We start from the raw sequence: 115,343 nt of genomic DNA on the forward strand, positions 1-115,343 counted from the left end.
ATTTGAGCAAGCCTGGGAAAGAGCAAGCTCAATGAAAAAAGAATTTCTCAGCACGTCCAAGCGTTTATCTATCCAGGCATTGAAAACAAGGCTAAAATCAACCCTTCATTTAACACCGTTGGCAGATGCTGTAACCTTAAGTCTTAAGTTGCAAGGATTACTCAGATGAATATTTTAATTGCAGGAGCTTCAGGATTTATTGGCACTGAACTGGTGAATGCCTTACACTCTAATCACCAAATTACCGTTCTTGGTCGTTCTAAACAAAAATTACAACAGCATTTCTGTGCAAATATACCACAGGTCACTTGGGAAATGCTTCCACAACTGGATGCCACCGATTACGATGTTATTATTAATTTGTGTGGTCATAATATTGCAGCTTCTCGTTGGAATGATAAAGTAAAACAGTTATTAATTGGTTCACGTGTAGACACTACCGCAGCCTTGGTAAACTGGATTATTACGCATAAAGCCCAACCCCATTTTTATTGTGCTAATGCAGTAGGAATTTACGGTTTACAGCAAAATGGCGATCCCCGGGAACTGGATGAAAATACTATCATTGATTTTTCGCAACCGCGCGATTTTCTCAGCGAAATTGGTATTAAATGGCAGCAGGCGCTTCAACCTGGAATTGACTATGGGATGAAAATAACTAGTACACGCTTTGGAGTCGTACTAAAAAAAGGAGAAGGCATGTTGAAGCAATTAGCACCCAGCTTCAACTTCGGCTTAGGCAGCATCCTGGGTGATGGCAAACAAGTCATTTCGTGGGTACACATTGAGGATCTCATTGGTGCCTTTTTATTTTTACTTAAGCATTCCAATTTTACAGGTCCTTTTAATCTCACTTCACCCTATCCAGTGAATCAGGCCGAGTTTGCAAAAACTTTAGCGAGTGTTATGCATCGACCCTTATGGCTTAAAATGCCGGCTTTTGTTATTCGTACTTTATTTGGGGAGATGGGTGAAACCCTGCTTTTACATGGGCAACGGGTGATACCAAAGCGATTAATTGAAGAAGGTTATCAGTTTCAGTTTCCTGAGCTTCAGGGAGCATTGGAGAAAGAATTTAACCAGTAAAGGCATGAAATTTGACGTTCCATGCCTTTACTTTTAATTAACTGTTTACAAATCTGCCGATCTCAACAAGCATTTCCTGATCATGTACCTCATGTCGTGCATTTGGATAGGCGAATACATTTTCAAGCGTGTATGTCTGATCGAATTGCCTCATCATGCTTTCCCATTCATCTTTCAATGGTTCAAAACTAAAAGATGACTCACTCATCATTTCTATATCTGTTATTACTCCTGATGCAACGAGTGTGGTGTCCATCTCTGTTCTAACCTGTTCCTTTTGAGCAAGAGAATCTAGCACAACCATGGTTTGCTTAATTTTGTTAAGGGCAAATGAATTTGTTACATAAGTTTGAAATTTATTTAAATCAGCAACAGCGGCATCTTTTGTTTGTTGTAGGTAGTTTAAAGCATATTCTTGATCGTCAAAAAAAGGCAGTTGACGAGAAAGATTGGTGATTAAAGTAAGCACGCCGTCGCAATATTTAATTACGCCATTCACAGGAGTCGCCTCGTTAGCGAAAAAAACTGAACTGGGGGATTGTCGACAAGCTTTAACCTCTCTATAAGCTGAAACAATTACATTATTCCAATACGCATTGTACCTATGCTCAAACTGTTCTTTAAAATTCATATATCACCTCTATTAACTAATTGGCAATATTTTATACAGTCATTCTTAAGGAAATATTAAACCTGTCATTTTGAGGTGTGTGCCACATAATTTTGAAGAGCGTAACAAAGCAGGCGTTTAGGGGTCGCGACGACTTTGGATTTTTTAATAAATAGACATTTACATTGAGTAATGAGTTTAAGTCTTTTCACCCCTTATTAAGCTAGCCAGCCCAGTCACCTAAAAATTTCTTTCTCACGCCCGTGAAAAATCAAACGCTAAAACATCCGCGAGTTTGGTTTGAGAGAGTGCCAAAGCCATAAGTCTATCTACACCAAGAGCAACGCCACTGCAGGCAGGTAAACCATGACGCAGAGCTTGTAGTAGGTATTTATCCGGTTCAACCATGGGAAGTCTCCTCCGTTGCCGTACGGTCAAATCCTGATTAAAGCGCTCCCATTGAGCTTGCACATCAGTTAATTCATGAAAACCATTGGCTAGTTCCACTCCCTTGAAATAGACTTCAAATCGTTCAGCTGTTCCTTGATGCACTCTTGCTAATGCAGCCTGGGAAGACGGAAAGTTATAAAGAGCAACAGGTACAGTCTCTTCAGCAAATGCAGGCTCCACAACATGACTCATGATCAAAAATAAATATTGATCACGGTCTTGCTCGTCAGGAGCAAGCACATTATCCAGCGCATGTTGTTTTAAAAAAAGCCGTAGTTCAGGAAGAGTAACTGAGAAGGGATCAAAGGCACAAATTTCAAGAAAAGCCTGCTGATACGTTTTTCTTCTCATTGACTTACATTGCAAAATAAGCTGTAGCAAGACATCTACTTCATCCATTAGCTGGTGATGGTCAATATCCAATTGATACCACTCCAGCATCGTAAATTCAGGATTATGCCAACGTCCTAATTCATCATCACGAAAAACACGAGCAAGTTGAAAAATAGGTCCACTGCCCGCAGCCAATAAGCGTTTCATATGATATTCAGGCGAAGTTTGTAAATTATAAGAGTCACCTCGAAAAGTCGCCTTAATATTGGAAAGATAGACGTCAGTGATACCAAAACGCGCCATCACAGGCGTTTCAACCTCAAGATAGCCGCGTTGCTGAAAGAAGGAACGAATTTTTGTTAAAATTTGTGCACGCTGTTGTAGAACCTCTAAAGAAGCAGAAGGCGACCAAAGGATTTCTTTCATAATTAATAGAAAATCCCCAGCTCCAGCCTTGCTGCTTCAGTCATCCGTTCCTGAGTCCATGGCGGCTCCCAAACCAGTTCAACAGTACAATCATTAACTCCTTCTACCTGGTTTACTGTTTGTTCAACAGTTCCTGGGAAAGTTTGCGCCACGGGACAGCCTGGGGTAGTCAATGTCATCTGAATATGCACATGTTGCTCTTCATTAATGGTAATGTCGTAAATTAATCCCAAATCGTAAATATTAACGGGTATTTCAGGATCAAAAACCGTTTTTAATGCCGCTATCACAGTTTCTTTCAAGGCTTCATTATCCTGTTTTTTTCGAAATCCAAACATTGCCTCACTCCGTACTCACAGTTCCCTTACTTTTATTGAGTGCGGCTTCCAGTGTATGCCACGCCAAAGTAGCACATTTAACTCGAGCAGGATAAGCTTTCACACCAGCGAGCACTGCCAATTTATCCAGTGATACCGTTTGCTCTTCATCAGACGTAATCATGGAATGAAAATGGTGAAACAATTCATGCGCCTCAGCCATGGTTTTTCCCACTAGCGCTTCCGTCATAAGCGAGGCAGACGCTTGAGAAATTGCACAGCCAGAGCCTACAAAACTAATATCAACAATTTTATCGTTGTCAAGCTTTAAGTAAACCATCAGTTTATCACCACACAAGGGGTTAAACCCTTGGGCTTGAGTACTCGCATCAGTCATCGCATAGTGATTACGAGGATTGCGATTATGATCAATAATTATTTCCTGATAAAGTTCTCGCAATTCCATTGTCATGCAAACACCTCTTTTACTTTATGCAGCGCTTTTACGCAGCGATCAATTTCTTCTTTTGTATTATAGAATGACAAAGAAATACGGCTCGTAGCGGCAACACCTAAGAAATCCATCAGTGGCATCGTGCAGTGGTGGCCACTGCGAGTAGCGATACCTAAAGAATCCAAAATGGTTCCAATATCATGCGCATGAATTTTGCCATGGACAAAAGAAATAATAGGTACTTTCTGCTTTGCCGTCCCTACAATGTTAAAACCTTTAACCGATTGTACAGCAAGTGTAGCATAATCGAGTAAATGTGCTTCATAAGCCGCTATCGCCTCCATATCCAAAGACGATAAATAATCAATTGCAGCACCTAAACCAATAGCACCTGCAATGTTTGGGGTACCTGCCTCAAATTTATGGGGAAGCTGTGCATAATCGGTGGCTTCAAAGGTTACGTAATTGATCATTTCACCCCCACCTTGATAGGGTGCCATGTCATCTAATAATTTTTCTCTCCCCCATAACACGCCAATACCCGTCGGACCGTACATCTTATGACCTGAAAAGGCGTAAAAATCACAATCCAGAGCCTGCACATCAATCGGCAGATGAGCTGTTGCCTGAGCACCATCCAGTAATACTAAAGCACCATAGGCATGAGCCATTTCAATCATTTTTTTTATGGGATTAATGGTTCCCAAGGCATTGGAAACATAATTAATCGCTACAAATTTAGTATTTTCATTTAACTTTCTTTCGAACTCGTCTAGCAATATATCGCCATCATAGGAAATGGGGGCGACTTGCAAACCTGCACCTGTTTTCTTACACACCATTTGCCAGGGCACAATATTGGAATGATGTTCCAGATGAGTAATTAAGATTTCTTCGCCTGGTAATATACGTGGAGCAACAAAACTTTGTGCGACTAAATTAATACCTTCCGTTGTGCCACGTACAAAGATACATTCACGCGCCGATTTGGCGTTAATAAATCGTTGAACTTTATTGCGAACCGCCTCAAATTGCTGAGTAGCTCGGACGCTTAAAGCATGCACTCCGCGATGCACATTGGCATTGTCATGACTATAATAATGGGAGATAGCATCAATGACTGCTTGTGGCTTCTGCGTTGTTGCCGCATTGTCCAAATACGTTAATGGATAATCATTTACTGTTTGTTTAAGCACTGGAAAATCATTGCGAATTGCAGCAATATCCAATGTATCAATCAATGCTGTTACACTACTCATAGCTATCACCTTAACTGCTGAGTTAATAAAGTTCCCATCCATTCAGCAAGTGGTCGATTAGGAACCCAACGTAAATTATCGGCGGCAAAGGCATGAATTAGATAACTGCTGGCTTCCTGTTTGCTAATTCCTCGAGTTGCCAAATAAAATAACGCATCCTCATCCAGCTGCCCCACTGTTGCTCCGTGAGTACATACCACATCATCGGCGAAAATTTCTAACTGGGGTTTGGTATCAATTTCTGCTTGTGCTGATAACAGCAGATTTTTATTTTGCTGTCTGGCTTCTGTGTGTTGAGCATCTTTGGCTACAACAACCTTACCATTAAATACTGCCCGGGAACGTCCGGTTAAGATACCTTTATAATCTTGCTCACTCCGACAATTTGGCACTAAATGATAAACCGCGGTGTGGTGATCAATATGCTGCCCATCAGTGGGGGCATAGATACCGTTCATTAAACAGGTTGCCTTTTCTTGATTTAAATAGAGCTTAAGATCACTACGAACCAATTTACCGCCAAGGCTTAACGAATGGCTATCAAACTGGCTATTCTCTTCCTGTTGCACCGAAATTTGCCCAATGTGATAAGCAGCCTTACTCTCACGCTGAATTTTATAATGGGTTAATTTAGCATGCTTACTCGCCCATACCTCTGTAATTGTATTGGTGAAATAACTGGATTGCTCAGCACCACGATAATCCTCAATCACAGTAGCCTGGGCACCCTCTTCTAAAACTATCAAATGACGAGTATGAACAGCCTGCTCTCTGTCTTGCCAATGGGAGAGGACGATAGGTTCTTCAAGAACCAGTCCTGCAGGGACATAAATAACAATACCGGTATTTAAAAATGCTGTATTTAGAGCATGAAAACCATGTTCATGCTTTAATAGCTTGTCCAAATAAGGTTTTATTTTATTCTCATGCTGCATTAATCCCTGAAACAAAGGTTGTATGATTACTGTTGAGGGTAATTGTTTAGCAAGCGCTTCAATGCCTATAACCTGACCATTTTGAATAATAACCTGATGCTTGACAGGAATGTCGGATGCTTTAATTTCCTCGGCTTTCCCAGATTGCGGTCTATTGAACGGTTGCTTAAGCAGCGCATCGACCATCGTATATTTCCACTCTTCATCATGGCGGGTAGGAAAACCATAATAAGACAATTCGCGCAAGCCTTTTTCTTGCAACTCTAAAACCCAGGGAATAGATGACAATCCTTCTTTAGCCTGCTTTTGATAAAAATCAAGAACCTCGCTCATGCTTGTTCCATCTCCTCAAGCCAACTATAGCCTTTTTCTTCCAATTCAAGAGCCAAGGACTTGTCACCTGATCGTATAATGCGACCATTTGCCAACACGTGGATAAAATCAGGTTCAATATAATTTAAAAGACGTTGGTAATGAGTCACCAGAACAATCGCTCGCTCAGGAGAGCGCATGGCATTAACTCCCTGAGAAATAATGCGTAATGCATCAATATCTAAACCAGAATCCGTTTCATCAAGAATTGCAAGCTTCGGTTCCAGCGCTAACAATTGCAAAATTTCATTACGCTTTTTTTCCCCACCAGAAAAGCCTTCATTAATACTGCGGTATAAAAAGCTCTCATCCATATCCAGTAATTGACATTTTTCGCGAATAAAACTTAAAAATTCAATAGCATCTAGGGTTTTCTTGCCTTGTGCCTTGCGCACCGCATTGACAGAAGCTTTAAGAAAATTAATGTTGGTTACCCCCGGAATTTCCACAGGGTATTGGAAAGACATAAAAATACCAGCCTGTGCACGTTCCTCTGGTGCCAGGGGTAATAAACTCTCTCCTAGATACTCTATCTTTCCGCTAATTACTTCATAGGCAGGATGACCGGCTAATACTTTTGATAAAGTACTTTTACCAGAGCCATTAGGTCCCATAATGGCATGAACTTCACCCGGTTTCACATTTAGATTTATGCCTTTTAAAATAGGCTGCGCATTAATTGCGACATTTAATTGCTCAATTGTTAACATATTAACCTACTGCCCCTTCCAAACTAATACCTAGTAACTTGGTGGCCTCCACTGCAAATTCCATAGGTAACTCTTTCAAAACTTGTTTACAAAAACCATTGACAATCATCGATACCGCATCTTCCGTGTCTATACCACGCTGTTGACAATAAAATAATTGCTCTTCGCTGATTTTTGAGGTGGTTGCCTCATGCTCTACCTGTGCTGTCGGATTTTTTACTTCAATGTAAGGAAAAGTGTGTGCGGAACACTCACTTCCCATGAGCATTGAATCACATTGGGTATAATTGCGCGCATTTGTTGCAGTTGGCGCAATACGTACTAATCCCCGATAAGCATTGTGTGCTCGACCTGCACTTATTCCTTTGGAGATAATGGTTGAACGGGTATTTTTACCCAAATGAATCATTTTTGTGCCTGTGTCAGCTTGTTGCAAGTTATTGGTTAAAGCCACGGAATAAAATTCACCTACGGAATCATCCCCTTGCAAAATTACACTAGGGTATTTCCAGGTGATGGCTGAGCCTGTTTCTATTTGAGTCCAAGAGATTTTCGAACGTTTACCACGACATGCCCCGCGCTTGGTCACGAAATTATAAATACCCCCTTTACCCTCTTTATCTCCTGGATACCAATTCTGTACTGTTGAATATTTAATTTGTGCACCTTCTAAAGCCACTAACTCAACAACAGCCGCATGTAGCTGATTCTCATCCCGCATGGGTGCAGTACACCCCTCAAGATAGGACACATAACTATCACTATCCGCCACAATAAGGGTGCGCTCAAATTGTCCTGTAGAGGCTGCATTAATACGAAAATAAGTCGACAACTCCATCGGACAACGAACACCTTTGGGTATATACACGAAAGAGCCATCGCTAAATACTGCTGAATTAAGTGCCGCGTAAAAATTATCGCGATAAGGTACAACAGACCCTAAATACTGGCGAAGCAGCTCAGGGTATTTATGTACCGCTTCCGAAAAAGGACAAAAAATAACACCCACTTCAGCTAATTTGGCTTTGAATGTTGTTGCTACAGACACACTGTCAAACACAGCATCCACGGCGACTCCCGCCAACATTTCCTGCTCTTTCAGAGGAATACCCAGTTTTTCATAAGTTTTTAATAATTCCGGATCAACTTCATCAAGACTTTTAGGAGCATCTTTTTTGCTCTTTGGCGCTGAATAATAGGAAATCGCTTGATAATCAATCGGCGGATAATGCACAGAAGCCCATTTAGGGTGGGGCATCGTTAGCCAATGTTTAAATGCCTTTAAACGCCACTCCAATAAAAATTCTGGTTCCCCTTTTATGGCCGACAGTCGACGAATAATCTCTTCATTTAAGCCTGGCTCAAATGTATCGACTTCAATATCGGTAACAAATCCGTGTTGGTACTCCCTTTCAAGAAGAGAATTAATTTGTTCACTGCTTTTAGCCATGTGTAACTCCACTTGCCAACTGCTTGATGCGATCGATTTCAAACGCTTGGAGTGTGGGTTTAGCCAGCATTTCCAAACTTACACTATCCAGTGCAGTCTCTATGGCCTGACTTATTAACCGCCAATTTCCTTGAATATGACAAACTCCCTGTAAAGAACATTCATTGGGTTGCAAACTACACTCAGTTAATCCACGTTGTTCATCCAGAGCATAAATAATCTGTGCCACAGAAATCTCGGATGCAGACCGTTGCAAACGATAACCTCCAGTTACACCGCGCACAGAAGAAAGTAATTTAGCTGCGGTTAAACGTTTTAATATCTTACTGACTGTGGGAACAGTTAGATGAGTATGTAGCGCAATATCACGCGCATTACACAATGTTTGTGAATGCTTGGCGAGATATACCATAACAACTGTTCCATAATCAGCCAATTTGCTGATGCGCAGCATAACACCCCCACACCAAATAATCTAGTACTAAATAAGTCTTATTTATCTCTTTTAATATAGTACCAAAATGGTTCTATTTGAAGCAAATGACGAATAATACTCTATTTTTCAAGAATTAGCTATGGATACTCTCTTCAGCAGGCAATACAGTAATTTCTTTAATAGAGACAAAAGTGCCCAGTAAAAAGAGAAAATATATAATCCCTGAGACTGCACAATAAAGGGCAAATAGTACATTCGAATGAGTGGCATAGATGTAATTGGCTATTTCAATGCCAATCGCCTGAATACACATACTCAGCAGACTCATCAATGCAGAGGTTGTGCCTTTGCCGACAGGGGTAGAAAACAGGATTAGACGACTTAAAGGAGCCGCAACCACTCCCAAACCAAAGAAATAACTAATTAAACCTGGCATTAACCAAATAAAATGGTCGCCAATCAGCGAAGGTAAAATCACAACCACCAGCAAACTTGCTACTACTATAATTGAACCTAACCATAAAATACTTTTAAGCGAACCTTTATGCGTTAATTTTTGCAAGAAAAAATTGCCAGCAATACTTGCTCCAAACAAAGGCATTTGCCATAAGCCATATTCAATGACTGATAAATGAGCGTCTTTAATTAAAATGACAGGGGCTAAAGCTATCCAGACAATACAAGGTAATCCTGCAAGTCCTAAAGCGACAGAACCTAAAGCGACAGAAGGATTGAGTAACAAATTTTTATAATTTTTTAAAATTATTTTCGGTGACAAAGGAATGGGTTTAATTTCCTCTCCATTGCGTTTGATTTGTCCTACCGATTCTGGCATAAAACGCCACAAACCCCATAATGCTATAAGAGCAAATAGAGTAATAATGACAAAAATATAACGCCAGTGATAATAATGCACAAAGACTGCCCCCAAAAGCGGTCCTATCAAAGGCGCCAAAATTGCTGCATTTGCCATAATCGCTATTAATCTGACAGCATCCATTTCTGCAAAAATTTCTTGCAGCGTTGCATAGCCAACCACGGCAATAAAACAAAGTCCCATGCCTTGAAAAAATCGTGCCAATAAAAACTGCTCAATGGAATTTGAACAAGCAATTAATACAGTGCAGCAAAAGAAAAATAGTGCGCCAAACAACATCACTGGACGACGACCAAAACGATCGGAAACAGGTCCTAAGAACAATTGTAAACTCGCACCACCCAGAATGTAGGCGGTTAATGAAGTAGCAATCGCTGACTCTGGACCATGAAATGAATTCACCACTTGAACCATTCCAGGCATAATCATGTCATTGGCGATATAGGTTAAAAATTCATAAAGAACTAAAAAGCCTGCAAAAAAGAAGGCTTGCTTTCGAGTGATATTGATTAAAGGTTGCGACATGATTATGCCTGGAAAAATTGGTAACAAATTTTAATGTTGTACTAAATATCAGTTTTATTGCACAAATGCAATACATAAACAAACTGCTCAATTGACATACATTTTTTTCCAGGTATAATTTTAACCCTTTTTAAATTATTGAGTTAATGATGAAAGGATCCATTAAAACAATTGCCAAAATTCTGCTTATAACAAGTTTTATTTCTATTTTTTCCTCTCCTTTATTCTCCGAACCTGACAATCTAAGCCTCTTAAAAAAGGAAATTCAAACCTATCATGACTCTGGTCTGTATGAAAAGGAGTTAGAGCAAGTGATCCATCAGGCCCATGATTATATTATTAAACAATCAATAATAAATGAGCGACAGGGAAATCCCAAAAAGCTGGCCATTGTTCTTGATATTGATGAAACCAGTCTAAGCAACTATAACAATATGATTAAACGCGATTTCGTTGGTGATAAAAACCTCATTCACCAAGACATATTGGCAGCCAATTCCCCTGCTATTGAGCCAATGATAAAACTTTACAATGATGCAATGAAGCATGGTATTAAAGTATTTTTTGTTACTGGCCGTGCTATGTCTGAGCTTAACGCTACAAGAATGAATTTGTTAAGGGCTGGTTTTAAAAATTGGGCAGGTTTATATTTGCGGCCCGATGGTTATAATAAATCGTCAATTATTCCTTTTAAGACACAGGCCAGAGAGTCCATCACTAATCAAGGCTATACCATTGTAGCGTCTATTGGCGATCAATACAGCGATATTAAAGGTGGTTATATGCAAAAAGGATTTAAGTTACCTAACCCTTTTTATCATTTGCCATAACTTAGATTCATATATTAGTTAAGTAGTGGGTCGTTTGAACCCACTACAGTTATAGTTACCATTATTCGTAATCTACACCAACAATCTCATACTCCACCATTCCCCCTGGGGTTTTTACGGTGACAGTATCATCAACCTGTTTGCCAATTAAAGCGCGCCCAATTGGGGAGCTGTAGGAGATTTTATTAATTTTAATATCTGCTTCGTCTTCACCTACAATGCGATAGCTAATTTGAGCATCGGATTGAATATGATAAACATGAACTAAAGCACCAAAAACAACTTTGCCATTATTAGGGACCTTACTGAGGTCAATAATTTGGGCATTGGAAAGCTTGGCCTCAAGTTCTTTAATACGTCCCTCATTAAAGCTTTGCTGTTCGCGAGCCGCATGATATTCCGCATTTTCTTTTAAGTCACCATGAGCGCGAGCCGTAGCAATCGCCTCAATGATTCTTGGCCGTTCAACCATCTTTAATCGATGGAGTTCATTTTTAAGCGCCTCGGCGCCTTGAATAGTCATTGGATGCTTTTGCATATCCACCTCTAATGTAAATCTTGTAATCGAGTCACTGTTTCTCGATCTTCATATTTCATCGCCAAGCATGCAGCTTCTGCACCGGACAATGTCGTAGTATAGCTAATCTTATGCTGCAATGCATTGCGTCTTATAGCAAAGGAATCAGCGATTGCCTGCTTTCCTTCAGTAGTATTTACAATGAAATCAATTTCATTGTTTTTGATAAAATCTACCACATGTGGTCTTCCCTCAGCCACTTTAAAAACACGCCGGCAATCAATACCCGCTGCTTGTAAAACCAATGCAGTTCCTCTGGTTGCAATAATTTCAAAGCCAAGTTGGATGAGACGTTTTACTATTTCACCCACGCGAGCTTTATCAGCATCACGAACGGATACAAAAGCTCGACGACGTCTTACAATATTGCAACCAGCACCTAGTTGTGCTTTTGCATAAGCTTGCCCGAAACGTCTGGCGATACCCATCACTTCACCGGTTGACTTCATTTCAGGGCCTAAAATGGAATCCACACCGGCAAATTTAATAAAGGGAAAGACAGGGAGTTTAATTGAATAAAATGCTGGCATTGGATAATGCAAACTTAATCCCTGTTCTTTTAAACTTTGACCCACTTTACATCGTGCAGCAATTTTAGCCAAGGGTAGTCCTGTTGCTTTGGAAACAAAGGGTACCGTTCTGGATGCACGTGGATTTACCTCGAGCACATAAATGTCATCAGCCTGAATTGCAAATTGAGCATTAATTAAACCAACCACACCTAATTTCAAAGCCAATTGACGAATTTGCTCCATTAAGTCTTGTTGAACAACAACGCTCAAACTGAAAGGCGGTAACGTACAAGCAGAGTCTCCCGAATGCACTCCAGCTTGTTCAATATGCTCCATAATACCACCTATTAGGACCTCCTTTCCGTCGCAAACAGCATCAATATCAACTTCGATAGCGTCATTAAGAAATTTATCCAATAAAACCGGTGAGTCATTGGATACATCAACTGCTTTGGTCAGGTATTGACGTAAATCTTCTTCCTGGTAAACAATTTCCATCGCTCTGCCCCCAAGAACATAGGAAGGGCGTACTACCAAAGGATAACCAATCTGTTTAGCCAATTCTATCGCTTCCTTTTCACTGCGAACGGTACCATTTGCAGGCTGATGCAAAGTAAGCTCCGATACCAACTGCTGAAAGCGTTCTCTGTCTTCTGCCTGATCGATGGCATCCGGTGATGTACCAATAATTTTAACGCCATTTTCTTCAAGTGCACGCGCCAATTTTAAGGGTGTTTGTCCGCCGTAATGAACAATAACACCCTCAGGTTTTTCAACAGCAACGATAGATAAAACATCTTCAAGGGTTACGGGCTCAAAATAGAGACGATCAGAGGTATCGACATCGGTAGAAACTGTTTCAGGATTGCAATTCACCATGATGGTCTGATAACCGGCCTCTCTCAATGCCATGGCGGCATGTACGCAACAATAATCAAATTCAATACCCTGACCGATACGATTAGGCCCTCCACCCAAAATTATAATTTTTCTCTTATCAGTTTGAGGTTTTGCTTCGCAAGCGGTTTCATAACAGGAATAAAGATAGGCAGTATCACTTGGGAACTCACCCGCACAGGAATCAATTCGTTTATAAACCGGCGTCACCCCTAATTCTAACCGATGAACTCTTACCTGATCTTCGCTGCTTAACAATAAACGAGCCAGGTAGGCATCAGAAAAGCCACGTCGTTTGTATTGCCGCATGGTTTCTTTGTCGATCAGCTGAATAGATTGACCAATAAGGGTATTTTCCATTAAGACCAGTTCCTGAATTTGCGCCAGGAACCATGGATCGATTTTACTTTCCAGATGAATCTCTTCTAGCGACAAGTCATGACGAAATGCATCAGCCACATACCATAGTCGTTCAGGTGTTGGCTCTCTAAGATGACCACGCAAACGAGTTAAATCACCCTCTTGTTGAAACAGAGGCTCCAAACCTGAACGACCAATTTCCAGGCCACGAATGGCCTTTTGTAAGGACTCCTGGAAATTGGCTCCAATTGCCATGACTTCCCCAACGGATTTCATTTGAGTTGTCAATGTGGTTGGGGTTTGGGGAAATTTGTCAAAATTAAAACGAGGAATTTTGGTGACGACATAATCAATACTCGGTTCAAATGACGCGGGGGTTTTACCACCTGTTATTTCATTAGCTAATTCATCCAGAGTATAACCAATTGCCAATTTGGCTGCAATTTTAGCAATTGGAAACCCTGTTGCTTTAGAAGCCAGTGCAGAGCTTCGTGAAACGCGGGGATTCATTTCCACGACCAGCATTCGTCCATCTTCAGGATTGATAGCAAACTGGACATTCGATCCTCCCGTCTCTACACCCACTGCTCTTAATACTTTAATCGCTGCATCCCGCATGCGCTGGTACTCTTTATCAGTCAATGTTTGGGCTGGTGCCACAGTAATGGAGTCGCCGGTGTGGACGCCCATGGGATCAAAATTTTCGATAGTACATACAATAATGCAGTTATCTTTTTTATCACGTACTACTTCCATTTCATACTCTTTCCAGCCTAGTACCGATTCATCAATCAATAACTCGTGCGTGGGCGATAACTGCAAACCACGAGTACAGATTTCTTCAAACTCTTCACGATTGTAGGCAATACCACCACCACTGCCCCCCATAGTGAAAGAGGGACGAATAATCGCTGGAAATCCTAGTTGCGCTTGCACCTGGAATGCTTCTTCAAGACTATGAGCGATGGCTGAGCGTGGCATCTCCAAACCAATCTTTTTCATTAATTGGCGAAATTTTTCCCTGTCTTCTGCTTTATCAATGGCTTCGCGCGTTGCTCCAATCATCTCAACTGAAAATTTAGCCAACACGCCTTCTCGGACTAAATCCAGGGCACAATTAAGCGCTGTCTGTCCTCCCATGGTTGGTAACAAGGCATCGGGACGCTCCTTCTCAATAATACGTTCTACTTCTTTCCATTGGATGGGTTCGATATAGGTCGCATCTGCAAGCTCTGGATCAGTCATAATGGTTGCCGGATTGGAATTAACCAGAATAACACGATAACCTTCTTCCTTAAGTGCGCGAACTGCCTGGGTACCTGAATAATCAAATTCACAAGCTTGACCAATTACAATGGGGCCAGCACCAAGAATCAGAATAGATTGAATGTCAGTTCGTTTTGGCATAGAAACTACAAAAAAAGAGTAAAGTGACTTAGTTTACCGATTTTTGCCTGAAGATTATACCCATAACTGGGAATTAACAAAGTAAATCATAAGCCACCGGTCACTATCATTAAGATAAATTTTTTATGTTGAAAATTATAGCCTATCTACCCTACTCTATACCTCCCCAAAAAGGATAGAGGTTTTTATGATTAACTCATTTGTTATAGCATCTTTATTTACTATCGGTGTGACTGCGGCTGCGCCCATGTATGCAGAAAATGACTTTTCCTGTAAGGTAGAGGTCGCTGTAGCCACCCCACCCATTCAACTCACGCAAAACGTGAGTTTTAATGTGACTTCTGTTGATAATACAGGACCTGTCAGATCCATCACACTCAAAGGTGGGAGCGCCCCACAACGTTTGGACATTGCCTGTTTTAATGCTTACACCGTGAGCGCTACAACCTACCCTATGCTAAATGGAATAAATCCTATTGGTGAATGTCTTTTAAAAGCAGGAAATATCACTTTTAACTACTCAGGAGATACTATTTCAGTAGTCTTTCCTAACGATTTTATTTGTAATCCCGCATGATCTTTTGCAACTAAAACACATTTTGTTTTAGTTGCAAACCCTTAAAATATTACCCACACCCTTTAATCTCATCGAACTGAAAAATTAAACATCACTTTGTTCATATTTGCGAACAAATGTGTTGTATTTATGACCACAATGAGCGAGAATGATTTTTTTTGAATTTATTAAGCTCAACGTGAGATAAAGCCATGTCCGATCAAGCCAGAAAAGAATTACTGTCTGAAATTGAAAAATTAGAGAAAACAAAGCTGAAAAAAATAAACAAAATTATAAAGAAAATTGAAGAAAGGCAGTATGAAAAAGCATTATTGCTTGCCTGTGAACATTGTAAGGCTGGTGATAAATTAATGCTCAGATTAATTAAATTAATCTGCCATTATAAAGATAAACTTAACATCAATATTAACTATACTCACGCCGGTATGTCAGCATTAGGATATGCCGCTCTGAACGCTAACATGGAATTATTTATGGCACTTGAGCTCGCAGGTGCTGATTTGTCTAACCCAAAGGAATGTAAAAATTCAGCTTTAGTATTCAACACAACATTAGAGAAAATAAAAAAAGAAATTCGTACACTCTATAAATCCGAATTTTTAAGCGAATACGAGGAGTTAAATCATTATTTTGCAGACAGCAGTAAACTTCCAAAAAGAGAAGAGGTTGCCACTGATAGTTTAAATGCCAACTATGATTTGAATCGCATTGACTTTATCATTAAGTCTCTTAATTTTATTAGCAAATATAAACAAGTTCATACCAGACTTCAACAGTCACCAAGAAATTTAAAAGCCTCCGACTATTCAGTGATGGAGATTGAACAGATAGCCAAATGCCGCCTTTTACTGGAAAAAATGTGTGTCACCATACACAATCTGTCGTATGAGTTAAGACGGAAGTATAGTTTGCATTTTGGACCATCTCCATTTACCTGGATGACATTTGATCAGTTCGGCGGTTTAGTTAAAGAACCCCCTCTTGATCAGTTTGTAATCATTCCTATAGGAGATCTTCTGCTTTCCGCCCCGGATATTACTCCCTATCTTCCAGCGATCAAAAGTGCAGAACATGTTCTTTGTGAATTAGAAGACCAACAAGAAATTATCGAAGAAGCAATAAGGGATTTCGTTGATAGAGACCTACCTTTGCTGACAAAATTTTTTCAGGATGTTGCGGCCGAAATTCAACGTCCAACACCAAACATTATCAAACCTATCTCATTATTTAGTATTAAAGCAATTACCAGTTATATCTCTGATCTTGATAATCTAATCAATCTACTCAACCTGGTAAATTATACAGTAAAATTTAATCCCAGAAACAGTGCTTTTAGTAACAGTAAAGTTATCTTAAATCCTTTATCAGGAAGTCGTGAAAGGCAATATGAATGCCGTTTTAATCTTACTACGACAAGAGGACAGCATGCGGCCTTGCGTCTTTTAGAAAGAATAGGCGAATTAATTACGGGAAAGAACTTTTCTCAGTACTTGTGCAAACTGGATAATACAATTGATTGGCGTGCCTTTATTGCAATCCGCGATGGAATAGTTCATCAAGATGCTGGGGATAATATGTACCAAATCAAGAAGTTGCTAAATGATCTTCCCTTATTTGAAAAAATTGTCGGTGAAGACTTTAGTGAATTCTGCACAAGGTTGGTTAATTTATTAATGCTTCGCGAACAGAAATTAGGTGCGTACCGCTATCAAGTAAAGGAATTTTGGTCTCGAATTATACAAGTTGACGCTGAAAATAAACCGGATGAAGATCACGAACAGACGCTCACTGTCATTCAAATTGAACGACGAGTCAGTGAAGACGATGAAATGATTTTTATTAATGCCTTGCGTGAAAAAGCAGCACCTCAATCTGTGATAGAAGACTGTCAAGCGATTTTTTCTGGGATTCGTGCAATACCAGATAAAAAAGAGGTAGGCCATTTGCTGAGCCATCTACCTTCGCGTGCCGAGAATAAAGAACGCTATAAGCAATTGGCTGCGATTATGACTAATGCCATCAAAAAACCTTCAACTACCGCTGAGGAAAGAATTAAGAAACGAGAGCAAGAACAAGAAGCCCGTGAGAGACGTGAATTGGAGCGACAGCAACAACTTAAAGGCTTAAATCATATTCGTGAATTTGCTGCAAGATTGCATAAATCATCTGAACGTCAGCATCTACTAAACCCCAAAAAACGAGTACAGGCAGCATTTGATGCATTATTAAATATTAAGCAATTTTTAGTGGAAGATAAGTACATAATTGCCAATTTACCTTACCAAACTATTCAGCAGTGGGATGCATACCATTTAACCCACTCAAGCTTGTCACTGTCACAGAGGTTGGAAGCTAATCCTGAATTGAATGATGCAATTGAATACAATGCAGCTCAATTCTTGCAGCATTTAGATACTATTCGAGAATATAGTGCCGCTGCTAAATGTCAGCGGATTTTGAACAGTTATGGTGAGCTTAGACGTTTTAGAAATTATTTAGAGCACGGCAATCCACTCTATGATCATCAGGCTTACCAACCTGAAAATATTTTTGGACACCCCGATCATCGACAAAAATTAACTGCTCCTATGTTTATAAAGTTGATTTATGAGGTACTTCCAGAGTTTCAAAAAGTAGTAGAAGAATTTACTACTGATTGTCATTTAAACCCTCTTGTAACCGAAGCAGAAATGGAAGAATGGACTTTAGTTTGTAAACGTACATACCCCGCTAACGGATTTTTTAAAGCGGATACAAGCCAAAGCGCGAAAAAAGAGTCTCCGTTAGAAATGAATTCCCCACACCTATATCGCTCCTACTAAGACTCAGAACTGGTTATTGAGTGATCTCAATTTCCAGTTCCTCTTTATTACCCTTTGTAATAATGATGTAAGCTCGCCCACCAGCTCCCCAATATCTCATGCATAGCGATGCTCAAATAGAAAAGATTATATGGATTTGGCAAATAAATTTTCCCAATGCGCTCATCATTCCAGAAAAACGTGTAATCGGTAGGTGCTGCAACAGGATGTAAGCCTTGTGCAAGACATAAAGCCATCGATCGACGCATATGGATTGCTGAGGTCACCAAATAAAAAGGCTCATTCTTAACAAATTGCTTAATGGCTTTTGCCTGGTCTGCCGTATTAATGGATGTTGTTTCCAAAACAATTTTAGACTTAGGAATAGAAAACCAGGAAGCCAGTTCTGCCAGGCGAAAAGCCTCTGGTGTTTCAAACCCATAACCTCCCCAGACAACAATAATTGTGCCTGTGGTAATTGTTGATATAAACGAATGCCCTCCATTAATCGTTTAATACTCGCCGAATTTAACTGAGCATTAATGGGTTTATCATTGATTTCTGATTGACCACCACTAAGGACGACTACCCAGTGAATGGCAGGATTAACCTGAGTGATAGCAGGATAGCGATCTTCTAACTTACGCGTTAACATTTGCGGAAGCCAGCCTGTGCTAAAAATGAGAAATAAAACTAGGGTTAAGGTAAATCCCCATCGCACCAGCCAATTGTTGCCACGCCACCACAATATTATTAAAAATAAAGTAAATAACAGTAAGCAGATAAGGTAAGGATTTAATAACATTTCCAGCAGATGACGAATAATAATCATTATTTAACTCGACGCATCAAATAAAGTCCCAACAAAGCAAAAAGAAAAGTAGGGCCTATCGCTGCAATTTCTGCTGGCCATTGAAAAACCTGGCTTACAGGCCCAAAAAAACGATTGACAATATGAAAGCCAAAGCCTGCTGTTGCTCCAATTAAGATTTTTGAACCCATTGTGGAAGAGCGTAAAGGCCCAAAAATAAAAGGAATGGCCAACATCATCATGACGGCTGTTGTTAATGGCTGCATTAGACGCTGCCAGTAGGCAAGCTGATAATTCAACGCGCTTTGATGATTTTGTTTCTGAGCACGCAAAAATTGACGCAACTCCTGGAGAGTCATTTCATCAGGCTCATTACTGCTTACTCGCAGAATACTGGGTTTTACAGCGACATCCCATGACATTTGTGGAATTTTTCGTGCCAGGGTTCGATTATCATCAATCACGGTTTCGCTAATATTGTAAGCTTGCCACTGATTATTCACATAGACAATTTTGTCAATTTTGCGTGCAAGGCGCATTCGATGCAGGTCATCAAAGCGAAACTGAAAAACATTGTTCAAGGTATTGTTAGCCAGAATAGTCCCTATTGCTATGAAATCGTTATTATTACGCACCCAGACACCATGAGCAGTTCTTAGTGTTTGTCCACCACTTAATGCCTGCATCTTTTGATCGTTTCCCCAATGTGCCAAGCGAGGCACAATGGTCTCTCCAGTCACAGTAACTAATAAAATAACAATAAATGCCGCTTTTAAAACCGCAAGCGTTATTTGTCCGATGGACATGCCGGCAGCACGCATTACCACCAGTTCCCTATTATTGGCCATAAGGCCCAAGCCAATTAAACAGCCTAATAAACTCGCCAAAGGAAAGAATAAATAAACTTGATAAGGCATTTGCAATAATACATAAAGTGCCGTTTGCCAAATTCCAAAATCCGCCTTTCCAAGATCATCCAATTGATTGATAAAAAGAATAAAAATTTGCAAGCCAGCCAGCATCAATGTGACTAAAGCAATGGCTGAAAGTACCGTTTTAGCAATGTAGCGATCGAGAAGTTTCATGACAGTTTCACTCGATTACGCCAGATTAAAAATAAACCAAGAGCAGCCACTAAAAGATGAAGCCACCACATACCAATCCATAGAGGTACTTTGCCAGCAATAATCCAGTCACGCGAAACAAACATAAAATTGGCATAGACAATGTACAGCACGATTGCGGGTAATAATTTAGCATATTTTCCAGACCGCGGATTCACTCGACTAAGTGGAACTGCCACCATCGTTAGCGTCAGAACCATAATAGGTATAGATAGACGCCATTGTAATTCGGCTGCTTTGCGCAAATCTTTATTATTGAAAGGCAACAGACTGGCAGTAGAAGCAGTGCGAGCATCATTTTGAATGGCCATTGTTGGATGCGGTAAACGTACTTTATACTGGTCAAATTGAGCTACCTGATAGTTGGCGTTTCCAGGTAAACCTTCATATTCACTGCCTTGCTGCAAGACAATATAATCTTCGTAAGTTTTTGAATCCGTTTCCGCAAAAGCTCGCTCAGCCCATAAAATATCCCATTGCGGCTGTTTATCCTTTATAACCTGACGCGCCAGAAAGACGTGCTGTGCTTTTGTATGATTGCGACTCATATTTTCGACATAAAATACTTGTTTTCCATTAGAAACTTGTCGAAATCGCCCCGGTATAATAGTCTGAATAAGCGTTTGTATCCCTGTCGTTTTCATGAGCTTAGCACGTTCAGTTGCAATCACAGGACTCACCCAGATCATAATCACAGTAACAATAATCGCTACGATGATTGACATAATAAAAGTGTGTTTAAGCAACTGTGAAGGCCCATAACCACATGCCTGCAGTACTGTCATCTCACTCTCAGCATATAAGCGACCATAGGCAATTAATAGCGCGATATAAAAACCAAGTGGAAGTAATACGCCCATGAGATTAGGCAACTCAAGCATCATTAGCTTCATGATAATCATGCCGGGAATGTTTCCCGCAGCCGCACGATTTAAATATTGTACGAACTGATTACTCATGAAGATGAGTAATAGTATTGCTGTCAAAGCTGTTAGCGTAACAAAAACTTCTTTGGCTAAATAACGAAAAATTAACACTCGTTTCTCTACTGGTTAACGGCTAATCCAGAGCCTAGGCAAAGCTAAATTGAGTTATTGATACCAACTACTCTATCTCTATATTCCCGCGACTTTGTTTCGCGGGAGCTGGAATGCTTGCAACACCACCGGATCCGGCATATAAACCGCGGAGCGTAGAAGTCAAGCATTTTTCATGCGTAGGTACTGGCTATAAATCCTACTCTTACTTTAAATTTGTAGGTAGAATAGCAGGATGTCCCTCGGTAAACTAACAGTTTTTACTCAAGATAGGAAGTAAAAATGAACTACAATCTTATTGAAACTCCTACTCTAGACGCCAGTGAATGTCTGGTTTTAGGTCTTTTTTCTGATGAAAATTTTCCTACCCTTATGGAAACATTGAATAAACAGCATCAGGGTCTCATGAGCCGTTTATTCGCTAAATCGCCAGAGAAAGGCGACTGGGTTTGGCAAACTGATGTTGATCACCATAGCTTGCTAGTGATCAATTGTGGCAAAAAATCCGAGTTTAATGCCAAGGATTTAAAAAAATATTTAACCGAAATAGTTCCTGTACTCATTAAACAGCGTGTTGCTACAGTGACGATATCCCTACCACCACTAGCCACTCATCAACCTGATGGACAAATTGAGCAAATGCTTTTACAAATGGATGCTCTACTCTATCAATCACTGGCTTTTAAAACGAGCAACAACAAGGTACATCGCCTGGAATCTGTTCATTTTCATTTACCAGGTGCTACTTCTAAAGCGATTAAAACGGCAAAAGCGATTGCTGAGGGCGTTAGATGTGCTCGTACTTTAGCAGATATGCCCGCTAATGTCTGTACTCCTGCTTACTTAGGAGAACAAGCCACAGAATTAGCCAAACAACATGAGCATTTAACAACTTCCATTCTCGGCCCTGAAGAAATGAAACAATTAGGTATGGGAGCTTTATTGGCTGTAGCTCAAGGAAGTATACAACCACCGCGGCTTATCGAAATCAACTATTGTGGTGGCGGTGATGCTGCCCCCGTTGTTTTAGTCGGTAAAGGCATTACGTTTGATTCTGGTGGTCTTTCAATAAAGCCTGCCAATGCAATGGATGAAATGAAATATGATATGTCAGGTGCTGCCAGTGTTTTTGGTGCCTTAAAAGCTTGTGCTTTACTGAAATTACCTATCAATGTCATTGGTTTGGTTGCCAGCGCTGAGAATATGCCCAGTGGTTCAGCGGTTAAACCGGGTGATATTGTGACATCGATGTCCGGGCAAACAATTGAAATTTTAAACACCGATGCCGAGGGAAGACTCGTTTTGGCAGACGCGTTAACTTATGCTGAACGCTTTAATCCGAGTTTTGTGATTGACATAGCCACATTGACAGGTGCCATGGTTGTGGCGTTGGGTTATGTAACTACCGGTTTCATGACAGAAGATGAAACATTGGCTACACAAATCTTGGAGGCAGCAAAAGAAAGTGGAGACAAAACCTGGCGTTTTCCCTTAGATGACGCTTATCAGGAAGCTTTGGAAAGTCCTATGGCTGATATGATTAATGCATCGTTTGACCGCGCTGCAGGGGCGATTACTGCTGCGTGCTTTTTAGCACGCTTTACAAAAAAATACCGTTGGGCACATTTAGACATTGCTGGAACAGCATGGGTTTCCGGTAAGAAACGCAATGCCACAGGTCGTCCAGTGCCTTTACTAGTACAGTTGTTACGCCATGCCAGCAATTCGCGTTGATTTCTACTTATTAAACAGCCAGGATGACGCCGCCCGCTGGCTTTTAGCGTGCCGTCTTCTTGAAAAGGCTTATTTGCGCGGTCATCGGGTTTTTGTCCATTGCGATTCACAGAAAGACGCCCATGAGTTGGATGAGTTACTTTGGACATTTAAAGATAACAGCTTTATTCCTCATAACTTACAGGGAGAAGGACCTGAACCTCCCCCGCCCATTCAAATTGGCTATCAAGCCGAGCCACGAGGCTATTCTGACATCTTGTTGAATTTAAATGCCACCATTCCTGAGTTTTATAAACGTTTTAAACGCGTGATGGAAATTGTGGTTAATGAGGAGGCTGCCAAAGAATTAAGCCGGAAACATTACAAAGAATACCGTGCCTATCAATGCCAACTGCATATTCACAATATGGAGTAGTAGTTTTCCTTGTTTTAAAAGAAGTAATGGAGTTTTAATGCGTATTAAGTTAAATATTCTTCCCCATGGGGAATGCGCTCAGATTTTTGTCTATGCCGATCCGCACGATGAATCTTTTCTTAATTGGCGAGTATTTAAAATTTGGCACAATAATAAAAGCGGCAGTATGACACCTGTTTTTTCTCAGGATAACTACATTAATGATTACTACGTTGTTTTTTCCAGTAAAGTACCCTTTAAATGGTTTTGTGAACGTTTTTGGGATTCACCTTATGCCAAACCGGAAAATTATCGGTTTCTTACTCATAACTGCAGTAATGCCGCTGTTTATGCTTTTCAACTGGCAGAGATTAATATTCCTGTGCCGCGATTAACGCTAATGCGTGTTTATCCTCTTCCAATTGCTATTCCTGGTCCATTCCTCTCACCTCTAGATCTTTCTATCGCAGCAAAAACTTTAAGATGCAACTGTTACAAAATACCTCTTCTCCTTTCCAAAAAATTGATTTTAAACTTGAGCTAGCGAGTTTCAAGTTAGGATTTTGGGCCCAGTCCCACAAAAACAAAACATTGGCAAATCATGTTAAAACTATGGTTTCCGAGGTTAAAAAAGAAGTTACACCAAATAACCACCAAAGCGAACTCTATCTTGAGGCATTAATCAAAACTATTGATTTAATTTCTCATGAAAATAATGCCGCTAGCAGACAAGATTATCATCATTTTCTTAGGCAGTTTAAAAAACGAGAATCCATCTCCAGAATGGATAAAGCAGTAAGTCACTACATGCTGTTTTCAAATGTAATACTTTCGCTAAGTGCTGCCTTGTATATAACTGGCTTGCAAGACTGGCGAATAGATATTTCTTTTTATTCATTTACAGGATTTTTTTGGGCTTGCATTTTAAAAGGGGCACAGGCAGACAGGAAAGCCATTCTTCCTCTTTATCAGGTGAAAGACACGCCCTTGTCTTTAGTAATGCAACAAGTGGTAACTGAAGCAGAAACAGATTCTCGTCCGATACGAAACGCTATTCTTTAGAGGATTAATGCTGTTGGGTCGAAACGACCTAACCTACTTACTATTTGTTTTCTATTAAAAATCGTAGGTTGGGTCGTTTTCGACCCAACAAAGTCAATCTTCACTCACCAAATTGATTATTTTTAAAATCATATTCACAAGTCCAATTTTTTGGTAAAAGTCCTAACTGAATATCTCGATGAATACTAGAATAAGGCCAATCTGCAGGATGTCTTACATAGCCATGCTTCACAGGATTAAAATGAATGTAATTTAAATGGGGTGCATAATCTTTTTCGTCACGAATAAGATGTTCCCAGAAGCGACGCTGCCAGATTCCTCTCTCTCGCTTTTTTTGTCTTGAGGGACTAATAAATTCATTAATTTGAAATTGATTCGTAAAAATACTTTTTATTAATCTAATTCGAAGCGAAAAGTTTCCATCATTTGGTGCTAATCTGATCATCATGTGAATGTGATCAGGTAAAATAACGATTCCTTCTATCTTAAAAGGATATTTTCTCTTTGTTTTTTGAAAAGCAATTCGTAATTTATTAATTTCTTTGATTAATAATTACTTTTTCTATTTCTTAAATTTAATGTGAAAAAATAAATCGCTCCCGATACTATTATTCTTCGATATTCCATAATATTAAACTACTGCTTTACATTTTCCTTTGAGTTAGTCTTTATATAGTTTTTTAATTTGTTTGACAATGGTTTAATCGTTGGGTCGAAAACGACCCAACCTACGATTTTAATAGAAACCAAGTAAGTCCTTTCAACTAAATTTATTTACTCCCGAAATACCCCTCTCCTACACTAAGCAAGCAAGTAGGTTGGGTCGTTTTCGACCCAACGCAAGCGATGCATTGGGCTTTTATGTTAAGTTTGCTCGCTGTTACTTATTATTTATGAACTATTCTTAAAAGGTATACCTTTTTATTGGAAATCAAATCATGAAAAAATCGCTTAAAAGTAAAAACAAACTTTCAAAAAAACATTTAAATAAAATTTCTGGTGGTGAGGGTGGTATTGATGTAATTAGAGTACCAGTTGATCAGAATACCAAAAAACCCCATGGTGGATTTGAAGAGATTCCTCCTGCTAATACTTATCCTAAACCCAGGTAAATAATTAATGTTGCTCACCAGAAAATTTACAGGTTCTATATTTCTTAGCCAAATAAGAAGCAACCGTCCGCAATCCCATTGCTTCTCCACCTTCCGGCCTCCCGGGTTTGGACGATATATTCCAAGCCATTACATCAAAATGAGCCCAGGAGACAGACGCTGGTATAAAGCGTTGCAGGAATAAAGCGGCTGTAATGGCACCTGCATAAGGTGATGCACTTGCATTGGCCATATCAGCCAAGGTGGAATCCAGCATACTGTTATAACCTGCGAATAGTGGCAAACGCCAGACTGGATCATTGGCACTGATGGATGCTTCTGCCAACGATTGCGCCAACTGATCATCATTACTGAATAAAGCCGCAATTTCAGTGCCCACAGCGACTCGAGCAGCCCCTGTTAAGGTTGAAAAATCAATTAATAATTCTGGAGGCTCTTCACAAGCTTTTACAATGGCATCAGCTAGAATTAACCGCCCTTCTGCATCCGTATTATCCACTTCCACGGTCAAGCCATTACGCATTGTTAAAATATCACCTGGTCTAAACGCGTCCGGGCCAATGGCATTTTCAACCGCAGGGATAAACACTTGCAAATAAATGGGTAATTGTTGTTGCATGATCCACTGGGCTAAACCAATGACATGAGCAGCCCCTCCCATGTCTTTCTTCATCAAACGCATGGCTGTTGACGGCTTGATATCCAATCCACCACTGTCAAAGCAGACCCCTTTTCCAACCAATGCAACCTTTGGATGACTCTTATTGCCCCAGGACAAAGAAATAAGTCTAGGGGAATTTGCTGATGCACGACCCACCGCATGGATAGCCGGAAAATTGGCATTCAACAGTTCATCACCTACCCATTGTTGAAATGCTGCATTATTTTTTTCAGCCAAATCAGCAACCACAGCAGCCAGTTCTTCAGGCCCCAAGTCGTTAGTGGGCATGTTAATAAGATTACGTACAAGAAATATTGCCTCAACCTCAGCCAAAATTGCCAATAAATTATCTTCATTGACTATCAAAATTTTCGGAATGATTTCTTGTTGTTTATAAGTGGTAAAGCGGTATTGAGCCAAGGCCCAGGCCACAAGCGCTTGTGAAGAAACCTCTTTTTTCAGTTGGTAAGAGGATGGGGGTAATTTCGTGGCGGCACACGCAAGGGCCAACGCTTCTTCATTATTTCCTGTGCCAAGATAAGCCTTTATTAACGTGCCCTCACTATTCGTAATCAGACAAATTTCGCCGGCCTTCGCTTTAAATTGTTGTAAAGAAAAGAAATTATAGTCGGAGGTGGTCAATATCTCCGATTCCGTTTCCAATTGTTTCTGACTAATTAAATACAGGGAGATTGCTTTGTCAGAGCAGGTGTCATAAAACAGGTTTGCGTGCATAACTACTCCTTCATTTGACCACGGAACTGCGCCGGACGTATCCCCATTAACCGCAGGGATCCTAAATAAATAATTACAACAACTGCCACATGCCCCAAAAGCCACGATAGACGCAGAAAAGCAGGCTTGGCTAGCCAGTCATTTATACTACCCACCATTATAAATAAATACGCTGCAATGACTAAATTTGCCACCAGTAATTGCAATAGGAAGATTAACCAGCCAGTGGAAGGTTGATAAACTTTCCGTCGAATCAATAAAACAAGCAATACACCACAATTAACGTAGCCAGCCAAAGCAGAAGCCAGGGCAAGTCCCGCGTGCGCTAAAGACCAAATAAATACCAAGCATAGCAAACTATTGACTATCATGGCCAAGGCACCTATTTTTACCGGTGTTTTAATGTCTTGGCATGCATAAAACCCCGAGGCCAGTACTTTAACCATCATAAAAGCAGGCACACCAGCACTAAGAGCAATTAGACTCTTTTGCGTTTGAATTAAATCATTGGGTGTAAATGCGCCATAAGCAAAACAGGCGGCAATCAATGGCATAGAAAACATTGCCAAACCCAATCCAGCGGGAATGCCAATCAGCAATATTAATCGTAAACCCCAATCAAGGGCACGTGAATATTTTTCACTGCTTTGTTCCGCATGGCGTCTGGATAGATGCGGCAGAATAACCGTTGCGATAGCCACCCCAAATACACCCAAGGGAAAATCGGTTAAGCGGTCGGTATAATATAACCAGGTTACACTGCCTACTTTTAAGAAAGAGGCAAAGATGGAATCCACCATTAAATTGAGTTGAGCAATGGAAACACCGAATAATGCCGGCACCATTAATTTTACAACCCGCCTGACACCTGGATCTCGCCAACCTACTTTGGGCGGTACCAATAATTTCCGTTGATATAAAAAAGGAAGTTGAAATAAAAATTGAGCAATTCCTGCTATCAATACCCCCCATGCTAATCCAACAACAGGTTCCTCCAGACGGGGACACAAGTATAAAGCAGCAAGAATCATGCTGATATTTAGTAATACTGGCGTAAAAGCAGGAACACCAAAATAACCATAAGTATTGAGCACAGCACCCGCCATTGCGGTTAAAGAGACTAACATTAAAAATGGAAAAGTAAGCCGCAACATTTCTGTAGCAAGAAGCGAGCGCGCACTATGTTCACCAAAGCCTGGGGCAAAAAGCCAAATAATTATTGGTGCCCCTAAAATCCCAATGACAGTAACAAACGATAAAATAGTACCTAACTGCCAGGAAACACGTGCAATAAACTCCCGGACCTCTGGAAAAGTTCGCTGCTGCTGATACTCTGCCAATACTGGAACAAACGCTTGTGAAAAAGCACCCTCAGCAAATAAGCGTCGCATAAAATTTGGGATTCGAAAAGCGACATAGAATGCATCCATTCCAGCCTGTGCTCCAAACAACTGGGCAATAATCATGTCACGGGCAAAACCTACCAAGCGTGATAACAATGTCATTGCTGACACAAGTGTTGTAGAACGTAAAAGACTTTGTCGTTTAGGGATCATTGTTTCAATCGCAGACATGATATTAAATAAATAAAGACAATGCCTTCTATGATACCTTAGTCGCTGGCTTTTTATAATCAGCTAATATAAATTTGCAGAAGCAGCTTAAGAAAAGGACTTTCCATGACAGCCTCTATTGCTTCTATTGCCCTGTATTCCTTTCTGGCAGGCCTTAGTATGATTGTTGGTGGGGCAATTGCCAGTTTGTACCAGCCTGGTGACAAACTATCTAGCGCCACACAACATTTTGCTGCAGGCGTCGTTTTTGCAGCCGTAGCGAAAGAATTACTTCCCAAGCTTGGCGCGGATCAATCGACGCTGGCCCTAATCATAGGCTTCTCTCTGGGTGTAATCTGTATGCTTGTTCTTAAGTTACTCGCCGATAAATTGTCTGAAAATGAATCCGCTCAGACTGGTGTTTCCCCTGGTTTGGTTAGTGCTGTAGGCATTGACTTGTTTATCGATGGTATTTTAATTGGTATTGCCTTTTTGGCAGGCGCGCGCGGAGGAATATTAGTCGCTATCGCCCTTGCTATAGAAATTCTTTTTTTAGGCATTTCCACCACCGCATCGTTGGGGAAACGACAAGTCACCGTTAAAGCCAGGCTTACCTTAACCGTGCTACTTGCCTTATTGATTCCTGTGGGAAGCATTCTTGGTGCTTTTTTGTTGTCTCAGTTATCCAATGTGATTACTGAAGGGATTTTAGCGTTTGGTGTGGCCGCCTTGCTTTACCTGGTGACTGAAGAATTACTCACTGAAGCGCATGAGCATGAGATTGAGAGTCCTTTTGTCACTGCTTGTTTTTTTATTGGCTTTTTAAGTATTTTATTATTGGAAAATATGATGGGATAGCAAAATTTCTCATGCATTTTTTTTCTTCTCAGGCTATAATTTTTAGGATTTAGAGAGTGAGCTATCGTTGTTATTAGTCCCTGTCTATATTGACAAATTCTAATACATTGTGCATGATCACCATCTTTTTGTGACATCTGAATGAGTGGAGATTTTTAAGTGGCAAATATTAAATCAGCGATCAAACGCGCCCGTCAAAACGTAAAACTGCGTCAACATAATGCCAGTGCACGTTCTATGTATCGCACTTACGTTAAAAACGTTATTAAAGCCGTTGAAGCTGGCGATTTGGAAGCCGCTCGTGCTGCCTATGCTAAAGCACAACCTATTATTGATAAAGCAGCTAATAAAGGTTTAATTCACAAAAATAAAGCTGCCCGCATTAAAAGCCGCCTCACTGCCCGAGTTAAGGGAATGGCTGCTTAATTCTGCTTTTCCGTCGCTCTAGTCCGTAAACCCCGAACTGGATTAATTCAGTTCGGGTCTCTCGAATTCCATTTTTTTGCTTTGGATAGGTCTTAGGGAACACGTTTGCGGACGAGCGCACTCAACAACTTCTGGCTTATCAGCCAGCCTGCGGTTATGGCTCAAGGAATATTACTGGGTGTTCGTGATTTAGTCTTATTTTTGGTTTCCAAAACTTTAATATCATCCGCAAAGCACTTTGTTTCACCACGCCAGGGAGCGACAAATTCTTCGCAGTGATAATAAACAATCACGTGATTATTGTTTTGCATCGCCAACTCAGCACGCTCAACTAAGTCAGATCTAAATTGTCCTATCGTAAAATGAAATTCTCGACCAGTGGCGCCTGAAGCATCCTCAAGTCCGCCACGTATTAATTCTGCTTCATAGGTTCCCCAATAACGGCCTTCTTTAGCAACCTTAACGATAATTCCTGACTTCTGCCCTGATTTAACGGTCCAGCAGCCGCTCAATAAGCAGAAACTTAGGGTAATGAACGAGAATAATAATTTTTTAGTCATTTTTTGTTTAAGCCTTTTCTAATGTCACAAATTATTGATGGTTTTTAATTAAAGAGCTAAATAAATTTAAACAATTTCGGGGTCAAGATCACCTCTTTTGATTAAAAGAACTTACTGGAGAAAATTCCCAGTACACATTCAGGATCCTTCAAGCAGCTTGCGCTGCTTTCAGGATGACCTAATTAAGTCGGAAAATTTGAGGTAGCACTCTACCCCACTAGTTAGAAGCACTTAGATTAACGGGGGAAGGAGAATTGACTTCCTGATTTAATTGTTCATAAGCACGTTTGGCAGGGATGTATTGTGGAAATTGCTTCATTATTCTGTTTAATATCATACGTGACAAGGTTTCATCACCACGATTCCATTCGCTCAGCGCATCAAAATACATCATATTCGCGGATTGTCCAGCCAAAACTGGCGTTTCATTCATGACAACAGGTTCAATGAAACTTAACCTCTCCTGTTGCTGCGCATCCAGCCATTGTAGAGTTTTGCGGGCTTGCTGATTACCATTTGCACTAGCTTGCTCTAACAATTTCTTGCCTTCTTTAGCATTTTGATCATTATCAAGGTACAGCAAAGCCAATTGATATTGTGCATAGGCATTATTATTAGCAGCTAACTCGGTGTATAACTCAACAGCTTTTTGACTCTCTTTCATTACCCCCAGGCCATATTGATACATGCGTGCAAGCGCCAATTTTGCCTTAGCATTCCCTTTATTTGCTGATTCTTGGTAATAATTCACTGCATTGGCAAAATCAAGCTTTGTAGCAACCCCTGTTTCAGACAATAAACCCAATTGATACAAGGCATCACTTTCACCAAGAGCAGCCGCTTTCTTATACCAATGTAAAGCTTGTTGCTCGTCTTTAGGACCTCCCAAACCGTTGAAATACAATTGGGCAAGCTGCGTCATGGCATTTTTATATCCTAATTCTGCAGCCTTGGCAAAAAGAGCCCTGGCTTTGGTATAATCAACAGGCATGCCTTTGCCATCTTCATAGAGTAATGCCAAATTGTACTGTCCGACCTTATCATTTTTTTGTGCGGCTAATTCATAATTTTGGAGCGCTTGATGATACTGATCATCAACTGTATCGTAAATGAATCCTAAGGCGACGGAAGAACGAGGATAATTGGATTGCGAAGCCGCATACCATTTTTTCGCCTGTGCATAATCAGGCTCTTTTCCTATCTTACCTAGTTGATACATCCGACCCAGTAAATATTGAGAAACTGGTTGCCCCTGTTCGGCAGAAGCGGTATACCATTGCGTTGCCAGTGTGAGATCAGGCTTACCACCTAATCCCTTTTCATACAGGAAGGCCAATTTTAATTGTGCATCCTTATCGCCTTTGTCTGCAAAATACTGGTAAATATCTCTGGCTTGTTGCAGTTTCTCAGGATCAGCGGCCTGGGCTAAATAATAATCAGCAAGTAACAATCCTGCAGTACTATTTCCTAACTGACGCGCTTTATCCAATTCTGGCAGGAAATTTTCACCGGTGTCGTGTTGTAAAACTGCGAGGTTTAGATTGGCATACGAAAAACCTGCATTCGCTGATTGTTGCAACAATGCTTTTCCTTTTTGCTCATCTCTAGTTACACCTTTTCCTAACGTGTAATAAGTGCCTAAAATGAAATCATTAACTGGATTTGAACCAGCCTGTTGATACCAGTATAAGGATTCGACATCGTTAGTAGGTACTGCAACTCCTCTTTCAAACATAATACCCAAAAGAAGTGCTGCATAACGGTTACCTGCCTTTGCCTCTTTTTTGGCAATTTCTAAGGCACGACGTTGTTTTTTACTATCTTCATCCATCGCATAATAAAAAGCCAAGGGTAAATTTGCTTCAGCCACCCCTTCTTTAACCGCACCCTCATAAAGGCGCTTTATTAACTTGGTACGGTTGTTTTTAGCAGCAACACTTAAGCCGCCTTGCTTTTGTTTTACCAGGTATTCGGCTAAACGATATTGAGCAGGACCGTAGTGATTGGAAGACGCCAGGTAGTACATTGAGGTCGCTTGTTGAGGATTCGGCTGAACGACTATATGCCCGTCTGCATCTTTAAACCCTTTTTCATAAATATGGGCCAACAGGTATTGTGCATTCACATTACCTTTAAAAGCCGCATCCATTAACCAATTGATCCCCTGTTGATAATCAACCGGATCAGTGAGTCCACCAAGGTATATAATTCCAAGATTATATTCAGCACGCACATCTTGCTGTTGGGCAGCCAATTTATAATAGGTTATTGCCTGCGGAATATTTTTGGCGACTATTACCCCGTAATGATAGAGTTGACCTAATTCAAATTGGGCGGCCGACTCCCCTAAAATAGCTTTACCATACATTTCACTTAACACGGCCTGAAGATTTGCCTGGTGCTGCCAGCCTTTTGTCATTTGCTCAAAATAATCAAATGGCGCAGGCTCCTCTGAAACAGAATAAGGTAATCCTTCTTCCGCCATTGAAATGCGTGGGGAATGAGCCAGAGCAAGGGACTCATTTTTTAGCAATGCTTCAATTTGAGGATCCAGAGGGTAGCGCGGAAAAGAAAATTCATCGAATTCATCATTATTTAATGCCGGAGCGATCACATCGAAATAGTCACTTATAGCAATTTCTTTCGGTTCCATCATTTTAAATTCGGGTTTATACAATTCGGCACGCGTTACCGCCTCCATTTGCGGTGCTGCATTGTAATTATTTTCTTTTAAGGCCTGTGGATTTTGCCAATCATTAAAAATACCACCCAGGCGAAAACCTTGGATATCAAAATCAGTTGACTGACCATTACTTAGCCATTTGGAGGCTTCAATACCCGGATTCACTTTTGCTTCTTGAGCAGCAGTTTCTTTTGCTTTTTGTTGCCATTGATTAGCAAGTTGCTCATCTGCAGTAACACCGAGTCCCTCTCGATACATGTGCGCTAATGCTTCCTGAGCCTGTGCAGAACCACTTTGTGCCGCCTGCAACATCCACATGAAGCCCGTTTTTGGATTATAGAGACTATTTTTATTATCCAGGTAAAGACTTGCCAGTGCCATCTCCGCTTGTGTGTCATTCACTGTTGCCGCTTTGGTATACCATTCTTTTGCTTTTTCCAGATCATTTTGTTTGGCAGCCATTGCTCCCAATTTCAGCATCGCGGGGGTATAACCTTGTGCCGCCGATTGATTAAGCAACTCATAGGCTTTATTTTCATCGCGAGCCACTATCCCTCCTGCTGCATACAATTCAGCTAATTTTAATTGTGCTCGAGGGTTACCCTGCTCTATTGCCTTGTTTAACCAAATGAGACCTAGTTTCTTATTGGTTGCACTGCGACTTTCCAGAAAATGTTCACCCAAAGTAGTTTGGGCAATGGCATTACCCCGTTTGGCGGCCTCAATGTAATAGCGCCTGCCCATATCTGAACTTTCTTTAGTACCAAAACCGTGTAGATATGCTGCCGCGCAATAAAGTTGAGCATTAAGATCATTTGCTGCCGCTGCTTTTTTAAACCAATAAAGTGCTTTTTCAGGATCTTTAACTTGCATTAGATTATAACGTGCAAGCAGCAACTGAGCAGGCAAGACCCCTTTTTCTGCAGCCCGTTCAAAATATTGCAGCGCCAGTCTATTGTTTTTTAGTTCTCCATAACCGTACAAGCGCATGCGTCCAAGATAATAATTGGCAATGGGATCCTTGTCTGTTTGACTAACAAGTGTTTGTGCAGCCAAGGGATAATTACCCTGACGATAAGCCTCCAAACCGTCCATAGCATAGGCTAACTGAGTACCAGTAGCTGCCACCAGATAAAACCATGGTATGTATGATTTCATGGTAATTCCCCTTTATTTTGTTACCGCTAAAGCGGCTTATTGCGCTGGAATAATTCCATAATGAACAACTTCCCTTATTGCGCCACTTCTAGTATTACTTTTTACTAACCAATAATTGCCGCGATTATTCAACCCATAGCGGACATTGGTATATTCACAAACGCGAAGACTATCGGAACAATCTACAATTTTTCCATAGGCTTCTTTACTATCTGGAATGGTGCAAATAAATTTAACTTTCTTTTCAGTGGTCGATAATACGGCCCATTGTCTGGGTTGTATTGTATGATTAAGATACATGGTTCGTGAACTTTCTTCATCTCGCATCTGGTATAGATTAACTTTTTGATTTAATGTATTAAACAGAAAATACATGGATTGTATTTCTCCAGCATGTCCTGGATATAAGCGGAGTGTTTTTAAATCAAACTGATAACCTGTATCGTAGCATCCGAGAGGGTTCTTAGTCTCATCTTCTTCCTTGGCAGCCCAACTACTATTAGCCGCCATACAGAAGAAAGAGAGTACAAAGACAGCTTTTAAAGTAGTTTTAGTGTTTGTTTTCATTTTTTCTTCTCACTTGTGGCCATAATAGGGCGAACAATCACTTTAGTACCCATAAAATGATTTCTCTCATTCGATAATTCAACAAAATCATGATTCATCCATTTTGCATCTTCAGTAAACATGCGCACGCAACCATGACTCGCTCTATAACCTGGAATGTCCTGGGCCCCATGCAATGCAAACCCTTTATGGAAATACATGCAATAAGGCATTTTGGCACCACCACGACCGAGTGGAAACACGCCTGAACGGCATTTCTCGTTTTCCTTACTAAAGAAATGGAAAATACCAGTAATCGTTCTGCAGGTATGAGAACTGTTGTCAGAACATTTATCACTACCTGAGGAGATGGGTCCCCACTTCACTAATCGCCCGTCTGCATCATAGGCTGCCCAGGCTAACTTGTCCTGATCGACAATGACTTGTTTCTCACCATCAGCCTCAATCTTTAGTGGAAACGGAGAAAAATCAAAGATGGTTTTATTGGCTAAATTTCTCGGCACAGCAATTTCTTTACCAGCCCAAAGATGGTTATAAGTTCGATTAATACGTTGCACAATATCGCGCTGTTGTTCATCAGGGAAAAGTTTTTCCCAACTTTGTCCACTTGCCACTTTAATACATTCATATTGCGGGTATGCGCACAGTGCAGTACCGTAATAGTTAGAGGCATTAACAAGAAATGCGGGTACCATGAGTGCAATCACTTCTAATAATTTCTTCATCGTGATTCCCCTAATTTTTAAGTTTCCTTTTGTAATGCAAAAAGCATGCTTAAATTACATGCATTACTTATAAATGTTATTTCGGTTATTTTTTTAAAAAGTTTAATAACTAGCCACACATAAACTTGCAAGGAAACACGGGGAAAGTACACCCTGGATTTTTTATAAAATTATCATTATTAAAAGAATTAATTTGACTGAGTCAGGAATGGAAATGATGATAGATTCGCTCTGCAAGCCCTTCATTAATACCATTCACTTTGGCAATTTCATCCATGGGCGCTCGAGCAAGTTCACGCAATCCACCGAAGCGGCGGAGCAAAGCTTGCCGCCTTTTGGGACCCACACCTTCAATACTTTCAAGAGAGGATTCAAAACTTGCATGCTGACGCTTTTTTCGATGGGTAGTAATTGCAAATCGGTGAGCCTCATCACGAATGTGCTGTAACAGGTGTAAAGCTGGAGAATCGGCAGGCAAGCTTACCTCATGCTGCTCAGTCACCAGGATGAGTTTCTCCCAACCGGCTTTTCGGTCAGGACCTTTAGCAATACCTAGTAAGACTACATTTTCAATGGCAAGTGATGCAAAAACTCGTTTTGCCACGGCAACCTGCCCTTTGCCACCATCAATAATGAGTACATCTGGCAAACGCTGTTCTTGTAGCAGGCGCCTGAAACGACGTGTAATTGCCTGTTCCATTGCAGCATAGTCATCACCTTTGGTAATGCCATGAATATTAAAACGCCGATACTCATTCTTGCGTGGGCCATGCTCATCAAACACCACGCAAGAAGCAACGGTTTCTTCTCCCTGTGTATGACTGATGTCAAAGCATTCCATACGAGTAATCGCTGAATCTCGTTGTAACAATTCGGCCAAAGCCGCATATCTTTTTTGCATTGTGGATGAAGAAGCGACATAGTCTGCTATTGCCAAACGCAAATTATTAGTCGCAAAATCAAGCCAACGGGACTTGACACCACGTGGTTTCGTTTGAATCTGACACGCCTTCCCACGCAACTCTGCCAACATTCCCGCAAAAGTTTGTTTTTGCTGAAGCTCTTCATTGGTAATAATTAGTGCAGGAATGCGTTCAGGCGTATCTAGATAGTAGAAGGCAATAAATGCTTCAAAAACCTGTTGCCACAAATCGTTTTCAGAAACCTCTTCTTCTAAAAATGACCGTCGAGGCACTGAAGGAAAGAAGCTTTGACTGGCGATGACATGACCATCGCGAATAGTCACACATTGAATACAGGCAAAACCCGGTTGAGTTGCAATGGCTATAACATCCGCATCTCCACGTAATTGCACAACACTTTGCTGCTCTTGAATTAATCGCAAACTTTTAATTTGATCCCGCAACACAGCCGCTTCTTCAAAATTGAGTTGAGACACTGCCTTTTCCATGCGTTTGGCTAAGTCATCAATAATTAATTGACATTTCCCCTGCAAGAATCGCGTAGCGTCATGGATAGATTGTTTGTAGGCTTCCTGCGATATATAGCCCGTACAGGGCGCACTGCAGCGTTTAATTTGATATTGCAGGCAGGGGCGTGAGCGGGCATTAAAGTAGCTGTCGCGACAATTTCTAATTTTAAAGGTTTTTTGAATTGTACTTAAGGTATCTCGTACTGCCGCTACACTTGGAAAGGGCCCATAGAACTCTCCTTTCTGCGGTTTTTTCTTACTGCGATAAAGCTCCATGCGTGGAAAGCCATGGCTGCTGACATGGATATAGGGATACGATTTGTCATCACGCAGCAACACATTATACCTAGGACGCAGTGATTTAATTAGATTACTTTCAAGCAGTAAAGCCTCTGTTTCACTACGAGTAACGCTTACTTCAACAGAAGCAATCTGATTAACGAGAGAACGTGTTTTAGCACCCGTATTTTGTTTGGTAAAATAACTGCTAACACGTTTTTTTAGATTTCTGGCCTTCCCCACATATAAAACAGTACCTTCATTGTCAATCATCCGATAGACACCTGGCTCACTGGTGAGTTTTGCTATTACTGTACTTAAATGATTAGCTCGCATTTTTCTTTATCAAGAACAACAACTTCAACTGAACACCACAAGATGGCGTAAAAATCTATTATAGTTCATTCCTCGGTGGTCTTGACTACTCATTATGCAAAGCATCATTAGGCTGCTCAATGACTCGATGTTTCATTGCCAGAAAAGTGAGCTCCACATCATTTTTAATGCCTAATTTTTCAAACATTCGATAACGATAGCCATTAATGGTTTTCGAACTTAAAAACAATCTGTCAGCGATATCTTGCACCGTCATGCCACTGGTAATCATTAGCATGACTTGCATTTCACGTTCAGACAAGAGATCAAAAGGTGAATCCTGTGGGGCTTCCAAACTATTAATTGCCATTTGTTGCGCGATTTCAGCACTCAAATATTTTTCGCCTCTAGCTACTTTGCGAATCGCAGCAGCCATTTCTTCAGCACCAGACTCTTTGGTCAAATAGCCCATAGCACCAAGCTGGAGAACACGAGTAGGGATCGGATCGGCACACATGGCTGTTACAGCAATGACCTTAACTTGTGGATTAGATTTCTTAAGCCTTCGGGTTACCTCCCATCCGTCAATTCCAGGCATTTTCATGTCAAGTAATACCACATCGGGCTTATGAGATTTTACTAATGCCAAAGCTAATTCACCACTTTCAGCATCAGCAACCACCTCTACATCCGGCAGATCCTCCAATAATCGTCGAATCCCCATTCTTACCAGGGCATGGTCATCAACAATTAGAACTTTTATCAAGCGATGCTCCTTGACAGATTAGCCAATGAACACAAAACATGCATCGATATTAGCAAGACTAAACAGGCATTACAATTGATACTAAATTTAATCATTATCCCTGCTCACTTTGCTAAAACAAGCCCCTAACACTTATTTACTTTTTTATGGCAAAAGTAGTTTATGTTTAACTCTGAGTATAGCCGATTGGTGGGAACTAATATCCTATAAAAAGACACTTAGCACGCCAGAATATGAACGCTGGGATTATTTTTATCAACAGGGAAAATAGGAGGATATTCACCTAATTCCCTGGCCCGCTCAATAAAAGCGATTATATCTGCCTCGACAAAATTATAAAGCATTTGATAATTATCAATTACAAAATAAACGGGTTGTAAGATATCGATCCGATAGGGCATACGAAATGCAACAACAGGATCAAAAAGTACGCGCATGGCTGCATCACTTTCCACACTATAGGGTGTTTCACTAATTGAAGACAAAATACCTCCTCCATAAGCACGCAATCCTTGAGGTGTTTTGATAAGACCAAACTCTACCGTAAACCAGAAAAGTCTTTGCAATAAGGGCCATTGGTCTTCGTCTAAACTTAGAACCTTACGGGCATAATTACAGACAAAATCCGCGTAAACTGGATCAGTTAACATCGGGCAATGACCGAAGATCTCATGAAAGATATCAGGCTCTTGCACATAATTAAGTTCTTCTTCACAACGAATAAAAGTGGCTGCAGGAAAACGTCTCTCTGCCAATAATTGAAAAAATTCTCTTGCCGAAATTAGAGCCGCCACTGGAGCAACTTCCCAACCGGTTAATGCTTTAAGTCGAGAGCTCACTTCAGGTAGCTGCGGAATTTTATCAGCAGACAAACCCAGACTTTTCAACCCTTGAATAAATTCATCGCAAGCCCTGTCAGGAATAATCTTCATTTGGCGTTCATAAAGCACTTGCCAAATACGATGCTCCTCATTGCTATAATCTACCATACCGTTGGCATCAGGTTGATGAGAAACATAACGACTGACAAATTCCATAAGAACTCCTAGAAGCTAATGGCAGTTATCCCGGATCACTTAGATTATAGCGCTTTTAGGTAGACAGCATAACCAATCAGGCACTATAAAAGCCGGCAAAGAAAGCAGGAAGTTACTAATTTAAATTACTCAGAAACAGGACGTCGCTGAATTTGAGAAACAGGAATTAATGTTTCAGTCCCTGTGCCATGACTATGTTGATGTCCTTTCCAGGCATGGCCGTAAACGACTTCATAAGTCAAGGGATATTTACCCTCCACTGTGCGCAAGGTTTTATAAGTCTCTGCAAAAAGATGCCATGCATATTTTCCAGTTAATCCCCCATTACGCTTTGGATTAGTATTTCGTACACCCTGTGCTTTTAAATTGCTTAATAACTTCTTTAAATTGTCATAATGTACAGTTAGTAATTCCATGTCAACTACCGGATCAAGAAATTTCTCTTGCAAGAGATTATCGCCGATATCATGCATATCTTGAAACTCATTGGCATGCGCATAATGATTAGCCGTCTGCCACGCTTGTTTTAATTCTTTAAAGGTATCAGGACCCAAGGTAGAAAACATCAGACAGCCCTGTGTATTCATAACCCGATTTAATTCACGGATAACTAATGTTAAAGGAGATCCCCAGTGAATACTTTGATTGGCAAAAATTAAATCGAATGTTCCAGCGGCAAAAGGAAGTGAAGTCATATTACCATTCACTAAAGACCATTTATTACGCCACCAGCCTTGTTTCTTTTTTGCCTGCAACAGCATATTTCTGGCCAAATCCAAGCCAATAATCTCCGCTTGCGGGTATTTCTTTTTTAATAGCTGCGTGAACATTCCTGGCCCACATCCTAAATCAAGCACATAGCGGGGATTAATTTTCAAATAATCCAGGCGCTCGAATAAACGTCTGCCAATCTCATTTTGCACTTTGGCTGCCTGTTCATAATCGGCAGCATGTTTATTAAATGTATTGCAAATTTCTATAGTAAGATTCATCATGGAAATGGAACAATTACAGGAAGCCAACGCTCGTGCGCTACAAAAAAAGAAGTATAACACACTTATTACGCCTGCCATCTGCTTGTATCATTTGTGGTAAGTACCATCAGGACATTGATGCTGTTTGCCCAGACTGTCTAAATCTCTTACAACCCCTGGGGCCTGCTTGCCAATATTGTGCTCTTCCCTTATCCGATGATGGTTTTCTGGTTTGTGGTCGCTGCTCAAAACAAAAACCCGCTTTTGATAAAACGTGGGTACTGTATCGCTTTGAGGAACCTTTACGTACTTTGCTGCATGAATACAAATACAACGGAGCACTTTACTTACGCAGACTATTGGTGAAATTAATGATGGATGCCTTACCGCAGGAAGAACTCACTACGCAATGTTTAATTCCTGTTCCCCTGCATTACAAAAAATTACGTGAAAGAGGGTTTAATCAAGCTGCTGAGTTTTCCAAGATGCTGTCGAACCGTTTAAAAATACCTTATGAACTTACTCTTACCCAAAAGGTGTTACATACTCCGGCACAAGTTAGCTTAAACGGCAGAAAACGCCGCCATAATCTGCAACATGCCTTTCGGATAAAAAAGCAGGCTTATCAACACATTACTTTGATTGATGATTTATTAACTACAGGCAGCACTGTCAATGAACTGGCAAAACTTTTTAAGCAACAGGGCGTAACCCGCGTTGATGTCTGGTGTTGTGCAAGAGCTTGTTAAACATGCTCACCACCTAATTCTTTAAGCTCTGCTGCTAAATTTAACCTTGCCCTTTGCAAATATTTTTTACGAAATATGGGCGTTTTATAGAGAGGCATGTCCAATAATTTATTTAAAATTTGAATTCTTTGCAAACGAAACTCGTTACTGGACAGATGTTTGTTTTCCAAACGGATTTGTTGCACATAGCGCTTATAATGCTCTGAGGATGAACCAAGAATAGCTAGATCAAAATCAAGAAAAAATAGTAAATCATTATCGTATTGCTGAGAGAAAGGAACCTGATGAGTTTTCGTAGCTAGAATATAGCTGGAAATTAAGCCCATGTTTTCTTGTTTCAGTGAAATTTCTTTGGCAAATTCTAAAAAAAACTCTCGACTTCTTTCTTCATTTTGTTTGTGGGTTGCCTCATACACCACATCATGAAACCAAATGCTCAATAAAACCAGAGGAGGCTGTTTTAAGCAAGCATGATAGCGGTTGTATAAATCAATTAAATAACCAATATGCTCCAGATTATGATAATAGCGATTGTCCCTGGTATAGTGTTTTTTTAAAATTATCCACCACTTCTGGCCTACTTTTTTATCTACTCCTAGCTCCTGCATTAATAAAAACCAATTTTGCTGAAGCTTATTAATCAACCGCTTTTTTTCTTTGGAATTTTGCCCATTATCAAGGGTCTCGCGTTGATGATCTTGTTCCTGGGTCACATGCTCATCCCTTTCTATCAGAATTAGATAAATAAAAAATCATCAAAGTAGTCATTGTATTAGGAAAAATAACGTTCCCACCTGCACTTTTAGTATAGTAAATCCTAAAAACCACCCACTTAACTAAAATAACGCTGCAGGTCATTCAATAGGAGTTGAATCAGTAATACTACAAAAATAATGGTGGCCAGCTGATGTAATAAAATTTCCATAGGCACAGAGAGAGGTTTACCGCGAATTTTTTCCACGAATGCGTAAGTAATCAAACCACCATCAAGACCGGGAATGGGAAATAAATTCACAAGTCCTACAGCCAAACTTAAACTTGCAATAAAATAGAGAAACACCGTGAAGCCCTGAAAAAAGAGCCCACTGACGCAGTAAACAATCCAATAGGGCCAAGCAAGACAGCAAAAGGAATAGCGCCTGTTAAAATCTGCTTTAACATCACCAGGAAAAAAGATAACAATTCCATCGACTTGGTAATAGCATGAGTAAACGCTTTAACAAAGGGCTGCCCTTTGATTTGCTTCCTGGCGGTACCTGATTCAGGCTCAATACCTAAAGTCTGTAGCAGAGATTGACCTCGATGATAACGCCACTGGCTTAAATTTAGATGAATTGAACGATGCTGGCCTTGATCATCTTCTACTACTGCAGGTACATCATTTTTGCCAAGCATCATGATTAGGCGCATGCCAGCTTCTTGCCAGGAATTTACTTGTTGCCCCCCCAGACTAAGAAATCGATCCCCGGATTTAAGTCCTGCTGTGCTCGCAATGCTTTCTGCAGCTATTATTTGCACCCGTGGTGGGATTTGTTGATAACCTAACATAAACAGTAAGGTTAATGCCAACCAGGCGGTGATTAAATTGGCGAGAGCTCCTGAAAGCAGGATAATACATCGTTTCCATACTGGTTTTTTATCAAAACACAAGGGAAATTCCTCGGCTGAAACTGGCTGAATTCGAGAATTCAATAATTGAACATACCCCCCTAACGGCCATAAAGCCCACACCCACTGTTGGCCAGATTTAGTTGTCCATGTCACTAAGGGTTTACCGAAACCAATGGATATTTTTTGAATTTTGACGCCAAACACGCGTGCTGCAAGCGCATGACCTACCTCATGAATCCCAACGACTAGAATTAGAGTTAAAAGAATTGCCACTATGGCCCATAACATTCATTCACTCACTTTTATGCTTTGTATTATCGACAACGAGATGTAAAAGAGGATGCCCTTGTCGTCCATCCAACTCATAACCTTTCCTATAAACCTCAAAGGTCCGATAGGCGCGAGAGGTATCGCTATCCACAAGCTCAACCTCGTCGCCATTCTCATCCACTAGTGTTACGCTCAGATGCATTTCTCTAAATTGCCCAATATTATACCGTTCTTTAAACAATTTTAAGACTGTTAACAAACTTTCGGCGGCTTCCTCGCTGTTGTGCTGGCCTTGAAAAATAATGTCCATTTGCCTTCCCTAACAGGAACAACTCCTGATTCACATGCTTATTAGTATTAGCGGCAAAAAATAAAAGGACTTGAGCTTTTTGAGAACACTATGCTCCTCTTATTATTTATTCGCACGTGCTCATTTCAGTTGGCATAGAGGCTATAAATTCTGATGCTAATAGGTTACAATTTCAGGATTATTAGGCTGCTATTTAAAAATCTATGGTGTTTGTTGCCTGTGGACTAAATCATAAAACTGCTCCATTAGATGTGCGTGAAAAAGTCGCTCTGCCTTTGTCTATGCAAGAGACTTTGCTCTACAATCTGGTTGATTTACCCGCAGTGAATGAAGCAGCTATTTTATCGACGTGTAATCGCACAGAAATTTATTGCGATACAGAAGATCCCGAAAGCCTGGCACCCTGGCTTGCTCGGCAACACCAACTAACACCTGAGCTCCTTTCCCCTTACTTGTACCTTCACCCCGGTCCCCAGGGTATTCGCCATACCTTGAGAGTAGCAAGCGGTCTTGATTCCATGATGCTTGGTGAACCACAAATTCTTGGGCAAATGAAGCAAGCTTATCAGCAGGCTTGCAAGCTCGGCACGGTAAAAACGAATTTGCGCTCTATATTTGAGTATATTTTTAGTGCAAGCAAACGCATTCGTAATCGTAGCGGCATTGGTACCAATCCTGTTTCGATTGCCTATGCGGCAGTGCAGTTAATTGGAAAATTATTCCCCGACTATAAAACATTAAAAGTGTTTATTATAGGTTCGGGAGAAACATCTACTCTGGTAGCTAAATATTTACATAAACAAGGTGTCAGACAGTTTTTAATAGCCAGTCGCACTACCGAAAATGCAAAGCAACTTGCCGCGATGTTTGAGGGTCAAGCTTTAACCATCGGCGACATACCGGAATACCTTTCTCAAGCAGATGTAGTTATCTCGGCAACAGCTTGTCCTCTCCCTTTTATTAATAAAAGTTTGGTTGAACATGCTTTAAATAAGCGTGCAAGAGCACCGATGTTTTTCCTGGATCTTGCTGTTCCACGAGATATAGAAGCGGATGTGGCTGAGTTAGACGCTGTTCATCTTTATAACATTGATGATTTACAGCTGTTAATTGAAAAAGGTATGGGCGAGAGACGCGAAGCAGCTCTTCAGGCTGAACAATTAATTGAGGGTGAGCTTGATAATTTTATTCGTTGGCACCGTTCATTGCGGGCAAAAAATGTAATTTGTGACTACCGTCATTATATGCAGGGCCTGGCACAGGAGGAATTACAGCGAGCCCAAGATAAACTTGCAGCAGGCTATAATCAAACTATGGTACTGCAGGAATTTTGTGAGCGTTTGGTTAATAAATTAACACACCATCCTACTGTTGGATTACGCCAGGCTGCTTGGGATGGCCGTGAAGAATTACTTGATTTAGCGCAATATTTATTTAATCCATCTATTGATCCAGTTTCCCTATGAAAAAATCGCTTGAATTAAAACTTGAGCAAATGCTTGAGCGTTTTCAAGAAGTGAGTCGTTTACTTTCTGAAGCCTCTGTCATTGCCGATCAAAATCAATTTAAAAACTTATCGAAAGAGTATGCGCAGTTAGAGCCCATTGCCAACTGTTATAACGCTTTTATCAAGGCTCGAGACAATGTGAACACGCTCGAAGAGCTATTAGCCAGTGACGATCAAGAGATGGCTGCTATGGCTGAAGAAGAAATCGATAGAGCCAGAGAAGAAATCGAGAAACTGGAAGAGGAACTGCAGTGGCATTTAATTCCTAAAGATCCCGATGATACCTGCAATGTTTATCTTGAGGTACGAGCAGGCACCGGCGGCGATGAAGCGGCAATTTTTGCCGGTGACCTCTTCCGCATGTATCATCGCTATGCTGAAGCACAAGGATGGCAAGTCGAGATCATTAGTGCCAGTCATGGCGAACATGGTGGTTATAAGGAAATTATTGCCCGGATTACCGGCCAATCTGTCTATTCTCAATTAAAATTTGAATCAGGCGCTCATCGGGTGCAGCGTGTACCAGAGACAGAATCTCAAGGCCGCGTGCATACCTCCGCTTGTACTGTCGCCATTCTGCCTGAGGTTGAAGAAATTGATACGATTGAAGTGAATCCAGACGAAATACGTATTGATACCTATCGATCATCTGGTGCCGGAGGCCAGCACGTTAACAAAACTGATTCGGCGATTCGTATTACCCATTTGCCTACTGGTCTTGTGGTGGAATGTCAAGATGAGCGCTCACAACATAAAAACCGTGCTAAAGCTATGGCGCTACTAAAGGCCAGACTTTTAGATGCAGAACAGAGCAAACAACGTCAACAACAGGCTGAAACGCGAAAATCCTTAGTGGGTACAGGCGATCGCTCCGAACGCATTCGCACCTATAATTTTCCACAAGGACGACTGACTGATCATCGTATTAATCTTACGTTGTACCAACTTACTGATGTCATGGAAGGGCATCTGACACCCGTTATTGATGCCTTGCAGCGTGAACATCATGCCGAATTACTCGCAGAGCTTGGGCACCATGATGGAGATTAAGCAAGCTTTAGAGGAAGCTTTCAGGCAGCTGGCGCAATGCAGTGACAGCGCCCGTTTGGATGCAGAAATTTTGCTTGCTCATCTTTTAATGAAGAATCGCAGCTACCTTTATGCCCATCCAGAGGCAACACTGACTCAAGTTCAATGGCAAACGTTCCAGCGTTTAATTTCCAAACGGCTAGAGGGCACACCTGTAGCTTATTTAACAGGAACAAGGGAATTTTGGTCACTATCTTTAAAAGTCTGCGAGGATACATTAATTCCCCGACCTGAAACTGAATTGCTAGTCGAACTTACTTTAATATTATTAGCGAATAAAAAAGAAGCACAGATTCTTGATTTAGGTACTGGTAGTGGCGCCATTGCTTTAGCCTGTGCCTCCGAAAAACCACAATGGGCAATAACAGCCTGTGATTGTAGTTTGGGGGCTTTGCAAACTGCTGAGGAAAATGCGGCAAGATTAGGGTTATCAAATGTTTATTTTTATCATTCCGACTGGTTTGAGAATATTTCCACGGATACGCTGTTTGATGCCATTATAGCCAACCCTCCTTATGTGGCTGTTAATGATCCTCATCTAAAAGAAGGTGATGTTCGGTTTGAACCTCAATTGGCTCTGGTGAGTGGTGAACATGGTCTTAATGCTTTAAACCATATTATTAAACATAGTCTTGCTAGGCTTAAGCCAGGCGGGCTATTATTATTAGAGCATGGATTTGATCAAAAATCTGCAGTAACGTCTATGCTTAAAGATTATGGGTATACGGAGATTCAATGTTGGCAAGATTGGCAAGGTAATGACCGTATAACCGGTGGCAAACGAATAATTTGTTGATGACCGACGTAATTTTTGATATACCTAACGGTTTTCGATCGCATACCTCAGGGTATGGCGAGAGGATGTAACGCAGGAGGCATTGATGCCAGAACAAATAATCGATTCAACCAATGAGAGTATAAAAAACGTGAAAAATGACGCCGTTAGCAACATGGGAATAGCACCATACCAGGAAACGGATGGCGAAGAGTACATGAACGAGAAGCAACTTGCTCATATTGAGAAGATTTTGCTTGCATGGCGCCAATCATTGATGGAGGAAGTTGACAGGACAGTCACTCATATGAAGGATGAAGCAGCCAATTTTCCAGATCCTTCCGATCGAGCTAGTCAAGAAGAAGAGTTTAGTCTTGAATTAAGAACTCGCGATAGAGAGCGTAAACTTATTAAGAAAATCGAAGATGCGCTGGAACGTTTGCGGGATGAAGATTTCGGCTATTGCGAAGCCTGCGGTATTGAAATTGGACTAAGACGTCTGGAAGCTCGACCTACCGCTACTCTGTGCATTGATTGCAAGACCTTGTCTGAAATTAAAGAGCGACAAAATCAAGGAAGTTAATTCTTCTTAAAGTCGCAGTCGTTGGTTGGGCCATTTGGCCCAACAGAAAATATACCTCAATCTCAATCTAAATGACCCTAGCATATCTTTACACACTCGGTCTACGCTAACATAACCTTTTAAGCGTATTGTCTATTAAATCTGCATATTTGGCGACTGCCCCCTTATTACATTGAAGAACCTGCATCGCATTTTTTACCAATTGATCGCTGCGATTTTTGTCATGATAGAGATTAACAATGCGTGTCATTAAATCCTCTGCATCATTGACCAGTTCAATCGCATCAGCATCTTTTAAATCACGACAAATTGTCTTGAAATTATGGACATGAGGCCCACTAAAAACAGGTACGTTCATGGCGATAGGCTCGAGTACATTATGACCGCCAACTGGTACAAAGCTTCCTCCGACAAACGCAAAATCGCTTATCTGGTACCAGCCTAATAACTCACCTAAAGAGTCCAGAACAACCACTTCATTTGCTACGTGTAAGGTTTCTTCCTGCGAACGCAGCCCTGTGTTAAAGCCCATTTGCAGACATAACTGATAGACTTTTTGAAACCGCTCAGGATGTCTGGGCGCAATTAGTAAAATTACATCAGGGATTGCTGCTTGAAGTTTTCTTAAACGCGCTAGAATCAGTTCTTCCTCATTATCATGAGTACTGGCAATAATGACTACAACACGCTGATTGCCCCATTTTGCTTTTAATCCTGCAAATAACTCGTGATTTATATTCTGAGTTTGTAAATCAAACTTCATATTACCAAACACTGAAACCGCGGTGTCTGTTGCTCCCAGTGCTTTAAAGCGTCTAGCATCATCCTCTGTTTGTGTCAAAATGTAATCAAAATATTGCAGTAATGGCTTAAAAAGAAATTTTACTTTTCTATAACCCTGGTAGGAGCGCTCTGAAAGACGTGCGTTGACCAAAAAAAGAGGAATGTTTGCCTTATGCGCGTAATAGCCTAAATTCGGCCATAATTCTGTTTCTACAAAGACGGCTACTTTTGGTTGCACTGAATTATAAAAACGACGCACAACACCGGGTAAATCATAGGGAACATAGCGATGAGATACTTTGTTCCCAAAGTGCTGTTGCACTCTTTCAGCGCCTGTAGGTGTCATTGTTGTTACTAGAATTCGCCACTGTTTTTGCAATAAGGCATCCAGCAATGGAGTAACAGCAATGACTTCGCCTAAAGAAACCGCATGCACCCATATATCAAACGTGACTGTCTGGTTGTTTTTCAGCAAAAAACGTTCTGCAATTCGTGTCCGATAGGCGGGAATTTGCCGCCCTTTCCACCAAAGTCTCAGTAGTAAATAAGGCGCCAACAAATACAGTAAAAAAGAATAGGCTAGTCGCATCGCTTAATCCACAAAAATTGCAAGTATATAGTTATTTTGTCTGTTTGCGTTTAAAATTTTTTCCATCGTCTAAAGATGAGCTTAAGATTTTCTCTGGAGCACCCAGGCTGCTGATACCAAAAAGTTTTCCACTTATCGCAAAAGATTTATGACAATAATTCATTATAATGATGATAATATAATCTTATTGCTAAAAAAAAGTTAATTTCAACATTATTTGCTCTCCAGGCATATAATTAAGCTTAGAATGAAAGAGTTATTAATAAACGGTGAGACTGGAAAATCAGCTTCATGAATTTACGTGATTTTTTTACCCATTACCACTGGTGGGGGAAAATATTAGGTGCTTTTTTTGGCTACCTTATAGGAGGTCCGGCTGGTGCTTTGTTTGGTATTTTAATCGGCAATTTTTTTGATCGCGGTATCATTGAGCATTTTAACCGTCCCCACTGGTATTATTATAGAGAGCGACGCGAGGCTGTACAAAAAGTGTTTTTTGAGGCTACTTTTTCAATCATGGGACACATTGCTAAAGCAGATGGGCGTGTATCCGAACAAGAAATACAAATGGCAAAAACATTAATGGATGAGATGCGACTAAGTCGTGAACAAAAAACGCTGGCAAAGCATTTTTTTAATCAAGGAAAGGCGTTTACTTTTGATTTAGCAGAGATGCTGACTCGTTTGGATCAGGCCTGTTATGACAATCCTGAGTTATTAAAGCTATTCATGGACATTCAATACCGAGCAGCGAAAACGGATAACTTCTCTGAACCCAAAATGCGTGCATTGGATGTGGTATTTCGACGCTTAGGATTTGCTCCTATTCGCCAACAGTATCGCTTTTATGAGGATTTTGGCTTTCGTTCCTCACAATCTTCACAACGCTCTCAGTCCCAAAGCTCCTCTGGTCAAAAGCGGCAACAATACCATTATCAAACTCCACCTAACAATTTGGCCTACGCCTACGCCTTATTGGAAGTCGATAAAAATGCCAATAAACAAGAAGTAAAACGAGCCTATCGACGTTTAATTAGCAAAAATCATCCTGATAAACTTATTGCGCAAGGTTTACCAGAGCAAATGATAAAAATGGCCAATGAAAAGACTCAGAAAATACGCAAAGCTTACGAACAAATTTGTGCCAGTAAAGGCTGGCAGTGTTAGAGCTTAAATTTACCCCCCGGATACTCTGTTACTATTTCCTTTAAGGCTTCAATTTCCTTAGTAGATACTTTTGGAGTACCACATTCGGTGATGAGTTTGGCTATTTTACCAGTAGCACCTATCCCTGCTACACCGCCTAAAATAATGCAGCACAGTGACAGTACATAAACAAGTTTAATGGTTTCTGCATCTGCATCGATTGTCCGTAGCACAGGCATTGCAATACCAAAATAAGCGCTACTAAAAGCTGCTACACCTAGAAACCCCATTGTTTTTACAAAACAGCAGTTATTAGCGAGCTTATTGGTTTTATATTCCACCTCTTTGGTGCGAACCCTCACTTTTGCCAGATAATTTTTTTCCGCTTGTGTGATGACAGGTTCTATTAAAGAGATATTTTTAATATCAGATGAAATCTCCAGATCCCGTAATTGAAAAAATAAAATGGGATTAGTCCTTTTTATTGTTTCACAAGCAAGCTGTTTCAGCGAAGGTGGATTATAAACTTTCCTGGGCTTTTGTATAACAGGTTCTATTTGTAGTTCGGGTATTTCGTCTTGTATTTCAGTTACTTCATCTTTCATGCACGTTTACTCCCTCACTAATGATATTTGCTTCTGCTTTTTCTTATAAAACCCGACCCAGGTATAAATAACTTGTTGAAGTTATTGGCTATTGAAGCCCATGCAAAGCATAGAAGGGGAGTATATAGCAGCTTTTTGCAAAGAACGAAACTTTCGCAGAATAAATTAGAATAGGAAAATTTCACTCAAACAGCCTATATTTTAATCAATTAATATTTAATTAATATTGCACAATTATAATAAAAATTATTGACATCCAATCAGTCAGTAGTGCTGACATAGAGGTAGTAATGAGTGATGTATTTGAAAAAATTAAAAAACTCCAGGAAAAACTTCTCGAAATAAATGAAGGGAAGGTTCCTAAAGATAGCAAAGATTTGGATGATCAAACTTTATCTCAAAATTGTTTCGTCGACTATAGACTACTACCAGAATCTGCTAGGGCTGATAAACAGCTAAATGATGAATCTGTCCCTGCCGATGAAGTTGTTGTCGCCTCCAAAATACCCACATCCTATAGAGAGAGGGCCGAGCAATTAGACGATGAAGAAAAGAAGAAGGAGAAATTAGAAGCCTATAAAAAAAATGAGCAGATATTCAGCGATTACTCAAATGGTGTTCTGTTTGCAGTGTGGATTATTGCCTCCAAATCTGCCGGTGGCTATACGTCAGCGTTAGCCAATTCGCTCGCTCTAAACAGAGCTTTTAATTTTTTAGATAAAAAAACCTGGGTTCCCAAAATTATAGATGAAAAAACTTACAGAGTCGGTAAAGCCCTGCAAATATTTTTGCATGACGTTCTGCAAGAAGAAGTAATTGAAACTGTTCCTAAAAAATTACCCCTGATAGGAACAGAGATCCGAGAACCTGCTGTGAAACAACTAACGACCCTAAAAATAGTTTTAGACCAACGATTAGCTGTTTATGAAGCTCATTCTCCCGAGAAAATAGATGAAGCTAAAAGGCTGACCTCTCTACGAGACCAACAAAGAAAATTTATAGTGACAAAACAAAAAGAGTTTGAGGATAGATTCCATGAAATTAAACATTATGAATCGGCAATGCAATCTCAGTTACAAAATCCAAATAGCACGAAAGCATTGAAGGAAATTATTGAGAATAGCGCACAAAAATTAGAGGAATTTAAAAGGGCTCACCAGGAATTTATAACCACATTGAGACAGTGGCATCATCAAAACAGCAACTTACCAGATACTATCAGCATACCTTCTTCCATCAAAAACTTACTGGATGAACACGTGAACCCTCCAGAGGTAGTTGCGGAATGGCAAAAAATATTCAATAACCCAGAGCAAATAATTCTTGTCTCTGAGAGTATCAGGCGTGATTTGGATAGTAAATATAAGCTTAGCTTAGAGATGACAGCAGCTATAGAAACAGTAGGAGAACAACTTCTTGAAGAGCAAAAAGCAGAAGCTGAAAAACAATACTTTGCTCAAATTGTCCCCACTTTTGTAGAAAAACTGCAGCCAGCAATTACCAAAGCGGTAACTGTCAGTAATACCCCCTCTTTTTATGACCCAGAACAACTACCCAATGATGCGGATACTTGCGAAGGGACGCTTAAGGAGTTAAACCTTTACCTGGAAAGATATCAAAAAGAGGCGACTCTGGCCTACAATGATTTTGCAGCAAATAATCCCCCTCCAGAGGAATTTGACTCACTTGATACAAAAGCGTATGAGATAGCCGTAAAAGAAGCCAAAAAAAATGTGCTGCAACAACAAGAACAGAAAATTGCCGAAATAAGGGATTATATTAAGCAAGTACAAGATCAACTGCAAAATCTATCGTCGGAATTCAGGAATCAAAAATTACGTGCCCTGCGAAATAGCGTGGGGAATTTATTTACGCACAAAAGTGAAGCTAGTCGTCAAAAAATACAAGCAGCAGCGCAAGCGACTCGATTTATTGAAGATCGCTATAAACCAGCCTTAAAGAAAATTAATGAGAACTACAGCGCTCAATTGAGAAAAGTTGAGAAGAAATTTGCTCATCTTGCTCAAGAGCGCAAACACGGTTTATCAACAGAAATTAATCAAAAATTTGCTGCTTTGCAAAAACAAACGAGTAATCAGAAATTTAATACGCTGCAGGAGCGTAATGACTTTCTTTTGAAAGATATCACTGAAGAACTGGAAGCGCTTGCTCAGGTACGTAAAAACTCTCTTTCTGAAGCTAAAAAGGCATTACTCCAATATAAGGAGGTACTGATCAATCACAAAGGCATTTATATGCCTGAACAAATCCCTCAGCAGCAACTGAAATTCTATTTAGGGGTTGCCGAGGATCAAGAACTTGGTAAATGGATTGATGGTCTATACAGCAAGGCCAAAGCTGCCAGTGGTATTCGAGGGACTTTTACTCTCTTATATGATTATGCCTCTCATTATACCACTGTTATGCAGCCAAGTGATTTTGATGCGGATCTCGATGAAGTTATCGACCATATTGAGGCAAAGCTTAAAAAGATCGATCATGAATTAGCGATTGATATTCATGAATCGAATGTGCAATCTAACAACCCACCTTTGGCTGAGAATAATTTATATGCATTACGTGATCAGTTTGATTTTTCCCGGCACGTTGTCAGTTTAATCAATTTAAAAGAACAAAAAGAGCAAAAAATTACCGAGTGGGAGGAAGCGAAAGAATCTTATGAGGAAAAAATTATCTTAGCAACACTTAATCAAGAATTAGCTGCCATGGCTCATGAACAAACCTTAATCGAAGAACAGATTTTAGTGCTTGACTGTAGACTGAGTGATTTGCAGGATAAAGCGACTCAAACCTTGGATTCTATCACCGAGCAATTGACTGCATTAAATGGTGCGGAGGCTTTGGAATATTGGAATCGTAAAGAGAGTGACGTTGCTGCCATCGATATTGCACGTGCGTTTAATACGCGGGAAAACCACAGAGAGCTATCTGGTCCTGACGCTATGAAAAGAATTGCTGATTCTCTTCATAGTAAAGAAAAATCCTGGCAGCCAGAAGGTATCATAGAAAAAATTGCAGCCGAAATCACTGAGATTCCTCAAACCTTGCAACAGTTAAAGGAAAAAGAATTTGCTCATTTTCAAGAGCTGAAAGTTCAGAAAGAGAAGTTGGATAAAAAACCACCGGCTATAATTAAAAACATTGAAGCAAAAAAAACCATTTTAAGCTCCTTGGTAAGATTAGCTGAAATGCAAAAGAAGATTGAAGAACTGCAACAACGAAGAGTCGGTGCCCTAACGAATGAAACCAAAGAAGCTTTACTTATCGATATGCATCACGCAGAAGCCGAACTTACCGTTTCACTAAAAGTATTTGACGCAAATGCAAGCGCTGATGTTAGAACAAAATATTCTGCAACCACCAGAATGTTTAATGATCTTTCCAATTCTAAAACTGAGCTGCAAATCGAACTGCTAACAAGTCTGGAAGCTGAAAGCGAGGATCTATTGCAAAAAATCAAAGGATTATCCTCCAGCAACTCGCAAGTCCGAGAGAGAATAGATAAAAGCATTGCCTTACTTGAAAACAGAGCAAACACTATTCTGACACATTGTAGTGAAAGTACAAATAAGACAGTCGGCGAAAAATTAAACGCAGTGAGTAAAAAAGTTGAGGAATTGCAGGAGGCTCGCAGGGTAATCCCCATACTGAATCAATTGGATACTGTTCAAGCAAACTATGAAAAACTGGTAAAAAGTGCGACTGCATTAGTCAATACAGACCCATTTCCCTTGCTCCCCTCTTTTTCCCTATTGAAAAAAGCGAAGGAACTTGCTGAGGTAACTGCCCATCTGCTGAAAGGAGATCATCCCTTAATCAGTGAAAAACTGGCACCTATTGACAAAGTTAAAGCAGAACTTGTCCCCCTTCAGGAAAAATGCGAAACAGTTTATAAGGATAAACCTGATGAAATCTTGACAGAAATAGCAGCCGCCTATGAAGCTTTAAATGCAAGACGTCAAGTTTTACATACAGGTTTGCATCAATTTTATCAGAAAGATAAGCGACAACTTTATCGAGATGCCGCTGAATTGAATGAATTATGGACAGAAATTAAGCGTAATTTAATAGAACATGGTTCTCTTCAGCAAGAGCCTATGCTGGATGATGGTGAAAGACTAAGGAGACCAAGGACTTTACAGAAGACCATTGAGTATGATCAATCAATATGGGCTCTCCTTGTCAAAACCAATGAACCTCAACCCAAAGACTCATTATTTAAAGATGAAGATAAGGTTGAGTTTAAGAGAGCTCGAGTTTCTCTTGAGGAGTTATACTTTGGTAAAACCGCCAGTGAGGATAATGCTCCTGTAGGAGGTCTTTTTGGAGCCTATCTGGAAGAACGCGCTAAAACTTTTTGGTTTAAAGATGCTGTTAGTTCCTTTGTCGCCCTCGTTTTTCAATGTTTTAACTATAAAACCGAAGCCCAGGAAAGACAAGAGTATCTGCAAGATTTAAGAAGGGTTTTTACCGATTATCAAAAAGATCCGATGCACTATGATGTATTGTGTGAAAAAATTGACGAGGGCAAACAGTTTAAACCAAGAAGCAAAGAGAGTGGTACCGATTACGACAAAACTTTACAATCTCACTTGAGTCAATTCAGAGAAGAAGTAACAAAAATTCACGAGCAAAATACAACTCTTGAAAAAGAAAACGCCGAACAACTTCATGTTATGAGGTTCTAATCTGGAAGTAGTAGTAGCCGCCCTACCCCCTTATTTCCTGCAGCATTGATGAGGTGCTATTACTTCATCAAGACTATCTTATTAGTAACCTTTCTTTAATAGCAAAACCTGCATTTAAATCACCGAATGAGATTCGTCCTCCAAGCCCCTGAGCTAGGGTAAAATTTTTACGTTAAGGGAAAGAATTGCTTTATTTGAAATGTGGGTACCGATAATTAAGTCTAATGAAGCTTGTGTTGCATTTACGGATGATTCTGGCTAATACCCTAATACAATAATTTCTGTTGTATTGTCCAAGATACCACTATGCTCATGTTTTAGCGGAATGGCGTAGGCCGTCCAACTTAGTAAAATGTATTTTTCAGAACAAAGTAGTTAGCATGGATGCATCATATGGAGTTATTGTTTCATTATTTTGTAATTTCCGAATTAAATTAGGATTTGCGATAAATGGTCTACCAATTCCTAACAAATCAAATTCTTCATTCTTAATTTTTTCCTCCCCTTCTTGAAAATCATAACTCCCTGTGGCAATGAGTACTCCTTCAAAATAGGTGCGCATAAAGTCAGTCATTGTTTGTTGATTTAACGATTCGAAAATCACTTTATCGTTAAAGTTACCTGTATGAACATATGCGATTGGTAGTTGATTTAATTTCTCTAGAAGATACTGAAATACTTGCGCGTCCCGTTTATCACCAACGATTTCATTAAGATAAGCACCAGGTGATAACCGAATACCTACTTTTTGATATCCAATTGTATCACCACAAGCCTTAACTACCTCTAGAGCAAAACGCGCCATGTTTTCAGGGGTTTCACCATAAGAATCTGTTCTGTGGTTCGTGCAATAATGTAAAAACTGATCGATCAGATATCCATTAGCCCCATGAATCTCAACTCCATCAAATCCTGCTGCAATCGCGTTTCTTGCTGCTATGGCGTAACTTTCAATTTTTTCTTTAATTTCATCTAAAGTAGCCGCGCGTGATCGCCCGTAAGTTAAACCTTCCTTTCTTGATATTCGACCAGTCATTACCGTTTCTGAAGCCGAGATAGGTAACGCGCCCTTTAAAAAATGAGGGTGAGACACCCTACCCACATGCCAGATTTGTGAAAAAATATGTCCTTTATTAGCATGAACAGAATCAGTTATCCTTTTCCAGCCATCAATTTGTTCTTGGGTAAAAATACCCGGCACATTACTGTATCCTTTAGCGTCTTCACTGATGATTGTTCCTTCAGAAATAATTAAACCTGCATCTGCCCTTCTCGCGTAATATTCCGCCATAAGTGCAGTTGGACTCAGATCATCATGAGCCATATTGCGAGTCATAGGCGCCATAACAATCTTATTTTTTAAGCGCAGGGTTTCGCTTAATTGAAACGGAGTTAAAAGTAAGTCAAGCTGTGTCATAGCAATTCTCCTTTAGTACCTGAAATCTACATATCGCAAATTTCCGATTAATACATGCAAAAATTTTTACAGTATCTTTTGCAATTGAATTAAAAATTCACTAATAAAAGGCTTGTTCAATTTACAATAAGTCCATTGTCCGCGACGCTCCATGAGGATTAATCCCGCCTGATGAAGCTGCAACAGATATTGCGAAACGGTTGATTGAGATAACCCTATTTTTTGCTCAATCAAACCCACACAAACGCCTTCTGTACTGACATCACAGTGTGACGAAGTGAAGTATTTGGCGGGCTCTTTTAGCCATTCAAGAATTTTAAGGCGGTTCTCGTTAGAGAGCGCTTTTAAAACGAGTAAAATGTTCATACCTATCTAAATATATCGGAATTTTCCGATATGTCAATGTATAATAAGTAAGCATGTATTGGATATTATCGTTGTAGCTTAGTTAAGTTAAACATAAGTGAAGCAAATTCGGCACTTCGCGATAGTCTTTTGTTATATACTTCAACTAGATGAATTCAAAAGTGGTATATTGCTCTTTCACGTGAGGTTCTCTGCAAGCCTTTAGCAAAAAATCAATAAACATTGAATTTTTTCTTTCTATCAATAAATATAAGAAATATTTGGATTAGATACTTTAGATATTTGAGATTGGTGCTATCCTTAAGGCACACGCTTTCACCTTTCTTCCATAACGGTATATTTTCGGGGCACATAACCGTTCAATTGAGTCCCCTCATTGGAGCATTTTTATGTTTGGTCTCTTAGATTTTTCATGGTGGTCTTATGTCTTGGCATGTCTAATTCTTACGCAAATCACCATTGCCTCAGTAACTGTCTATTTGCACCGCTGTCAAACACACCGAGCTTTAAAATTACATCCCGTTGTTAGTCATTTCTTTCGTTTTTGGTTGTGGCTCACTACTGGTATGGTCACAGCTGAATGGGTAGCAATTCATCGCAAACACCACGCGACCACTGATATAGAGGGCGATCCGCATAGTCCTAAACTCTTTGGGATAAAAAAAGTCTTTTGGCAAGTGCCCGAGTTATATCGGGAAATGTCTAAAGACAAAGAGTTGATTCAAAAATATTCTCATGGAACACCGGATGATTTAATTGAGCGTAAATTGTATACTCCGCATAATAAGATGGGCATCCTTCTTATGTTTTTGCTCGATCTTCTAATCTTCGGTAGTATTGGTATCACCATTTGGGCAATCCAGATGATGTGGATCCCGCTCTCCGCCGGAGTCATTAACGGAATTGGACATTATAGAGGGTATCGAAATTTTGAATGTTCAGACGCATCCACGAATGTCTTTCCCTGGGGATTATTTATTGGTGGGGAGGAGTTGCACAATAACCACCATGCATTCGCTTCTTCGGCAAAATTCTCCATGAAGTGGTGGGAAATCGATTTGGGATGGTTTTACATCAAATGTTTATCTTTATTAGGGCTTGCTCAAGTAAAAAAATTACCCCCACAACTTATTTTTAACAAAGAAAAAACCTGTGTAGATCTAGATACTGTAAAAGCAGTAATTAGTCATCGTTTTCAAGTTATGTCTGAATACTATAAGCTCGTTACAAAACCCATTCTTCGTCATGAAAAAAGAAACAAGGGTATAGAGAAACGTGCGCTTAAAGAAGCTTCAAAATTATTACAACGTGAAGAAAAGTTGTTATCTTCGCAAGCAACCTCAACTCTACATTTTTTGTTGAGTCAATATCATACTATTCAACTAATTCATAGTTATCGGCAATCACTACAGAATATATGGTTAAAGACTTCCTCCTCACAAGATCAGTTAATTGACAGCTTACGTCAATGGTGCAAACAAGCAGAAGCCTCCGGTCTTGAGAGGCTTCGTCAGTTCGCACTGCATTTGAAAAGTTATGGACTTAAGCGCGCTTCCTTCATTAACTTCTCTTCATAAAGAAAGATTTGGAATAATCAGTTTATTGCTACAGAGCATAGGAAGGAAATTATAGCTGTTAATACACATACACCGCAGCAAGCGTAGATACTGTCTTTAAGATACACAACTGGTAGCTTACTAATTGGGTTGATCTTTTTGTGAAATATCTAAATAAGAATCCTCGCACGCTAAGGCATTATAGTAGCGTGTTAAGGCATGAATATGAGCAGCATTTCTCATGTCTGTATTGTGTTTTTTTGTTAATTGATAAATAGTATTAAACTCTTTGATAATCTTATCTTTTAGCCGTTTATGAATGGTATCAAGATCCCAATAATCACCGGATTTATTCTGAATCCATTCAAAATAACTGACAATAACTCCACCCACATTGGCAAGAATATCCGGTATAATCAAAATATTTTTTTTATTCAAAATCTTATCTGCTTCTAATGTGATTGGGCCATTCGCAATTTCAACGATCATATTCGCTTTAATCTTATCTGCATTCTCTTTCGTAATTTGATCTTCTATGGCAGCTGGAATCAAAATGTCCACATCCAGAGTCAACAAGGCCTCATTAGAGATACTTTTACCTCCCTGAAGCTCACAAACGGATTTCTTACAATACACGTCATGTACCGATTTCATGTGTTTTTTCTTATGCATCAACTCAGGAATATTAATACCATCCTGCATATAAATTCCGCCGTCTGCTTCACTTACGGCAATGATTTTATAACCATCTTGATACAGCAATTCCGCTACAGGCTGAGCTGCATTGCCGAAACCCTGTATAGCAACTGTCATGTCCTTGGCAGACCAGTTACGTTTCTTTTCTATTTCTTTAATGCAGTAATAAGCTCCGCGGCCGGTTGCAGTGTCCCGTCCTTGGCTTCCATTTAATGGAATTGGTTTACCTGTGACAATTGCTGGACTATGTTGGCGGACAATTCTTGAAAACTCATCCATCATCCAACTCATGATACGTGGAGTGGTGTAAAGATCCGGGCCAGGAATATCTCGATCAGTTCCAATAAAATCGGCAATGAGTTCAATGTACTTACGGGTTAATCGCTCTAACTCCCTTGGGTTTAAATCGGTAGCTGATACATTGATTCCGCCTTTACTACCACCAAAAGGAAGCCCTGCAACGGCACATTTTAAGCTCATCAATAAGGCTAGTGCTTGCACTTCCTCCATATTCACTAAGGGATGATAACGGATACCACCTTTTCCAGGGCCCCGCGCGGTTTCATAATGAACACGGAATCCCTGGAATATTTTTAATTCACCATTGTCTAGCCGAATAGGTATACTGACTTGTAAGCAAGCTTTAGGATGTCTTAATTTTTCAATTACATCCGGATCAATATCTATATAGGAAGCAGCTCGCTCTAGCCTGTTAATAGAGCGTCTAAGAAATCCATTATTACTCATTATGACTCCTTTCTCTGATCGCTTGACGTCCCTACAAAAATATAAGTGCCTATCAATAAAGCAAACGTAGATACTGTCAAAGCAATGATTAGCAATCGTTTGCAATCATGTTTGAATATTATAAAAACCCTATCCTTTGTCATGGAAAAAGAAACAAGGGTATAAAAAGTTAGAGAAGCGCTTAAAGAAGCTGCAAAATTACGCGAAGAAAAATAGTCATCTCGTCGCAAGCGGCCTCAAATCTTCACATTGTTTGTTGATTCCATATTATACCATTCAACTGTAGACGAATAAACTCACAATATAGACAGTAGGCTATGAATCTCGCTTTTAAATAGACTCACAGCTTATAAATATATTTTAATGTATTTTTTACTATCTACTTTAAGCTGATATAAAAAAATAAAATACTTTAATTATGACTATCAAAGAAGGTTGCGCGCTAATCTTGTTATCTTCTTGATTGGATTAATAGAAAAATAATTGGATAAATCAGCCATTAACGCAGAACAACTTCACGTTATGAGGTTATAGTCTGAAGTAGTAGCTGCCCTAACCCACTTATTCCTGCAACATTAATGAGGTGCTATTACTTCATCAAGACTATCTTATTAATGGATGTCTTATTCAGGCACAGTTTTTCGTTAAATAAAAATTATCGACGCATTGATTGATACTCGGTGGCTATTTCTTCTAAATCTACAGCAACCTCTTGAGCTACTTTGGGAGTGGTACATTCTGCTAACGCTTTAGCAGTTTTGCCAGCAAAACACATCCCGACACAATTTCCTACTATAAAGCTCACAATAGTTAGTGCATAACAAGTAGCCCTGGCTTCTGCATCAGCATCCACTGCCTTCAAAACAGGTATAGTTATGCCTAAATAAAGACCAGTAACCAATAAACCACCCATAAAAGCCACTGATTTAACAAAACAACGATCTGTAATAAGTTCTTTTTTTACAGCTTCTACCGTTTTCTTACGTTCCTCTACTTTTAATGAATAATTTTTTTCCGCTTGCTTAATTTTATCCGCTATAAATGCTTCTACAGGATTATTCTTAATTTCTGCGGGAACTTCCATATCCTGCAAACTAAAAAATAAAGAAGGTTTTTCTCTCTTGATTGTTTCGTAGGCAAGTTCTTTTAACGAAGGGGGATTAGCTATTTTTACTGCTTTTTTTATAGAAAGATCTTTTGTAATGTCTGCAACTTCTGCGATTTCTTCTATCATTTTAACACCTCAAATTGAATATTTTTATTCTTTTTAATTAAAAAATGATCCAAATGTTATCAAAAAAGGCATCTACTGGCTATCACTTTTAATAAGAGATTTGTTTCATGTAAAGGAGTACTTCAGACCTTTTATTCGCAAGTAATAAAATTGCAAACTCCTATTCGCGGTAGCCAAAGCTCAAAGCCAGAACTGGCATCTTATGGATACTGCGGGCAAGCCGCAGTATGTAGGAATGAGGGGCTCATTGTTAGATGATTCGGCAGATGTTCAACCTCTATTATTAGCTAACTTTATCTTCATCAGCATAGGGAAGTACGGTTACTTGGGTACCAACTGTTATAAATTGCTCGTTTAGCCATTTGGCAGCACTTGGGAAAACCCGTACGCAACCGTGACTGGTATTGGCCATAGGTACTTCATAGCCTGCGTGAATGGTATACCCTTGGAAGAAATACATGCAATAAGGCATTTTAGCCCCTCCTGTAGTCTCGACAGGATATTCACCTGAACGACAATCAATACCTCGCTTATGATAAACGTGGAAAGTACCGGTAACAGTGCGACAGGATTGGTTTTGATTTTCATCACAAACGTCCTTACCACCAGAAGCACTACCAGTCATTACTCGATTACCCTCTGCATCATAAGCTGCCCAGGCATACGCTTTTGGATCAAAAATAAACTGTTTTTTACCGGTAGCAGGAGCTTTTACAGGGAAGTAGTCACGACCTCGCTTATCTTCTGTGTAATGAATAGTGCGATGAACCATTCCTACATCATCGGTGATATAACAAGACTCATCGCAATAGGGCATGCAGCCTGCCAATCCAAGACACAGTAAGCCAACCCACAACAACAACTTCTTCATGGTAGATTATTCTCTCTTTAGTTATGAATAACTTAGAATGTGATAGGTAAAACCCTGCCACAGTTTATGTTTATGCCTCTAAACGACGATATTTAATACGTGACGGTTTATCCGCTGCATCCCCCAAACGTCGTTTTCTATCAATCTCATAATCGGTATAGTTGCCCTCAATGAAAACAACTTGTGAGTCTCCTTCAAATGCCATTAAATGAGTACAGATGCGATCAAGGAACCAGCGATCATGCGAAATAACAATTGCACAACCTGGAAAATTCAACAACGCTTCTTCCAGTGCTCGCAAGGTTTCCACATCCAAATCATTGCTTGGCTCGTCAAGGAGAATGACATTTGCTCCACGCTTTAGCAGCTTGGCTAAATGGACGCGATTTCGCTCTCCGCCGGATAATTGTGACATTTTCTTTTGCTGGTCGCCCCCTTTGAAATTAAAACGACCCACATAAGCACGTGAAGGCATTTGGAAAGCGCCAACTTGCATAATATCATGACCATCGGAAATTTCTTGCCAGACGGTTTTATTATCATCAAGATGATCTCGCATCTGATCGACATACGCTAAATTCACAGTTTCTCCAATACGAATTTCGCCACCATCAGGTTCTTCCTGACCAGTAATCATTTTTAGAAAAGTAGATTTACCTGCTCCGTTAGGCCCGATAATTCCAAGAATTCCCCCTTTGGGTAATTGAAAACTTAAATCATCAATTAATACACGATCACCAAACGATTTACGCAAATGCGTCGCTTCAATGACCAAATCTCCTAGGCGTTCGCCAGGGGGAATATAAAGTTCATTGGTTTCATTACGCTTTTGGAATTCTTTTGAATTCATTTCTTCAAAACGGGCAAGTCTTGCTTTATTTTTAGCGTGGCGACCTTTCGGGGAAGTACGTACCCATTCTAGTTCAGCCTTAATAGCACGCTGATGGGCTGCTTGTTGTTTATCTTCCATGGTCAGACGAGCTTCTTTCTGCTCCAGCCATGAGGTGTAATTACCCTTATAGGGAATACCTTCACCTCGATCCAGTTCCAAAATCCACTCTGCAGCATTGTCAAGGAAATAGCGATCATGAGTAATTGCAACCACAGTGCCTGGAAAATCCTCGAGGTAACGCTCAAGCCAAGCCACACTTTCTGCATCAAGATGATTAGTAGGCTCATCAAGCAGGAGCATATCTGGATTGGATAACAGTAAGCGACATAATGCCACCCGTCGACGCTCTCCTCCAGAAAGTTGACTTATTACAGCATTCCAGTCAGGTAATCGGAGTGCATCAGCAGCAACGTCTAATTTGCGATCAAGTTCCCAGCCACCACAGGCTTCGATATCATTTTGCAACTCACCTTGCCTGGCCAGCAATGCATTCATTTCATCATCACTCATAGGTTCAGCGAAGCGCATGCTGATTTCATCAAACTCCGCAAGCTTTGCCTTAATTTCAGCAACGCCTTCTTCTACCACTTCTCGCACGGTCTTTGTTAAATCCAGTTGCGGCTCTTGTGCCAAATAACCGATTTTAATCCCTGGTTGAGGACGCGCTTCACCGTCATACTGTGTATCAACGCCTGCCATAATACGCAATAGTGTTGACTTACCCGAACCGTTTAACCCCAAAACACCAATTTTAGCGCCTGGAAAAAAACTTAATGAGATATCTTTTAGAATAAAGCGTTGATTATCAACGACTTTACTCACCCTATTCATGGTAAAAATATATTGCGACGACATAGAATGCTCCATCTATAAAGGCAGGCGCAGACAGTAAACCAAACTATTACATTTCTCAAGAGGATAATCTCTCTCTGAGAGAGTCTTTGATAAGTCTGCGACTATATTTCCTATCAAAGACTATGATTCCTACAAGGATTAAATCCAATCCAGAATCACTTTTCCTGATTGACCAGAAGCCATCATCTTAAAAGCATGTTGGTAATCCTCTACCCGGAAATGATGAGTAATTACTGGCTCCAGATTTAAACCACTTTGTAACATGGCTATCATTTTATACCAGGTCTCAAACATTTCGCGACCATAAATACCTTTAATCACCAAACCTTTAAAAATCACCTGATTCCAGTCAATAGATGTTTCTTGTGGGGGAATCCCAAGCATTGCAATGTGGCCTCCGTGGTTCATTGCCTTGACCATATCATTCAAAGCCATCGAATTTCCGGACATTTCCAAACCTACATCAAAACCTTCCTGCATCCCTAACTCATTCATTATCTCTTTTATCGAGTGATATTTTACATTAACCGCTTTGGTAGCCCCCATTTTCTGAGCCAATTCCAATCGATATTCATTGACATCTGTAATGACCACATGACGCGCACCCACATGACGGGCAATAGCAACTGCCATGATGCCAATAGGACCTGCACCTGTTATTAATACATCTTCTCCTACCATATCGAACGCTAAAGCACAGTGAGTTGCATTGCCGAATGGATCAAGAATGGAGGCTTGGTCGCCTGAAATATTATCGGGTAAAACCAGTACGTTGGTGGCTGGCAAGGATAAATATTCGGCAAAACAGCCAGGACGATTGACACCAACACCCTGGGTATTACGACAAAGATGACGCTTGCCAGCGCGGCAGTTGCGACACATACCACAAGTAATATGCCCTTCTCCCGACACACGTTGCCCTACTTTTAAGCCCTGAACTTCCCGACCAATTTCAACAATTTCACCATAAAATTCATGACCTACAGTCATTGGTACCGGTATTGTAGCCTGAGCCCATTCGTCCCAGGAATAAATATGAATATCTGTACCGCAAATGGCCGTTTTGTGAATTTTAATCAGTACGTCATTTACCCCATATTCCGGTACGGGAACATCTTGCATCCATATTCCTGGTTCACGTTTTGCTTTTACTAAGGATTTCATGCATTTTCCTCTAAAAATTACTACTTAGGCTAGGGCGCCGAATAATTTCGATTTGCTGATTTTAAACGATTCCTACGTCCCCGAGGCTTGTCCGCGGGATCCATAAATCTTGTAACACCGCTGGATTCTGTGGACAAGCCACAGAAGGTCGAGGCAGAGAACATTGTACACATTTAAATCATTTGGCGCTCCAGGGCCTGTTAAATTAACTAATAACACCAAGCTCTTTACCTACTTTTGCAAACGCTTCCAATGCTTTATCCAAATGTTCCAGTTCATGAGCTGCAGACATTTGCGTACGAATGCGAGCCTTACCTTTAGGCACTACTGGATAAGAAAATCCTACAACATAAATGCCTTTCTCAAGAAGTCGAGCAGCCATTTTTCCAGCAAGTGCGGCATTCCCCAGCATGACGGGAATAATGGGATGTTCACCTGGAATTAAATCAAAACCAAGTTCACTCATACCGTTTCTGAAGTATTGGCTATTGCGCTTTAATTTTTGTGCCAGTTCATTACTAAGTTGTAATAAATCAAGAACAGCTATTGAGCTTTGAGCAATCACAGGTGCCAATGTATTTGAGAAAAGATAGGGTCTTGAGCGTTGTCGAAGCCAATCGACGATGGTTGCATTTGCTGCAGTATAGCCCCCAGAAGCACCACCCAATGCCTTACCAAGCGTTCCGGTAATAATGTCAATTCTGTCTGCAACACCACAATATTCCGGTGTTCCTCGTCCTGTTTCACCCATGAAACCAACTGCATGAGAATCATCAACCATTACCATGGCATCATAGCGTTCTGCCAACTCGCAAATGGCTGGTAAATTCGCAATAATCCCATCCATGGAAAACACACCGTCTGTTGCAATTAAACGAAAACGAGCCTCTTTGGCAGCCTTAAGCTGCTCCTCCAAATCCTTCATGTCATTATTCGCATAGCGAAAACGAGCTGCCTTGCACAAGCGAACACCATCAATGATACTCGCATGATTTAAGGCATCACTAATAATCGCATCTTCAGGGCCCAGTAAAGTTTCAAACAAACCTGTATTTGCATCAAAGCAGGAAGAATAAAGAATAGTGTCTTCCATACTTAAAAATTGACTTATTTTTCTTTCCAATTCCTTATGAGGTGTTTGAGTACCACAGATAAATCGCACAGAAGCCATGCCATAGCCGTATTGCTCCAGTGCTTTTTGTCCTTCAGCGATTAAGGCAGGATGATTGGCAAGCCCCAGATAGTTGTTTGCACATAGGTTAATAACTTTTCCCTCTTTTACTGTCACTGCAGCCTGCTGCTGACTAGTTATGACACGCTCTCCTTTATATAACCCTTCTTTTTTGAGTGTATCTATTTCAGACTGCAAAAATTCAGTAAATCGCTCAACCACATCAATCTCCTGTAATAAATAGGCGGCAAATAATAACAAATTTTACACAACACCACTATGAAATCCTGCAACTCCTTATAATATTTAAGATTAGTCAATCAAGTATTATAAAAAATTGCTTTATCGCTTGTTAAGGAATCGCACCTTTTATCAATTCTTGCTAAAATGCCCGCAACGTTTTAACCTAGATATCAAAGTAACGGTGAACTCCCAATGACTAGTCAAACTGCACGAATTAATATGGTCAAGCAGCAGCTTCGCACTGGCGAGGTTCTTGATGAAACTATTCTTTCCCTATACGAGAAATTTCCACGCCATGATTTTGTGCCTAATCATCTGCAGCATTTTGCCTATTCAGACCTACAAATTCCGCTAGAACACGGACAACGAATGATGACACCCTTGGAGGAAGGCAAACTGTTACAAGCCTTGGCCCTTAAAAAAGATGAAGTAGTTTTGGAAGTAGGTACCGGTACAGGGTTTTTAACTGCGCTATTGAGTCAACTTAGTAAAAAAGTCATCAGTATTGATTATTTTTCGGATTTCACCCATCAAGCTCGACGGAAATTACATGAACACCACTGTACCAATGTTGAATTAATCACGGGCGATGCCTCCAGAGGATGGCTGGAACAGGCACCTTATGATGTGATGGTATTCACCGGTTCTCTGGAAAATCTGCAGGAAACACATCGTCTGCAGCTGCTATCAGGGGGAAGATTATTTGCCATTATAGGTAAAGAACCGGTGATGCAAGGTCAATTACACAGCCTGGATCATGAGAATAAATGGCATACAAAAATACTTTTTGAAACTAATCTACCTCCTTTAATTGATAAATTGAAACCGAAAGAATTTGTTTTCTAGGACAAGCTCGTATGAAAAAAACGCTGTTATGCTTGATGTTAACTGTTGGTTTATCTTCCTTGTCCCATGCTACGGATTTAATGGATATTTATCAACAGGCATTGGAAAATGATCCTACATTTAAGCAAGCCTACAGCACCTACATGTCCAATACAGAAGCTATTCCACAAGCTCGTGCAGCATTATATCCGCAGTTAACAGTCAATACTCAAGCGGCTCGAAATGTTGAAAATGTCAGCGCGGGCGGGGGAAGTGTTGAAGCAACTTATAACAGCAACCAATGGCAAGTTACCACCTCTCAGGCTATTTTCAATTATCAAGCCTGGGCACAGGTTCAACAAGCCAAAGCATCGGTTAAAGCGGCACAAGCTACGTTTAATGATGCGGCTCAGGATTTAATCTTACGTACAGCTAAAGCTTATTTTGATGTGCTTTTGGCTAGAGATACGCTTAATTTCGCAGAAGCAAAATTACGCGCTAACAGACGCCAGTTTGAACAAGCAGAACAGCGCTTTAAAGTCGGTTTGGATGCGATTACTTCCGTTTATGAAGCAAAAGCAGCTTATGATCAATCCGTTGCTGAGGTTATTTCAGCGAGAAATAATCAAATTAATCGTAATGAAGATCTACGCAAATTAACCAATCATATTTATGAAAACCTAGCGCCCCTTCGCAACAGTACTATTCCGTTAATTAAACCTGAACCTGATAATGTGGATGAGTGGGTAAATACTGGATTATTGCAAAACTATAGACTTTTTGCCTCCAAATATAGTCTGGAAGCTGCACGGGAAAAAATCAAAGTTCAGGCAGCAGGTGGTTGGCCAACTCTGGCTATTCAAGGAAATGCAGCTCAGACGCACAATCATTCGTCGAGCACATCCTTTTTCATTCCCTCAAAACAGGGTTCAGCGAGTGTTGCTATTGCACTAAATTTCCCCGTTTTCCAAGGTGGATTAGTTCAATCCCAAACCAGGCAAGCTCAATTTGATTTTCAAACGTCCAGTCAACAATTGGAGCAAACCTACCGTGATGTCGTCGTGAATAGCCGTATTGCTTTCAACACTATTATTGATGGGATTAGTAAGGTCAAAGCCGATAGACAAACTATTGTTTCTCAACAAAATTCTTTAGAGAGTACCGAGGCTCAATTTCAAGTGGGTACCCGTACCATGGTTGATGTTGTCAATGCACAACGACGTCTGTTTGAAGCCCAGGAACAATTAGCTCGTGATCAATATAATTTGATTAACGCCCTATTAAATTTAAAATACCTTGCGGGTACTTTAAACGTCAATGATCTAGAAGAAGTAAATGCTTGGTTGGAAACAACGCGAATCAATGCCTTTCCATGCCCAGTACCACGTAAAATCAACGTTAAAAAAGTTAAAGTAACCGTTGCCAAACCAGCAACCACAGGACCCTTTAAAAAATCTGCGGTTAAAGCTGCTGTCGTCTCAAACCCAGCAGATACTCGTAATGACAAGAATTAAAATTGCTATGTCTTATTTTGGAATTTTTGGATTTAAAAACAAGTCTAGAAACAGATTTTATAGTCAATTCGCTGCATTTTGCGATAAACTTACACTTTTACACTTTTAGTTCCAGGTTGTTCTTTTATGTCCGCTACTCCTTCATTTGTTGAAAAAAAGCTCTTACATTACACAGGTAAAGCCATTGCCGATTTTAATATGATTCAACGAGGCGATCGGGTTATGGTTTGTTTGTCTGGGGGAAAGGATTCATTTACCTTACTTACACTTTTACACACGTTACGGCGTCGCTCAAATAACAAGTTTGACATTTTTGCTTTTACTTTGGATCAAGCACAGCCCGGTTGGGATGATAGTAAGCTGCGTCAATGGCTAAGTGAACGAAACATTCCTCATGAGATTCTGACACGCGATACCTACAGTATTGTTAAAGAGAAAATTCCTGAAGGCAAAACCTATTGCTCATTATGTTCAAGACTGCGCAGAGGGATAATCTATCGTTACGCTGAAGAACATGGATTTACCAAAATTGCTCTAGGTCATCACCGTGATGATTTAATTCGCACTTTAATGATGTCTATACTTTATAACGGCGATATACGTTCTATGCCGCCTAAGTTACTGAGTGATAACAAAAAACATATTGTCATCCGCCCTCTTTGCTATGTTCAGGAAAAGGATATTATCAATTTTGCCCAAGAACAAGCCTATCCTATTATACCTTGCAACTTATGTGGCTCTCAGGAAAATTTAATGCGCAAAAGGGTTGCCAAATTGATAGATCAATTAGCTGAAGAAAATCCCAAAATTCCCAGTAATATCCTTCATGCCCTGCAAAGCATTAAGCCAAGCCAACTCATGGACCAGGATCTTTGGCAATTTAAAAACCTGGAAGAACAATTAATAAGCCCTTTGTTAGCTCCTAGAGAAACTATTCTTTCTAATGATGAATTACAGCCTTTGGAAGAAGAACAATAAAGAACCACTAACTGACTAATCTTACAAAACCATCATTCAGGTTTCAGTTTCTTTGGGACACGCAGTATTTGAGCGGATCATTTAAATTTGAATAATGACAAATTAATTTTTACCTATTAAAATGATACTTTTTTAACTATGTTAAGAAGTTTTTCTTTTTTGTAAAGAAAAAGGTTCACAAAATAAACAAACTGCGTTAGTATTATGTTGGTCAAATCAGGATATAAGAATCATGAGTGCAGCATTAAATACAAATTTGCGTAAGTTTCGTATCTATAAGCAACGTGCTTTTAAATTTGACTTCGTTGCAGCTATTGTAGTTTTTCTAGTAGCGATTCCCTTATGTTTAGGGATTGCTCTAGCTTCCGGAGCCCCCTTATTTTCGGGTATTTTAAGTGGGATTATAGGCGGCATTGTTGTTGGAGCAATCAGCGGATCCCAGGTCAGCGTCAGTGGTCCTGCTGCAGGTATGGCAGCCGTAGTACTCGCAGCAATTGCTCAGTTAGGGAGCTTCGAAACTTTTCTACTGGCTCTGGTTTTAGCCGGTATTTTACAAATTATAGTGGGCAGTCTACGTGCAGGTTTTGTAGCTGATTACGTCCCTTCCAATGTTGTACAAGGCTTGCTATGTGCTATTGGCGTCTTACTCATCATTAAACAATTACCCTTGGCGTTTACCTTTTCATCTGATTTGAAAGAATTAAAAGCCCACCTTCTAGAAACAACAGAAGGTCTAAATTTTAATCCACTGTACGACTTGACCTATCATATCAATGAAGGGGCAGCAATTATATCACTGATTTCTTTTGCCATTCTGATCTATGGGGACAAAGTAAAAAACAAATGGACCCAAAATATTCCTGCTCCTATTGTCGTGGTAATAGCAGGAATACTAATCAACGAAGTGTTCACCTTTTTTAATTCCCCCTTCGCCCAAAATAATCCCCAATTGGTAAATATTCCAGACCATAATGGTTTTAGCGGTTTTTTAAACCAATTCATTCTTCCTAATTGGCAAGCGTGGACTAATCCAAAAGTATATTTATACGGATTTATAATGGCGACGGTAGCTTCTTTGGAAAGTTTGCTTAATGTTAAAGCAAGTGAAAAACTAGATAAGAAACGTCGCCATTGTTCAAAGGACAGAGAACTAATTGCTCAGGGTTGTGGTAATCTAGCCGCGGGACTTATAGGTGGAATTCCTGTTACTTCTGTTATTGTTCGCACCTCGGTGAACATTCAATCGGGCAACAAAACCAAAGTATCTGCGATATTGCATGGAATCTTTATCCTCTTTGCTGTTTTGCTGATTTCAAATTGGCTTAATAAAATACCCTTGTCTTCTCTGGCAGTTATTCTAATCTTTACAGGTTATAAGTTAACGAAACCATCAATTTATAAAAGTATTTATAACCAAGGAATGGATCGATTTATTCCTTTTGTTGCGACTGTGATAAGCATTGTGATTTTTAACTTATTAGCCGGTATTCTCATAGGCTTAGCCATTAGTCTCTTTTACATCTTAAAATCCAACAGCAAGGCTCGTCTGGATATTGTGAAAGAAATTTATCCTAATGGCATCACTAATCGTCTGATTCTTCCTCAACAGATAACTTTTTTAAATAAAGCCTCATTAGTCGCTGAACTTGATTCTATTCCGAAAAACTCTCAATTAATTATTGATGCCCGCTATTCAGATTATATTGATAAGGAAATTATTGAACTGCTTAAAGAATTTAAAGAAGAGCAGGCACCCTTAAAGCAAATTGCTCTTAATCTAATAGGATTTCAAGAGCAATATAATATTCACAACTACATCGATTTCATCAATGTCACCACCTACGATGTATTAGCTACCTTAAAACCGCATCAGGTATTAAGTTTACTACGTGAAGGAAATCAACGCTTCTTACACGATCAGAGAATTCATAGAAGCTCTAAAATAGACATTCAACATACCGCTGAGACTCAACATCCCATGGCTGTAGTTTTGGGTTGTATTGATTCGCGCGTTCCTGTCGAAACCATTTTTGATATGAGCTTTGGTGATCTATTCTGTGTTCGAGTAGCAGGCAATGTAGTGAATAATGATGTACTTGCAAGTATTGAGTATGCTTGTAATGTGGTAGGCGCAAAGTTAATTGTTGTCTTGGGTCATACTCGTTGTGGCGCCATTCAGGCTGCTTGTGATGGTGTACAAAAAGGACATATCACCCAATTATTGGAAAAAATTCAGCCAGCTGTTCACGCGGAGACTGAGACCAGGACAGACCGTACCAGCAAAAATACTCAATTCGTGAAACACGTTACTGAATTGAACGTAACCAATACCTTGCGCCAAATTTACGAAGAGAGTGAAATAATCAGACAAATGATTAATCAGGAGAAAATTGGTATCATTGGTGCAATTTATGATGTCTCAACTGGAAAAGTAAACTTTGATGACTTTTCTCTTACTCCCGAAGGAAAAAATAAGGTTACTAACTTCTTACGAGAAAAAACTAAGAAAGTTCTGGAAGAAGCTGAAAAAATCCCATTACCCATATAGCTAACAATAAAGATAATTAAGTCACTCCAGTGACTTAATTATCTCACATAAAAGCTGGCAACTCCCTAGTCATCGCCTCTATTCAAATATGAATCTTAGGTTGCAAAAATCGCGCGGGATGATAAAAAAGAAAAACAGGGATAACAGGCATTTTATCAGCAAATAGTTCTATTAACTCTCCGCGCTCTAAATGATCTGCTACTTGATAATGATGTAAAGCAACTATACCTAATCCACGTTTCGCACAATTAGCTAGAGCAGCTGCATCATTCAAGTACATGGAAGGATGTAACTGAATTGTCTCGCCTGATGGAAAAACCCAACGATCATTCGGCAAGCGCATACTATGAGTGAGATAGGCATGGTGCTCTAAATCAGCAAATGTTCGTGGATACTTGTGCTGCTCGAGGTACTGCGGCGAAGCACAGAATACGTAACGGGTTGTCGTGATTTTTTTCTGGACAGAGTTGGAAGCTACTTGCATGGACATGCCGAAAACAATATCGAGATCTTCTTCCAGTAAGTGAGGAACTTCCTCAGCAATTTGCAAATCTAAAATAAGTTGAGGGTACTGAGCAGTTAAAGCAGGCATTCGCGGCAAAATGACTGCTTCAGCAAAAAAGCGTGAACTTTTCACGCGTAAAATTCCTTTTGGCTCCGCCTGTGAAGCAATAACTACTGTTTTTGCTTGCTCTAAGGCTTGTAAAACAGCTTGCACCTCTTGGTAATAAGCCTCACCCACCGAAGTCAATGAAACTTTACGAGTTGTACGTTCAAGTAACATAGCACCCAGCTCTGATTCTAATAAATTAATTTGTTTGCTGACTGCTGCCGGAGAAACATTTAATTGTTTCGCAGCGGCGGTGAAACTGCGACATTGCACCACTTTACAAAATGTTTGGATAAGGGAAAGGGTATTCATTCTATATCCAAATCCTGCGTATGAAAAACTTGAGTGAGATCATAAATTCAATTTTAATTGTCATGCTGGGATTCCAGTATATAATATTTGCTTTTGTATTAGCAGGAGCAAGCATGCGCACATCGCAATGGTTATTAGCTACTCTCAAAGAAACCCCCAATGATGCAGAAATTGTTTCTCATCAATTGATGCTGAGAGCCGGGATGATTCGCAAACTCGGCTCAGGTCTTTACACGTGGTTACCACTTGGACTTAAAGTATTACGAAAGGTTGAGCAAATTGTCCGCGAAGAAATGAATCGTACTTACGCGATGGAAGTGCTTATGCCTGCAGTACAACCTGCTGAATTATGGCAAGAAACAGGTCGCTGGGACACGTTTGGTGGCCAGTTGTTAACAATGCAAGACAGTAATGGTCGTGATTACTGTTTTGGGCCTACACATGAAGAGGTTATTACTGATCTCATGCGTAATGAATTGCAATCTTATAAGCAACTGCCTGCTAATTTTTATCAAATTCAAACCAAATTTCGTGATGAAATTCGTCCCCGCTTTGGTGTCATGCGCGCACGTGAATTTATCATGAAAGATGCTTACTCTTTTCACCTAAGCCAGGAATCACTTCAAGAAACATACGATGCAATGTATCAGGCCTACTGTCGTATTTTTGACCGCTTAGGATTGCGCTATCGTGCTGTAGAGGCAGATACGGGAGCCATCGGTGGTTCAGCTTCGCATGAATTTCAAGTTTTGGCAGATTCAGGAGAAGATATAATTTTCTATAGCGATGAAAGTAATTATGCAGCTAACGTTGAGCAGGCCACCTCTCTACTTCCAGAAAAAGCAAATTCACTTCCTGCAGAAACTCTGACTCTCGTCAATACACCTGGGCAGAAAACCATTATTGAAGTGGCCAACTTTTTAAAAGTTAATCCTGCAGACACCATTAAAACATTAATTGTAGCTGGTGAAGAACATCCTCTTGTTGCATTAGTTTTACGTGGTAATGATGAGTTAAATGAAGTTAAAGCAGCGAAACATCCTCTGGTAAAAAGCCCTCTCCAATTTGTTGACGATCAAATTATTGTTCAAAAACTAAAAGCACCTGTGGGGTCTCTTGGTCCTATAGGTTTAGATATTCCTGTTATTGTGGATCATCATGCTCTGGCTATGATTTCTTTTGTTTGTGGAGCAAATGAAGCTGATAAACATTATCTTCATGCAGCCTGGGGACGAGATGCCACTTATCAGGATGCTTATGATCTAAGGAATGTAAAAGAAGGTGATCCAAGTCCTGATGGAAAAGGTAAATTACATGCTTGTCGAGGGATTGAAGTGGGCCATGTTTTCCAGCTGGGTAACAAATATGCCAAAGCCATGAATGCTGCTGTGATTAATGAACAAGGTCAATTACAAACTATGATTATGGGTTGTTATGGTTTGGGAATAACTCGTGTAGTGGCTGCTGCCATTGAACAACATCATGATGAAAAGGGAATCATATGGCCACAACGTATTGCTCCCTTCGAATTGGTAATTATTCCTATTAATGGGCATCGTTCTGCCCTCGTTAAAGAAACAGCCGAATCTTTATATCAGCAATTTAGCAAGCAAGGCATCGATGTGCTTCTGGATGATCGTAATGAACGACCAGGAGTATTATTTGCAGATAGTGATCTCATTGGCATACCGCATCGTTTGGTAATCAGTGAGCGAAATTTAGAACAAAATGTAGTCGAATATAAAGCACGACAAAGTGATGAGGCTGAACTGGTTTTATTAGCAGAGTTAAATAAATTTATTACTAGACGACTTCAATAATTGCTTCAAGCATTTAATAAATAATTAAGGCTGGAATGTCGACTAGAAGAAAAAACTTCTAGTCGACAGTTCTTATTTTGTGTCTGGCACGATGGATTGCTTAAAATTAAACAAGCGATAGACTACTCCGGCAAGAATGCCTCCTGCTAGAGGAGCGAGCCAAAACATCCATAGTTGCGCTATAGCCCAATCCCCAACAATAAGCGCGGGACCTGTACTTCGGGCAGGATTTACCGAGGTATTGGTAACCGGAATGCTAATTAAATGAATGAGGGTTAAAGCCAAGCCGATAGTTAGAGGAGCAAATCCAAGAGGAGCACCTATGTCAGTTACACCGAGAATAATTATTAAAAACATAAATGTCATTAATAATTCCATGATGAAACAGGCAAGCATGGAATAGCCTCCCGGAGAATGCTCACCATAACCATTACTGGCAAAATTTCCTAAATCAAAACCCCCTTTACCACTTGCAATAAAATAAAGGATTACAGCAGCAACAATACCGCCTAAGACTTGAACAATGATATAAGAGATGGTATCCGCAAAACTAAAACGACCACTAGCCCATAGCCCCGCAGAAACAGCAGGATTCAAATGTCCGCCAGAAATATGCCCAAAAGCGTACACCATAGTCAGTACAGTAAGACCGAAAGCGAAGGCTACGCCCAAAAATCCCACGCCTACCTCAGGAAATGTTGCTGCTAATACCGCACAACCACAACCACCAAAAACCAACCAAAATGTACCTAAAAACTCTGCACTTAATCTTTTAAATAGTGACATTCGATTATCCTTAATCAAAAGGTTTATTCCACAATTCTGCAACATCAGATGGATATACAGATGAAGATGAGATAAACAGAATCTGTTATCCATTGGTAGTATTTATTCTTTTTAATCTATTGTAAAGGCCTACAACTATTCCAAGAAAGAGCCTCTTATATTGCCTTTTAATCAATCATCTCCTGCTTTTTCACAGAGATGCATTAATCAGTAAAATTTTTAAGCTTCTTTGGCTATAATTGAATTTAAATTGAGCAATTAACATCACTATGAAATTACCCAAAGCTATTGTCCCTTACTCCAATAAGGAGGCCGCTCACCTCGCAAATAAATATGCAAGAGAATTTATAATAGAAGGTGCGACTCAACTTGTTAATAATTTTTACCCTATCGAAAAGAAAGAAAGTCTGAGTCACGCAGCAAAAGCCATAAGGGAAAAATCCCAGGAAATTGTCAGCTCACGGCTGGAATTTGATTACTATATTTATGAATTCTATCAATCCATTGAATGCAGTAAAAAATACTCCATTGGGAATTGTAATGAGCTGGCTGAGTTGGCTTTAGATTACATTGCTCATTATGCTCCTCATGTAGATGCAGAAGTCTTTCAACTATTAGGCGGAAATCATGTGTTACTTGTGGTCGGAAGACTAAAGGGCAGCGATCCGGAAAAACCAGAGACCTGGGGTCAGAATGCTTATATTTGTGATCCTTGGTCTAATGAAGTATATCCTGCTTCAGAGTACCTTTCTCGAACAAAAAATTACTATCAGAAATATGACAAGGATCTGGACGATAATATTAATTGTATAGAAGATTTTAATCCCTCTAAACATACTTTTAAGCCCATCAGAAATTACAATACTGACTATATTAGAAAATTTAATAGTAATGAACATATTGCCGGGGTCTATGAGCTTTTTCAAAAAAAACAACAAATGATCATCGCAGCAGCAGTAAATCTAGAGAGAGCTTTTATTAACACAAGCAATAAATTAGAAAAAAAATATGGCTTAAGTCATGAAAAATGTCAGATTGTGCAAAATAAAATACATCAGTTGCGCACCGTTACCGAACAACTCACCAGCGACTTCGCCAAACCCATTGACGAATCAACTAATTATTATGAAATCATATCCGCATTAGATAGAACTTTGCGCCACTCCATTAAAACCTATTTAAAAGCAGCAGAAATAACCAATGAAGAAGCAATGACACTCGCCAAACCTGTTAAACCCAAAGGGCATTCCAGCCGATTTTTTCGTACAAATTATGAGGTAATTTCCAAAGTTAATGAGGCGTTAGAGGAGTCCAATCGGTCTTTAAAAGCTGTTATTGAAAAGAAGTAATCCTTCTAACTCTCTGTCTCTGAATGAAAAGATCCTTCAAGCGACGATGTCGCTTTCAGGATGACGTGGGTCGGAGTCTTTTGTCTATTTACATCTCGTCATCCACAATGCGGCAAAGCCGCATGAAGGATCTTCTGCAAGTAAAACCGCTCCATATTGAGGGATGCTTCCCTTTGCTCAAGATAACGTCTTGTTGTTTATCATTGAGGTAAAGTATGATTTTTCCCTGACAATGCTGGCTTGACTGCGGAGTTCAGTAGCTACTTCGTTAAACTTCTAAAACACTGGATAACAACTGTTGGGTATAAGCATGCTTGGGGGATTTGAAAATTTCCTCACAAGTGCCCTGCTCAACCACTTGCCCATGACGCATCACCAGTACTTCATCAGCTATATAAGCTACAACAGCCATGTTGTGAGTGATAAATAAGTACGTCAGTCCTGTTTCTTGCTGCAACTCTTTTAATAAATTTAAAATTTGTGCTTGTACAGAAATATCCAGAGCACTGGTTGGTTCATCACAAATAAGTAATTCCGGATCAGTTGCCAAAGCTCTGGCAATACAGATTCGTTGTCGTTGTCCTCCTGAAAATTGATGAGGATAACGATACAAACTATTTCGTGGTAAATTAACTTGTTCTAACAGGATTTTCTGTCTTTTCTTAATAAAGTTCGCAGACGCTCCCTGAGCCAGCATTCCTTCCGCTAAAATTTCTGCAACCGTCATCCGCGGATTCATTGATGAGAATGGGTCCTGAAAGATAATTTGTACCTTTTTTCGATAATTGCGCAATCGCTTCCCGCGAAAATCGTTAACATTTTCCCCTCGATAAATAATCTCTCCACCACTAACAGGTTGTAGTTTAAGCAATGCACGACTGGCAGTTGTTTTACCACAACCCGATTCACCAACGAGAGCCAGCGTTTTACCTGGATAGAGTTCTAGCGATAAACCATCCACTGCTTTAATTTCTTCGCTTTGTTTAAATAATCCTTTTTTTATATAAAAATGAACCTCCAAATTTTTTACCCGAAGTATAGGCTCTTTTTCTACACTATCCCTTGCCACCCAATTTTTTTTTTGAAATTCCAACGATGGCGGCTCTGTTAATTCAGGATATAGGTGACAGCGGACAGTACGCTCATCGAAGGCTTGTAATCGTGGCTCAAGCTGAGCACAAGGAGAAAATGCATGCGCGCAGCGAGGATGAAATCGACATCCCTGTGGCAGAGCATCCAATGTGGGCACAGCACCAGGTATTGTTTGCAGGCGCTGGCCTCGTTTATTAAAATCAGGAACAGAGGCCATCAATTGTTGTGAATAAGGGTGCTTAACCTGGGTAAAAAACTCAGCAACCGAGGCTTGCTCAACAACCTGTCCGGCATACATGACACACACTCTATCGGCCGCAGCCTTTACCACGCCCAGGTCATGGGTGATTAGCAGCATGCTCATATTATACTGGCGCTGTAATCTTTTAAGTAAGATTAAAATCTGGGCTTGAATAGTCACATCCAGAGCCGTGGTTGGTTCATCAGCAATTAGAATTTCAGGATTACTGGCCAAAGCCATGGCAATGACAATTCGTTGTTTCTGACCACCAGAAAGTTGATGCGGGTACTGTCTTAAACGTAAATGTGGCTTTGGAATTTCAACCTCATTGAGTAGTGCAACCAAACGCTCTTTTAGTTGCGCACGAGTTACTTTAAGAGGTTTAGGCAGGGCTTCAATTAATTGCTGCCCAATAGTTAACACCGGATTTAACGCAGTCATTGGTTCTTGAAATACCATAGCCAAACGTTTACCTCGCAGACTGCGCATCACGAATTCCGGTAAATCAAGAATATCCTCACCGCCAACAATTACCGCACTTGTTTTACCATAGACCGCATTAGGTGGTAATAGCCGCATGAGGGCAAGTGAGGTTAATGACTTACCACAACCGGATTCACCTAACATAGCCAGTGTCTCTCCGGGTATAAGCGAAAAGCTCACATTATCCACTGCCGTCACTGTTTGCTCTACAGATTGAAATGCCACACTCAGATTTTTTATCTCGGCCAAATTAGCCATATTACTTTTTCACCGAATGAAATTTCTCAATGTAACAAAGAGATAGCCTTAAGAGCAATCCTATTGTTTAATCAGGGCAAAATCCTATCTAAATTATAAGCAATAAGCCGTCATCCCTGAGCAAAGCGAAGAAGATCTTCGTTCAAAGAGCGGGATTTTATCTGCTGGGGATCCTTCGCTTTGCTCAGGATGACGGTAATTTGTGCAAGATAATCGTGTGAAATTAATTCAAAATAGGATGATCTTGCCCTGATTGTTTACTACAAACTTTTCAACCGTGACAGAATTAGAATGACATGTGTATAATCAGTATTCTGATTCAACATAATTTTTAATTTAAAAATAAGAATAATCCCATGCGTAGAATAGTGATATTAGTGGCCATGATTTTATTTTCATGCCTTGCTCAAGGAAAGAAAACATCGCTTTATCAAGTGGATTTAATCGTTTTTACCCATCAAAATGCGTCTTCCCTGCTGGGTGATTTTAATGCGACTACTCCCGGCAGTCTGCATGGAATTCCTTTGCGAACTGAAATTAACTCGGCAACTACACCTTATCATTTATTGCCTCCATCCGCTTCAAAATTACGACAGGAATACTGGGCTTTAAATCGAAAACCACAATTTCATGTCCTCATGCACTACAGTTGGCTTCAACCTTTTAACAGTCAACAGGCCATAATATTACCCAAGCTCAGCAGAGATGGATGGAATGTGGAAGGCACGATAAGAGTTCGCCGCTCAAATTATTATTTACTGGATACGCATTTATTATTTTCTACAGCCAATAATGCTGCCTTTGTTTTTTCTCAGAAACAGCGACTTAAAGGGGGCGACATTTATTATCTGGACCATCCGCAAGCAGGCATATTAATTAAGGTACATCAGTTAGGATAGACCTTTCAATAATTCATTGGCCTTGCTGCTTATTATTTCCCCAATTGCTTTTAAACAACGTATTTTTGCTGTACCAGGTCGCCAATACAAGGCAATCGTACGCGATGGAGCAGGCCTGGCAAAAGGGGTTAACTGCAAACCTCGTTTATTATCATAAACCGCTAACGCAGGTAATAGAGTCACTCCAAGCCCCGCTTCAACCATAAAACGTAAAGTTTCTAAACTCGTGGCAGTAAAATCCGCTCTTCCTTCTGCCTTGGCAAGTCGACAAACTGCAATTGCCTGCTCACGTAAACAATGTCCCTCTTCCAACAACATCAATTGCTGATTTATTAAATCACCAAGTTGCATTTCATCCTTAGGTCGTTCCTTGACTTTATTTGAGGAGGCAAAATAGAAAGGCTCTTCGAAAAGTATTTGGCTGGAAAACTCTTCAGAGACAGGCATTGCCATGAGAGCTGCACCTAGTTGTCCATTTGCTAACTTATCAACCAGACGATATGTTTTTTCTTCTATCAGCCAGACTCGCAACTTCGGAAAGGCACTTTGGATGGCGGGCATGACATGGGGTAATAAATAAGGTGCCAACGTAGGAATAACCCCTAAATGCAGTTCACCCGCAAAGGGGTCTGACGCCTGGCGTGCTATCTCTTTCATTTCAGAGACTTTAGTCAATATTTGTTGCGCCCACTCCAGAACAGTACGACCACCTTCTGTCAGCATAACTTGTTTGTTATTGCGCTCGAAAAGCAAAATTCCTAATTCATCTTCCAACTTCTTAATTTGCATGCTCAAGGTAGGTTGACTGATATGACAGCGTTTTGCTGCCTCTCCAAAATGCATCACCTCGGCCAGAACCACAAAATATTGCAAATCCCGTAAATTCATTCTCACTCACCTAATTAAGGTACTTCCAGCAGATTATCCAATGTTTCTATCATATACCCAGGACACTTTAAAATACGAGATTTTCGGCTACATGATTTTTTTCCCCCGGTTTAGAAAGACAAGTAATAGCTATCTAGGGTAAGTTTTCTAAAAAACAGCGGACAAAATATCTCCATAAAAGTCGCATGTGAAGTATCCTGGTATATACCCAATCTCATTAAAGTTGTGTATAGTCACCCCTCTTTTTAATTATTGTAATAATTTGATGACTCCAGTTAGTATTCCCTATGCAAAAACGATTGGGCGTTATGGTATTTGGTTAATTGGTGTTTCCTTTGTGCTTTTTCAATTTTTCCTGCAGTTATCCTCCGGTGTAATCATCGGTGCTATTATGCATGAGATGCCTATTTCTGCCTTGATGGCAGGTATTTTGAGCAGTGCCTTTTATTACGTCTATACCAGCTTGCAAATTCCTGTTGGTTTATTATTTGATAGTAAAAATACACGTGTTTTGTTAACTGCAAGCGCCTTCTTGTGTAGCGCCGGCTGCTTTTTCTTTGCTCACAGTTATAACCTTCCTTTTTTAATTATAGGAAGAATGGCTATAGGTACAGGATCTGCCTTTGCTTTTGTTGGTTTATCTCATTTATTGCGGCAGCATTTTCCCTTAAGGCAGTTTGGTTTTATGATTGGATTATCGGAAACACTGGGCTTTCTTGCCACAATGGTGGGCATGATAAGTCTTGGGGCGTTTATTAATCAATGGGGTTGGCGAGGCTTTCTCAATGGTGCTGCTCTTGTGAGTCTTGCTATTGCTTATTTTAGTTGGCAGTATATCCCCGATTGCCCCAAAGAATCTTCTTCTTGCAAATTTAGTAAAAAAGTTCACCAAATATTTGCTAATGGCCGCGCATGGATTAATGGCTGGTTTGTGGGATTAAGCTTTACAGTGATTACTGTTTTTGGTGCAATGTGGGCAGTTCCCTTTATTCAAATTAAACTTTCCTGTACTTTAAAACTGGCCAGTTTAATTGACTCAATGATTTTTCTCGGTGCCGCACTTAGTTGCCCTCTCTTCGGCTATTTAGCGATTAAGTTTAAACGAAAGCCTTTAATGTTAGGCTCTTGTCTTTCAACTGCTGTGTTAATTTTATTAATGCTCTATTTACCCTTGTACAATGCATTCCTTCTCTCTTTTCTAATGTTAATGATTGGTCTTTGTTGTGGAGCCTATATGCTTGCCTTTTCCATAGCTAACGAACTGGCTTCCAATGAATCTTTATCCACCTGTACAGGTTTTACTAACACCCTGGCAATGATCACAGCACCCTTATTGCAGCCTTTGATCGGCTTTCTTCTGGATAACTTTAGCACAAGACCACCTTTGGAAGCCTACCAGACAGCATTGCTGGTAATTCCTTTCAGTTTAATGATTGCTGCTAGTCTAGTTCTGTTCTTACCTGAAAAAAAGACCTATCTTTAGCTGTTCTACCCTAATTTTAAGGTTTCAGGCACTATTTTTGAGCCAACTTCATCTTTGCTAATCGCACAAAAACCTGGTATTAAATCATTGGTAAGCCCGGCAATCAAATGATGTTGCTCATCTTCTCTGGCAAGAATATCCTGTAAAGTCAGGTTGATTTTTGGAGAAGCAACCTGAATATTCCACAGACCTTCTTCTGCTTCCTGGATAGTCACAAATTGTGACATCGATACGGGAATACCCTGAGCATCTCGCCATCCAGCAAGAGCACCTCGCAATGCATCCGTTTCCTGTAAATTAACAGCATAGAAACCACTTCCATCATTAAATTGACATAAAATGCCAGTAAAAGGATGCGAGGATTCTTGAGTTTTACTAACCCAGATTTGTCTAAACCAGGCTTTAGGTGCAGTGACAAAGTGTTCTGAACCCTCTAAACCTGTTTGTAAATGACCATTTAAACGACCCGTTTGATTAATTAATAAATCAACACCAGAACGAAGGTGCTGTATGCCGGGAGAGCTTTGGTCGGTTTTCAACATATCTGCTTTAAAATTAAAACCTTTTTTTTGTTTTGTCTTTATACCAAAAATCCAACTGTTAGTAATTGGATTAAATTGTAAAAATGCATCACCTACCCGCCAGTTACTAATCTCAGGCTTTTCAATAACTGCACTGTTTTCTTCAAACAATAAAAGATTTTTGGTTTGACTATCTATGAGAGCCGCAACCGCATGAAATTGCGTGTCTCTACGATGCATGTGAAAATAATAACTGTAGCGTTCACCACTTTCATTCATCACTGTACCTGAAAATACCCAATCTGCCTGTGATGCATTTAATGAATTAATTTTAGTTTCCACTGGATTATTTTCAGGCTCTGCTGTTTCTGCAATCGTGTTAATGCTTCCTGCCAATAATATAACGAATAGAAACCACTGCTGCCATCGTACTTTCATCTTAAACATAGCCTTGTAGTTGTTGATGTGACCATAATGCCTGCCAAAATGAGTCACTTAGCTTCGCCTCGACGGGTAGAAAATACCAGGAATCCAAGGCAAAAGTTTGACATTTGACTGCATCCTTTTCTGTCATCACTACTATCTTTTCCTTAAATTGCAGTTCATGCGGCTGAAAACGGTGATGATCTGGAAAAACATATTTTTTAAATGATATTCCAAGATTATGCAAGGTCGTAAAAAAACGTTGAGGGTGACCAATAGCCGCTACAGCAGCAACTGGTGCAGTAATCGCTTCCTTTTCAATTTCTTGCCCTGTTAAAATGTTTGTCAAATAACCAGCATCCAAATGCATGGAATAATTTTGGTTATCCTCTCCTCCATTGATAATGATAAAATCCGCTTTTTTCAGACGTTTGGCGGGTTCACGTAAAGGGCCTGCTGGCAAGCACAGCTTATTCCCCAATCCTCGAACGCCATCAATGACTACAATCTCAATGGCGCGCCCCATTGCATAATGTTGCAATCCATCATCGCTGATAATAATTTCGCTTTGATGCCTGGCCAGCAGATAATGCACTGCCTGCGTCCGTTGTGGAGAGATAACTACAGGACAATGGGTCTTTTGTGCAATGAGTAGCGGCTCGTCACCCACTAACAAGGCATTATCATGAGGGGTAACTTCATAAGGAAATTTTCTAATCGAAGCACCATAACCTCGACTCACAATACCCACGCGCAATCCTCTAGCCTGCATTTTTTTTGCCAGAGCAATCACTAAAGGAGTTTTACCAACACCCCCAACAGTTAAATTGCCCACCACAATAATGGGTACAGGAAATTGCTGTTGACGAAAGCGAAGCAAATAAACGCGACGTAAACTGATTATTAGTTTATAAAGCTGAGCTACAGGCCATAATAGCCAGCGTAATGGATGTCTTCTATACCAAAATCTATCAACTGCCAGTGAAAGATAATGAGTTTTCATAGTGGTAGGAACAGCTAATCGTTATCAAGCAAAGACTTCATGTTCAATACTCCGTTTCTGTGCGCCATATAATTGGGCATAATAGCCTTGCAGATCAAGCAATTGTTGATGATTACCCTGCTCAACAATTTTTCCCTGGTTCATTACAATAATTTTATTAGCACGCTTAATGGTTGAAAGCCTGTGGGCAATAACCAGGGTAGTCCGATGGTGCATTATTTGCTCTAATGCAGCCTGAATATAGCGCTCGGATTCACTGTCTAAAGCGGAGGTTGCCTCATCGAGAATTAAAATAGGCGCGTCTTTTAAGATAGCTCTTGCAATAGCCAGACGTTGACGCTGCCCACCTGATAGTAGCACCCCATTTTCACCAATTTTAGTCTCATAACCCAAAGGCAGACGTTGAATAAACTCATCCGCAAAAGCTAATTTGGCTGCATGAATAATTTGCTCGGGAGTGGCATTGAAACAACCATAGGCAATGTTATTAGCCAGAGTATCATTAAATAAAGTCACATGCTGGCTTACTAAAGCAATTTGGGCGCGCAAACTGGCAAGAGACAAATTGGCAATGGATTCACCATCCAATCTAATACAGCCTTTATTAAGTTCATAAAAGCGCGGTAACAAACTTGCAATCGTAGTTTTCCCACTGCCAGAATGCCCTACCAAAGCAACCGTTTCTCCCGCAGCAACTGTAAAACTTACCTCATGTAAAACTGTTTGGCCTTTGCGATAAGCATAACTGACTCTATCAAACTCGATCGCACCCACTGCCTTATGCGTCAAAATTTTACCTTGTTCATTTTCAACCGGTTTATCCAATAACTCAAAGACGCTTTCTGCCCCCGCTAATCCACGTTGGATAGTGGCATTTAACGTGGTTAATGTTTTCATAGGCTTAATGAGTTGCAACATTGCTGCAATAATGGCCAAAAATGATCCAGCAGTAATAGTAATCACAGTTGCCAGCTGAATGGCTGCAAAAATAATCGCTGCAATGCCAATTGCTATAACAATTTGCACACCTGAAACATTAATCGCCTTACTCACAGCAACTTTCATGTCATTTTTACGGGAGGTTTCCGTGGCCTTATTAAACTTATCAATTTCGTACTGAGCACCACCAAAAATTCTCACGACCTGATAACCATCAATCACCTCGCCTGCGATTTCAGTGACTTCACCCATTGACTTTTGTACTTTATGGCTGCTGCGACGAACGCGTTTGTTGGTATAGCTAACGATAATACCCACAAAAGGTATTGTTAATAAAAACATCAGTGATAATTGCCAGTTAATGACTAACATCACAATCAGTAAGCCAATGACCAGACAGGTATTTTGCACAAAATCGGTTAATGCATCTGCACTCACCTGCGCTACCTGCTCTACGTCATAAAGAATCTTTGATAATAATTGTCCAGAGGTCGCCTCATCATAATAATCAGCAGGTAGTCGAATAATATGTGCAAAAACCCGTTGTCGTAGCACCTTGACCACTGATCTGGCTACCCAGGTCATGCAATAACTACCGCTAGAACTTACCAGGCCACGAATGGTAATTCCCACGAGCACAATTAAGGGAATTTGTCGAACAAATGCCATATCGACGTCAATGAATCCTTTATCCAGAAAAGGACGCATCATGTAAGTAAAACCTGCATCAATGGCTGAATACAGTATGTTGGCAAAGATACCTAATAACAAAATAGGCCAAAAAGGTTTTACATAGGCCAATAATCGTCGATAGAGGGGGCCTGTTTTACCATGGAACGTTTTTTTCATTCGTCTGCAAAGGCTGGAATAGGAAAGAGCAAATTGTACTCTTAAATAGTTAATACGCCAACTGGGATTATAAAAGGAAGGCATCTGGTCTGAATATTCTTCAGACCAGATGAAAAATTAAGCACCAGGTGCAAAGGCGGTTTGAATTTCAGTATTCAAATTATTAACTTTATTCTTAGTATCCGTGTTAACTCTGAATAAAAGTAGATCACCTTTAACTGCAGCAGCAATTCCATAGCCGATAAATGCAGTGGATATAGCCGCAAGTAAATTTAAAAGCAGCTCGCCAACTTTTTTCATTTTAAGGCCGCGAAACTCTTCAATTTTGATCATCTTTTCCGGAGATAAGATCTGCTCAGCCTGGGCTTTGTAGTCTTGGTCAGAGAGTGCATTGGTATGAAGATATAGTCTGTTTAGCTTATTAAGTTCAATAATAATGGTCTCTACCTCCCGATAGGCTTCTTCATAATTTCGAAGTTCCTCTGCCTTCTCTCCCAGCACGCTCAACTTCTCGTTGATCTGCTTTAACTTTTTCAAACGAATCGGATCGGCCGCTAGCGTAGGTTTTCCGCCATGTGTAGCAGGATGGGATATAGGATGCTCTACTGAACCAAAAGGCAAGTCTGTAGAAATCTTTTCCTCGTTAACCTCATCCTTAGGCGGAGTAACTTTGAGTGAAGTATCTTCGCCCTCTGAAGAGGATAGCGCTTCATCCTTCGTTACAACGCTAACTTCATTTTGCAAAACATCAACTGCAGGAGCAGGTTTAGCCCTAAATTGATCAAATCTTTCCTTAATTAAATTTCGAATCTTTTCGTCTAAATCCTCCAGCTCCTTTTTATGAGCGTCAGTCAGCGCAATTTCTGGCCTTATTTTAATACTCATTTTAAGTTGCTGATATTTTTGGCTAGCTTCTTGTAGCGCAGCCATTGAATTACAAAATTTGTTATTTTGAAGGTGATTTATAAAAATAACTTTAGGATTTTTCAGCTTATTAAAATATTCTAATTCTTTCTCTTTTGCTGTTTTCTTTCCCATTGATTACTCCCAGTGAATTCGGACAGTGTGTAGTTTACTGCGTCTCAATTGCAGAAAAATACAAAAAGGTGTAAAAATAAATTGCACCATTGTAAATATTTTTAAACCCTTTGTCCATCTAAGGGGCACGATGACAATAATCAGGGCTTGGGAGTGCTATAAATCCAAGCTTCTTAGCAATTGAGGAATTAACTGAGGGCCTTGGTAAATTAAACCGGTATAGACTTGTAATAATGATGCGCCAGCCTGTAATTTATGCTTCGCCACTTCCGGTTTATTAATACCTCCTACTCCAATTAAGGTGACTTCATTGCCTACAATTTCTTTTAAAAGCTTAAGACAGGAAGTTGAACGTTCAGCAAGAGGGACACCACTTAAACCACCTTGTTCATTACCATGAGGTAAGTGGTCAACCCTTTCTCGTCTACAAGTCGTATTTGTCGCGATAATTCCTGCAATTTTTTTCTGCAGCAGAATATCAGCCATTCGCTTTAAGGTTTCATCACTTTCATCAGGTGAAAGTTTTACTACTAAAGGCACAAGCCGCTGATACTCATCAGCTAATCGCTGTTGCTCTTCGACGAGCTGCCCTAATAACTGACTTAAAAAGTTATCTTGTTGCAACAAGCGTAAATCAGGCGTATTCGGCGAAGAAATGTTTATCGTCACATAGGAAGCATAGGGGTAAATTTTACGCAGACAATGCACATAATCTTCACCTGCGTTGGTTAGCGACGTGTCCTTATTTTTACCAATATTAATGCCCAATATTCCTTTATACTGTGCCTTTTTTACATTAGCCACCAGCGCATCCACGCCCTGATTATTAAATCCCATGCGATTAATTAAGGCTTGAGCCTGGGGCAACCGGAATAAACGCGGTTTGGGATTTCCTGATTGTGGACGTGGGGTAACGGTACCAATTTCGAGAAAAGAAAATCCTAATTTACTTAAAGCATCTATATAGTCGCCATTTTTATCCAAACCGGCGGCAAGTCCAATGGCATGAGGAAACGTTATTCCCAAGGCATTTACAGGGTGAGCTTTTCCTTGTTTGAAACAAAATCTTGGCAGCCATTTTAGTAATGCCAATGTTAGATGATGAGCTTTTTCAGCGTCCATCTGAAACAGAAAAGGGCGAATAAGTGAATACATCGTACACTATCCAAGGCAGCAAATTTCAGGGAGTGAATAATAGCTTATGTTTTACCCATGACAAAATTCTATCTCGAATAACGATAGGGTTTTCTTATTCCGGGTCATCGCCAACAACTACCTATACCTCCTGGCTGTGCATTTCCATCTTATTTCTTATAGTCATTCCTCTTATTCTGAGTTAAAGTTAAATTTTTAATTTGAATAGAAGCACTTACAACCATAGGATTCGGGACATGCAAAGTAGCCTTAAGACAGGTATATTTCTCGGACTGTGTCTTTTAGTATCCTGTCGGATTGCCCTGCCTCCCTATAAACAAGTCGAACATTTAAAAGCAACGCCTGAAATTAATCAAGCGGTTAACACCAAACTCAATGAAAAGAAAACCTTCAAAAAAGGGAACTGGCCTGACAAGCAATGGTGGCTTGCTTATCATTCGCCCGAACTTAATGGTTTAATTGAGAATGCGCTGCTGGGTAATCCCTCCCTCCAGGAAATCAGAAGTCGCGTGCAAGTGGCCAGACAAGAAGCCCTCGTTACTCGCTCTGCGCTTTTCCCACTGCTCTTTTTTGATGCGAAAGAAAACCGACAGTACCTAAGTAAAAACGGTTTATACCGCGCTTTAAATCACAACATCCCTCTCAGTGTTAATCTTTTAGATTTATCCTTATCCTTTACCTATGATTTTGATTTTTGGGGCCAGAATCGCAATCTTTTCTATGCAGCCATTGGCAAAGTAAAAGCACAGCAAGCTGAAGCAGCCGAAGTTCGCTTGCTAATTACAACTGCTTTAGCACAAGCTTATTTCGCTTATCAGGTCAATCTAGTCAAAAAGCAATTTTATGAGCAATTGGTTACAGTACGAACCAACATTGCTAAATTGCAAAATCTCATGCTTACTAAAGGTCTCGCCGATGAGTTACCCGCTTACGCTTCTGAAGAAAATTTATTGGAAGCAAAAAAATTATTAAGCAATATTCAGGAAGAAATTGCTATTGACAAGCATTTAGTGAATGTTCTGGCTGGTCGTAATCCAGAAGCTCCCTTATCAAACCCTCCAACACTGCCAGGACTTCCTCGACAGTTGGAAATACCCCAAACAATTTCTCTGGATCTTATCGCGCGCCGTCCCGACCTCATGGCACAAATATGGCGAGCGAAAGCGCTGGCTTACAAAACAGGAGCAGCGATGGCTGATTATTTTCCAGATGTAAATATTGTTGGTCTGGTTGGATTGGAGAGCACTCATTGGAAAAAACTTTTACAAGCCTCAAGTTTTACTGCAGCACTTCGACCTGCCATTCATTTACCTGTTTTTACAGCGGGTGCCATCAAAGCTAATATTAAAGCCACCAAAGCAGAATTTGATGCTGCAATCTTTGCTTACAATGAATTATTGTTACGCAGCACACAAGAAGTTCTTGATGCACTCGAGTTTGCACAAGCCATCTATCAACAAAAAAGAGAACAAGTAGGGATTATCAATTCTACTAACAAACGCTATAAACTGACCCAATTACGTGAACGTGAGGGTTTAGACAGCGGATTCAATAGCTATCATCTGCAGGAAGAGTTAATAGAAAAAAAGCTCGTCAATCTTACCTTACTTTATAATCAGTATTTAGCGTCAATCAAATTAACCAAAGCATTAGGTGGTGGCTACTGCCAGACACCCGTTCCTCTGGTGAGGCAATCATGAGAAGTAAAAAACCTGCCTTTTATTTCTTAATTGCTGCTCTAATTTTAGTATTGCTCCTTTTTAGTGGTTGGCTATTCATCTGGCGTTGGCAAATTTACACCAATGACGCCTACGTGCAAGGAAACCAGGTTCACATTAATGCCTTGCGCAGTGGCTTTGTAACAGGTATTTATACCGATGATAGTTTTCTGGTTAAAAAGGGGCAGTTGCTCATCGCTCTGGATGAAACGGATTCGAAAATTGCTCTGGAAAAAGCCAAGGCCAAATTAGCGCTTACTGTTCGTGAGGTTTGCCAGGCTTTTCACGATGTGTTTCGTCTTCGAGCGGAAGTTGATGTTAAACGCGCCGAACATTTAAAAGCCAAACAAAATTATCAGCATCGCGCCGGCGTGATTAAAGCCCGGGGCATTTCACTGGAGGATTATCAAAATGCAGCTGACGATTTAAAAGCAAGCCTTGCAGCCTTAAAAAGTACTCAAGATAGTTATCGAAAAACATTAGCTTTTATCCAAGGGAGTTCCATCACTGAACACCCCTTAATTCAACAAGCGGCGCAGGAAGTCAGAGATGCCTGGGTGCAACTCTATCGCTGTAAAATTTATGCGCCTGTTGAAGGACTTGTTGCTCAACGTACCATTCAAGTAGGCATGTGGGTTAAACCCAATCGACCTCTGATGTCTGTTATTCCGCTTGAACAGATGTGGGTCAATGCAAACTACAAAGAAACACAGTTAAAACATGTTCGCATCGGACAAGAGGTGACTATTACTTCCGACTTATACGGCAGATCGGTAGTATTTCATGGGAAGGTTGCAGGTTTACCAGGAGCTGCAGGCAATGCCTTTGCACTCCTGCCTCCTGAAAATCTCTCTGGAAACTGGATTAAAATTGTGCAGAGACTTCCTGTGCGCGTCGCCTTGGATCCCAATGAATTAAAACAGCATCCTTTAAGAATTGGCTTATCCATGGAAGCAACCACAGATATTTCAATGCAGGACGGATTATTAATCCCTGCTTCTTTTGTTGGACCTTCTTACACCACTACTATTTTTAACAAGGAAGAAACAGGCGATCAAAAACTCATCGCAACGATTGTTGCTGAAAACATTGATCCTAACTTAAAAGCTTATGCTCATAGTCCTTTAAATTTAAAGGCAGTTTCGATTGCTGGGGTGACGCCTTAATGACTCTAGCTATTTTAATTCTATCACTTGCAGGGGTTATTTTTAATCTTACCCTGCCAATAATGGCAGGCATTTATATTGTTGGCGACTTAGGAAGCAGCACTTTTTTAAGTGTTTATGGCGTTAGTTTTTTTTGTATGGGTAATGCCTTAAGTGTACCCCTTGGGAAGCCTTGCATGACAAAACTAAGTGCCGTGCAATTATACCTCGTATGTTTGAGTCTTATGCTTCTCTTTTCTTGGCTCTGCGCAACGGCACAAGATTATTTTCAATTTGTCTTATTTCGTCTTTTGGAGGGCATCGCTTCAGGCCCTCTGTATTTAATCATTACCGGCACTTTAATACCCTATGTCTGTCCCCCAGAAAAACAGACCAAATTATTATCTCTCTTGTATGTAGTTTTTACCTTCACTCCGGTACTGGGTGCCAGCTGGGGTGGTTGGATTGCCTATTCCTATCATTGGCGGCTGCTATTTTTTGCTAACATTCCACTTTGCTTGTTTCTGATTATCTACATGAGTTTTAGATTTAGGGAGTTTCATAGACCTCCGGAAAAACCGCTCTTTGATACAGTGAGTTATTTTTCCTATTTTATTAGCATTCTTTTTATTGGCAGTGCCTTAATCACCGGACAGGAATTGGATTGGTTCCGCTCACCACTGATTAGTTTCTTACTGTTTTTCGGAAGCTTAACACTCCTCTTTTTTATTCTGTACAACCTCTCGACATCACATCCTGTCATTGATTTTTCATTATTAAAGAATTTTTATTTCTCCTTCGCCATGTTTCATATCGCTTTACTATTTGCCATTTATTTTGGAATGGTGGTATTGCTTTCTTTGTGGCTTAAACTTTATGTGAATTACACCCCTAACTGGATAGCCATTATTATTGGTACAATGGGATTTGGCGCCTGGGTTCCTGTTTTTTTGAATCACAAACGTTACGAGCCGAGACTACCTTTAGCTATAGCCTTACTATTTTTTGCAATCTCTTGCTTTTATACCAGTTACTTTAATGTGGAAATCAATTTTGAACGTATTGCTTATTCCCGTTTTTTGGCAGGGATTGGGCTTATGTTATTTTTACCGCCTCTTTTTAGACTTTCAGTCCAGATGAATCCAAAAAAATCAAGTGAATCAGCCAATTTTTTTCATATTGTAAGACTAATCAGCTCTGGCTTGGGTGCTTCTTTGTTTGTTATCTTATGGCAGCGTCGACAAGTCTTTTTTTACGAACGCTTGGGCGAAAATTTGACCCATTTTTCGCAAAAAACCATCAACTTTTTAAACCATGCTCAACAATTTCATCTCGAAGGCAAGAAAGCATTTGCTCAACTTAACTTGCAACTTACACGCCAGGCTACTGCCTTAGCGCTTGATGACTGTTTTTATCTGATGGGTTGGATAAGCGTATTTTTAGCAATAACTGTAGTTTTAACTTATCTGCTTCATTTAAAACCTAATGTCGCCACCGTTTAAAGGGTTTCTCATTATTAAATATTGATTTTTCTATCAGGCACTTTCGCAAATCCACTCACAGAGTGGTTTAATTAGTAGGGTAGGAATGGTTTTTTGACTTCGTGAGAAGACAAATTAATTAATTAAATCTCACATTGCTGTGCCCAAACTCGCAACATGGCATTCCCACTTGGTTGCAAATGGTAAGCAACCTCTCGGACTTCTACTCCAAAATTTTCCTGTTGTAATCCGAGAAGAACCGGCCCTAAGAATGGAGAGGGCTGATTGTGGCGATCAATAAGTGGGAAGATTCTTACTTCTTTGGCAACGCGCGCCAATTCTTTAATTACTTTTAAGTGAAACTCCACGTCTTGATCGTCTAAGTCTGCAAACAAGTAGTGTGAACTCAAAGCGAAATCAAAAGAAAAATTATCGAAAGACAGAGCATAATCGTTAATACCACAATAGCGTTTTTCTTTTTTACCTCGCTGATAGTCTGCAAAAAATTGCTTCATCCCTTCACGTCTTTTATTAATTAAAGCCTCAGGAGAACCATAAAAACTAAAATCAAATTTATCTTGATCACGAATTACCCGTTCTACCATATCCGCAAAAATCAAATCTACCTTGCTATAAAGCGTATCTTTATCAAGCATAAATAAAGGATCAGCACTAATAATCTGCCGAGATTGCTTGGTGAGTTCAACATTGACGGCACTCGGTCCACAACCATATTCTAAAATGCGAGCATTGTTATCCGTGTCAGCCAGATGAAACATTTCCTGGTATTCATCAGCATGGTGTCCCCAAAGCACAAGTTTACGCATGAATACTCCTGTTATTAGCAAACGGCAAATTTAATATCATAGAACATATTTTCTCTTTAGTTGCAGTTTAGCACGAAGCCTATTGCAACTTGAATTCGATTGGGTATAGTCTAGCCTATTTGCTTAAGTAACAGGAAGTCAATCTATGTATACCAGCCTACAACACCAGCTTGGTGAAACTTACGATCTTCTAAGGGATAGCGTTTATCAATTTGCTGCCAAAGAAATTGCTCCGATAGCTGCTCAAATTGATGCTGAGAACGCCTATCCCAATCACCTGTGGCGCAAGTTAGGGGAAATGGGTTTATTAGGGATTACTGTGAGTGAAGAATACGGGGGGGCTGATATGGGTTACCTTGCTCATGTTATAGCGATGGAGGAAATCTCCAGAGCCTCTGCCTCTGTTGGCTTAAGTTATGGCGCTCATTCTAATCTTTGTGTCAATCAAATTTATTTAAATGGCAATAGTAGGCAAAAACAATATTATTTGCCTAAACTAATTAGTGGAGAACACATCGGCGCTTTAGCGATGAGTGAATCCAATTCAGGTTCTGATGTTGTTAGCATGCAATTACACGCTCGTGCAGAAGGCGATAAATTTATTCTTGATGGCACGAAGATGTGGATAACCAATGGCCCCGATGCCGATGTTTTGGTGGTGTATGCAAAAACCGACAGACAAGCTGGCAGCAAGGGCATTACCGCTTTTATTATCGAGAAAGGATTCAAAGGTTTTCGTACCGCGCAAAAACTTGATAAGCTGGGTATGCGTGGTTCGAATACCTGTGAACTTGTATTTGAACATTGTGAAGTTCCTGCCGACAATGTTTTAGGCGAAGTGAATAAAGGCGTAAAAGTGCTTATGAGCGGACTTGATTACGAGCGCACTGTGCTGGCAGCAGGTCCAATTGGTATCATGCAGGCCTGTATGGACATAGTTCTCCCCTACGTCCATGAACGTAAGCAATTTAATCAGCCAATCGGTGAGTTTCAGTTTATTCAAGGTAAATTGGCTGATATGTATACGGAGTTGAGTGCTTCAAGAGCTTATCTTTATACAGTTGCTCGTGCTTGTGATAAGGGTATGGTTAGCCGTAAGGACGCCGCCGGCGTAATTTTATACACCGCGGAAAGAGCAACGCAGATGGCTCTGCAAGCCATTCAAATTTTGGGTGGTAATGGATATATTAACGAATATCCTACAGGCCGCTTACTGCGAGATGCCAAGTTGTATGAAATCGGAGCAGGTACCTCTGAAATTAGACGTATGTTAATTGGACGTGAACTTTTTAATGAAACTGCATAAGGAAAAGAAACATGGAACAGAATGATATTGTAATTGTTGCCGCAAAAAGAACACCTATGGGCGCCATGTTGGGCTCACTGTCTGGCTTATCTGCTCCAGAATTAGGCGCGGTTGCGCATCGTGCTGCCATTGAACAAGCAGGCATTTCTCCTGCAGATATTGATGAAGTCATTAGCGGTTGCGTTTTACAAGCTGGCATAGGCCAGGCTCCAGCCAGACAAGCAGCAATTTATGCAGGAATCCCCAATTCAGCAGGAGCAACGACTGTTAACAAAATGTGTGGTTCAGGCATGAAGGCGGTTATGTTAGCGCATGATTTAATTAAAGTTGGCTCGGCAAATGTTGCTCTGGCCAGCGGTATGGAAAGTATGAGTAATGCACCTTATCTGTTAAGTAAGGCGCGAGCCGGCTTTCGTCTGGGGCACGGTGAAATTAAAGACCATATGTTTCTTGATGGCTTGGAAGATGCCTACGATCGCGGCCAATTAATGGGTTGCTTTGCTGAGGCAACCGCTACTCATTTTAATTTCAGTCGTCAGCAACAGGATGAATACGCCATTCGCTCACTGTCACGTGCTTTAAAAGCCCAACAAGAGCAGGCTTTTGAAGAGGAAATCGTGCCTGTAACTATCGCTGGTCGTAAAGGTGATGTGATAGTTGATAAAGACGAAGGACCTGATGAAAGTAAACTGGCGAAAATTTCTCAACTTCGCCCGGCATTTAAAGCCGATGGTACCGTCACTGCTGCCAACTCAAGCTCCATTTCAGACGGTGCTGCCACGCTTATTTTAATGACAGCAGCTAATGCCCAAAAACGCGGGATCAAGCCCTTGGCACGTATTGTTGCCCACGCAAGCCATGCTCAGGCACCCCAATGGTTTACTACAGCCCCGGTTGATGCCATCCGCAAAGTATTAAATAAAGCCAATTGGCGTCCCAATGATGTTGATATATATGAAATCAATGAAGCCTTTGCGGTAGTGGCCATGGCGGCAATAACTCAGCTCGAGCTGAATGACGATGTGGTCAACGTACATGGTGGTGCCTGCGCTTTAGGTCATCCAATTGGTGCTTCTGGTGCCCGTATTCTCGTTACTCTCATGCATGCCTTGAAGCAACGTCAAAAAGTACGTGGTGTTGCTGCCTTGTGTATCGGTGGTGGTGAGGCAACCGCAATGGCTATTGAAATGCTGTAAGTAAATATGCATACTGGCGCATTAATAAGATCGTTTCACTTGTTACCTCGTAACTTGCTCGCGTGTAACAAGTGAATTTATTTTACTAGTAAGGGGCGATTAAAAGTGCAGTTCCTGGACCAACCTCTTAGGGCTTGACCACGAGTCCATAGCTCCCGCGGCAAGCTTGGGTGCGTTGAGAATTATTGAAATGCTAATTAAAACTGTAATTTAATCGCAACCTTACCCAATACAATCATTTTAACAAAGGATGTACATGCTTAGACAAAGTCTCATTTACCTGGTATTAAGCATTCTGGTCGTAGTCTTTGCGAAATTCGCCCATTTGCTTATTGTTTATATCGATATGCTCTATGCTTACATCAATGTTAAATTAACTCCTGTTTTTAGTCATAGTGGTGTAGGCCTCACCATTCGAAAAACGCTATTACTCATGTTTATTCCCGTTATTATTGCAGCAATTCCTGCATTAACTTATCGATTGGTAAAAGGTAAGGAGATGCCTCATCTCATTGAATTAACCTGGTGTTTATGGCTTGTCATTGTGCTCAGTAATATTTTAATACGCTAAGGATTGCTATGAGCAAAATTATTAGTCAAATTAATTCCGGCAGCAGTGAATTCAAAGCCAATGAGACTGCCATGCAAACCCTAGTTGCCGAGTTGCAATCCACCATCAAACAAATTGCACAAGGTGGTGATGAAAAGGCACGTCAAAGACATTTAAAACATGGCAAATTATTACCACGGGAACGACTACAACAATTGTTAGATCCAGGAAGCCCATTTCTGGAACTGTCGCAATTGGCTGCCTATCAAGTTTATGAGGATCATGTCCCTGCAGCAGGTATTATTACCGGTATTGGTCATGTAGCTGGTACGGAATGCATGATTGTGGTTAATGATGCTACAGTAAAAGGCGGAACTTATTACCCTCTAACGGTTAAAAAACATTTACGTGCGCAAGAAATTGCCAAAGCCAATCATCTTCCTTGCCTCTATCTCGTTGATTCAGGAGGCGCATTTTTGCCTCAACAAGATGAGGTGTTCCCGGATCGTGATCATTTTGGACGAATTTTTTATAATCAAGCCACTTTATCCGCTGCCAACATTCCGCAAATTGCCGTGGTCATGGGATCTTGTACAGCAGGTGGTGCCTATGTACCTGCCATGGCTGATGAATCGATTATGGTTCAAAATCAGGCGACCATTTTCTTAGGAGGCCCTCCTTTGGTCAAGGCTGCCACTGGAGAAGTCATTTCCGCCGAAGAGTTAGGAGGCGCTGATGTTCATTGTCGACACTCTGGCGTCGCAGATCACTATGCAGAAAATGATGCCCACGCCTTGCATTTAGCTCGCGTTGCAGTGAGTCATTTAAATCGTCGCAAACCTGAGTCACTTTGTAGAATTTTAAGTCGGGAACCGGCGTATGATCCAAAAGAGTTAAATGGTATTGTGCCTGTGGATCCACGTAAGCCCTATGATATTCGTGAAATCATTGCTCGCATTGTCGATGCCTCCGAATTGGATGAGTTTAAAGCACTTTATGGCACGACGCTGGTTTGTGGATTCGCTCATCTTTTTGGCTATCCTGTTGGCATTATTGCTAATAACGGTATTTTATTTGGCGAAAGCGCCCTTAAAGGAGCCCATTTTATTGAGCTTTGCACTCAGCGAAAAATACCCTTGCTATTTCTGCAAAATATCACCGGCTTTATGGTGGGTAGCAAGTATGAAGCAGCTGGCATCGCTAAACATGGCGCCAAAATGGTAACCGCCGTGGCCAATGCCAATGTTCCTAAATTTACTGTCATTGTGGGCGGGAGTTTTGGTGCAGGTAATTATGCGATGTGCGGGCGCGCTTATAGTCCCCGTTTTTTATGGTCCTGGCCCAATGCTCGCATTTCTGTTATGGGAGGTGAACAAGCTGCCAATGTACTCGCACAAATTAATCGCGATAAACATAACAAGCAAGGCACAACCTGGCCCGTTGAAGAGGAAGAGGCGTTTAAAGCGGAATTACGCGCACAGTATGAAGCTCAAGGCAATCCCTATTATGCAAGTGCCAGGCTGTGGGATGATGGGGTTATTGCACCTGAGGATACTCGTAGAATTCTTGGCTTAAGTCTATCTGCAGCCTTGAATGCGCCTATTGAATCCACCCAATTTGGTGTATTTCGCATGTAATAGAGTAGCTCAAAAGGAGAGAGGACTCGTGAATGATGATTTATTGTTAACCGAATTACGACAGCGGATTTTTATTCTTACTTTAAATCGTACTGATAAACATAATGCCTTTGATGAGAATTTATTAGCAGCATTACAACATCAACTGGATAAAGCAATCAATAATCCGGAAGTGCGTATTATTATGTTGAAAGCCAATGGACAGCATTTTTCTGCAGGAGCAGATTTGAGCTGGATGCAACGCATGGCAGAATTCAATGAAGAAGAAAATCTTCGCGACGCAATGGTTCTGGCACAGGTGATGTATACCTTAAACAGTAGTCCTAAACCCACCATTGCGGTAGTACAGGGTGCTGCCTTTGGCGGTGGAGCAGGACTTGCAGCGGCCTGTGATATCACAATTGCTGCAAGCACCGCTCGCTTTTGCTTCTCAGAAGTCAAACTTGGATTAATTCCTGCAGTGATAAGTCCTTATGTTATCAAAGCCATTGGCGAACGCGCGGCTAAATGGCTGTTTATGACGGCAGAAGCATTTGATGCAGCAAAGGCCAAACAATTAGGATTGGTGCATTATGCTATTGCAGAAAATGAACTATGGGAGTTTAGTTTAAATGTTGCTGAACGAATGACCAAACTTGCACCACTCGCTGTTCGAGATTGTAAAAACCTCGTTGATACCGTTGCCAATAAAGCAATTAACGAAGAACTACTAAGCTACACAGCAAACCTTATTGCTAAAAAACGGGTTTCAGCGGAGGGACAGCAAGGTTTACATGCTTTTCTTAATAAAGAAACACCTCACTGGAATTAGGACTCTCGATGTTTAACAAAATTCTTATTGCCAATCGCGGAGAAATTGCTTGCCGCATTATAAAAACCTGTCGGCAGATGGGCATTCATGCGGTGGCAATCTATTCCACCGCAGACAAAGACAGCTATCATGTGCAACTTGCTGACAGTGCTTTTTGTGTAGGTGATGCTGCTGCAAAAGCAAGTTATCTTAACATTGAAGCAATCATTCAAACTGCCCTGACCAGCGGTGCCCAAGCTATTCACCCGGGCTATGGCTTTTTATCTGAGAATCCGCTTTTTGCAAAAGCCTGCGAAGAAGCTGGCCTTGTTTTTATTGGTCCTTCTATCTGTGCTATGGAAGCCATGGCATCCAAACAGCTTGCTAAACAATTGCTTGAAAAAACGGCCGTCCCTTTAACCCCCGGTTATCATGGTAGTGAGCAAACCGAGGAACGGCTTTTAGAGGAAGCACGTCGTATTGGTTTTCCGGTACTATTAAAGGCCGCCAGCGGCGGTGGTGGAAAAGGCATGCGCGCTGTTCATCAAGAAGGTGATTTTGCCCAAGCCCTAGCTGGCGCACGCCGGGAAGCGATGGCCAGTTTTGCCGATGATACAATGTTAATCGAAAAACTGATTTTAAATCCTCGCCACGTTGAAGTCCAAATTATGGCAGACAATCATGGACAAGTGGTGCATCTTTTTGAACGCGATTGTTCTATTCAACGTCGTCATCAAAAAATAATTGAAGAGGCTCCTGCTCCGAATTTGTCAGACTCCCTGCGTCAAGGACTTGCTGAAGCAGCGTGTGAGGTTGCACGCTCAATTCAATATCGCGGTGCCGGAACTATCGAGTTTCTCGTGGATGGCGACAATCATTTTTATTTCATGGAAATGAACACCCGTTTGCAAGTAGAACATCCTGTAACAGAAATGATAACCGGTTTTGACCTGGTAGCCTGGCAGTTAAAAATTGCGGCCGATGAACCCTTACCTTTTTCACAAAAAAACATTCTGGCAAAAGGCCATGCGATTGAATGCCGTGTTTATGCGGAAGATCCCCATCAAGGATTTATCCCGTCTATTGGCCAGTTACATTTTTTGCGAGAACCTGAGGGTGCAGGTATTCGAGTGGACAGTGGCGTCACTGTTAATTCCACCATTACGATGCACTATGACCCGATGATCGCCAAGCTTATTGCCTGGGGAGCAAATCGAAATGAAGCCTTACAACGCTTACAAAAAGCATTAGAGAATTATGCGATTGGCGGGGTTAAAACCAATATTTCCTTCCTACAGGCTATTTGCCAACATCCTCGTTTTGTACAGGCCGATTTAAGCACCGATTTTTTATCTCAGGAAGTTCTACAATTGCCAGAACCAGACCCGGAGTTAGCACTGTTAATGGCAGCCAGCTATGATTATTTATCATTAATAAAACAAGAAAAAGATGTCATTTACCGCGAAGGTTTTGCCTGGCAAATGCATTTATCCAGTCACTGGTATTGGCGTTACGTGATTGAAGACAAACAAGAAGAAATTAAAATTATTCCACTTGATAGCGCTTCCTTTACATTATTTCTTCATGGGAGAGAATTTTATTTACGCCCCAAGATTCTCGAAAGCAATTTGCTGGCTCTTGATGATGGTCGCCAAACTCGGAGGGTTCTGTTCGACAATCAAAAGCAGACGCTGACATTTTATTTTAAAGAAGGTCCTATTCCAGTCGAGCGTTTCAGCTGGCAAAACCTTGACGCAAAAACAAAAAGAAAAGGACAGCTTACCGCCCCAATGCCTGCAACAGTCGTTGCCGTTTTAAAAAATATCGGCGATAAAGTGAAAGAAGGAGATAGTTTAATCGTTTTAGAAGCCATGAAGATGGAGCATACTATTCATGCACCACGCGATGGAGTGCTTGCCGAATTATTTTATAATGTCGGCTCTCAGGTGAATGAAGGTGCTGAATTATTGGCTCTTAAAGACTGATAGGGATAACCATGGACTATCCGCAAAAAGTTACTATAGTTGAAGTAGGACCACGCGATGGCCTGCAAAATGAGACCTCTTTTGTACCTACTGAGATTAAAATTGAATTGGTTAACTTACTCAGTCAAAGTGGTCTGCGTCATATTGAGGTGACCAGTTTTGTTTCGGCGAAAGCTATTCCTCAATTAGCTGATAATGAAACCGTGTTTCTTTCAATTGACAAGCCAGACACTGTTCATTTTTCCGCACTGGTTCCTAATGAACGGGGCATGCTAAAAGCGCTTGAAGCAGGTGTAAAAGAAATTGCAGTCTTCACCGCCGCCAGTGAATCGTTTAATCAGCGAAATATCAATTGTTCTATTGCTGAAAGTATTAGGCGTTTTGAACCGGTCGTTGAACTGGCAAAAATGAATAACATTCGAGTAAGAGCCTATGTGTCTTGTGTCCTTGGCTGTCCTTACGAAGGTGAAATAACAGCGCAACAAGTCGCTAAAGTAACACAGCAATTACTCGCTTTGGAAGTAGATGAGGTTTGTCTGGGAGATACAATTGGCGTGGGAACTCCTCGCCAGACCAAAGCAGTGATCGAGGAGGTTTTGAAATTTTTGCCACTATCTCGACTGGCTATGCATTTTCACGATACCTATGGTCAGGCCATTGCCAATATTTTTGCTTCATTGGAATGTGGCGTTAAGCGCTTTGATAGCGCTGTTGCCGGACTGGGAGGCTGTCCTTATGCTCGCGGGGCAACAGGTAATGTCGCTACTGAAGACGTGTTGTATCTGATGCATGGGCTTGGCATTGAAACAGGTGTCGATATTTTTAAAATTGTGTCCGCAGGCGATATGATTTGTAAGGCACTGGGTAAAAAGAATCAATCGAAGGTCGCTAATGCTTTATTGGCTAATCAAGGTTAGGTTTCGATAAGTTATTCAAATACCGCCCTACCTAAACGCACGCTATTGAGACGTCAGGGTTCTGTCAAGGAAGGTGTTTATTTTCGCGCTCATAATTGCGCGCGAAAAGTGAGCACAGAACCGCTCGTGCTGAGGAGATGCGCTAGCATCGTCTCGAAGCACACATCAGGAGCAAGTCATTATGGGGAGCATCGTGTTTGGGTTTGGATTCTTCATTGCCGAGAGATGATAGCTATTACACAGGTGATGTGTAGAAGATTCAGCTGCAAGTAGCTGGGTTACGCTTACTGCTAATACTCCCTGCTATTTTTTAAATCGGCGTTCCTCACTTTAAACGGTATTACATTTATTCCAAGATTTCTCAACATAGACTATTCTTGATCGTTACTAATGGTGATATCTTTAACCACATTTTTATCAGCCAGGATCAAAAGATGGCCAACAATCGATTAAAAATAGGATTAGTGCAGGAAAAATGGAGTGAGCATCCACAAGAACATCAGAATCGTCTTGCTGCAGGCATCTTATCGGCTGCCGAACAAGGGGCGCAAATCGTCTGTTTGCAAGAGCTCACTCTCTCCCCCTATTTTTGCACCCGCCATGATGTAGACAGCAGCCCTTATAAAGAAGATATTTCTAGGGGGCCAACAACGCGTTTTGTGAGTGCTATGGCCAAAAAAGCCAGAATAACTATTACCGCATCACTTTTTGAAAAGGCAGGTTATAACACGGCGATAGCCTTTAACGAACAGGGTGAGCTGGTGGCAGTTACCCGCAAGCAACATATTCCCAGTGGTGAGAAATACCACGAAGATTATTACTTCAAACCCGGTGACTCCAATTATCCTGTACATACTTTAGCGGGTCATAAGGTTGGACTGCCTACCTGCTATGATCAATGGTTTCCTGAGTTGTCACGTATTTATGGTTTAAAAGGGGCTGAAATTTTAATATACCCTACCGCTATTGGTGGCGAACCCACTGCTCCTGACTTTGATAGTCAACCCATGTGGCAAAAAGTAATGGTTGCTCAGGGTATCATGAGCAATACGTTTATTGTGGCCGTGAATCGTATTGGGTGTGAAGATGGCCTGGAATTTTATGGCAGTAGTTTTATTAGCACGCCTATGGGTGAAGTTTTAGTGCAGGCACCTCGTGATGAACCTGCAGTGTTAGTAGCAGAATTGGATTTTAGCCAACGTGAGCTTTGGGGACGATTGTTCCCCTTTCCCAAGCAGCGTCAACCTGAAACCTATAAGGAACTTTTGAATCCTTATGCGGGAAATCCTCATGAGTAATAAAGCACTGTCTGACGCCAATTTATACAATATCGCTCATTGGGGTGAAGGTTATTTCACTATTAATGCACGCGGTAATATTGAAGTTAGTAAAAACTCAGAAAGTGTGGGTGTAGAACTTAAAGCCATCGTTAATGCTGCCTCGCGTGCAGGATTACAATTGCCTTTGTTAATCCGTTTCACAGATATTCTTCATGACAGAGTAATAAAACTTAATCAGGCGTTTGCAGAAGCCATTGCCGAGAACGATTACCGTGGAACCTATAAACTGGTTTATCCTATTAAAGTCAATCAGGAATCCAGTGTCGTTAGAGAGCTTTTAAAAGCCCCCCAATATCCCGTGGGTCTTGAAGCAGGCAGTAAACCTGAGCTGATGGCTGTCATTGGTCTACTTGGACAAACTCCCTCAACCATTGTTTGTAATGGTTATAAAGACAGCTCTTATATTCGCATTGCTCTAATAGCCCAACAAATGGGTCATGAGGTTTTCATTGTTATAGAAAAACGTTCCGAATTGGACATTATTCTGAAGGAGGCAGCGCGTCTTAATATTAAACCTAAAATTGGTGTGCGCATTCGTCTGGTGACCAAAGGCGCGGGTAAATGGGAAAACACTGGTGGTGCAAAATCCAAATTTGGCTTAAATGCAGAGCAGGTCCTTGATTTAATCGAACAGTTAAAAGCCCACAACTCATTAGACTCTTTACAACTAATGCATTGTCACCTAGGTTCTCAAATTGCGAACATTGGAGACATTCGTCGTTGCATGCAAGAAGTTGGCCGCTATTACATAGAACTGAGGCGATTGCATGCGCCTATTACGACCATTGATGTAGGCGGTGGCTTAGGGGTGGATTATGAAGGCACTCATTCCACCACTGACTGTTCCATGAATTATTCAGTAAAAGAATATGCTACCAATATTTTATTAGCGATTCGTCCGCTTTGTGAAGAAGCAAGTATGCCTGAGCCTCACTTAATCTCTGAATCAGGACGAGCATTAACAGCGCATCATGCCGTTTTGGTCACTAATATCACCGATGTAGAGAGGGTTAAAAGGACACGCGAGCTACCCTCCATTGAACCTGATGAATCTCATGTCATTCATGACATTTGGAATACCTATCAAACAATGGCAGAAAATTCACCCAGCGAGATTTACAATTATGCCGTTTTAGCACTTGAAGAGGCCAGCTCTTTATTTCTACATGGAGTGATAAGCCTTAAAGAAAAAGCAAAAGTTGAGCAGTTATTTACGGCCATTTGCTTTGCTATCGAACAGCAATTGGATCTATATAATCCAGGTGACAAAGAGTTATTAAATACCATCTACGAACGCATGGCTGCAAAAATTTTTTGCAATCTTTCATTTTTTCAGTCTTTACCAGATGCCTGGGCCATTGGGCAGATTTTTCCAGTTGCACCTATTTCGCATCTGCATGAGCGTCCCGGTATTCACAGCATTCTTCAGGATTTGACCTGTGATTCAGATGGAACTATTAAAAAATACACAGGTAGTGATGCTATAAGTGCCACGCTGATGTTACCGCCTTACGATTCACAAAATCCCTATGCCCTTGCATTCTTTCTAGTGGGCGCCTATCAGGAAATTTTAGGGAATTTACACAATTTATTTGGTGACACCAATTCTCTGGATGTCAAACTGCTGGGCGACGGTCAATTTGAAATTACTGATCTTATCAGTGGTGATACAGTAACTAATGTATTAAATTATGCTCACTTCGATACAAAAAAACTTTTACTGTCTTACGAAAAACAATTAATAGAGGCAGACCTGCCTAAAGAACAAATTCAAAGTTATCTTAATGAATTACGAAGTATTTTTAGCCAATTAACTTATCTAGATAGTAATAAAGGATAATTATGACTACCCCCAAAGAAACCGGTTTTAGAATGCCTGCTGAATGGTACCCACATGCAGCGTGTTGGATGGCATGGCCCTGTCATGAAAAAACCTGGGCAGCAATTGGTTTTGAACGTGCAAGGCGTGCCTACGCTCTCGTGGCAAAAACAATTGCTCAATACGAACCAGTAATTATGCTGGTAAATCCCGGAGACGAAGAGTCGGCGAAACAATGCTGCGGCGAAAAAATCCACCTTATGAATCAGCCATTGAATGATTCCTGGACAAGAGATACAGGTCCTACTTTTCTAATTAATGATCAGCATGAATTAGCAGGCGTTGACTGGATACATAATGCTTGGGGCGGAAATTATCAGGACTATTCTTTAGATAATTTAATAGCAGCGGCAATTCTTGAAAAAACGCAAGCCCGCTATTTTAAGGCCCCATTAGTAATGGAAGGTGGTTCCTTTCATGTCGATGGTGAAGGTACCGTACTCACTACTCGGGAATGTTTGCTCAATCCCAATCGTAACCCACAGCTGTTACAAACGGAAATTGAAACTTACCTTTTTAATTATCTCAATACCAGCAAAATTATCTGGTTGAACAAAGGACTGGTAGGTGATGAAACCGACGGCCATATTGATGAAATTGCCTGTTTTATCGCTCCAGGTAGAGTATTAGCGCTGATAACTCATGATAAAAACGATGTTAACTACGATATTTTGCACGAAAACTTGGAACTGTTAAAAACAGCAACTGATGCCAAGGGTAGAAGGCTTGAAGTCTTTACCGTTGAGCAACCGCCAGCTACTTATCTTGCTGGTGAAAGATTAACCCTTTCTTATGTTAATTTTTACTTAGCCAATAAAGGAATTGTGATGCCAGCCTTTGGGCATCCCAAAGAGGATAAAGCTGCCCTTGAATTGTTTACTCGACTTTTCCCACATTATCATATTTCACAAATTGACGCGCTGGATGTGTTTGCCGGAGGTGGAGGCATTCATTGTATTACCCAACAACAGCCGCTAATTTAGTTAACATCAAAACTCCTGGCTTATTTTTAACATGTGTTTAAGGAAAAATAAAATGAGTACATTGGTATGGCAACCTAATGAACCCAAGCAGACAAGAATGTGGGAATTTATGCATTTTGCAGGAGAGAAGTACCAGAAAATATTTACTCATTATCAGCAGTTTCACGAATGGTCGATTCAAAATCCCGCCACATTTTGGCAAACTATTTGTGAATATTTCAATCTAAGTTTTGATACTCCGGCGACAGAAATTCTCAATAACTATGATCACATGATTAATGCTCAATGGTTTTCGGGAGCAACCTTCAATTTTGCAGAAAAATTGTTAAGTCGCAATGATAATCATCCCGCTATGGTGAGCATTCTGGAAACCGGGGAGCGCAAAAAACTCAGCTATAAGCAGCTACACCAGGAGGTAGCCTCTTGTGCGGCGGGATTAAAAAAAGCTGGCATTGTTGCCGGGGATCGTGTGGCCGCCGTCATGCCCAACGTTGCCTTTACTGTCATTGCCATGCTTGCTACAACTTCTTTAGGTGCTATTTGGTCTTCTTGTTCCCCTGACTTTGGCGCGCAAGCTGCCATTGATCGCCTAGGACAAATTGAGCCAAAAATTCTTTTCGCTTGTGATGGTCATTTTTATATGGGTAAAGAACATGATGCTGTTGCAAAAATTTCAGAAATAGCAAATGCCATTCCCTCCATAAAAAAAATCGTTATCTGTCCGATCATTCACAGCGAACGCGCAACAAACATAGCCCAGTCTGTAAATTGGCAACAATTTCTAAAGCCTGCAGAAACGATTGAATTTAAAAAAATGCCTTTTGCCCACCCGGTTTACATTTTATTTTCCTCAGGAACTACAGGTAAACCGAAATGCATTGTCCATGGTGCTGGCGGTACCTTGCTGCAGCATTTAAAAGAATTAGGTTTACATACGGACATTCGCTCTCATGATAATCTGTTTTATTACACAACGTGTGGCTGGATGATGTGGAATTGGATGGTGAGCACTCTGGCGCTGGGAGCAACCCTGACCCTCTACGATGGAGCCCCCGCTTACCCCGATGCTAATCGTTTATTTAAATTAGTGGACGATGAAAAAATCACGGTGTTCGGTACCAGTGCTAAATTTATTTCCAGTGTAGAAAAAGCAGGAGCCAGTCCCCGTTACCAATTCTCACTGAAAAGTTTGCGCGCCATTTTATCAACCGGCTCCCCTCTTCTACCTAAAAATTACGATTTCGTATATCAGCAAATTAAACCAGACATTCAACTGAGCTCCATCTCGGGAGGGACTGACATTGTTTCTTGTTTCGCTTTAGGTAATCCTATACTACCCGTGTATCGAGGCGAACTACAGTGTTTTGGTCTTGGTATGGCCGTCAATGTGTTTAATGAACAGGGACAACCTGTTCGGGAGGAGCGGGGCGAACTTGTTTGCACTAAACCTTTTCCTTCAATGCCAGTTGGTTTTTGGAAAGACACTGATAAAAAGCGATATAAGCATGCTTATTTCGAACGCTTTCCGAAGGTCTGGGCTCATGGTGATTTTGCAGAAATTACCAAACACCATGGCCTTATTATCTATGGACGTTCTGATGCTGTGCTTAATCCTGGCGGGGTGCGTATTGGTACTGCTGAAATCTACAGGCAAGTGGAAAAAATTTCAGAAGTGCTGGATAGCGTTGTCATTGGACAAGATTGGCAAGATGATGTGCGTGTAATTTTGTTTGTAAAGCTTAGAGAAGGCGTGCAACTCAATACTGACATTGAAGAAAACATTCGCCAGACCATTCGACATCATGCTTCTCCACGACATGTACCCGCAAAAATTTTGCAGGTCGCTGATATACCCCGAACGATTAGTGGTAAAGTGGTAGAAATTGCAGTGCGCCAAATAGTCCATGGGCAAACGGTTAACAACATTCAATCGTTAGCCAATCCCGAAGCTCTGGATTATTTTAAAAATAGGCCAGAATTAAAGGATTAGGGCGATGAAAAGCACGAAATCCTAAAGCAGCAGTTAATGCAGTAAGAAAGATTATTAACAGTTAGGATGCTTTTCGATAACCCTGTTCTGGGCAAAAGCGGATTTAAAAATACTTAGGATTATGCCTCAATGAAATGAGCAGATTCTCTCTATTTGCGATAAAATATCCCAATGCCTACCTTGGTTTTGCTTATAAAAAATACCCAACCCTGCGATTAAAATAACGAAGCATTCATTTCTCGTGAGAAGTCTTTTTGGTCTATTTGAACCTCCGAAGAAAGTTGGAATTCATTAGCGGTGATAGTAGTAACGCTGGAACTCCTAAAAAAACTGTGTCGTTTATAACTATTTTTTTTATCCACTGTCTCATCTGCTTTTATAAGGATAACTCTGGCAGCTTCCGCTGCAACCATGGCGTAATATAGCTCCTTCAATTGCCGTAGTGCATAGGTATCTGCTTGCTCTATCTTTGATAAACACAGGGGATTGACGTTTTTTTTAAATAAAGGTGCATATTCCTTTTTCTGTTGCAAGTACAGATCTCTCTCTTCTTTAGTGATGATTTTGTCTAAAAAATCTGCATTAGGGATAGAGGCTGTGAATGCAGCCAGGTAGTTAGTTAATAGCTTTTGCTGTTTGATAGGATTTTCATTGGCAGCCAAGTAGTCTTTATTATCTTTTTTAAACTTCACCGCCGCATCCTCAATGAGACGACGTCTATACCATTGCGTAATAGATTGTTGACTTTCCAAAACATTTTTAAGAAATATTAATGCTTCTTCATAACTTAATAACGACTCTTTATAATCCTGCAAATGATTTTTTACTAAACTTTCCTGTCTGTTCGGACTGGTTTCCAGGTAAATTGAGCTTGATTTAAAAATCTTTGATTCTTGAGCAAGTAAGCGGGTTTCAATACTGATAAGTTCCCTGCGAATACGCTCTAAAATTTTTGCTTGTTGCATTCGCAAAGAATTATCAAGTTGCTGAAAGGGGATAGTTCTAAACTGCCCCTCGTCTTCCACCTGGGCATAGGTTGCAATCGATCTAATTAAGCATTCAACTTTGCGTTTTTTTGTATGGTAGTTACTAAATTCTACAAACGTTTTATTTTCATAGCGATTCAGATAGTCCAGAAGACCTTTGTTCGCTGAATTTGAAGTTATCATTTCCTTCAATGTCTCTATTGCATAAGCCTTCAATAAACGGCGTAGCCAGGCATGTGACTTAATAAAGGAGTGCAGTAATACAGATTCATACTGTAAAAACTCTTTAAGATGTCGGGATTTAATAAAAGAAGGGAGTTTTTGTGTTTCCTTACTTAACTTGACAGCATCAGCTTCTAGTTCCTTTAAAGGATTAATCACCTTTTGTGCAAAAGCTGAAACAAATTTAACACTTTGCTTTATCTCATTATCATGGGTTTTCAAACCTCTTACTTCTTCTAGTAACCTGCGATATTCGCTGCGGATTTGTTCTAGCCTGACATTATAAGTGGCCTCTAACTTTTTTAACTGGGCTGTTTTATTTGTTTGCTTTTGCGTCATGACTATTTACTTCCATCAAAAGAAAAAGGACTGGTGAAATATAACGTCAATCAGAAAATAGATCACTAACTTCTTTTATATTGCAGCAACTCCCGCCCTATTCCCACAAATAACAGTAGCAATGGCTTCACGTTGTTCGCAACGACAACATAAAAATTTGTCCCGTGCACCGGGAACAAAAATTAAATTAGGAGTTCCCTTAAGGAAAAAGATCAGCTATTATGTTGATCTTGCGCCGATTTGAAAATTCAGCTTGCGGGCGCTCAATAGAAAAGACTATTGTAAATACGGCTAAAGCGGGTTTCCCTTCCTTCTTTACCCTGCGCGCTGTTACTCTTGGGTTAAATCATGATTGAATTAAATGGCTTAAATAAATCCTATGCCAATACTATTGCCTTGCGTAATGTGGATCTATTCGTGCAAGAAGGCGAGATTTTTGGCATCATCGGCAAAAGTGGTGCAGGCAAGTCGACCCTGTTGCGTTCCATCAATCTGTTGGAACATCCAGACAGTGGTGAGATCATTATTGACAATGAAGACTTAACCACGCTTTCAGCTCGACAACTACGCATTGCGCGCCATAAGATGGCAATGATTTTTCAACACTTTAACCTGCTAAATTCTAAAACGGTGTATGAAAATATTGCACTCCCCATGAGGATCCAGGGAAGGTCTGATGCAGCGATAAAAGCCAGGATTGAGGAGTTGCTACCCTTGGTTGAACTGGAAGACAAGATAAATTTTTATCCCGAGCAACTCAGTGGTGGCCAAAAACAGCGTGTGGCTATTGCACGAGCACTCAGTTGCTCTCCTAAAATTTTACTTTGTGATGAAGCAACTTCCGCTTTAGACCCAGAAACAACCAATTCCATTTTAGCATTACTTAAAAAAATCAACAGCCTTTATGGGCTTACTATTGTTTTAATCACGCACGAAATGGAAGTAGTGAAACGTGTCTGTCATCGCCTTGCAGTGATGGAGGCCGGTACAATCATAGAAACCACAGCATTGGCCAATGTGTTTAATCATAAAGAAAGCATAGCCCGTAGTATGCTTTACGCTCAATTAAGTCCGCAACTGCCAGCCTGTCTTCGCAATTCGCTCTCCAACATACCCAATAACAAACCCTTATTGCGTTTATTTTTTCAGGGAGACAATGCTACTGTACCGTTTATCAGTAAAACCAGTCGTGAATTAAATTTAGATATTAACATCTTATTGGCCAATATTGACCGTTTTGACCTGATTACCTGCGGTGTATTGGTGGTTGAATTACTAGCAGATAAAAATTTATTGGATTTATTTATCAAACGCTGTGAAGAATCCAATTTAACGGTGGAGATTTTAGGCTATGTCACTGACCATGCTTTATGATTTATTAATCGCCAGTGGCGAAACACTTTACATGGTAATCGTCAGTACCCTGTTTGCTATTTTGCTCGGTTTACCGCTAGGAACATTGCTTTTTAGTAGCACTAACATCAAACCACATGCCCTTTTAAGTCGTTTGATATCAGGATTGATTAATTTCAGTCGCTCTATTCCTTTTATTATTTTATTGGTTGCATTAATTCCTTTTACCCGTCTGCTGGTTGGGACGTCAATTGGTATTCATGCGGCGATGGTACCTCTGACCTTGGGAGCCACACCTTTTTTTGCCCGCCTGGTGGATAACATTTACCAAAACCTTCCCAATGGGCTTATTGAGGCCGGTTTTTCCATGGGTGCAACTACCTGGCAAATGATTCGATTTATTTTATTGCCAGAGGCATTTCCTGCTCTAATTCAAGCGACCACCGTCACAGCGATTACACTAGTTAATTATTCTGCCATGGCAGGTACCGTTGGTGGCGGAGGGTTAGGTGATTTAGCCATTCGCTATGGTTATCAACGCTTTAATGTGGGAATTATGCTGGCTACAATAGTCATCTTAGTTGTAATCGTACAATTGTTGCAAATGGGCGGCGATCGGCTGGCACGTCGCCTTGCTCACAATTAATTTAAGTGTTCATAAGGAGAGCGTTAATGCGTATTTTAAGTTTATTCCTGCTTGTAGTGAGTCTGGTAGCCTGTAATAAGCCCTCTCCTAATACCTTGAATATTGGTACTATAGCAGGTCCTGAAACAGAGTTAGTTGAGGTAGCCAAAGACGTGGCTATGAAAGATTATGGGCTGGAAGTAAAAATTGTTGAATTTAATGATTACAATTTGCCAAACGAAGCTCTGGACGATGGAAGTCTAGATGCCAATGTCTATCAACATCTCCCTTATTTGCAAGCAGCAATGAAAGCCCATGGCTATAATCTGGAAGTAATTGGCAAAACGTTTATTTATCCAGCAGGTCTTTACTCAAATAAAGTTAAGTCACTGAAACAATTAAGAGATAGGGCAATTATTGCTATTCCAAACGATCCAAGCAATGAAGCTCGAGCCTTGTTGCTTTTGCAAAAAGCAGGCTTGATTACCTTAAAAAACAGTAATACTGCCACCACTGCTGACATTGCAACCAATCCTAAACATTTTGTCATCAAAGAACTTGATGCTGCACAATTACCTCGTGTTTTAAATGACGTCGATGCGGCAGTAATTAATACTACCTTTGCTATTCCTGCAGGGCTTAGTCCTGCTCGTGATGCCATCTACAAAGAAGGCAAAGATTCACCTTATGCCAATTTAATCGTCATTCGTCAAAACAGCATTAAAAAACCTCAACTTGAAAAATTTGTGAAGGCAATGAATTCACCTGCAGTAGCCGCTAAAGCAAAAGAACTGTTTGGTGACGGAGCAATTCCCGCCTGGTGACATTAATGCTGCTATAGCTCACATTCCACATGAATTGTGAATTGAGCTATAGCGAAAGAGAAGCTTCCGATATTCTTGGAAATCAATAGATTTTTTAAACCTGCTCTTCAGAATTAGATTAACTTAATATGCATCTACTTTTAGATTTAACTTCATCTTCTTCAAGCCGCCCCTGAGAATACGCGTCCTGAAATCCAGCAGGAGCCACACCTTTTAAAGCGATTGAGAAGTAACCCATTATTTGCTCTTCACTAAATCCTTTAGTTAATGAATGTTTGCCATCTAAAAGATTTTTCCATGTAGCTTTACGTGATTGAACATGGTCACTCTTAGCCTCTTCTCTTCCACTGAAAAAGAGGCTAGCCTTCTGAGCGAATTCTAATTCGTCCTTTGTTGATTTAATCAGTTTTACCAATTTTTGTCCTTCTCTGGATAAAGGATGGTATGTTTCACTTCCTCGACGTTGAAATCCTCTCTTTTTAATTATTTCTTGTTCATCAAACCTTAACTCAGCAAAAGGAATATTAAATAAAAACAAATAATCTCCCTTCGCAATCATTTTTCTTCTTTCTTCGAAATCAGGATACTCTCGATGATTGTGGGCGTTTTCCTGCTGGCTTGCCATTCGAATTAACGCTGCGTCTATTCTATCTTTATAGATCTTAACTTCTTGATAAGGATCCCAAGAAGAGTTTTTAATAAAGAAATAGGCAACAGGATTCGCATCGTCATAGCAATGTATGTAATATTTTCTACCATTCCGTTTATAGTAAATATATCGAGTATCTGGAATTTCTATCTCTAGATTCTCTATTTTTGCCCCAATTTTAGCTAACAAACCAGCGTCTTCATCCGATAAATTTTCAATTAGTTTGATTATATTTTTCATAATTTCCTCTAATAGTTATAAATTATTTAATTAGAGGAAAAGACAGGAAGACATTGTCGCTGAATTAAAGATACAGGTATCCCCTGTTCTTTTCCTCAGCGACCAACCCGTTTATTAATTAAAACTTGAGATAATCCCAGTTCTTCTCTCATCCTAGCGAAGAAGACAGGCCGCATTTGTTTTTTATTTCAACCAATAGTGTAATAAATTTACATTCTATCATACTACGTCTATAAAAGTCATCCCAAAATTGCCTGATGCCTCAATAGAAAAACTTAATCATAAGTTAAGAAATTGGTGTTATACTTTTTTTATTAAAATAGTAAATAGGTGTGATCATGCCCGGCCTTTTTGATTATCCAGGATTTAGACGTTTTAGCACGACACAAGAACTTGACAAATATTTTAGTTTATCGAAACGAAAAGAACTTATTCAGCAATATTTGGAGAGTATTCGTCTATCTGAAGGTGTTTCTGGAACCGATAGTTTTAATGCTTATAACAAAGAGCGTGCAAAAGGATTACACGACCTTCTAGGTTTCCAAGTCGATACTGGTAAAAAAGATGATAAAAACAAGCCAATTACTCAACCTGCACTGGCAGGCGAGCATTGGGATAAACTGCAAGAGAAAGATAACACTCATGCACTGAGTGTTAAAAATGCAATTAAAGATGCACTTGCTGAAACACCAGCTCTTAAAAAGGCACTTGAGCAGTTCAATTCCGATATGAAGATGCTTAACGAGAGGGTGAAAAATCCTCCCATACCAGGTACTCCAGAAGAAAAACACGTCTACAATTCCTTAATTAAAAATCTGCCTGGTATTCTCCATGCCGCTAAAGTAGAAGCAATGGATGCCATCAAAGCTCACCAAGAAGCGGCCAAAGAAAAAATTAAAGATTTAGATAAGGATTCTTTTAAAAAAGGCACCGGTTTGACCTCTGATGAGGAGGTCGATGAAGCAATTAAAGAATTAGCCGAAGTTTTAGAAAAAACTAATAGCGCAAAACTGAAAGAATTTGAAACCACATTTAATGAAAGTATTATCTCGACCCATAAGACCTTACAAAAAGAATATGATCGTATCGCCTTTCTTGCAGCAATGCGTAATAGTAATAATAAAGAACTTAAAGAAGTTCAAATGGGCATTGCTCATTTAGCCGATGAGAATAAGAAAAGACTGGGGCTGACTGATGATCAGATAAACATGGGTCTTGTTCCTAGTGGTTCTAAGCTAAGTAATATCAATGTTAAGGATTTTAAGGATTTAGAGGATTTCCCTCTAAAAACAATTACAGGAAGAAAAATAAAAATTGAAGAGGATGGCAGTTTTAACATCACCCTTCCTAAATTTGGTTTAATTTACTACAATAGACGTGATCAGTACGTCGATTATGACTTACAAAGTCTTGCAGAAGCATTCAAAGCTGCCGGTAACGATACTGTTACAATTAGTGTAGATTATAAAAATACTGAAGAAGCAGAAGAATATGCCCGAAAAATGTATGAGGCCTGTATTAATGCAGGTTTCGAACCAGACAAAATTAATATTAAAGTAAACGGGGCTGAGAGAAAACTTACTAATCCAGGTAAAAAGGACGAAGCGCCTGGTATATTCGATAAGGATACATCTCGTTTATCAGCAACAAGAAGAATTGCTGATAAGTTGAAAGCAATACGCGAAGAAGAGGCCAAACCGCCTAAACATACCGCTGAATTTAAAGCTAAACTGGATGAATTGCGCAGCGCTCCAATGCCCACTCCACAACCAGAACCTACTGCTACCCAACACCATGTCTTGGGCTCTTAAATAACTTTCCGAGAATTTCACTGTTTTTAACAGTGAAATTCTGTTATTTTCTTTCAAAGAACTAACGCTTTTAAAGGATTATTTTTGCACAGGGAGAAACGCAATGAGCCTAGATGATTTTGACACAGACGTGGAAGACACCATTGACTCTCAGGAAATTATTGAATCAGGGATAAGCACAAAACTTGAGCGACGACGACGTATTGAAGAGCTTTCTGAAGAAAAACGGCTACGTCAAGAGTTAAATGAATTTGATTTCATTGGATATTAACCCACTTTTACTTTAACGCCTTAAGTCGCGGCTAGTCCGCGACGCGAGCAGAATTAACTTTATTTATGAGAAATGGATGAAACAAGTTTTAAACTTGCAAGGATGGAAGATAAATATCAAAGC

The 115,343-nt window shown here is 40.4% G+C and carries 98 protein-coding genes and 1 pseudogene (2 of these 99 only partly in view); 47 read left to right on the forward strand and 52 right to left on the reverse strand.

Annotated elements, in window-relative coordinates:
- Together clem_RS10410 and clem_RS10415 are read left to right on the forward strand one after the other, a co-directional pair.
- On the forward strand, window positions 1–169 hold the final stretch of the coding sequence (locus clem_RS10410; protein WP_232505455.1) for a Rossmann-fold NAD(P)-binding domain-containing protein. Its footprint begins 695 nt before the window's first position; only the last 169 of its 864 coding nucleotides appear in the window; its start codon lies off the left edge, out of view; its stop codon occupies window positions 167–169.
- Window positions 166–1,086 (forward strand): TIGR01777 family oxidoreductase, encoded by a 921-nt coding sequence (locus clem_RS10415; RefSeq protein ID WP_094091499.1) that lies wholly within the window; start codon window positions 166–168, stop codon window positions 1,084–1,086. The genes clem_RS10410 and clem_RS10415 overlap by 4 nt, the downstream gene beginning before the upstream one ends.
- 37 nt (window positions 1,087–1,123) lie before the next feature.
- On the opposite strand, the gene clem_RS10420 is transcribed toward clem_RS10415, so the two are convergent.
- From clem_RS10420 to clem_RS10465, 10 genes are all read right to left on the reverse strand, one after another.
- Window positions 1,124–1,717, reverse strand: coding sequence for a hypothetical protein (locus tag clem_RS10420; protein WP_094091500.1), 594 nt, complete (start codon window positions 1,715–1,717; stop codon window positions 1,124–1,126).
- Between the two features lie 234 nt (window positions 1,718–1,951).
- The gene (gene epmA, locus clem_RS10425; RefSeq protein WP_094091501.1) at window positions 1,952–2,905 is read right to left on the reverse strand and encodes an elongation factor P--(R)-beta-lysine ligase; all 954 of its coding nucleotides are present in this window, start codon (window positions 2,903–2,905) and stop codon (window positions 1,952–1,954) included.
- A gap of 2 nt (window positions 2,906–2,907) precedes the next feature.
- Complete coding sequence (locus clem_RS10430; protein WP_094091502.1) at window positions 2,908–3,243, reverse strand: SUF system Fe-S cluster assembly protein; 336 nt, start codon at window positions 3,241–3,243, stop codon at window positions 2,908–2,910.
- Between the two features lie 4 nt (window positions 3,244–3,247).
- On the reverse strand, window positions 3,248–3,694 hold the full coding sequence (gene sufU / locus clem_RS10435) for a Fe-S cluster assembly sulfur transfer protein SufU (protein ID WP_094091503.1): 447 nt from the start codon (window positions 3,692–3,694) through the stop codon (window positions 3,248–3,250).
- Complete coding sequence (locus clem_RS10440; RefSeq protein WP_094091504.1) at window positions 3,691–4,935, reverse strand: cysteine desulfurase; 1,245 nt, start codon at window positions 4,933–4,935, stop codon at window positions 3,691–3,693. The genes sufU and clem_RS10440 overlap by 4 nt, the downstream gene beginning before the upstream one ends.
- Window positions 4,936–4,940: 5 nt before the next feature.
- The gene (gene sufD / locus clem_RS10445) at window positions 4,941–6,203 is read right to left on the reverse strand and encodes a Fe-S cluster assembly protein SufD (protein ID WP_094091505.1); all 1,263 of its coding nucleotides are present in this window, start codon (window positions 6,201–6,203) and stop codon (window positions 4,941–4,943) included.
- The gene (sufC, locus tag clem_RS10450) at window positions 6,200–6,952 is read right to left on the reverse strand and encodes a Fe-S cluster assembly ATPase SufC (RefSeq protein ID WP_094091506.1); all 753 of its coding nucleotides are present in this window, start codon (window positions 6,950–6,952) and stop codon (window positions 6,200–6,202) included. The genes sufD and sufC overlap by 4 nt, the downstream gene beginning before the upstream one ends.
- Before the next feature lies 1 nt (window position 6,953).
- Window positions 6,954–8,402: a Fe-S cluster assembly protein SufB gene (gene sufB / locus clem_RS10455; protein ID WP_094091507.1), complete on the reverse strand. Its 1,449-nt coding sequence runs from the start codon at window positions 8,400–8,402 to the stop codon at window positions 6,954–6,956.
- The gene (locus tag clem_RS10460; RefSeq protein ID WP_094091508.1) at window positions 8,395–8,856 is read right to left on the reverse strand and encodes an SUF system Fe-S cluster assembly regulator; all 462 of its coding nucleotides are present in this window, start codon (window positions 8,854–8,856) and stop codon (window positions 8,395–8,397) included. The genes sufB and clem_RS10460 overlap by 8 nt, the downstream gene beginning before the upstream one ends.
- Before the next feature lie 115 nt (window positions 8,857–8,971).
- Window positions 8,972–10,240 (reverse strand): MFS transporter, encoded by a 1,269-nt coding sequence (locus tag clem_RS10465; protein ID WP_094091509.1) that lies wholly within the window; start codon window positions 10,238–10,240, stop codon window positions 8,972–8,974.
- Between the two features lie 149 nt (window positions 10,241–10,389).
- Between clem_RS10465 and clem_RS10470 the strand changes: the two genes are divergently transcribed.
- Complete coding sequence (locus clem_RS10470) at window positions 10,390–11,070, forward strand: HAD family acid phosphatase (RefSeq protein WP_094091510.1); 681 nt, start codon at window positions 10,390–10,392, stop codon at window positions 11,068–11,070.
- A gap of 61 nt (window positions 11,071–11,131) precedes the next feature.
- Here the strand turns inward: clem_RS10470 and greA are convergent, their stop codons facing one another.
- Together greA and carB are read right to left on the reverse strand one after the other, a co-directional pair.
- On the reverse strand, window positions 11,132–11,608 hold the full coding sequence (gene greA, locus clem_RS10475) for a transcription elongation factor GreA (RefSeq protein ID WP_094091511.1): 477 nt from the start codon (window positions 11,606–11,608) through the stop codon (window positions 11,132–11,134).
- A gap of 8 nt (window positions 11,609–11,616) precedes the next feature.
- Entirely contained in the window at window positions 11,617–14,823 is a 3,207-nt protein-coding gene (gene carB / locus clem_RS10480; RefSeq protein WP_094091512.1) for a carbamoyl-phosphate synthase large subunit, read from the reverse strand.
- A gap of 187 nt (window positions 14,824–15,010) precedes the next feature.
- Here carB and clem_RS10485 point away from each other — a divergent pair, with 187 nt between their 5' ends.
- Together clem_RS10485 and clem_RS10490 are read left to right on the forward strand one after the other, a co-directional pair.
- Window positions 15,011–15,400: a hypothetical protein gene (locus clem_RS10485; protein WP_094091513.1), complete on the forward strand. Its 390-nt coding sequence runs from the start codon at window positions 15,011–15,013 to the stop codon at window positions 15,398–15,400.
- A gap of 191 nt (window positions 15,401–15,591) precedes the next feature.
- Window positions 15,592–18,222: a ribonuclease HepT family protein gene (locus tag clem_RS10490; protein WP_094091514.1), complete on the forward strand. Its 2,631-nt coding sequence runs from the start codon at window positions 15,592–15,594 to the stop codon at window positions 18,220–18,222.
- Between the two features lie 47 nt (window positions 18,223–18,269).
- On the opposite strand, the gene clem_RS15135 is transcribed toward clem_RS10490, so the two are convergent.
- The 3 genes from clem_RS15135 to lptF form a co-directional block, all read right to left on the reverse strand.
- Entirely contained in the window at window positions 18,270–18,710 is a 441-nt protein-coding gene (locus tag clem_RS15135) for a YdcF family protein (protein ID WP_332460238.1), read from the reverse strand.
- Window positions 18,711–19,032: 322 nt separating this feature from the next.
- A complete protein-coding gene (gene lptG, locus clem_RS10500; protein WP_094091515.1) occupies window positions 19,033–20,097 on the reverse strand; it encodes an LPS export ABC transporter permease LptG in 1,065 nt (354 codons plus the stop codon).
- Window positions 20,094–21,173 (reverse strand): LPS export ABC transporter permease LptF, encoded by a 1,080-nt coding sequence (gene lptF, locus clem_RS10505; protein ID WP_094091516.1) that lies wholly within the window; start codon window positions 21,171–21,173, stop codon window positions 20,094–20,096. The genes lptG and lptF overlap by 4 nt, the downstream gene beginning before the upstream one ends.
- A gap of 282 nt (window positions 21,174–21,455) precedes the next feature.
- Between lptF and clem_RS10510 the strand changes: the two genes are divergently transcribed.
- From clem_RS10510 to clem_RS10525, 4 genes are read left to right on the forward strand one after another with little or no spacing between them, the layout of a single operon-like run.
- Complete coding sequence (locus clem_RS10510; RefSeq protein WP_094091517.1) at window positions 21,456–22,907, forward strand: leucyl aminopeptidase; 1,452 nt, start codon at window positions 21,456–21,458, stop codon at window positions 22,905–22,907.
- Window positions 22,888–23,322 (forward strand): DNA polymerase III subunit chi, encoded by a 435-nt coding sequence (locus clem_RS10515; RefSeq protein ID WP_094091518.1) that lies wholly within the window; start codon window positions 22,888–22,890, stop codon window positions 23,320–23,322. The genes clem_RS10510 and clem_RS10515 overlap by 20 nt, the downstream gene beginning before the upstream one ends.
- 37 nt (window positions 23,323–23,359) lie before the next feature.
- Window positions 23,360–23,845, forward strand: a complete 486-nt coding sequence (locus clem_RS10520; protein ID WP_094091519.1) for a hypothetical protein — start codon at window positions 23,360–23,362, stop codon at window positions 23,843–23,845.
- Window positions 23,785–24,363, forward strand: a complete 579-nt coding sequence (locus clem_RS10525) for a hypothetical protein (RefSeq protein WP_094091520.1) — start codon at window positions 23,785–23,787, stop codon at window positions 24,361–24,363. Before clem_RS10520 ends, clem_RS10525 begins: the two co-directional genes overlap by 61 nt.
- A 100-nt stretch (window positions 24,364–24,463) precedes the next feature.
- Here the strand turns inward: clem_RS10525 and clem_RS10530 are convergent, their stop codons facing one another.
- Window positions 24,464–24,910 carry an REP-associated tyrosine transposase gene (locus tag clem_RS10530; RefSeq protein WP_332460239.1) on the reverse strand — a complete coding sequence of 149 codons (447 nt, stop codon included), beginning with the start codon at window positions 24,908–24,910 and terminating at the stop codon, window positions 24,464–24,466.
- Window positions 24,911–25,301: 391 nt separating this feature from the next.
- Between clem_RS10530 and clem_RS14875 the strand changes: the two genes are divergently transcribed.
- On the forward strand, window positions 25,302–25,475 hold the full coding sequence (locus clem_RS14875; RefSeq protein WP_157698232.1) for a hypothetical protein: 174 nt from the start codon (window positions 25,302–25,304) through the stop codon (window positions 25,473–25,475).
- Window positions 25,476–25,479: 4 nt separating this feature from the next.
- Here clem_RS14875 and clem_RS10535 read toward each other — a convergent pair whose 3' ends face one another.
- Together clem_RS10535 and murJ are read right to left on the reverse strand one after the other, a co-directional pair.
- Window positions 25,480–26,871, reverse strand: coding sequence for a leucyl aminopeptidase family protein (locus clem_RS10535; RefSeq protein ID WP_094091521.1), 1,392 nt, complete (start codon window positions 26,869–26,871; stop codon window positions 25,480–25,482).
- Window positions 26,872–26,873: 2 nt separating this feature from the next.
- Complete coding sequence (gene murJ / locus clem_RS10540; RefSeq protein WP_232505456.1) at window positions 26,874–28,445, reverse strand: murein biosynthesis integral membrane protein MurJ; 1,572 nt, start codon at window positions 28,443–28,445, stop codon at window positions 26,874–26,876.
- A gap of 105 nt (window positions 28,446–28,550) precedes the next feature.
- On the opposite strand from murJ, the gene clem_RS10545 reads away from it, so the two are divergent.
- On the forward strand, window positions 28,551–29,282 hold the full coding sequence (locus tag clem_RS10545) for a ZIP family metal transporter (protein WP_094091522.1): 732 nt from the start codon (window positions 28,551–28,553) through the stop codon (window positions 29,280–29,282).
- 159 nt (window positions 29,283–29,441) lie between these two features.
- Window positions 29,442–29,708: a 30S ribosomal protein S20 gene (rpsT, locus tag clem_RS10550; RefSeq protein WP_094091523.1), complete on the forward strand. Its 267-nt coding sequence runs from the start codon at window positions 29,442–29,444 to the stop codon at window positions 29,706–29,708.
- A 161-nt stretch (window positions 29,709–29,869) separates the two neighbouring features.
- Here rpsT and clem_RS10555 read toward each other — a convergent pair whose 3' ends face one another.
- From clem_RS10555 to bioC, 8 genes are all read right to left on the reverse strand, one after another.
- The gene (locus clem_RS10555) at window positions 29,870–30,268 is read right to left on the reverse strand and encodes a hypothetical protein (protein ID WP_094091524.1); all 399 of its coding nucleotides are present in this window, start codon (window positions 30,266–30,268) and stop codon (window positions 29,870–29,872) included.
- Between the two features lie 217 nt (window positions 30,269–30,485).
- Window positions 30,486–34,109, reverse strand: coding sequence for a tetratricopeptide repeat protein (locus clem_RS10560; RefSeq protein WP_094091525.1), 3,624 nt, complete (start codon window positions 34,107–34,109; stop codon window positions 30,486–30,488).
- 36 nt (window positions 34,110–34,145) lie between these two features.
- Complete coding sequence (locus tag clem_RS10565; RefSeq protein WP_198333114.1) at window positions 34,146–34,676, reverse strand: endopeptidase IV; 531 nt, start codon at window positions 34,674–34,676, stop codon at window positions 34,146–34,148.
- Window positions 34,673–35,401 carry a L,D-transpeptidase gene (locus clem_RS10570; protein ID WP_094091526.1) on the reverse strand — a complete coding sequence of 243 codons (729 nt, stop codon included), beginning with the start codon at window positions 35,399–35,401 and terminating at the stop codon, window positions 34,673–34,675. Before clem_RS10570 ends, clem_RS10565 begins: the two co-directional genes overlap by 4 nt.
- Before the next feature lie 202 nt (window positions 35,402–35,603).
- Window positions 35,604–37,448 carry an excinuclease ABC subunit UvrC gene (gene uvrC / locus clem_RS10575; RefSeq protein WP_094091527.1) on the reverse strand — a complete coding sequence of 615 codons (1,845 nt, stop codon included), beginning with the start codon at window positions 37,446–37,448 and terminating at the stop codon, window positions 35,604–35,606.
- 85 nt (window positions 37,449–37,533) lie between these two features.
- Entirely contained in the window at window positions 37,534–38,193 is a 660-nt protein-coding gene (gene letA / locus clem_RS10580) for a two-component system response regulator LetA (RefSeq protein WP_094091528.1), read from the reverse strand.
- A gap of 218 nt (window positions 38,194–38,411) precedes the next feature.
- The gene (gene phhA / locus clem_RS10585; RefSeq protein WP_094091529.1) at window positions 38,412–39,230 is read right to left on the reverse strand and encodes a phenylalanine 4-monooxygenase; all 819 of its coding nucleotides are present in this window, start codon (window positions 39,228–39,230) and stop codon (window positions 38,412–38,414) included.
- A 125-nt stretch (window positions 39,231–39,355) separates the two neighbouring features.
- Window positions 39,356–40,222, reverse strand: a complete 867-nt coding sequence (bioC, locus tag clem_RS10590; protein WP_094091530.1) for a malonyl-ACP O-methyltransferase BioC — start codon at window positions 40,220–40,222, stop codon at window positions 39,356–39,358.
- A gap of 35 nt (window positions 40,223–40,257) precedes the next feature.
- Here bioC and clem_RS10595 point away from each other — a divergent pair, with 35 nt between their 5' ends.
- Window positions 40,258–40,953, forward strand: coding sequence for a ComF family protein (locus clem_RS10595; protein ID WP_157698233.1), 696 nt, complete (start codon window positions 40,258–40,260; stop codon window positions 40,951–40,953).
- On the opposite strand, the gene clem_RS10600 is transcribed toward clem_RS10595, so the two are convergent.
- The 3 genes and pseudogenes from clem_RS10600 to clem_RS10610 form a co-directional block, all read right to left on the reverse strand.
- Window positions 40,950–41,666 carry an HD domain-containing protein gene (locus clem_RS10600; protein ID WP_094091531.1) on the reverse strand — a complete coding sequence of 239 codons (717 nt, stop codon included), beginning with the start codon at window positions 41,664–41,666 and terminating at the stop codon, window positions 40,950–40,952. The genes clem_RS10595 and clem_RS10600 overlap by 4 nt on opposite strands.
- 119 nt (window positions 41,667–41,785) lie before the next feature.
- Window positions 41,786–42,852 (reverse strand): annotated as a pseudogene (locus tag clem_RS10605) (M50 family metallopeptidase).
- A 4-nt stretch (window positions 42,853–42,856) separates the two neighbouring features.
- Window positions 42,857–43,144 carry a hypothetical protein gene (locus clem_RS10610; protein ID WP_094091532.1) on the reverse strand — a complete coding sequence of 96 codons (288 nt, stop codon included), beginning with the start codon at window positions 43,142–43,144 and terminating at the stop codon, window positions 42,857–42,859.
- Between the two features lie 203 nt (window positions 43,145–43,347).
- Here clem_RS10610 and hemA point away from each other — a divergent pair, with 203 nt between their 5' ends.
- From hemA to dksA, 4 genes are all read left to right on the forward strand, one after another.
- Window positions 43,348–44,610, forward strand: a complete 1,263-nt coding sequence (gene hemA, locus clem_RS10615) for a glutamyl-tRNA reductase (protein ID WP_094091533.1) — start codon at window positions 43,348–43,350, stop codon at window positions 44,608–44,610.
- Window positions 44,607–45,701 carry a peptide chain release factor 1 gene (prfA, locus tag clem_RS10620; RefSeq protein WP_094091534.1) on the forward strand — a complete coding sequence of 365 codons (1,095 nt, stop codon included), beginning with the start codon at window positions 44,607–44,609 and terminating at the stop codon, window positions 45,699–45,701. The genes hemA and prfA overlap by 4 nt, the downstream gene beginning before the upstream one ends.
- Window positions 45,688–46,536 carry a peptide chain release factor N(5)-glutamine methyltransferase gene (prmC, locus tag clem_RS10625; protein ID WP_094091535.1) on the forward strand — a complete coding sequence of 283 codons (849 nt, stop codon included), beginning with the start codon at window positions 45,688–45,690 and terminating at the stop codon, window positions 46,534–46,536. Before prfA ends, prmC begins: the two co-directional genes overlap by 14 nt.
- An 85-nt stretch (window positions 46,537–46,621) precedes the next feature.
- A complete protein-coding gene (dksA, locus tag clem_RS10630; protein ID WP_094091536.1) occupies window positions 46,622–47,098 on the forward strand; it encodes an RNA polymerase-binding protein DksA in 477 nt (158 codons plus the stop codon).
- Window positions 47,099–47,204: 106 nt separating this feature from the next.
- On the opposite strand, the gene waaA is transcribed toward dksA, so the two are convergent.
- Window positions 47,205–48,470: a lipid IV(A) 3-deoxy-D-manno-octulosonic acid transferase gene (waaA, locus tag clem_RS10635; RefSeq protein ID WP_094091537.1), complete on the reverse strand. Its 1,266-nt coding sequence runs from the start codon at window positions 48,468–48,470 to the stop codon at window positions 47,205–47,207.
- Window positions 48,471–48,761: 291 nt separating this feature from the next.
- Between waaA and djlA the strand changes: the two genes are divergently transcribed.
- Window positions 48,762–49,637 carry a co-chaperone DjlA gene (gene djlA / locus clem_RS10640; protein ID WP_094091538.1) on the forward strand — a complete coding sequence of 292 codons (876 nt, stop codon included), beginning with the start codon at window positions 48,762–48,764 and terminating at the stop codon, window positions 49,635–49,637.
- Here djlA and clem_RS10645 read toward each other — a convergent pair.
- Complete coding sequence (locus clem_RS10645) at window positions 49,634–50,221, reverse strand: hypothetical protein (protein ID WP_094091539.1); 588 nt, start codon at window positions 50,219–50,221, stop codon at window positions 49,634–49,636. The genes djlA and clem_RS10645 overlap by 4 nt on opposite strands.
- Before the next feature lie 290 nt (window positions 50,222–50,511).
- On the opposite strand from clem_RS10645, the gene clem_RS10650 reads away from it, so the two are divergent.
- Window positions 50,512–54,930: a hypothetical protein gene (locus clem_RS10650; RefSeq protein ID WP_094091540.1), complete on the forward strand. Its 4,419-nt coding sequence runs from the start codon at window positions 50,512–50,514 to the stop codon at window positions 54,928–54,930.
- A 361-nt stretch (window positions 54,931–55,291) separates the two neighbouring features.
- Here the strand turns inward: clem_RS10650 and clem_RS10655 are convergent, their stop codons facing one another.
- The gene (locus clem_RS10655) at window positions 55,292–56,347 is read right to left on the reverse strand and encodes an alkene reductase (RefSeq protein ID WP_094091541.1); all 1,056 of its coding nucleotides are present in this window, start codon (window positions 56,345–56,347) and stop codon (window positions 55,292–55,294) included.
- Window positions 56,348–56,413: 66 nt separating this feature from the next.
- Window positions 56,414–56,713 (reverse strand): ArsR/SmtB family transcription factor, encoded by a 300-nt coding sequence (locus clem_RS10660; RefSeq protein ID WP_094091542.1) that lies wholly within the window; start codon window positions 56,711–56,713, stop codon window positions 56,414–56,416.
- Between the two features lie 389 nt (window positions 56,714–57,102).
- On the opposite strand from clem_RS10660, the gene clem_RS10665 reads away from it, so the two are divergent.
- Window positions 57,103–58,290 carry a DesA family fatty acid desaturase gene (locus clem_RS10665; protein WP_094091543.1) on the forward strand — a complete coding sequence of 396 codons (1,188 nt, stop codon included), beginning with the start codon at window positions 57,103–57,105 and terminating at the stop codon, window positions 58,288–58,290.
- A gap of 120 nt (window positions 58,291–58,410) precedes the next feature.
- Here the strand turns inward: clem_RS10665 and clem_RS10670 are convergent, their stop codons facing one another.
- The 6 genes from clem_RS10670 to clem_RS10695 all read right to left on the reverse strand — a co-directional run bounded on the left by clem_RS10670 (window position 58,411) and on the right by clem_RS10695 (window position 66,121).
- Window positions 58,411–59,712 carry a Glu/Leu/Phe/Val family dehydrogenase gene (locus clem_RS10670; RefSeq protein ID WP_094091544.1) on the reverse strand — a complete coding sequence of 434 codons (1,302 nt, stop codon included), beginning with the start codon at window positions 59,710–59,712 and terminating at the stop codon, window positions 58,411–58,413.
- 655 nt (window positions 59,713–60,367) lie between these two features.
- A complete protein-coding gene (locus clem_RS10675) occupies window positions 60,368–60,946 on the reverse strand; it encodes a hypothetical protein (RefSeq protein WP_094091545.1) in 579 nt (192 codons plus the stop codon).
- Window positions 60,947–61,229: 283 nt separating this feature from the next.
- Complete coding sequence (locus tag clem_RS10680; protein WP_094091546.1) at window positions 61,230–61,817, reverse strand: L,D-transpeptidase; 588 nt, start codon at window positions 61,815–61,817, stop codon at window positions 61,230–61,232.
- A gap of 70 nt (window positions 61,818–61,887) precedes the next feature.
- Window positions 61,888–63,564, reverse strand: a complete 1,677-nt coding sequence (gene ettA, locus clem_RS10685; protein ID WP_094091547.1) for an energy-dependent translational throttle protein EttA — start codon at window positions 63,562–63,564, stop codon at window positions 61,888–61,890.
- A gap of 138 nt (window positions 63,565–63,702) precedes the next feature.
- Entirely contained in the window at window positions 63,703–64,728 is a 1,026-nt protein-coding gene (tdh, locus tag clem_RS10690) for an L-threonine 3-dehydrogenase (protein ID WP_094091548.1), read from the reverse strand.
- Between the two features lie 205 nt (window positions 64,729–64,933).
- Window positions 64,934–66,121, reverse strand: a complete 1,188-nt coding sequence (locus clem_RS10695; protein ID WP_094092338.1) for a glycine C-acetyltransferase — start codon at window positions 66,119–66,121, stop codon at window positions 64,934–64,936.
- 213 nt (window positions 66,122–66,334) lie between these two features.
- On the opposite strand from clem_RS10695, the gene clem_RS10700 reads away from it, so the two are divergent.
- The 4 genes from clem_RS10700 (at window position 66,335) to clem_RS10715 (ending at window position 72,007) form a co-directional block, all read left to right on the forward strand.
- Window positions 66,335–66,988 carry a protein-L-isoaspartate O-methyltransferase family protein gene (locus tag clem_RS10700; protein ID WP_094091549.1) on the forward strand — a complete coding sequence of 218 codons (654 nt, stop codon included), beginning with the start codon at window positions 66,335–66,337 and terminating at the stop codon, window positions 66,986–66,988.
- Between the two features lie 11 nt (window positions 66,989–66,999).
- A complete protein-coding gene (locus clem_RS10705; protein WP_094091550.1) occupies window positions 67,000–68,481 on the forward strand; it encodes a TolC family outer membrane protein in 1,482 nt (493 codons plus the stop codon).
- 126 nt (window positions 68,482–68,607) lie between these two features.
- Window positions 68,608–69,459, forward strand: a complete 852-nt coding sequence (gene ttcA, locus clem_RS10710) for a tRNA 2-thiocytidine(32) synthetase TtcA (RefSeq protein ID WP_094091551.1) — start codon at window positions 68,608–68,610, stop codon at window positions 69,457–69,459.
- A gap of 232 nt (window positions 69,460–69,691) precedes the next feature.
- Entirely contained in the window at window positions 69,692–72,007 is a 2,316-nt protein-coding gene (locus tag clem_RS10715) for a bifunctional SulP family inorganic anion transporter/carbonic anhydrase (RefSeq protein WP_094091552.1), read from the forward strand.
- An 82-nt stretch (window positions 72,008–72,089) separates the two neighbouring features.
- Here clem_RS10715 and clem_RS10720 read toward each other — a convergent pair whose 3' ends face one another.
- The gene (locus clem_RS10720) at window positions 72,090–72,929 is read right to left on the reverse strand and encodes a LysR family transcriptional regulator (RefSeq protein ID WP_094091553.1); all 840 of its coding nucleotides are present in this window, start codon (window positions 72,927–72,929) and stop codon (window positions 72,090–72,092) included.
- Window positions 72,930–73,042: 113 nt separating this feature from the next.
- On the opposite strand from clem_RS10720, the gene clem_RS10725 reads away from it, so the two are divergent.
- Window positions 73,043–74,749, forward strand: a complete 1,707-nt coding sequence (locus tag clem_RS10725; RefSeq protein WP_094091554.1) for a proline--tRNA ligase — start codon at window positions 73,043–73,045, stop codon at window positions 74,747–74,749.
- Window positions 74,750–74,821: 72 nt separating this feature from the next.
- Here clem_RS10725 and aqpZ read toward each other — a convergent pair whose 3' ends face one another.
- Window positions 74,822–75,535 carry an aquaporin Z gene (aqpZ, locus tag clem_RS10730; RefSeq protein ID WP_094091555.1) on the reverse strand — a complete coding sequence of 238 codons (714 nt, stop codon included), beginning with the start codon at window positions 75,533–75,535 and terminating at the stop codon, window positions 74,822–74,824.
- 269 nt (window positions 75,536–75,804) lie between these two features.
- On the opposite strand from aqpZ, the gene clem_RS10735 reads away from it, so the two are divergent.
- On the forward strand, window positions 75,805–76,884 hold the full coding sequence (locus clem_RS10735) for a hypothetical protein (protein ID WP_094091556.1): 1,080 nt from the start codon (window positions 75,805–75,807) through the stop codon (window positions 76,882–76,884).
- A 268-nt stretch (window positions 76,885–77,152) separates the two neighbouring features.
- Here clem_RS10735 and clem_RS10740 read toward each other — a convergent pair whose 3' ends face one another.
- A complete protein-coding gene (locus clem_RS10740) occupies window positions 77,153–78,958 on the reverse strand; it encodes an ABC transporter ATP-binding protein (protein ID WP_094091557.1) in 1,806 nt (601 codons plus the stop codon).
- 356 nt (window positions 78,959–79,314) lie between these two features.
- On the opposite strand from clem_RS10740, the gene clem_RS10745 reads away from it, so the two are divergent.
- Window positions 79,315–79,857: a CsiV family protein gene (locus tag clem_RS10745; RefSeq protein ID WP_094091558.1), complete on the forward strand. Its 543-nt coding sequence runs from the start codon at window positions 79,315–79,317 to the stop codon at window positions 79,855–79,857.
- On the opposite strand, the gene clem_RS10750 is transcribed toward clem_RS10745, so the two are convergent.
- Window positions 79,849–80,745, reverse strand: a complete 897-nt coding sequence (locus clem_RS10750) for a LysR substrate-binding domain-containing protein (protein WP_094091559.1) — start codon at window positions 80,743–80,745, stop codon at window positions 79,849–79,851. The genes clem_RS10745 and clem_RS10750 overlap by 9 nt on opposite strands.
- 265 nt (window positions 80,746–81,010) lie before the next feature.
- Between clem_RS10750 and clem_RS10755 the strand changes: the two genes are divergently transcribed.
- Window positions 81,011–82,228, forward strand: coding sequence for an MFS transporter (locus clem_RS10755; RefSeq protein WP_094091560.1), 1,218 nt, complete (start codon window positions 81,011–81,013; stop codon window positions 82,226–82,228).
- 5 nt (window positions 82,229–82,233) lie between these two features.
- On the opposite strand, the gene clem_RS10760 is transcribed toward clem_RS10755, so the two are convergent.
- The 5 genes from clem_RS10760 to clem_RS10780 all read right to left on the reverse strand — a co-directional run bounded on the left by clem_RS10760 (window position 82,234) and on the right by clem_RS10780 (window position 88,156).
- Entirely contained in the window at window positions 82,234–83,187 is a 954-nt protein-coding gene (locus clem_RS10760) for a hypothetical protein (RefSeq protein ID WP_094091561.1), read from the reverse strand.
- A gap of 1 nt (window position 83,188) precedes the next feature.
- Window positions 83,189–84,175 (reverse strand): tetraacyldisaccharide 4'-kinase, encoded by a 987-nt coding sequence (gene lpxK / locus clem_RS10765; RefSeq protein WP_094091562.1) that lies wholly within the window; start codon window positions 84,173–84,175, stop codon window positions 83,189–83,191.
- Window positions 84,176–84,199: 24 nt separating this feature from the next.
- On the reverse strand, window positions 84,200–85,963 hold the full coding sequence (gene msbA / locus clem_RS10770) for a lipid A export permease/ATP-binding protein MsbA (protein ID WP_094092339.1): 1,764 nt from the start codon (window positions 85,961–85,963) through the stop codon (window positions 84,200–84,202).
- A gap of 117 nt (window positions 85,964–86,080) precedes the next feature.
- Window positions 86,081–87,001, reverse strand: coding sequence for a hypothetical protein (locus tag clem_RS10775; protein ID WP_094091563.1), 921 nt, complete (start codon window positions 86,999–87,001; stop codon window positions 86,081–86,083).
- A 156-nt stretch (window positions 87,002–87,157) separates the two neighbouring features.
- Window positions 87,158–88,156 (reverse strand): quinone-dependent dihydroorotate dehydrogenase, encoded by a 999-nt coding sequence (locus clem_RS10780; protein ID WP_094091564.1) that lies wholly within the window; start codon window positions 88,154–88,156, stop codon window positions 87,158–87,160.
- A gap of 236 nt (window positions 88,157–88,392) precedes the next feature.
- Here clem_RS10780 and clem_RS10785 point away from each other — a divergent pair, with 236 nt between their 5' ends.
- Genes clem_RS10785 through clem_RS10795 form a run of 3 tightly spaced genes read left to right on the forward strand, consistent with a single transcriptional unit; the run spans window position 88,393 to window position 92,521 of the window.
- Entirely contained in the window at window positions 88,393–89,856 is a 1,464-nt protein-coding gene (locus clem_RS10785; protein WP_094091565.1) for an efflux transporter outer membrane subunit, read from the forward strand.
- A complete protein-coding gene (locus clem_RS10790) occupies window positions 89,853–91,040 on the forward strand; it encodes an HlyD family secretion protein (RefSeq protein ID WP_094091566.1) in 1,188 nt (395 codons plus the stop codon). Before clem_RS10785 ends, clem_RS10790 begins: the two co-directional genes overlap by 4 nt.
- On the forward strand, window positions 91,040–92,521 hold the full coding sequence (locus clem_RS10795) for an MFS transporter (RefSeq protein ID WP_094091567.1): 1,482 nt from the start codon (window positions 91,040–91,042) through the stop codon (window positions 92,519–92,521). Before clem_RS10790 ends, clem_RS10795 begins: the two co-directional genes overlap by 1 nt.
- 122 nt (window positions 92,522–92,643) lie before the next feature.
- Here clem_RS10795 and clem_RS10800 read toward each other — a convergent pair whose 3' ends face one another.
- Window positions 92,644–93,327: a hypothetical protein gene (locus clem_RS10800; RefSeq protein ID WP_094091568.1), complete on the reverse strand. Its 684-nt coding sequence runs from the start codon at window positions 93,325–93,327 to the stop codon at window positions 92,644–92,646.
- A 145-nt stretch (window positions 93,328–93,472) separates the two neighbouring features.
- Between clem_RS10800 and clem_RS10805 the strand changes: the two genes are divergently transcribed.
- From clem_RS10805 to clem_RS10855, 11 genes are all read left to right on the forward strand, one after another.
- On the forward strand, window positions 93,473–94,633 hold the full coding sequence (locus clem_RS10805) for an isovaleryl-CoA dehydrogenase (protein WP_094091569.1): 1,161 nt from the start codon (window positions 93,473–93,475) through the stop codon (window positions 94,631–94,633).
- 11 nt (window positions 94,634–94,644) lie between these two features.
- Window positions 94,645–95,829: a thiolase family protein gene (locus clem_RS10810; RefSeq protein WP_094091570.1), complete on the forward strand. Its 1,185-nt coding sequence runs from the start codon at window positions 94,645–94,647 to the stop codon at window positions 95,827–95,829.
- Window positions 95,830–96,085: 256 nt separating this feature from the next.
- Window positions 96,086–96,400 (forward strand): hypothetical protein, encoded by a 315-nt coding sequence (locus clem_RS10815; RefSeq protein WP_094091571.1) that lies wholly within the window; start codon window positions 96,086–96,088, stop codon window positions 96,398–96,400.
- A gap of 8 nt (window positions 96,401–96,408) precedes the next feature.
- A complete protein-coding gene (locus tag clem_RS10820; RefSeq protein WP_094091572.1) occupies window positions 96,409–98,016 on the forward strand; it encodes a carboxyl transferase domain-containing protein in 1,608 nt (535 codons plus the stop codon).
- Window positions 98,000–98,827, forward strand: a complete 828-nt coding sequence (locus clem_RS10825) for an enoyl-CoA hydratase-related protein (RefSeq protein ID WP_408606895.1) — start codon at window positions 98,000–98,002, stop codon at window positions 98,825–98,827. The genes clem_RS10820 and clem_RS10825 overlap by 17 nt, the downstream gene beginning before the upstream one ends.
- Before the next feature lie 8 nt (window positions 98,828–98,835).
- The gene (locus tag clem_RS10830) at window positions 98,836–100,791 is read left to right on the forward strand and encodes an acetyl-CoA carboxylase biotin carboxylase subunit (RefSeq protein WP_094091574.1); all 1,956 of its coding nucleotides are present in this window, start codon (window positions 98,836–98,838) and stop codon (window positions 100,789–100,791) included.
- An 11-nt stretch (window positions 100,792–100,802) separates the two neighbouring features.
- Window positions 100,803–101,708 carry a hydroxymethylglutaryl-CoA lyase gene (locus clem_RS10835; RefSeq protein WP_094091575.1) on the forward strand — a complete coding sequence of 302 codons (906 nt, stop codon included), beginning with the start codon at window positions 100,803–100,805 and terminating at the stop codon, window positions 101,706–101,708.
- Between the two features lie 434 nt (window positions 101,709–102,142).
- Window positions 102,143–103,006 carry a carbon-nitrogen hydrolase gene (locus clem_RS10840; RefSeq protein WP_094091576.1) on the forward strand — a complete coding sequence of 288 codons (864 nt, stop codon included), beginning with the start codon at window positions 102,143–102,145 and terminating at the stop codon, window positions 103,004–103,006.
- Window positions 102,999–104,888, forward strand: a complete 1,890-nt coding sequence (gene speA / locus clem_RS10845; RefSeq protein ID WP_094091577.1) for a biosynthetic arginine decarboxylase — start codon at window positions 102,999–103,001, stop codon at window positions 104,886–104,888. The genes clem_RS10840 and speA overlap by 8 nt, the downstream gene beginning before the upstream one ends.
- A gap of 2 nt (window positions 104,889–104,890) precedes the next feature.
- On the forward strand, window positions 104,891–105,910 hold the full coding sequence (locus tag clem_RS10850; RefSeq protein WP_094091578.1) for an agmatine deiminase family protein: 1,020 nt from the start codon (window positions 104,891–104,893) through the stop codon (window positions 105,908–105,910).
- Between the two features lie 52 nt (window positions 105,911–105,962).
- Window positions 105,963–107,900: an acetoacetate--CoA ligase gene (locus clem_RS10855; protein WP_094091579.1), complete on the forward strand. Its 1,938-nt coding sequence runs from the start codon at window positions 105,963–105,965 to the stop codon at window positions 107,898–107,900.
- Between the two features lie 215 nt (window positions 107,901–108,115).
- Here clem_RS10855 and clem_RS10860 read toward each other — a convergent pair whose 3' ends face one another.
- Window positions 108,116–109,447: a hypothetical protein gene (locus clem_RS10860; protein ID WP_094091580.1), complete on the reverse strand. Its 1,332-nt coding sequence runs from the start codon at window positions 109,445–109,447 to the stop codon at window positions 108,116–108,118.
- A gap of 348 nt (window positions 109,448–109,795) precedes the next feature.
- On the opposite strand from clem_RS10860, the gene clem_RS10865 reads away from it, so the two are divergent.
- Genes clem_RS10865 through clem_RS10875 form a run of 3 tightly spaced genes read left to right on the forward strand, consistent with a single transcriptional unit; the run spans window position 109,796 to window position 112,249 of the window.
- Complete coding sequence (locus clem_RS10865; protein ID WP_094091581.1) at window positions 109,796–110,821, forward strand: ATP-binding cassette domain-containing protein; 1,026 nt, start codon at window positions 109,796–109,798, stop codon at window positions 110,819–110,821.
- The gene (locus tag clem_RS10870) at window positions 110,799–111,446 is read left to right on the forward strand and encodes a methionine ABC transporter permease (RefSeq protein ID WP_094091582.1); all 648 of its coding nucleotides are present in this window, start codon (window positions 110,799–110,801) and stop codon (window positions 111,444–111,446) included. The genes clem_RS10865 and clem_RS10870 overlap by 23 nt, the downstream gene beginning before the upstream one ends.
- 26 nt (window positions 111,447–111,472) lie before the next feature.
- On the forward strand, window positions 111,473–112,249 hold the full coding sequence (locus clem_RS10875) for a MetQ/NlpA family ABC transporter substrate-binding protein (RefSeq protein WP_094091583.1): 777 nt from the start codon (window positions 111,473–111,475) through the stop codon (window positions 112,247–112,249).
- 118 nt (window positions 112,250–112,367) lie between these two features.
- Here clem_RS10875 and clem_RS10880 read toward each other — a convergent pair whose 3' ends face one another.
- Window positions 112,368–113,138 (reverse strand): hypothetical protein, encoded by a 771-nt coding sequence (locus clem_RS10880; RefSeq protein ID WP_094091584.1) that lies wholly within the window; start codon window positions 113,136–113,138, stop codon window positions 112,368–112,370.
- Window positions 113,139–113,581: 443 nt separating this feature from the next.
- On the opposite strand from clem_RS10880, the gene clem_RS10885 reads away from it, so the two are divergent.
- Both clem_RS10885 and clem_RS15000 read left to right on the forward strand, forming a co-directional pair.
- The gene (locus clem_RS10885; RefSeq protein WP_157698234.1) at window positions 113,582–114,949 is read left to right on the forward strand and encodes a hypothetical protein; all 1,368 of its coding nucleotides are present in this window, start codon (window positions 113,582–113,584) and stop codon (window positions 114,947–114,949) included.
- Between the two features lie 103 nt (window positions 114,950–115,052).
- Window positions 115,053–115,220: a PA3496 family putative envelope integrity protein gene (locus clem_RS15000; RefSeq protein WP_198333115.1), complete on the forward strand. Its 168-nt coding sequence runs from the start codon at window positions 115,053–115,055 to the stop codon at window positions 115,218–115,220.
- Window positions 115,221–115,308: 88 nt separating this feature from the next.
- Here clem_RS15000 and clem_RS10890 read toward each other — a convergent pair whose 3' ends face one another.
- Window positions 115,309–115,343 carry the final stretch of a class I SAM-dependent methyltransferase gene (locus clem_RS10890; protein ID WP_094091586.1) on the reverse strand. It continues 694 nt past the right edge of the window, so 35 of the gene's 729 nt are visible here — the last part of the coding sequence; its start codon lies off the right edge, out of view; the stop codon is at window positions 115,309–115,311.

Source organism: Legionella clemsonensis, assembly GCF_002240035.1.
Lineage (GTDB): Bacteria > Pseudomonadota > Gammaproteobacteria > Legionellales > Legionellaceae > Tatlockia > Tatlockia clemsonensis.

Bases quoted from the DNA above. Each gene is read 5' to 3' on its own strand.
- clem_RS14875 (WP_157698232.1), top strand. From the start codon at position 25,302: ATGAAAAAATCGCTTAAAAGTAAAAACAAACTTTCAAAAAAACATTTA.
- clem_RS10855 (WP_094091579.1), top strand. From the start codon at position 105,963: ATGAGTACATTGGTATGGCAACCTAATGAACCCAAGCAGACAAGAATG.
- sufD (WP_094091505.1), bottom strand. From the start codon at position 6,203: ATGAGCGAGGTTCTTGATTTTTATCAAAAGCAGGCTAAAGAAGGATTG.
- clem_RS10865 (WP_094091581.1), top strand. From the start codon at position 109,796: ATGATTGAATTAAATGGCTTAAATAAATCCTATGCCAATACTATTGCC.
- sufU (WP_094091503.1), bottom strand. From the start codon at position 3,694: ATGACAATGGAATTGCGAGAACTTTATCAGGAAATAATTATTGATCAT.
- clem_RS10815 (WP_094091571.1), top strand. From the start codon at position 96,086: ATGCTTAGACAAAGTCTCATTTACCTGGTATTAAGCATTCTGGTCGTA.
- aqpZ (WP_094091555.1), bottom strand. From the start codon at position 75,535: ATGTCACTATTTAAAAGATTAAGTGCAGAGTTTTTAGGTACATTTTGG.
- clem_RS10875 (WP_094091583.1), top strand. From the start codon at position 111,473: ATGCGTATTTTAAGTTTATTCCTGCTTGTAGTGAGTCTGGTAGCCTGT.
- clem_RS10560 (WP_094091525.1), bottom strand. From the start codon at position 34,109: ATGAAATCATACATACCATGGTTTTATCTGGTGGCAGCTACTGGTACT.
- clem_RS10510 (WP_094091517.1), top strand. From the start codon at position 21,456: ATGAACTACAATCTTATTGAAACTCCTACTCTAGACGCCAGTGAATGT.
- hemA (WP_094091533.1), top strand. From the start codon at position 43,348: ATGGTGTTTGTTGCCTGTGGACTAAATCATAAAACTGCTCCATTAGAT.
- phhA (WP_094091529.1), bottom strand. From the start codon at position 39,230: ATGGAATTTGTCAGTCGTTATGTTTCTCATCAACCTGATGCCAACGGT.
- clem_RS10715 (WP_094091552.1), top strand. From the start codon at position 69,692: ATGAGTGCAGCATTAAATACAAATTTGCGTAAGTTTCGTATCTATAAG.
- clem_RS10645 (WP_094091539.1), bottom strand. From the start codon at position 50,221: ATGAAAGATGAAGTAACTGAAATACAAGACGAAATACCCGAACTACAA.
- prmC (WP_094091535.1), top strand. From the start codon at position 45,688: ATGATGGAGATTAAGCAAGCTTTAGAGGAAGCTTTCAGGCAGCTGGCG.
- clem_RS10840 (WP_094091576.1), top strand. From the start codon at position 102,143: ATGGCCAACAATCGATTAAAAATAGGATTAGTGCAGGAAAAATGGAGT.
- clem_RS10680 (WP_094091546.1), bottom strand. From the start codon at position 61,817: ATGAAGAAGTTGTTGTTGTGGGTTGGCTTACTGTGTCTTGGATTGGCA.
- clem_RS10780 (WP_094091564.1), bottom strand. From the start codon at position 88,156: ATGTATTCACTTATTCGCCCTTTTCTGTTTCAGATGGACGCTGAAAAA.
- clem_RS10755 (WP_094091560.1), top strand. From the start codon at position 81,011: ATGACTCCAGTTAGTATTCCCTATGCAAAAACGATTGGGCGTTATGGT.
- clem_RS10760 (WP_094091561.1), bottom strand. From the start codon at position 83,187: ATGAAAGTACGATGGCAGCAGTGGTTTCTATTCGTTATATTATTGGCA.
- clem_RS10485 (WP_094091513.1), top strand. From the start codon at position 15,011: ATGATTAACTCATTTGTTATAGCATCTTTATTTACTATCGGTGTGACT.
- clem_RS10535 (WP_094091521.1), bottom strand. From the start codon at position 26,871: ATGCACGCAAACCTGTTTTATGACACCTGCTCTGACAAAGCAATCTCC.
- carB (WP_094091512.1), bottom strand. From the start codon at position 14,823: ATGCCAAAACGAACTGACATTCAATCTATTCTGATTCTTGGTGCTGGC.
- clem_RS10740 (WP_094091557.1), bottom strand. From the start codon at position 78,958: ATGGCTAATTTGGCCGAGATAAAAAATCTGAGTGTGGCATTTCAATCT.
- clem_RS10675 (WP_094091545.1), bottom strand. From the start codon at position 60,946: ATGATAGAAGAAATCGCAGAAGTTGCAGACATTACAAAAGATCTTTCT.
- clem_RS10430 (WP_094091502.1), bottom strand. From the start codon at position 3,243: ATGTTTGGATTTCGAAAAAAACAGGATAATGAAGCCTTGAAAGAAACT.
- murJ (WP_232505456.1), bottom strand. From the start codon at position 28,445: ATGTCTGCGATTGAAACAATGATCCCTAAACGACAAAGTCTTTTACGT.
- clem_RS10820 (WP_094091572.1), top strand. From the start codon at position 96,409: ATGAGCAAAATTATTAGTCAAATTAATTCCGGCAGCAGTGAATTCAAA.
- clem_RS10810 (WP_094091570.1), top strand. From the start codon at position 94,645: ATGGAACAGAATGATATTGTAATTGTTGCCGCAAAAAGAACACCTATG.
- clem_RS10660 (WP_094091542.1), bottom strand. From the start codon at position 56,713: ATGAACATTTTACTCGTTTTAAAAGCGCTCTCTAACGAGAACCGCCTT.
- clem_RS10735 (WP_094091556.1), top strand. From the start codon at position 75,805: ATGAAATTACCCAAAGCTATTGTCCCTTACTCCAATAAGGAGGCCGCT.
- tdh (WP_094091548.1), bottom strand. From the start codon at position 64,728: ATGAAATCCTTAGTAAAAGCAAAACGTGAACCAGGAATATGGATGCAA.
- clem_RS10655 (WP_094091541.1), bottom strand. From the start codon at position 56,347: ATGACACAGCTTGACTTACTTTTAACTCCGTTTCAATTAAGCGAAACC.
- clem_RS10720 (WP_094091553.1), bottom strand. From the start codon at position 72,929: ATGAATACCCTTTCCCTTATCCAAACATTTTGTAAAGTGGTGCAATGT.
- sufC (WP_094091506.1), bottom strand. From the start codon at position 6,952: ATGTTAACAATTGAGCAATTAAATGTCGCAATTAATGCGCAGCCTATT.
- clem_RS10470 (WP_094091510.1), top strand. From the start codon at position 10,390: ATGAAAGGATCCATTAAAACAATTGCCAAAATTCTGCTTATAACAAGT.
- uvrC (WP_094091527.1), bottom strand. From the start codon at position 37,448: ATGCGAGCTAATCATTTAAGTACAGTAATAGCAAAACTCACCAGTGAG.
- clem_RS10415 (WP_094091499.1), top strand. From the start codon at position 166: ATGAATATTTTAATTGCAGGAGCTTCAGGATTTATTGGCACTGAACTG.
- clem_RS10870 (WP_094091582.1), top strand. From the start codon at position 110,799: ATGTCACTGACCATGCTTTATGATTTATTAATCGCCAGTGGCGAAACA.
- clem_RS10700 (WP_094091549.1), top strand. From the start codon at position 66,335: ATGACTAGTCAAACTGCACGAATTAATATGGTCAAGCAGCAGCTTCGC.
- clem_RS10835 (WP_094091575.1), top strand. From the start codon at position 100,803: ATGGACTATCCGCAAAAAGTTACTATAGTTGAAGTAGGACCACGCGAT.
- dksA (WP_094091536.1), top strand. From the start codon at position 46,622: ATGCCAGAACAAATAATCGATTCAACCAATGAGAGTATAAAAAACGTG.
- clem_RS10465 (WP_094091509.1), bottom strand. From the start codon at position 10,240: ATGTCGCAACCTTTAATCAATATCACTCGAAAGCAAGCCTTCTTTTTT.
- ttcA (WP_094091551.1), top strand. From the start codon at position 68,608: ATGTCCGCTACTCCTTCATTTGTTGAAAAAAAGCTCTTACATTACACA.
- lptG (WP_094091515.1), bottom strand. From the start codon at position 20,097: ATGAAACTTCTCGATCGCTACATTGCTAAAACGGTACTTTCAGCCATT.
- lpxK (WP_094091562.1), bottom strand. From the start codon at position 84,175: ATGAAAACTCATTATCTTTCACTGGCAGTTGATAGATTTTGGTATAGA.
- clem_RS10795 (WP_094091567.1), top strand. From the start codon at position 91,040: ATGACTCTAGCTATTTTAATTCTATCACTTGCAGGGGTTATTTTTAAT.
- clem_RS10750 (WP_094091559.1), bottom strand. From the start codon at position 80,745: ATGAATTTACGGGATTTGCAATATTTTGTGGTTCTGGCCGAGGTGATG.
- djlA (WP_094091538.1), top strand. From the start codon at position 48,762: ATGAATTTACGTGATTTTTTTACCCATTACCACTGGTGGGGGAAAATA.
- bioC (WP_094091530.1), bottom strand. From the start codon at position 40,222: ATGAATCTTACTATAGAAATTTGCAATACATTTAATAAACATGCTGCC.
- clem_RS10515 (WP_094091518.1), top strand. From the start codon at position 22,888: ATGCCAGCAATTCGCGTTGATTTCTACTTATTAAACAGCCAGGATGAC.
- clem_RS10525 (WP_094091520.1), top strand. From the start codon at position 23,785: ATGCAACTGTTACAAAATACCTCTTCTCCTTTCCAAAAAATTGATTTT.
- clem_RS10665 (WP_094091543.1), top strand. From the start codon at position 57,103: ATGTTTGGTCTCTTAGATTTTTCATGGTGGTCTTATGTCTTGGCATGT.
- speA (WP_094091577.1), top strand. From the start codon at position 102,999: ATGAGTAATAAAGCACTGTCTGACGCCAATTTATACAATATCGCTCAT.
- clem_RS10805 (WP_094091569.1), top strand. From the start codon at position 93,473: ATGTATACCAGCCTACAACACCAGCTTGGTGAAACTTACGATCTTCTA.
- clem_RS10785 (WP_094091565.1), top strand. From the start codon at position 88,393: ATGCAAAGTAGCCTTAAGACAGGTATATTTCTCGGACTGTGTCTTTTA.
- clem_RS10725 (WP_094091554.1), top strand. From the start codon at position 73,043: ATGCGCACATCGCAATGGTTATTAGCTACTCTCAAAGAAACCCCCAAT.
- sufB (WP_094091507.1), bottom strand. From the start codon at position 8,402: ATGGCTAAAAGCAGTGAACAAATTAATTCTCTTCTTGAAAGGGAGTAC.
- clem_RS10745 (WP_094091558.1), top strand. From the start codon at position 79,315: ATGCGTAGAATAGTGATATTAGTGGCCATGATTTTATTTTCATGCCTT.
- greA (WP_094091511.1), bottom strand. From the start codon at position 11,608: ATGCAAAAGCATCCAATGACTATTCAAGGCGCCGAGGCGCTTAAAAAT.
- clem_RS10555 (WP_094091524.1), bottom strand. From the start codon at position 30,268: ATGACTAAAAAATTATTATTCTCGTTCATTACCCTAAGTTTCTGCTTA.
- clem_RS10800 (WP_094091568.1), bottom strand. From the start codon at position 93,327: ATGCGTAAACTTGTGCTTTGGGGACACCATGCTGATGAATACCAGGAA.
- prfA (WP_094091534.1), top strand. From the start codon at position 44,607: ATGAAAAAATCGCTTGAATTAAAACTTGAGCAAATGCTTGAGCGTTTT.
- clem_RS10790 (WP_094091566.1), top strand. From the start codon at position 89,853: ATGAGAAGTAAAAAACCTGCCTTTTATTTCTTAATTGCTGCTCTAATT.
- clem_RS10570 (WP_094091526.1), bottom strand. From the start codon at position 35,401: ATGAAGAAATTATTAGAAGTGATTGCACTCATGGTACCCGCATTTCTT.
- clem_RS10670 (WP_094091544.1), bottom strand. From the start codon at position 59,712: ATGAGTAATAATGGATTTCTTAGACGCTCTATTAACAGGCTAGAGCGA.
- clem_RS10610 (WP_094091532.1), bottom strand. From the start codon at position 43,144: ATGGACATTATTTTTCAAGGCCAGCACAACAGCGAGGAAGCCGCCGAA.
- clem_RS10705 (WP_094091550.1), top strand. From the start codon at position 67,000: ATGAAAAAAACGCTGTTATGCTTGATGTTAACTGTTGGTTTATCTTCC.
- ettA (WP_094091547.1), bottom strand. From the start codon at position 63,564: ATGTCGTCGCAATATATTTTTACCATGAATAGGGTGAGTAAAGTCGTT.
- clem_RS10565 (WP_198333114.1), bottom strand. From the start codon at position 34,676: ATGAAAACAAACACTAAAACTACTTTAAAAGCTGTCTTTGTACTCTCT.
- clem_RS10880 (WP_094091584.1), bottom strand. From the start codon at position 113,138: ATGAAAAATATAATCAAACTAATTGAAAATTTATCGGATGAAGACGCT.
- clem_RS10850 (WP_094091578.1), top strand. From the start codon at position 104,891: ATGACTACCCCCAAAGAAACCGGTTTTAGAATGCCTGCTGAATGGTAC.
- clem_RS10490 (WP_094091514.1), top strand. From the start codon at position 15,592: ATGTCCGATCAAGCCAGAAAAGAATTACTGTCTGAAATTGAAAAATTA.
- clem_RS10775 (WP_094091563.1), bottom strand. From the start codon at position 87,001: ATGGGAAAGAAAACAGCAAAAGAGAAAGAATTAGAATATTTTAATAAG.
- clem_RS10420 (WP_094091500.1), bottom strand. From the start codon at position 1,717: ATGAATTTTAAAGAACAGTTTGAGCATAGGTACAATGCGTATTGGAAT.
- clem_RS15000 (WP_198333115.1), top strand. From the start codon at position 115,053: ATGAGCCTAGATGATTTTGACACAGACGTGGAAGACACCATTGACTCT.
- epmA (WP_094091501.1), bottom strand. From the start codon at position 2,905: ATGAAAGAAATCCTTTGGTCGCCTTCTGCTTCTTTAGAGGTTCTACAA.
- clem_RS10650 (WP_094091540.1), top strand. From the start codon at position 50,512: ATGAGTGATGTATTTGAAAAAATTAAAAAACTCCAGGAAAAACTTCTC.
- clem_RS10860 (WP_094091580.1), bottom strand. From the start codon at position 109,447: ATGACGCAAAAGCAAACAAATAAAACAGCCCAGTTAAAAAAGTTAGAG.
- msbA (WP_094092339.1), bottom strand. From the start codon at position 85,963: ATGAAAAAAACGTTCCATGGTAAAACAGGCCCCCTCTATCGACGATTA.
- clem_RS10520 (WP_094091519.1), top strand. From the start codon at position 23,360: ATGCGTATTAAGTTAAATATTCTTCCCCATGGGGAATGCGCTCAGATT.
- clem_RS10440 (WP_094091504.1), bottom strand. From the start codon at position 4,935: ATGAGTAGTGTAACAGCATTGATTGATACATTGGATATTGCTGCAATT.
- clem_RS10545 (WP_094091522.1), top strand. From the start codon at position 28,551: ATGACAGCCTCTATTGCTTCTATTGCCCTGTATTCCTTTCTGGCAGGC.
- waaA (WP_094091537.1), bottom strand. From the start codon at position 48,470: ATGCGACTAGCCTATTCTTTTTTACTGTATTTGTTGGCGCCTTATTTA.
- clem_RS10460 (WP_094091508.1), bottom strand. From the start codon at position 8,856: ATGCTGCGCATCAGCAAATTGGCTGATTATGGAACAGTTGTTATGGTA.
- clem_RS10830 (WP_094091574.1), top strand. From the start codon at position 98,836: ATGTTTAACAAAATTCTTATTGCCAATCGCGGAGAAATTGCTTGCCGC.